Annotated in this window: 111 protein-coding genes, 1 other RNA gene and 3 pseudogenes (1 of these 115 only partly in view); 52 read left to right on the forward strand and 63 right to left on the reverse strand. The window is 63.8% G+C overall.

All coding sequences use genetic code 11. From position 1 onward, the window contains the following. From AB4136_RS00005 to AB4136_RS00025, 5 genes and pseudogenes are all read left to right on the forward strand, one after another. Positions 1-449 (forward strand): annotated as a pseudogene (locus AB4136_RS00005) (P-type conjugative transfer protein TrbL); the annotation flags it as partial. Further along, positions 449-1,132, forward strand: coding sequence for a conjugal transfer protein TrbF (gene trbF, locus AB4136_RS00010; protein ID WP_116970736.1), 684 nt, complete (start codon positions 449-451; stop codon positions 1,130-1,132). The pseudogene AB4136_RS00005 and the gene trbF, both read left to right, overlap by 1 nt. Then, positions 1,129-2,154 (forward strand): P-type conjugative transfer protein TrbG, encoded by a 1,026-nt coding sequence (gene trbG, locus AB4136_RS00015; RefSeq protein ID WP_116970735.1) that lies wholly within the window; start codon positions 1,129-1,131, stop codon positions 2,152-2,154. The genes trbF and trbG overlap by 4 nt, the downstream gene beginning before the upstream one ends. Beyond that, positions 2,151-3,365 (forward strand): TrbI/VirB10 family protein, encoded by a 1,215-nt coding sequence (locus tag AB4136_RS00020; protein ID WP_201280134.1) that lies wholly within the window; start codon positions 2,151-2,153, stop codon positions 3,363-3,365. The genes trbG and AB4136_RS00020 overlap by 4 nt, the downstream gene beginning before the upstream one ends. A gap of 2 nt (positions 3,366-3,367) precedes the next feature. After that, the gene (locus tag AB4136_RS00025; protein WP_116970734.1) at positions 3,368-3,592 is read left to right on the forward strand and encodes a DUF2274 domain-containing protein; all 225 of its coding nucleotides are present in this window, start codon (positions 3,368-3,370) and stop codon (positions 3,590-3,592) included. 34 nt (positions 3,593-3,626) lie between these two features. On the opposite strand, the gene AB4136_RS00030 is transcribed toward AB4136_RS00025, so the two are convergent. From AB4136_RS00030 to AB4136_RS00055, 6 genes are read right to left on the reverse strand one after another with little or no spacing between them, the layout of a single operon-like run. Then, positions 3,627-4,535, reverse strand: coding sequence for a LysR family transcriptional regulator (locus tag AB4136_RS00030; RefSeq protein ID WP_116970738.1), 909 nt, complete (start codon positions 4,533-4,535; stop codon positions 3,627-3,629). Positions 4,536-4,572: 37 nt separating this feature from the next. Beyond that, entirely contained in the window at positions 4,573-4,824 is a 252-nt protein-coding gene (locus tag AB4136_RS00035; protein ID WP_116970733.1) for a hypothetical protein, read from the reverse strand. A gap of 24 nt (positions 4,825-4,848) precedes the next feature. Continuing rightward, the gene (locus AB4136_RS00040) at positions 4,849-5,712 is read right to left on the reverse strand and encodes a DUF6671 family protein (protein WP_116970732.1); all 864 of its coding nucleotides are present in this window, start codon (positions 5,710-5,712) and stop codon (positions 4,849-4,851) included. Positions 5,713-5,714: 2 nt separating this feature from the next. Continuing rightward, positions 5,715-6,620 (reverse strand): sulfate adenylyltransferase subunit CysD, encoded by a 906-nt coding sequence (cysD, locus tag AB4136_RS00045; RefSeq protein WP_116970737.1) that lies wholly within the window; start codon positions 6,618-6,620, stop codon positions 5,715-5,717. Further along, complete coding sequence (locus tag AB4136_RS00050) at positions 6,617-9,175, reverse strand: YbcC family protein (RefSeq protein WP_116970731.1); 2,559 nt, start codon at positions 9,173-9,175, stop codon at positions 6,617-6,619. Before AB4136_RS00050 ends, cysD begins: the two co-directional genes overlap by 4 nt. After that, complete coding sequence (locus AB4136_RS00055; RefSeq protein ID WP_116970730.1) at positions 9,172-10,797, reverse strand: NADH-quinone oxidoreductase subunit L; 1,626 nt, start codon at positions 10,795-10,797, stop codon at positions 9,172-9,174. Before AB4136_RS00055 ends, AB4136_RS00050 begins: the two co-directional genes overlap by 4 nt. Positions 10,798-10,897: 100 nt before the next feature. Here AB4136_RS00055 and AB4136_RS00060 point away from each other — a divergent pair, with 100 nt between their 5' ends. After that, positions 10,898-11,785, forward strand: a complete 888-nt coding sequence (locus AB4136_RS00060) for a LysR family transcriptional regulator (RefSeq protein WP_116970729.1) — start codon at positions 10,898-10,900, stop codon at positions 11,783-11,785. A 110-nt stretch (positions 11,786-11,895) separates the two neighbouring features. Continuing rightward, entirely contained in the window at positions 11,896-12,519 is a 624-nt protein-coding gene (locus AB4136_RS00065) for a Crp/Fnr family transcriptional regulator (protein ID WP_116970728.1), read from the forward strand. A gap of 8 nt (positions 12,520-12,527) precedes the next feature. Here the strand turns inward: AB4136_RS00065 and AB4136_RS00070 are convergent, their stop codons facing one another. The 6 genes from AB4136_RS00070 to ilvD form a co-directional block, all read right to left on the reverse strand. Next, positions 12,528-13,463, reverse strand: a complete 936-nt coding sequence (locus AB4136_RS00070; protein ID WP_137900591.1) for an NAD-dependent epimerase/dehydratase family protein — start codon at positions 13,461-13,463, stop codon at positions 12,528-12,530. 46 nt (positions 13,464-13,509) lie between these two features. Further along, positions 13,510-14,307 carry a DUF4386 family protein gene (locus AB4136_RS00075; RefSeq protein ID WP_116970711.1) on the reverse strand — a complete coding sequence of 266 codons (798 nt, stop codon included), beginning with the start codon at positions 14,305-14,307 and terminating at the stop codon, positions 13,510-13,512. A 381-nt stretch (positions 14,308-14,688) separates the two neighbouring features. Further along, positions 14,689-15,990 (reverse strand): bifunctional folylpolyglutamate synthase/dihydrofolate synthase, encoded by a 1,302-nt coding sequence (locus AB4136_RS00080; protein WP_201280216.1) that lies wholly within the window; start codon positions 15,988-15,990, stop codon positions 14,689-14,691. A gap of 160 nt (positions 15,991-16,150) precedes the next feature. Further along, positions 16,151-17,035, reverse strand: a complete 885-nt coding sequence (locus tag AB4136_RS00085) for a DUF6671 family protein (protein ID WP_116970709.1) — start codon at positions 17,033-17,035, stop codon at positions 16,151-16,153. Next, complete coding sequence (gene pyrC / locus AB4136_RS00090; protein WP_116970713.1) at positions 17,022-18,125, reverse strand: dihydroorotase; 1,104 nt, start codon at positions 18,123-18,125, stop codon at positions 17,022-17,024. The genes AB4136_RS00085 and pyrC overlap by 14 nt, the downstream gene beginning before the upstream one ends. Further along, positions 18,112-19,875: a dihydroxy-acid dehydratase gene (gene ilvD, locus AB4136_RS00095; RefSeq protein WP_116970708.1), complete on the reverse strand. Its 1,764-nt coding sequence runs from the start codon at positions 19,873-19,875 to the stop codon at positions 18,112-18,114. The genes pyrC and ilvD overlap by 14 nt, the downstream gene beginning before the upstream one ends. A 508-nt stretch (positions 19,876-20,383) precedes the next feature. Here ilvD and AB4136_RS00100 point away from each other — a divergent pair. After that, a protein-coding gene (locus tag AB4136_RS00100) for an IS5 family transposase (RefSeq protein ID WP_116970707.1) occupies positions 20,384-21,141 on the forward strand; the annotation gives its coding sequence in 2 pieces (ribosomal slippage) (positions 20,384-20,717 and positions 20,717-21,141; 759 coding nt in all). On the opposite strand, the gene AB4136_RS00105 is transcribed toward AB4136_RS00100, so the two are convergent. Beyond that, on the reverse strand, positions 21,142-21,591 hold the full coding sequence (locus tag AB4136_RS00105; protein ID WP_116970706.1) for a tellurite resistance TerB family protein: 450 nt from the start codon (positions 21,589-21,591) through the stop codon (positions 21,142-21,144). It abuts the gene before it with no gap. Between the two features lie 238 nt (positions 21,592-21,829). Continuing rightward, a complete protein-coding gene (locus tag AB4136_RS00110; protein ID WP_137900590.1) occupies positions 21,830-22,837 on the reverse strand; it encodes a TerC family protein in 1,008 nt (335 codons plus the stop codon). A 530-nt stretch (positions 22,838-23,367) separates the two neighbouring features. Between AB4136_RS00110 and AB4136_RS00115 the strand changes: the two genes are divergently transcribed. From AB4136_RS00115 to AB4136_RS00130, 4 genes and pseudogenes are all read left to right on the forward strand, one after another. Further along, entirely contained in the window at positions 23,368-23,598 is a 231-nt protein-coding gene (locus AB4136_RS00115) for a helix-turn-helix transcriptional regulator (RefSeq protein ID WP_137900589.1), read from the forward strand. 115 nt (positions 23,599-23,713) lie between these two features. After that, positions 23,714-24,253: pseudogene (locus AB4136_RS00120) on the forward strand (ABC transporter permease); the annotation flags it as partial. Then, the gene (locus AB4136_RS00125; RefSeq protein WP_137900889.1) at positions 24,250-25,080 is read left to right on the forward strand and encodes an ABC transporter permease; all 831 of its coding nucleotides are present in this window, start codon (positions 24,250-24,252) and stop codon (positions 25,078-25,080) included. The pseudogene AB4136_RS00120 and the gene AB4136_RS00125, both read left to right, overlap by 4 nt. Before the next feature lie 37 nt (positions 25,081-25,117). Then, a complete protein-coding gene (locus AB4136_RS00130; RefSeq protein ID WP_137900888.1) occupies positions 25,118-26,191 on the forward strand; it encodes an ABC transporter ATP-binding protein in 1,074 nt (357 codons plus the stop codon). A 10-nt stretch (positions 26,192-26,201) separates the two neighbouring features. Here the strand turns inward: AB4136_RS00130 and AB4136_RS00135 are convergent, their stop codons facing one another. After that, complete coding sequence (locus AB4136_RS00135) at positions 26,202-27,008, reverse strand: AraC family transcriptional regulator (protein ID WP_137900887.1); 807 nt, start codon at positions 27,006-27,008, stop codon at positions 26,202-26,204. A 74-nt stretch (positions 27,009-27,082) separates the two neighbouring features. Here AB4136_RS00135 and AB4136_RS00140 point away from each other — a divergent pair, with 74 nt between their 5' ends. Continuing rightward, positions 27,083-27,484: a cupin domain-containing protein gene (locus AB4136_RS00140; RefSeq protein ID WP_137900886.1), complete on the forward strand. Its 402-nt coding sequence runs from the start codon at positions 27,083-27,085 to the stop codon at positions 27,482-27,484. Positions 27,485-27,546: 62 nt separating this feature from the next. Here AB4136_RS00140 and AB4136_RS00145 read toward each other — a convergent pair whose 3' ends face one another. Continuing rightward, positions 27,547-27,867 carry a metalloregulator ArsR/SmtB family transcription factor gene (locus tag AB4136_RS00145; RefSeq protein ID WP_137900885.1) on the reverse strand — a complete coding sequence of 107 codons (321 nt, stop codon included), beginning with the start codon at positions 27,865-27,867 and terminating at the stop codon, positions 27,547-27,549. Positions 27,868-27,918: 51 nt separating this feature from the next. On the opposite strand from AB4136_RS00145, the gene AB4136_RS00150 reads away from it, so the two are divergent. From AB4136_RS00150 to AB4136_RS00160, 3 genes are read left to right on the forward strand one after another with little or no spacing between them, the layout of a single operon-like run. After that, a complete protein-coding gene (locus tag AB4136_RS00150; RefSeq protein ID WP_024922873.1) occupies positions 27,919-28,401 on the forward strand; it encodes an SRPBCC domain-containing protein in 483 nt (160 codons plus the stop codon). Positions 28,402-28,422: 21 nt separating this feature from the next. Beyond that, entirely contained in the window at positions 28,423-28,785 is a 363-nt protein-coding gene (locus AB4136_RS00155) for a glyoxalase/bleomycin resistance/dioxygenase family protein (RefSeq protein ID WP_024922874.1), read from the forward strand. A gap of 46 nt (positions 28,786-28,831) precedes the next feature. Continuing rightward, positions 28,832-29,302 carry an SRPBCC family protein gene (locus tag AB4136_RS00160; protein WP_024922875.1) on the forward strand — a complete coding sequence of 157 codons (471 nt, stop codon included), beginning with the start codon at positions 28,832-28,834 and terminating at the stop codon, positions 29,300-29,302. Positions 29,303-29,349: 47 nt separating this feature from the next. On the opposite strand, the gene AB4136_RS00165 is transcribed toward AB4136_RS00160, so the two are convergent. Beyond that, positions 29,350-30,108 (reverse strand): TerC family protein, encoded by a 759-nt coding sequence (locus AB4136_RS00165; RefSeq protein ID WP_024922876.1) that lies wholly within the window; start codon positions 30,106-30,108, stop codon positions 29,350-29,352. A gap of 83 nt (positions 30,109-30,191) precedes the next feature. Then, positions 30,192-31,016, reverse strand: coding sequence for a TIGR00282 family metallophosphoesterase (locus tag AB4136_RS00170; RefSeq protein ID WP_024922877.1), 825 nt, complete (start codon positions 31,014-31,016; stop codon positions 30,192-30,194). 139 nt (positions 31,017-31,155) lie between these two features. Between AB4136_RS00170 and AB4136_RS00175 the strand changes: the two genes are divergently transcribed. After that, positions 31,156-31,539, forward strand: coding sequence for a hypothetical protein (locus AB4136_RS00175; protein ID WP_024922878.1), 384 nt, complete (start codon positions 31,156-31,158; stop codon positions 31,537-31,539). Between the two features lie 11 nt (positions 31,540-31,550). Here AB4136_RS00175 and AB4136_RS00180 read toward each other — a convergent pair whose 3' ends face one another. Beyond that, positions 31,551-32,135, reverse strand: coding sequence for a 5-formyltetrahydrofolate cyclo-ligase (locus AB4136_RS00180; RefSeq protein WP_024922879.1), 585 nt, complete (start codon positions 32,133-32,135; stop codon positions 31,551-31,553). 50 nt (positions 32,136-32,185) lie between these two features. On the opposite strand from AB4136_RS00180, the gene AB4136_RS00185 reads away from it, so the two are divergent. Further along, a complete protein-coding gene (locus tag AB4136_RS00185; protein ID WP_036254063.1) occupies positions 32,186-32,677 on the forward strand; it encodes a GNAT family N-acetyltransferase in 492 nt (163 codons plus the stop codon). On the opposite strand, the gene ssrS is transcribed toward AB4136_RS00185, so the two are convergent. After that, positions 32,675-32,831, reverse strand: a non-coding RNA gene (gene ssrS, locus AB4136_RS00190) — 6S RNA. The two genes, AB4136_RS00185 and ssrS, sit on opposite strands and share 3 nt — an antisense overlap. Positions 32,832-32,975: 144 nt before the next feature. Between ssrS and AB4136_RS00195 the strand changes: the two genes are divergently transcribed. Then, on the forward strand, positions 32,976-33,815 hold the full coding sequence (locus AB4136_RS00195) for an AAA family ATPase (RefSeq protein ID WP_024922881.1): 840 nt from the start codon (positions 32,976-32,978) through the stop codon (positions 33,813-33,815). Between the two features lie 638 nt (positions 33,816-34,453). Then, positions 34,454-34,900 (forward strand): GNAT family N-acetyltransferase, encoded by a 447-nt coding sequence (locus tag AB4136_RS00200; RefSeq protein WP_024922882.1) that lies wholly within the window; start codon positions 34,454-34,456, stop codon positions 34,898-34,900. Positions 34,901-35,001: 101 nt separating this feature from the next. Here AB4136_RS00200 and AB4136_RS00205 read toward each other — a convergent pair whose 3' ends face one another. Next, entirely contained in the window at positions 35,002-36,063 is a 1,062-nt protein-coding gene (locus tag AB4136_RS00205) for a glycoside hydrolase family 25 protein (RefSeq protein WP_024922883.1), read from the reverse strand. Positions 36,064-36,458: 395 nt separating this feature from the next. On the opposite strand from AB4136_RS00205, the gene AB4136_RS00210 reads away from it, so the two are divergent. Next, positions 36,459-37,649 carry a vWA domain-containing protein gene (locus AB4136_RS00210; RefSeq protein WP_024922884.1) on the forward strand — a complete coding sequence of 397 codons (1,191 nt, stop codon included), beginning with the start codon at positions 36,459-36,461 and terminating at the stop codon, positions 37,647-37,649. A gap of 249 nt (positions 37,650-37,898) precedes the next feature. Here AB4136_RS00210 and AB4136_RS00215 read toward each other — a convergent pair whose 3' ends face one another. From AB4136_RS00215 to AB4136_RS00240, 6 genes are all read right to left on the reverse strand, one after another. Continuing rightward, complete coding sequence (locus AB4136_RS00215; protein ID WP_024922885.1) at positions 37,899-38,483, reverse strand: CarD family transcriptional regulator; 585 nt, start codon at positions 38,481-38,483, stop codon at positions 37,899-37,901. Positions 38,484-38,846: 363 nt separating this feature from the next. After that, complete coding sequence (fdxA, locus tag AB4136_RS00220; RefSeq protein WP_024922886.1) at positions 38,847-39,185, reverse strand: ferredoxin FdxA; 339 nt, start codon at positions 39,183-39,185, stop codon at positions 38,847-38,849. 150 nt (positions 39,186-39,335) lie between these two features. Continuing rightward, the gene (locus AB4136_RS00225) at positions 39,336-39,722 is read right to left on the reverse strand and encodes an RNA-binding S4 domain-containing protein (RefSeq protein ID WP_024922887.1); all 387 of its coding nucleotides are present in this window, start codon (positions 39,720-39,722) and stop codon (positions 39,336-39,338) included. Positions 39,723-39,768: 46 nt separating this feature from the next. Continuing rightward, the gene (locus AB4136_RS00230; protein WP_024922888.1) at positions 39,769-43,107 is read right to left on the reverse strand and encodes a helicase-related protein; all 3,339 of its coding nucleotides are present in this window, start codon (positions 43,105-43,107) and stop codon (positions 39,769-39,771) included. 851 nt (positions 43,108-43,958) lie between these two features. Further along, complete coding sequence (gene phbB, locus AB4136_RS00235; protein WP_024922889.1) at positions 43,959-44,684, reverse strand: acetoacetyl-CoA reductase; 726 nt, start codon at positions 44,682-44,684, stop codon at positions 43,959-43,961. Between the two features lie 137 nt (positions 44,685-44,821). Continuing rightward, positions 44,822-46,006, reverse strand: a complete 1,185-nt coding sequence (locus AB4136_RS00240; RefSeq protein WP_137900884.1) for an acetyl-CoA C-acetyltransferase — start codon at positions 46,004-46,006, stop codon at positions 44,822-44,824. A 279-nt stretch (positions 46,007-46,285) separates the two neighbouring features. Here AB4136_RS00240 and phaR point away from each other — a divergent pair, with 279 nt between their 5' ends. Continuing rightward, positions 46,286-46,912: a polyhydroxyalkanoate synthesis repressor PhaR gene (gene phaR / locus AB4136_RS00245; protein ID WP_024922891.1), complete on the forward strand. Its 627-nt coding sequence runs from the start codon at positions 46,286-46,288 to the stop codon at positions 46,910-46,912. 279 nt (positions 46,913-47,191) lie between these two features. Here the strand turns inward: phaR and AB4136_RS00250 are convergent, their stop codons facing one another. Next, positions 47,192-48,706 (reverse strand): malonate--CoA ligase, encoded by a 1,515-nt coding sequence (locus tag AB4136_RS00250; RefSeq protein ID WP_024922892.1) that lies wholly within the window; start codon positions 48,704-48,706, stop codon positions 47,192-47,194. Positions 48,707-48,857: 151 nt separating this feature from the next. Here AB4136_RS00250 and AB4136_RS00255 point away from each other — a divergent pair, with 151 nt between their 5' ends. Beyond that, positions 48,858-49,925: a dipeptidase gene (locus AB4136_RS00255; RefSeq protein ID WP_024922893.1), complete on the forward strand. Its 1,068-nt coding sequence runs from the start codon at positions 48,858-48,860 to the stop codon at positions 49,923-49,925. A gap of 230 nt (positions 49,926-50,155) precedes the next feature. On the opposite strand, the gene AB4136_RS00260 is transcribed toward AB4136_RS00255, so the two are convergent. Then, positions 50,156-50,395, reverse strand: a complete 240-nt coding sequence (locus tag AB4136_RS00260; RefSeq protein WP_024922894.1) for a hypothetical protein — start codon at positions 50,393-50,395, stop codon at positions 50,156-50,158. A 243-nt stretch (positions 50,396-50,638) separates the two neighbouring features. Between AB4136_RS00260 and AB4136_RS00265 the strand changes: the two genes are divergently transcribed. The 9 genes from AB4136_RS00265 (at position 50,639) to AB4136_RS00305 (ending at position 59,714) form a co-directional block, all read left to right on the forward strand. Then, the gene (locus tag AB4136_RS00265) at positions 50,639-51,454 is read left to right on the forward strand and encodes a class I SAM-dependent methyltransferase (protein WP_137900883.1); all 816 of its coding nucleotides are present in this window, start codon (positions 50,639-50,641) and stop codon (positions 51,452-51,454) included. Positions 51,455-51,481: 27 nt separating this feature from the next. Beyond that, complete coding sequence (betI, locus tag AB4136_RS00270) at positions 51,482-52,180, forward strand: transcriptional regulator BetI (RefSeq protein WP_441930055.1); 699 nt, start codon at positions 51,482-51,484, stop codon at positions 52,178-52,180. Between the two features lie 42 nt (positions 52,181-52,222). After that, entirely contained in the window at positions 52,223-53,305 is a 1,083-nt protein-coding gene (locus AB4136_RS00275) for a substrate-binding domain-containing protein (RefSeq protein ID WP_137900881.1), read from the forward strand. 5 nt (positions 53,306-53,310) lie between these two features. Continuing rightward, complete coding sequence (locus AB4136_RS00280) at positions 53,311-54,603, forward strand: flavin monoamine oxidase family protein (protein WP_137900880.1); 1,293 nt, start codon at positions 53,311-53,313, stop codon at positions 54,601-54,603. 91 nt (positions 54,604-54,694) lie between these two features. Then, entirely contained in the window at positions 54,695-56,248 is a 1,554-nt protein-coding gene (locus AB4136_RS00285) for a trimethylamine methyltransferase family protein (RefSeq protein WP_137900879.1), read from the forward strand. Between the two features lie 167 nt (positions 56,249-56,415). Then, a complete protein-coding gene (locus AB4136_RS00290; RefSeq protein ID WP_137900878.1) occupies positions 56,416-57,486 on the forward strand; it encodes an extracellular solute-binding protein in 1,071 nt (356 codons plus the stop codon). Positions 57,487-57,770: 284 nt separating this feature from the next. Then, positions 57,771-58,520, forward strand: coding sequence for a YebC/PmpR family DNA-binding transcriptional regulator (locus tag AB4136_RS00295; protein WP_024922901.1), 750 nt, complete (start codon positions 57,771-57,773; stop codon positions 58,518-58,520). Positions 58,521-58,614: 94 nt separating this feature from the next. Further along, positions 58,615-59,424, forward strand: a complete 810-nt coding sequence (locus tag AB4136_RS00300; protein WP_161773067.1) for an RDD family protein — start codon at positions 58,615-58,617, stop codon at positions 59,422-59,424. A 5-nt stretch (positions 59,425-59,429) separates the two neighbouring features. Beyond that, positions 59,430-59,714 carry a SelT/SelW/SelH family protein gene (locus tag AB4136_RS00305; RefSeq protein WP_036254060.1) on the forward strand — a complete coding sequence of 95 codons (285 nt, stop codon included), beginning with the start codon at positions 59,430-59,432 and terminating at the stop codon, positions 59,712-59,714. A 144-nt stretch (positions 59,715-59,858) separates the two neighbouring features. Here AB4136_RS00305 and AB4136_RS00310 read toward each other — a convergent pair whose 3' ends face one another. Both AB4136_RS00310 and AB4136_RS00315 read right to left on the reverse strand, forming a co-directional pair. Next, entirely contained in the window at positions 59,859-60,338 is a 480-nt protein-coding gene (locus AB4136_RS00310; protein ID WP_024922904.1) for an anthrone oxygenase family protein, read from the reverse strand. 14 nt (positions 60,339-60,352) lie between these two features. Then, on the reverse strand, positions 60,353-61,192 hold the full coding sequence (locus AB4136_RS00315; RefSeq protein ID WP_024922905.1) for an NAD(P)H-binding protein: 840 nt from the start codon (positions 61,190-61,192) through the stop codon (positions 60,353-60,355). A 128-nt stretch (positions 61,193-61,320) separates the two neighbouring features. On the opposite strand from AB4136_RS00315, the gene AB4136_RS00320 reads away from it, so the two are divergent. After that, positions 61,321-61,953, forward strand: a complete 633-nt coding sequence (locus tag AB4136_RS00320; RefSeq protein ID WP_024922906.1) for a TetR/AcrR family transcriptional regulator — start codon at positions 61,321-61,323, stop codon at positions 61,951-61,953. Here AB4136_RS00320 and AB4136_RS00325 read toward each other — a convergent pair. After that, on the reverse strand, positions 61,939-63,255 hold the full coding sequence (locus AB4136_RS00325) for an MFS transporter (RefSeq protein ID WP_137900877.1): 1,317 nt from the start codon (positions 63,253-63,255) through the stop codon (positions 61,939-61,941). The genes AB4136_RS00320 and AB4136_RS00325 overlap by 15 nt on opposite strands. Before the next feature lie 176 nt (positions 63,256-63,431). Next, the gene (gene rpmE, locus AB4136_RS00330; RefSeq protein WP_024922908.1) at positions 63,432-63,653 is read right to left on the reverse strand and encodes a 50S ribosomal protein L31; all 222 of its coding nucleotides are present in this window, start codon (positions 63,651-63,653) and stop codon (positions 63,432-63,434) included. Between the two features lie 174 nt (positions 63,654-63,827). Between rpmE and AB4136_RS00335 the strand changes: the two genes are divergently transcribed. After that, positions 63,828-65,627 carry an ABC transporter transmembrane domain-containing protein gene (locus tag AB4136_RS00335; protein WP_024922909.1) on the forward strand — a complete coding sequence of 600 codons (1,800 nt, stop codon included), beginning with the start codon at positions 63,828-63,830 and terminating at the stop codon, positions 65,625-65,627. Between the two features lie 26 nt (positions 65,628-65,653). Here the strand turns inward: AB4136_RS00335 and AB4136_RS00340 are convergent, their stop codons facing one another. From AB4136_RS00340 to AB4136_RS00355, 4 genes are all read right to left on the reverse strand, one after another. Further along, positions 65,654-66,802: an amidohydrolase gene (locus tag AB4136_RS00340; RefSeq protein ID WP_137900876.1), complete on the reverse strand. Its 1,149-nt coding sequence runs from the start codon at positions 66,800-66,802 to the stop codon at positions 65,654-65,656. A gap of 106 nt (positions 66,803-66,908) precedes the next feature. Beyond that, complete coding sequence (locus AB4136_RS00345) at positions 66,909-67,592, reverse strand: nitroreductase family protein (protein WP_024922911.1); 684 nt, start codon at positions 67,590-67,592, stop codon at positions 66,909-66,911. A gap of 76 nt (positions 67,593-67,668) precedes the next feature. After that, positions 67,669-68,331 (reverse strand): GntR family transcriptional regulator, encoded by a 663-nt coding sequence (locus AB4136_RS00350; protein ID WP_024922912.1) that lies wholly within the window; start codon positions 68,329-68,331, stop codon positions 67,669-67,671. 40 nt (positions 68,332-68,371) lie between these two features. Next, the gene (locus AB4136_RS00355) at positions 68,372-69,859 is read right to left on the reverse strand and encodes a carboxypeptidase M32 (RefSeq protein WP_024922913.1); all 1,488 of its coding nucleotides are present in this window, start codon (positions 69,857-69,859) and stop codon (positions 68,372-68,374) included. Positions 69,860-69,994: 135 nt separating this feature from the next. Here AB4136_RS00355 and AB4136_RS00360 point away from each other — a divergent pair, with 135 nt between their 5' ends. Beyond that, positions 69,995-70,348: a DUF1304 domain-containing protein gene (locus AB4136_RS00360; protein WP_024922914.1), complete on the forward strand. Its 354-nt coding sequence runs from the start codon at positions 69,995-69,997 to the stop codon at positions 70,346-70,348. Positions 70,349-70,404: 56 nt separating this feature from the next. Here AB4136_RS00360 and AB4136_RS00365 read toward each other — a convergent pair whose 3' ends face one another. The 3 genes from AB4136_RS00365 to glmM form a co-directional block, all read right to left on the reverse strand. Next, positions 70,405-70,800: a hypothetical protein gene (locus tag AB4136_RS00365; protein ID WP_024922915.1), complete on the reverse strand. Its 396-nt coding sequence runs from the start codon at positions 70,798-70,800 to the stop codon at positions 70,405-70,407. A 299-nt stretch (positions 70,801-71,099) separates the two neighbouring features. Beyond that, complete coding sequence (locus tag AB4136_RS00370) at positions 71,100-71,933, reverse strand: outer membrane protein (protein WP_024922916.1); 834 nt, start codon at positions 71,931-71,933, stop codon at positions 71,100-71,102. A 218-nt stretch (positions 71,934-72,151) separates the two neighbouring features. Beyond that, entirely contained in the window at positions 72,152-73,504 is a 1,353-nt protein-coding gene (gene glmM / locus AB4136_RS00375) for a phosphoglucosamine mutase (RefSeq protein ID WP_024922917.1), read from the reverse strand. A 254-nt stretch (positions 73,505-73,758) separates the two neighbouring features. Here glmM and AB4136_RS00380 point away from each other — a divergent pair, with 254 nt between their 5' ends. Next, positions 73,759-74,595: a hypothetical protein gene (locus tag AB4136_RS00380; RefSeq protein ID WP_024922918.1), complete on the forward strand. Its 837-nt coding sequence runs from the start codon at positions 73,759-73,761 to the stop codon at positions 74,593-74,595. Positions 74,596-74,674: 79 nt separating this feature from the next. Here AB4136_RS00380 and AB4136_RS00385 read toward each other — a convergent pair whose 3' ends face one another. The 11 genes and pseudogenes from AB4136_RS00385 to ybgC all read right to left on the reverse strand — a co-directional run bounded on the left by AB4136_RS00385 (position 74,675) and on the right by ybgC (position 86,475). Further along, a complete protein-coding gene (locus AB4136_RS00385) occupies positions 74,675-76,246 on the reverse strand; it encodes a cation:proton antiporter (RefSeq protein ID WP_024922919.1) in 1,572 nt (523 codons plus the stop codon). Between the two features lie 248 nt (positions 76,247-76,494). After that, positions 76,495-78,429, reverse strand: coding sequence for an ATP-dependent zinc metalloprotease FtsH (gene ftsH / locus AB4136_RS00390; protein ID WP_024922920.1), 1,935 nt, complete (start codon positions 78,427-78,429; stop codon positions 76,495-76,497). 102 nt (positions 78,430-78,531) lie between these two features. Next, a complete protein-coding gene (locus AB4136_RS00395) occupies positions 78,532-79,197 on the reverse strand; it encodes a hypothetical protein (RefSeq protein WP_342586171.1) in 666 nt (221 codons plus the stop codon). A 153-nt stretch (positions 79,198-79,350) separates the two neighbouring features. Continuing rightward, positions 79,351-79,899 (reverse strand): annotated as a pseudogene (tilS, locus tag AB4136_RS00400) (tRNA lysidine(34) synthetase TilS); the annotation flags it as partial. Next, a complete protein-coding gene (ybgF, locus tag AB4136_RS00405; RefSeq protein WP_024922922.1) occupies positions 79,899-80,990 on the reverse strand; it encodes a tol-pal system protein YbgF in 1,092 nt (363 codons plus the stop codon). The gene ybgF and the pseudogene tilS, both read right to left, overlap by 1 nt. A 222-nt stretch (positions 80,991-81,212) precedes the next feature. Beyond that, positions 81,213-81,716 carry a peptidoglycan-associated lipoprotein Pal gene (gene pal, locus AB4136_RS00410; RefSeq protein WP_024922923.1) on the reverse strand — a complete coding sequence of 168 codons (504 nt, stop codon included), beginning with the start codon at positions 81,714-81,716 and terminating at the stop codon, positions 81,213-81,215. Between the two features lie 322 nt (positions 81,717-82,038). Further along, entirely contained in the window at positions 82,039-83,355 is a 1,317-nt protein-coding gene (tolB, locus tag AB4136_RS00415) for a Tol-Pal system beta propeller repeat protein TolB (RefSeq protein WP_024922924.1), read from the reverse strand. Positions 83,356-83,389: 34 nt separating this feature from the next. Continuing rightward, positions 83,390-84,106, reverse strand: coding sequence for a TonB family protein (locus AB4136_RS00420; protein ID WP_425349435.1), 717 nt, complete (start codon positions 84,104-84,106; stop codon positions 83,390-83,392). A 437-nt stretch (positions 84,107-84,543) separates the two neighbouring features. Continuing rightward, positions 84,544-85,002, reverse strand: coding sequence for a protein TolR (tolR, locus tag AB4136_RS00425; protein WP_024922926.1), 459 nt, complete (start codon positions 85,000-85,002; stop codon positions 84,544-84,546). A gap of 11 nt (positions 85,003-85,013) precedes the next feature. Continuing rightward, positions 85,014-85,727, reverse strand: a complete 714-nt coding sequence (gene tolQ / locus AB4136_RS00430) for a protein TolQ (protein WP_024922927.1) — start codon at positions 85,725-85,727, stop codon at positions 85,014-85,016. 280 nt (positions 85,728-86,007) lie between these two features. Next, positions 86,008-86,475 (reverse strand): tol-pal system-associated acyl-CoA thioesterase, encoded by a 468-nt coding sequence (ybgC, locus tag AB4136_RS00435; RefSeq protein WP_024922928.1) that lies wholly within the window; start codon positions 86,473-86,475, stop codon positions 86,008-86,010. A 203-nt stretch (positions 86,476-86,678) separates the two neighbouring features. On the opposite strand from ybgC, the gene AB4136_RS00440 reads away from it, so the two are divergent. Together AB4136_RS00440 and AB4136_RS00445 are read left to right on the forward strand one after the other, a co-directional pair. Beyond that, the gene (locus AB4136_RS00440; protein WP_137900875.1) at positions 86,679-87,743 is read left to right on the forward strand and encodes a hypothetical protein; all 1,065 of its coding nucleotides are present in this window, start codon (positions 86,679-86,681) and stop codon (positions 87,741-87,743) included. 83 nt (positions 87,744-87,826) lie between these two features. Beyond that, positions 87,827-88,420 carry a hypothetical protein gene (locus AB4136_RS00445; RefSeq protein WP_137900874.1) on the forward strand — a complete coding sequence of 198 codons (594 nt, stop codon included), beginning with the start codon at positions 87,827-87,829 and terminating at the stop codon, positions 88,418-88,420. A gap of 11 nt (positions 88,421-88,431) precedes the next feature. Here the strand turns inward: AB4136_RS00445 and ruvB are convergent, their stop codons facing one another. The 6 genes from ruvB to rcdA all read right to left on the reverse strand — a co-directional run bounded on the left by ruvB (position 88,432) and on the right by rcdA (position 92,018). Continuing rightward, positions 88,432-89,472, reverse strand: coding sequence for a Holliday junction branch migration DNA helicase RuvB (gene ruvB, locus AB4136_RS00450; protein ID WP_024922932.1), 1,041 nt, complete (start codon positions 89,470-89,472; stop codon positions 88,432-88,434). Positions 89,473-89,515: 43 nt separating this feature from the next. Next, entirely contained in the window at positions 89,516-90,136 is a 621-nt protein-coding gene (gene ruvA, locus AB4136_RS00455; protein ID WP_024922933.1) for a Holliday junction branch migration protein RuvA, read from the reverse strand. Then, entirely contained in the window at positions 90,133-90,561 is a 429-nt protein-coding gene (locus AB4136_RS00460; RefSeq protein ID WP_024922934.1) for a type II toxin-antitoxin system VapC family toxin, read from the reverse strand. Before AB4136_RS00460 ends, ruvA begins: the two co-directional genes overlap by 4 nt. Beyond that, on the reverse strand, positions 90,561-90,803 hold the full coding sequence (locus AB4136_RS00465) for an AbrB/MazE/SpoVT family DNA-binding domain-containing protein (RefSeq protein ID WP_024922935.1): 243 nt from the start codon (positions 90,801-90,803) through the stop codon (positions 90,561-90,563). The genes AB4136_RS00460 and AB4136_RS00465 overlap by 1 nt, the downstream gene beginning before the upstream one ends. A 78-nt stretch (positions 90,804-90,881) precedes the next feature. Beyond that, positions 90,882-91,391 (reverse strand): crossover junction endodeoxyribonuclease RuvC, encoded by a 510-nt coding sequence (ruvC, locus tag AB4136_RS00470; protein WP_024922936.1) that lies wholly within the window; start codon positions 91,389-91,391, stop codon positions 90,882-90,884. Positions 91,392-91,487: 96 nt separating this feature from the next. Beyond that, positions 91,488-92,018, reverse strand: coding sequence for a protease adaptor protein RcdA (gene rcdA, locus AB4136_RS00475; protein ID WP_024922937.1), 531 nt, complete (start codon positions 92,016-92,018; stop codon positions 91,488-91,490). Between the two features lie 560 nt (positions 92,019-92,578). Between rcdA and AB4136_RS00480 the strand changes: the two genes are divergently transcribed. Together AB4136_RS00480 and AB4136_RS00485 are read left to right on the forward strand one after the other, a co-directional pair. After that, the gene (locus AB4136_RS00480; RefSeq protein ID WP_024922938.1) at positions 92,579-92,956 is read left to right on the forward strand and encodes a hypothetical protein; all 378 of its coding nucleotides are present in this window, start codon (positions 92,579-92,581) and stop codon (positions 92,954-92,956) included. Between the two features lie 26 nt (positions 92,957-92,982). Further along, positions 92,983-93,534 carry a DUF2269 family protein gene (locus AB4136_RS00485; protein ID WP_024922939.1) on the forward strand — a complete coding sequence of 184 codons (552 nt, stop codon included), beginning with the start codon at positions 92,983-92,985 and terminating at the stop codon, positions 93,532-93,534. A gap of 25 nt (positions 93,535-93,559) precedes the next feature. On the opposite strand, the gene AB4136_RS00490 is transcribed toward AB4136_RS00485, so the two are convergent. The 3 genes from AB4136_RS00490 to AB4136_RS00500 all read right to left on the reverse strand — a co-directional run bounded on the left by AB4136_RS00490 (position 93,560) and on the right by AB4136_RS00500 (position 96,863). Further along, positions 93,560-95,200 carry an acyl-CoA synthetase gene (locus tag AB4136_RS00490; protein WP_024922940.1) on the reverse strand — a complete coding sequence of 547 codons (1,641 nt, stop codon included), beginning with the start codon at positions 95,198-95,200 and terminating at the stop codon, positions 93,560-93,562. 62 nt (positions 95,201-95,262) lie between these two features. Further along, positions 95,263-96,030 carry a sulfite exporter TauE/SafE family protein gene (locus tag AB4136_RS00495; protein ID WP_024922941.1) on the reverse strand — a complete coding sequence of 256 codons (768 nt, stop codon included), beginning with the start codon at positions 96,028-96,030 and terminating at the stop codon, positions 95,263-95,265. A gap of 107 nt (positions 96,031-96,137) precedes the next feature. Further along, positions 96,138-96,863 (reverse strand): class I SAM-dependent methyltransferase, encoded by a 726-nt coding sequence (locus AB4136_RS00500; protein ID WP_024922942.1) that lies wholly within the window; start codon positions 96,861-96,863, stop codon positions 96,138-96,140. A gap of 139 nt (positions 96,864-97,002) precedes the next feature. Between AB4136_RS00500 and AB4136_RS00505 the strand changes: the two genes are divergently transcribed. From AB4136_RS00505 to serA, 11 genes are all read left to right on the forward strand, one after another. After that, a complete protein-coding gene (locus AB4136_RS00505; RefSeq protein WP_024922943.1) occupies positions 97,003-97,464 on the forward strand; it encodes a GNAT family N-acetyltransferase in 462 nt (153 codons plus the stop codon). 97 nt (positions 97,465-97,561) lie between these two features. Then, complete coding sequence (locus AB4136_RS00510; RefSeq protein WP_024922944.1) at positions 97,562-98,209, forward strand: thiamine phosphate synthase; 648 nt, start codon at positions 97,562-97,564, stop codon at positions 98,207-98,209. Between the two features lie 344 nt (positions 98,210-98,553). Then, positions 98,554-99,522: a tetratricopeptide repeat protein gene (locus AB4136_RS00515; RefSeq protein ID WP_051504826.1), complete on the forward strand. Its 969-nt coding sequence runs from the start codon at positions 98,554-98,556 to the stop codon at positions 99,520-99,522. Between the two features lie 107 nt (positions 99,523-99,629). Continuing rightward, positions 99,630-100,196 (forward strand): elongation factor P, encoded by a 567-nt coding sequence (efp, locus tag AB4136_RS00520; protein ID WP_024922946.1) that lies wholly within the window; start codon positions 99,630-99,632, stop codon positions 100,194-100,196. Positions 100,197-100,249: 53 nt separating this feature from the next. Beyond that, positions 100,250-101,050, forward strand: coding sequence for an inositol monophosphatase family protein (locus tag AB4136_RS00525; RefSeq protein WP_024922947.1), 801 nt, complete (start codon positions 100,250-100,252; stop codon positions 101,048-101,050). 102 nt (positions 101,051-101,152) lie between these two features. Then, the gene (gene trhA / locus AB4136_RS00530; RefSeq protein ID WP_024922948.1) at positions 101,153-101,845 is read left to right on the forward strand and encodes a PAQR family membrane homeostasis protein TrhA; all 693 of its coding nucleotides are present in this window, start codon (positions 101,153-101,155) and stop codon (positions 101,843-101,845) included. Between the two features lie 91 nt (positions 101,846-101,936). Beyond that, positions 101,937-102,956, forward strand: coding sequence for a MotA/TolQ/ExbB proton channel family protein (locus tag AB4136_RS00535; RefSeq protein WP_024922949.1), 1,020 nt, complete (start codon positions 101,937-101,939; stop codon positions 102,954-102,956). A gap of 1 nt (position 102,957) precedes the next feature. Continuing rightward, positions 102,958-103,989 (forward strand): peptidoglycan -binding protein, encoded by a 1,032-nt coding sequence (locus AB4136_RS00540; RefSeq protein ID WP_024922950.1) that lies wholly within the window; start codon positions 102,958-102,960, stop codon positions 103,987-103,989. 146 nt (positions 103,990-104,135) lie between these two features. After that, a complete protein-coding gene (locus AB4136_RS00545; protein ID WP_024922951.1) occupies positions 104,136-104,999 on the forward strand; it encodes an outer membrane protein in 864 nt (287 codons plus the stop codon). A 198-nt stretch (positions 105,000-105,197) separates the two neighbouring features. After that, entirely contained in the window at positions 105,198-106,373 is a 1,176-nt protein-coding gene (locus tag AB4136_RS00550; RefSeq protein ID WP_024922952.1) for a phosphoserine transaminase, read from the forward strand. A 68-nt stretch (positions 106,374-106,441) separates the two neighbouring features. Continuing rightward, the gene (gene serA / locus AB4136_RS00555; protein WP_024922953.1) at positions 106,442-108,043 is read left to right on the forward strand and encodes a phosphoglycerate dehydrogenase; all 1,602 of its coding nucleotides are present in this window, start codon (positions 106,442-106,444) and stop codon (positions 108,041-108,043) included. A gap of 82 nt (positions 108,044-108,125) precedes the next feature. Here serA and AB4136_RS00560 read toward each other — a convergent pair whose 3' ends face one another. From AB4136_RS00560 to AB4136_RS00570, 3 genes are all read right to left on the reverse strand, one after another. Further along, positions 108,126-108,743, reverse strand: coding sequence for a ParB-like protein (locus tag AB4136_RS00560; protein WP_024922954.1), 618 nt, complete (start codon positions 108,741-108,743; stop codon positions 108,126-108,128). A gap of 3 nt (positions 108,744-108,746) precedes the next feature. Then, positions 108,747-110,498, reverse strand: a complete 1,752-nt coding sequence (locus AB4136_RS00565) for a SulP family inorganic anion transporter (RefSeq protein ID WP_441930077.1) — start codon at positions 110,496-110,498, stop codon at positions 108,747-108,749. Positions 110,499-110,599: 101 nt separating this feature from the next. Then, complete coding sequence (locus AB4136_RS00570) at positions 110,600-111,490, reverse strand: DMT family transporter (RefSeq protein WP_024922956.1); 891 nt, start codon at positions 111,488-111,490, stop codon at positions 110,600-110,602. A gap of 211 nt (positions 111,491-111,701) precedes the next feature. Here AB4136_RS00570 and AB4136_RS00575 point away from each other — a divergent pair, with 211 nt between their 5' ends. Then, on the forward strand, positions 111,702-112,344 hold the start of the coding sequence (locus AB4136_RS00575; RefSeq protein WP_024922957.1) for an adenylosuccinate synthase. It continues 647 nt past the right edge of the window; the window shows 643 of its 1,290 coding nt (coding positions 1-643); its start codon is at positions 111,702-111,704; its stop codon lies off the right edge, out of view.

The following is a 112,344-nucleotide window of genomic DNA, read 5'->3' on the forward strand; positions in this document are numbered from 1 at the left end:
GTGTCGGAGCCGTGGCCGGCGGCGCGGCCGCCGCCGCACGGGGCGGCGCCGCGATGGCGGGCGGCGCGTCCACCGCCTACAGCCTCGGTGCGGCGGGTCAGTCGGGCGCGGCTGGYGTGGCTTCCGGCCTCGGCGGCGTCGCCCGCGCCGCCGGCAGCGGGGCGACTTCGCCGCTGCGCCGCGCCGCGGCCAGCATGAAGTCGAGCTTCTCGGAGGGCGGCAAGACCGCGTTCGAGGCGACGGGCGGTTCGTCGACCATGGGCTCGATCGGCGGCGGCGCGACGGACGCAGCCTCGTCGGCGGCCAGTGACGCGCCGCCCGCCTGGGCCCGCCGCATGAAACGCTCCCAAGCCCTCAGCCACGGCGTGACGGCCGCCGCGCACGCGGTGCGCAGCGGCGACAGCCATGGCGGCGGCTCCTCCATCAACCTCTCCGAAAGCGACCGCTGATGTTCAAAAGACCTTCCACACACTACGGCAAGACCCCCGAGCCCGAGACGCCCTACCAACGCGCCGCCCAGGTTTGGGATGACCGGATCGGCGGCGCCCGCGTCCAGGCCAGGAACTGGCGGCTGATGGCCTTCGGCTCGCTGATCCTGTCTGCCGGGTTCGCGGCCGCGCTCGTCTGGCAATCGGCGCGCGGCACGGTCGTGCCCTGGGTGGTGCAGGTCGACCGGCTCGGCCAGGCGCAGGCGATCGCGCCCGCGGTCGCGGACTATCGTCCCACCGATCCCCAGATCGCCTTCCATCTCGCGCGCTTCATCGAGCAGGTCCGCTCGATCCCCGCCGACCCGATCATCGTCCGCCAGAATTGGCTGCGCGCCTACGATTTCACCACCGATCGCGGCGCCGCGGCGCTCAACGACTATGCACGCTCGAACGACCCCTTCACCAAGGTCGGGCGGATCCAGGTCGCGATCGACGTCTCGAGCGTGATCCGGGCGTCGCCGGACTCGTTCCGCGTCGCCTGGACCGAGCGCCGCTACGAGAACGGCCAGCTCGCCGAGACGAGCCGCTGGACCGCCATCCTCACCATCGTCGTGCAGGTCCCGAGCAATGCCGACCGGCTGCGCGCGAACCCGCTCGGCATCTACGTCAACGCCATCAACTGGTCACGGGAGCTTGGACAATGAAGCCGTCTTTCCGTAGAGCCGGAAACCCGGCTTTCCGCACGTCCACAATCGCGGCTTTGCTGCTCTCAGCAACCACGCTCGCCGGCTGCGCCACCACGCAAAAGCCGCCCGAGATTTCGTATGACGACGCCGCGCCCGCAGTGCAGACGGTTGATCCGCCTGCGCCGGTCCAGGTCGTGGAGCTGCCACGCCCGCTGCCGTTGCCCGGCCAGATGAAGCCGGTAGAGGAACGTCGCCGGACGCCCGAGCCGACCGATCCTGCCGCGCGGGTCAACCAGGCCAATGCCGCCGCGCGGGTGCAGCCGGTTCGCGACGGCTTCATCAACGCCATGCAGGTCTATCCGTGGACGCAGGGCGCGCTCTATCAAGTCTATACCGCCGTCGGGCAGATCACCGACATTGCGCTCCAGCCCGGCGAACAGCTCGTCGGCTCGGGGCCGGTGGCCGCCGGCGACACGGTGCGCTGGATCATCGGCGACACCCAGAGCGGCTCCGGCGCGACCACCCAAGTCCATATCCTGGTGAAGCCGACCCGTGCGGACCTGATGACGAACCTGGTCATCAACACCAACCTGCGCACCTACCATATGGAGCTGCGCTCCACCGAGCGGACCTATATGGCGTCGGTCTCCTGGCAGTATCCGCAGGATCAGCTGATCGCGCTTCGCCGCCAGAACGCGCAGGCCGAGGCGGCGCGGCCGGTCGCTACCGGCGTCGACCTCGCCAACATCAACTTCCGCTACGCCATCGAGGGCGACCGCGCGCCTTGGCGGCCGCTGCGCGCCTATGACGATGGGCGGCAGGTGTTCATCGAGTTCCCCCGGGGCATCGCCCAGGGCGAGATGCCGCCGTTGTTCGTGGTCGGCCCTGAGGGCAACACGTCCGAGCTCGTGAACTACCGCGTTCGCGGCAACTACATGATCGTCGATCGCCTGTTCGCGGCCGCCGAGCTGCGGTTGGGCGCCGGCGATCGCCAGAGGCGGGTTCGCGTTACCCGCACCGACGGGAGGCCCACATCGTGAGCGAGCCGCAGTCCCCGAAAGACGAGACGGCGCCGCTGACGGGGGCCGCCCCGGAGGCTGCCTCGACCATGCGGCTGCGCGCCGAAGCACCAAGGGTCACGCGGCTGTCACGCAAGGTGCTCGCCGGGATCGGGCTGGTCGCGAGCGTCGGCCTCGGCGGCGCCCTGATCTACGCGCTTCAAACCCGCGACGGCGGCAAGGCCTCCGAGGAGCTCTATTCCACCGACAACCGCTCGACCGCGGACGGCTTGGCGAGCCTCCCGCGCGACTACAGCCGGGTTCCGCAGCTCGGACCACCGCTCCCAGGCGATCTCGGTCGCCCAATCCTCGACGCGCAGAACCGCGGCCAACCGGTGCCGGTGCCCGGCATCGCCACGCCGAACCCCGGCCTCAGCGCCGAGGAGCAACGACGTCTCCAGGAGATCGAGACCGCGCGCACTGCCAAGCTCTTTGCCGGGACGGAGGGCCGTCCGCTGTCATCGCCGGCAGCCGGCGTTGCCTCTGTCGCGCCCCCACCGGCGCCCGATCTCACAGGCCTCGGGCTGGCGCCGCAACCCGCCACACCCACAGCGCAGGATCGGCAGCTCGCCTTCCTCAATGCCGCCGCCGATCGGCGCACGGTCGCCCCCGACCGCGTCGCCGCGCCGGCGTCGCCGAACATCCTGCAGGCGGGCGCGGTCATCTCCGCCGCGCTCATTACCGGCATCCGTTCCGACCTTCCGGGCCAAATTGCAGCCCAGGTGACCGAAAACATCTATGACAGCCCAACCGGACGTACCCTGCTCGTGCCACAAGGCACGCGCATCATCGGCCAATACGACAACAACGTTCAGTTCGGTCAAAGCCGCGTGCTGCTGGTCTGGAACCGGCTGATCTTCCCGAACGGCCGGTCAATTGTGCTCGAGCGTCAGCCCGGTGCTGATGCGGAAGGCTACGCCGGTCTTCAGGACGGCGTCGATTATCATTGGTGGGATCTCGCCAAGGCGGCTGGCCTCTCCACGTTGCTAAGCGTCGGCGCCGAGCTCGCGACCAACGATGAGAACCGCCTGATCCAGGCGATCCGCAACGGCGGACAGGACACCATCAATGACGCCGGCCAGCAGATCGTCCGCCGTCAGCTCAACGTCGCGCCGACGCTTACGATCCGACCGGGATTCCCCGTACGGGTCATCGTAACGCGCGACCTTGTTCTCGAGCCCTATGGAGGTTGACCATGGCGAAGCTGAAACTTGGCGCCCTCGACGACGACAAGCCGGTTAAGGCGTCGGTCGAACTGCCGGCGACCGTCCATCGGAACCTGATCGCCTACGCCGAGGTGCTCGCGCGCGAGACGGGTCGGCCTGTCGGTGATCCGATCAAGCTGATTTCACCGATGATCGAGCGGTTCATGGCGACCGATCGAGCGTTCGCAAAAGCGCGTCGGACAACAGGTAGCTGAACCGCATTCGACGACATTGTAATTGATTCAAGACTTAGGAATCGACGCGTGACCTTGCGAGCCCTTGGGGCGCTGACAGCGACTTGGCGAGGCTGAGCAATCGTCTCAAGGCCGGATTGTCGTTTCGCGGAGACCATACGGCACAGAACGTGAGGAGATCGTCCGAGAGCGGCCGGTAAACAACACCGGGGAAGCGCGTCGCTATGGTCGCTTCGCTTGTCAAAGTCAGACCTCGCCCAAGGGCCACGAGGTGCATCAGATTATCTCGCCCAACGCGATGGCTCTCAATGCTCGGGTGACGACCGAGGTCAGCGAGGTGCTTGATGAGATAGTCGTGGATTTCGGGCCCGGGGTCGGTATCGCTGATGATGAAGTGTCGCTCGTATAGGGCCGCCCACGAAATAACCGCCATCTTCGACAACTCGTCACCCAGGGGGACTGCCACATAAACGCGTTCCGTCCAAAGCTGTGCCACATCACAGCCCTCCGCGCTCGGTTCGCCAGTGAGAAACGCAACGTCAAGTTCAAGCCGCTGTATCGCGTTGATGTGCGTAGACGGTCCGCCCTCGACAAGGTCGGGTCGGATGGCCGGATGTGCCGCAATGAAGCTGCGCAGCAGATCAGCGAGGAATCCGGAAGCAAGAGAAGAGAATATGCCGATCCGGACAGCTCCAGCCTCTCCACGCCCGTGCGAGCCGGCATCCATCGCTGCATGACCAATATGCCGCAGGGCCTTGCGTGCCCGGACGAGAAACTGGTTGCCTGCATGGGTGAGTTGAACGCCCCCGTGATGGCGGACAAACAGTGCTGCGCCGATCTCATCCTCAAGGTCGCGCACGCGGCGGCTAATAGCGGACTCGTGGACTCCCATTGCTTTAGCGGCGCGCCGGAAGCTCCCCCGCTCGGCGGCTGCAACCATGTAGCGAAGATGCCGAAGCTCCATCCTTTCAACGCCTCCTGTCATCTCTCGAGGCGCAGGCTCAATCCTTGTCGACGGACTCGACGGCGCCGCTGTCGGGTTCCGCGTAATAGGAGCTCAGCGCTGATCGGCATCGTGCTGTCGACAGGTGTTTCAATATTTCGAGGTCGTTGAGGACATCAAAGGGGTTCCGATCAAGTGCGCTACGCAGCGCGTCCTTTAGCCACTTGCTCATACCAGGGTGCGACAGGACCCATTCGATCATCGAGTCGGTGTCTGCTGGGCCGTCGCGGGGCTTTCCGACTTCTGCCATGTGGACCTCCTCTCTCGACTGACCTCAGGGGTTGCAATCGCCGCATTGACCTGGGTCCGCCGTCGTCGCTGCGACGGGGCGCTCGATCCGATGACCACAGCCCTCGCACGAAAGCACGTCCGCCTTGATCGCCAGAGTTGGCCCGCCGCACCACGAACAGGGCAGACCGGAAAGCCGCTCGGTTACCGCGAATCCGGGCGCCGCGCACACGGGACACTTGCTGCGGAACCGGCGGACCAGATCGAGGGTGGCGGCTTTGATGGCGCGCATGCGGGTCGGGTTGCGATGGGCTCGCATGTCGGTCTCGACGAAGGCCGCGCCGCACATCGCGATCGTCTGAGTCACAGCGTTGTCGAGGTCCGCCGCGCTGGCGATGTCCTTGATGAGCGCGCGGCCAGGCGCCGGCTCACCGTCGATGCAGCCGATGACGATCACGCCATGACCGGGGAACTGGGCCCGCTCGCAAAATGCGCGCGCGCTGGGCAAGTCTGAAACAACCGCGTGACTGAAGTTGGTGGTCAGGCTCGCATGACGACCGATGAGCTCAATCCCGCGCGCGCGATCGGCCAGGACGACGATCTCGCGGGCGAGCGGCGCGAACGGGATGTAAGGATGAGGGCCGAAACTGCCTTCGCTGGCCAACGCGAACTGAGCGTCGGGCGCTTCCGCGAACGCCGCCGCGATCTTGGCCCGCGCGGCATCGAGCTGCGAGCCGGTCCGCTCGACGTCCCGGCTGAAGGTCCCAAACCGGTCAGTATCGATGCCGCTGCTTACCCTGACGCGCACGCCGAGCGATCGTTCCAGCAGCGGCGCGATCACCCGCTCCTTGGCGTGCATCGTCGCGAGCATCGCCAGTTCATCGTCGTAGGGGCGCGGAGCGGCCGGCATGACTAGAAATACCCCTCCCGCTTCTTCTGTTCGAGCGAGCCGCCGTCCTCGCCGTCACTGATCCGGCCCTGACGTTCCGATCCCGTGGCAGCCAACGTCTCCTGAACGACTGAGCGGAGGTCGGCCGCGTCGGATTCGACCGCCGCCGTCACCGGCCAGCAGCCGAGCGTCCGAAAACGCACGGTCTTGGTTTGGACGGTTTCGCCGGCCCGCAGTCGCATGCGGGGCTCATCATCGACGACGATCAGCCCGCCGCCCCTCTCGACAACCGGCCGGGGCGCGGCGAAATAGAGCGGCGCCAGCGCGATGTCGTGTGTCAGCGCGTAGGTCCAGACGTCGGTTTCGGTCCAGTTCGAGAGCGGGAACACCCGCGCCGACTGATCCTTGCCGAGCCGGGTGTTGTATAGGTTCCAGAGTTCGGGCCGCTGTTGGCGCGGATCCCAGACATGGCCGGCGCTCCGAACGGAAAACACCCGCTCTTTGGCCCGCGACTTCTCTTCGTCGCGGCGCGCCCCGCCGAAGACGAAGTCATAGCCGCCCTGGTCCAGCGCGGCCTTGAGCGGCTCGGTGCGCATCTCCAACGTATAGCGATCGCCATGATCGAACGGGTTGAGACCGGCGGCGCGCGCCGCCTCATTGGCGTGGACGATCAACTCGAAGCGATGCTCTCGCGCGAAGCCGTCGCGGAAGTCGAGCAGCGACTGGAACTCCCAGGTCGAGTCGATGTGGAGCAGCGGGAACGGAGGCCTTCCCGGGAAGAAGGCGCGCAAGGCGAGGTAAGCGAGCACGGTCGAGTCCTTGCCGGCCGAGAACAGCATCACCGGCTTGCGCGCTTCGGCGACGGCTTCGCGCAGGATGTGGATCGCCTCCGATTCCAGTCGCGCGAGGTGGGACAGCCGTGCGGTCATGCGGCGGCTTCCCATTGAAGCCCACCGACGTAGCGGCGGATCACCCGGCCTTCATCGGCCAGCCGGAAGAGGTGAACCCAGCCGTTGTCGACGAGATGACGAACGCCCGCGTGCTTCTCGATGACGCCATTCAGCGCGTCTTCGGGGGCTGCGATGAAGACGTTGAGCCGCAGCGGTTCATGCACGAAGCGCTCGCCGTCGTGGACCGACTGCCAGGGCAATCCCACCTTGAGGTCACCGGAGTTGCCCTCCAGCACCCCCAGCTGCCCGACGACGTTGTGCAGCACCTTGTTGCCGCTGCCGAAGGCGCGGTTGTTCACGGTCGAGCCGTAATATTGCAGGTTGATCCAGCTCGCGACGACCATCGGCGCGGTCATGATCAGTTCGAGCACGCCGAACCCGTCGTCCTTGCGCCAGTCATAGTCGTGCAGGAAGGCGCGGCCGCCGAGATCGAGCCCGCGCGTCCGTGACCGCGGCGCGGCGATGAAGGCGGCGTTGCCCGCGAGCCCCCATTCGGGACGGACCTGCGCCCAGTCGCGGCTACGCGCCTTCACCGCACGATCAACGTCCCTGGTCTTGTCGATTCCGAGCCCCAGCGCGCGTTCGGCGCGCGCCAGCGACGAAGCCTTCGCCAGCGCCCTGCGCAGAGCGGCGAGATCGGCGGCGTGGGACGCGGGGAGATCGTCCGCGTCGAAGATGTGGACCTCGTCGGTGGTCGTATCGTGCAGGCAGCCCAGGAACCAGGTGTCCTCGGGGATATCGATTCCCTTGCCGGCGAGACCTCTGCGCACGCCCGGATCGTTGAGGATGGCGGCGGCGACCCGTGCGTTCGCCTCGCCGGTGTGGCCGCCGCACGCGCCGCAATCGAGCCCCGAGGCATGGGGATTGTTGACGGTCGTGCTGCCGTGCCCGGTGAGCAGGACCAGGCGCGCGAAGTCTTGCGTCATCGACATCGCGCGCAGGACGGCCTCGGCCATGGCGACACGCTGCGCGTCGTCGAAGCCGGTGAGCCGGCCAGCCACCGCGCGGGGATCTAGACGCGGGCCCACCCGATCGATGACGCTCTCGTCGAGGCCATCGGTATTGGGGTCGCTGACCGTCCGGGTCAGGCGCGCGCTGTCGCCGACGAGCTTGCCGGCGAACAGCAACCCCGCCGTCTCGACATAGGTGAAGGAAGACACCGCCGAGAGCTTGAACGCCTTCCACGCCTTCGCCGCGCGGCGGCGCAGCAGGCGCCGGTTGAGGATCTCCGCCTCCTCGGGCTCGGAAGCACCGGCGACCGCCTCGCAGACGACGAAGGCGGGTTTGAGCAGCACCGGGCATTGCGCGCCGCCGGTGTCGCGGCCGATCGGCACATATTCGATTGGGAAGCCGAAGAAGCCGGCGAAGCCGATCGTCTCGGCGTCGGGGCAGACCGTCTCGAGCGCGCGCCGATAGACCTCGGAGCGCACGTCGATGCAGAACGCCGCCTGGAACGCCTTGCGCACAGCCTTTGAGGGCACGGGGGATGCGAGGTGCTGCCCGAGCCGCGCCAGTAACTGGCGCTGATACCCGGCCTCATAGGCTTCGTGCAGCATCAGATCGACGACCAGCTCCGGATCGTCGCCAAGGCGCTCGTCCTCCGGCAGCGCGGTGGCCTCTGCCATCGCCTTCGACCATGCCGCCCTAAAATCCGGGTCGGCGCGTTCGAGGAACAGCGCATAGCCCCACACCACCCGGATCGCCAACAGCTGCACCAGCGTGTCGTCATCGCGCCCGTAGAGCGAGTTGTCCCAGACGCGGTATCGCGCATAGGCGGCCCAGCCGCCGACATCGATCAGCGCGCGGTGCAGGTAATCCTCGACCGCGCGCTCGGGGATGCCGAGCGCGCCCACGACTGCGGCGATCGCTTCGCGCGGGTCGTCCGGCATGGCGGCGACGGCCTTGCGGAAGCCCTTGATTCCCATCGTCTCGGGGTTGCGGTCGAACTGCATAGCCGCGCGCCAGGCGGCGTAAGGCGGCAGCGCCCGCGACGGCAGCTTCCACGCGGCTTGACCCTCGTCGAAATAGGCCGCGCACCACTTCGAGATCTCGTCGATCATGAAGGCAGTGCGCGAGGCTTGGCGGTCGCCCGCCGACAGGCTGTCGAGAACCTCGGCGACGGTCGCAACCACTGCTTTTGGCCTCTTCGTCACCGGGTCTGTTGCGGCCGACCGGCGCAGCGCCGCGTCGTCGCTCGCCAGCGCTGCGTGACCGGACGTCGCGGCGACCGCCGCCTTCAGGTCGCGATCCTCGATCCGTCCCGCCGCCAGCGCTTCTCGGTAGAATGCACGCGGCATCAGCATGTCGACGCCGGCGACGCGGCGCAGCGTCGCGCACGTCGAGGAAAAGCTCTGGTCGCTGAAGCCGAGAAACGGATTGACCGCGACGAAGTGCTTGAGCGGCCAAAGCGGCGCGATCTTATTGCACGCCCGGTCGATGGCGGCGTCGATCGCCGGGCGTGGCGGGTTGGCCACTGGCTCCGCATCTTGCGCCCGCCTCGGCGGGTCGATCGCGGCGGCGACGGCATGGCTCATGAGGGAACTCCGCTGACAGGGGTCGAAGGAACGATCGCGGGCGGCGGCGGCGGGCTTGGCCAGAACCGCAGCACCAGCCGGTTGGCGAGCGTGTTGACGTAGAGGCCGTTGGCAAGGTGGACGTAGGCCGCCTGCCAGCGCGGGGCGTCCGCCTTGCCCGGCAAGACGCTCTGGAAGACGGTCACCGCCGCGAACGCCAGGACGACCAGGGCGACGATGACGAGGTCGAGTGGTCCGCGCAGCGCCTGCACCGGGGGCAAGGACCCGGCAAGCACATGCTCCACCGCCCATTGGAGTCCGAAATAGGCGAGCGACACCACCAGTGCGAGCGCGGCCGTCCGGCCGACGACATAGAGGCTTGGCCGCTCGTCGAAGGCCTGGGTTATGAGGTGCGCGAGACCCAGCATCACCACCGCGCCGAGGGCGAACACACCGGGTTGCGCGGTGATCGTCGCGCCGAACAGCGTCCCCACGACCAAAGCCGCGGCCAGGACCAGGCCGACGATCATCGCCATCCGGGCCGGGTGCGGCTGACCGCCGGGGCTCGGCGACCACGACGCCCGCGCCAGGTCGATGACGCTGCCAGACGAGAGGAAGGCGTGGGCCTTGTAGAGCGAGTGAGCGACGATGTGCAGCAACGCTGCGGCGAACGCGCCGAGCCCGCATTGCAGCATCATGAAGCCCATCTGGGCGATGGTCGAATAGGCCAGCGAAACCTTGACGCTGGTCTGGGTCAGCATGACGACCGATCCGAACAGCGCGGTAACGCCGCCAACGATGACCAGGATCTCCATCGATGGCGACGAGAGCGAAATGACGTCGGCGAAACGCAGCACGAGGAAGCCGCCGGCGTTGATCACGCCGGCGTGGAGGAGCGCCGACACGGGTGTCGGTGTCTCCATCACCTCGGTGAGCCAGCCATGCAGCGGGAACTGCGCCGACTTGAGCAGCGCGGCGATCACCAGCAGTACCGCGACCGCATGGATGGCAGCGGGAATGTCTCCGCCGACGCGCATCGCCTCCGCCCCCGCGAACAGGACCGCATAGTCGAGACTGCCGAAAGCCTGATGGAGCAGCACCATCGCCGCGATCAGGCAGAGATCGCCGAGCCGGCTGGCGAGGAATTTCTTGCGCGCGGCGAGCACGGCCGCCTGCCGCTCGGGATAGAACAGCAGCAGCTTGTTGAGCCCGAGGCTGGTCGCGATCCACGCCAGCGCGAACTGGAACAGATTGCCCGAGACGATCAGCAGCAGCACCGCCGCGAGGGTCAGACACAGCCACTTGGTGAAGCGGGCCTGCCCGCGGTCGCCGTCGAGATAGTTGCGGCTATACAGGACGACGATCAGGCCGACGAAGGCGACCAGCACGAACATGATCGCGGCCAGAGTATCGACGTAGAATCCCAGGCCGACACCTGCGAACCCCACCGTGCCTGTCACCAGGGGGCCGTTGACCGCGACGCAGAGGCCCGCGGCTGCGGCCATCGCCAGGGCGAAGCCGGCGATCCAAGCGGCGCCCCCTCCGACCTGTCGCTGACCCGACTTGGCGCTTCCGGTCGCCAATCCGGCGACTGCGAGCGCGAATGGTCCGAGAGCGAGGCACCAGGTCAGGTTCGGCGTCATGGTCGTCTCCAGCGAGAAGCGACCTATCAATTAACGCCACATGCGGGTTCTTAATAATACAAAGATTGCGGCACTTCGTTCGTTTCTGTAAAATCATGCAATGGCAACCCTCAACTATCACCACTTGCGCTATTTCTGGGCCATCGCGCATGAGGGCAGCCTTACCCGCGCCGCCGATCGGCTAAATCTCTCGCAATCGGCCCTCTCGGTGCAGCTCGGCAAGCTCGAGCTGCAGCTGGGCCATCCGCTGTTCGACCGATCCGGCAAGCGTCTCATCCTCACCGAGGCCGGTCGGATCGCCCTCGACTATGCCGACACCGTCTTTCAGGCCGGAGACGAGCTGGTGAGCACGATGAAAGGGCGGCCGGTGGATCGGCGGCAGGCGTTCCGGGTGGGCGCGTTGACGACGCTATCCCGAAACTTCCAGCTGGAGTTCCTGAGCCCACTCGTGGGCCGGGCCGACGTCGAGTTGATTATCCGCTCAGGCACCATGCGCGATCTCCTCGCCCAGCTTGAGGCGCATATGATCGATGTCGTGCTCGCCAACAGCGCTCCGCAGCACGACGCGCGCTCCGACCTTCGCAGCCATTTGCTCGCTCAGCAGCCGGTCGCACTGGTAAGGCGCCCGCGCGCCGAACCGACCGCGTTCCGCTTCCCGGACGACCTGCGGTCGCAGCCCATCTTGTTACCGAGTCTCGACAGTGAAATTCGCGTTGGGTTCGATCGGATCCTCGAACTCGCCGGCGTGCGCCCGATCATTTTTGCCGAAGTGGATGACATGGCCATGTTGCGGCTCCTCGCCCGTGACAGCGACGGTCTGGCTCTCGTACCGCCGATCGTCGTGCGCGACGAACTCGCCGCCGGCCTGCTCGTGGAGGTCTGTCCGGTCCCGAACCTCAGCGAAACATTCTACGCGATCACCCAGAAGCGCCGCTTTCCGAATCCCTTGCTCGGGGAGCTGCTCACGCGGGCGGTAAAGGATAAATGACTTTGTTGCTCACATGCGCATCATGAGGCCTGTCACATCGTCTCAAGGGCTGACGGTCGACCGAACACAAAGCGAACTTCAGCATTCACCGCATCGCGTATAGTCGCTGGATGCGTTCCAAGGATCCAGCATTTGCAGCCTTTTCCGACCTGATCATCAGATCAGTGGCACCCTTGACGCCGTCCGAGCTGACGCTGAACGATATCGCGGACGCCTGCGAACTCCGTGTGCTTGCCAAAGGCGACCATCTGCTCCGGGTCGGGGACATCGCTGAGCACATCTACTTCATGTCAGCCGGGCTTGTTCGCTACTATTTTCTCGACGGCGATAGCGGTGAAGAGCGCACCGGACAGTTTTTCGACAAGGACCAGGTCTTCACCGATGCATCGAGCTTCCTGTCCCAAGCGCCCGCATCTCAGTCGATGCAGGCGCTGGAACCGTCCGAGGTGATCTGTCTGTCTCGCCGGGCACTTTACGCCGCCTACGCCGCCGACCATGCGATGGAGCGATTCGGTCGGCTGATGGTGGAGGCGGCACTGGTTGGCTCACAGCGACGCTCTACCAGTCTCCTCACCCTTGCGCCTGACGAGCGCTACCGCACGTTTGTCAACGCCAGGCCGGAGGTGGCACGGCGTGTGCCACAATATCTCATTGCGAGCTATCTCGGAATCACGCCGGAAAGCCTGTCGCGCATCCGCGGGCGGCTCGTCAAAAAGCTACCCGTTAAGCGGTGATCGGAGCGTCAAGATGCGTTCTGCCAGCTTTCCAGCGTCGCCGTGAGCGCGTCGTCCCAGTCCGTGGCGCGGACGCCGAACGTTTCGGTGTAAGCCTTGTCGGAGATGATGAACGGCGCCTCATAGGAGTAGGCCATTTCAATAACCTCGCTCGCCGCAGGCGCGAAGAGGCCGATCGTTCGGAGAACGAACCTGGGAACCCGACAGATCTTGGGCGCTGGTGCGTTAGCGATCTCCGCCGCCCGCGTCAGGATCTCCCGTGGCGTTAGCGCCGGTGGAGACGGCACGTGCCATGCCCTGCCCCAGGCGCGCTCCTCCCGCCCGAGCCGGATCAGCGCTTGGGCGAAGTCCGGTACATATGTCACGCTGTGCAACATGTCGGCGTTGCCGAACCATCCAATCGCTTTGCCCTTTAACAGGTTCGGCCACACGCGCTCACCAAACGCCGATTGGCGCACGCCGGGGCCGAGGAAGTCGGCTGCACGCCCAGTCACTGTACGCACATCGCCGCGTTGGTGGGCCTCGATCAGTTGCCGGCTGAGATCTGCACGAACCTTGCCCTTCCGCGTTGTCGCGATGAGCGGAAGGTTCTCATCCAGAGTCCCGGCAACGCCGTATCCGTAGAGGTTCTCGGCGGCCACGAGGACCGCGCCGGCACGCGCAGACCCTTCCAGAACGCTCGCCTGCAGCTTCGGAAACATCATGGACCAGCTCTGATAGGGCGGCGCGGCGCATTGATAGACCACGGTGGCCCCTGCGCAGGCCGATATGGCGTCCTCACGCCGCGAGACGTCGCCGACGTGAACCTCGACGCCTGCATGGCGGGCAGAACGAGAGGAGCGGGTGACGGTCCGAACCCGCGCGCCCTGCAGCAACAGCGAGCTGACGACGGCCTTGCCGACCGGACCCTGGCCGATCACGACATGCAGATCATGGCTGTTCATCAAAGTAGCTCCCGGTCCGCGCGATGGGGGTTCACCTGTGCCGTGATCAGGCTCGGCTTGATCGGACGGCCGCTCTCGCGTCGGATGAGATCCCAATGTTTTCCACTGAGCGTGCGCGCAGGTGCCAAATCGCAAGCGCCGCCGTCCAGAGCTGCCAGAAGATCCCCGAAAGCGTCAGCAGGATCGATGATTCCACCCCGATCACCGAGGGTAGCGTGGAGAGCAGACCTGCCGCCGCAATAAAACCGGCACAGCCGATGATGCGGGCGCCGCCGCCTAGCCTCAGCAGGGCGATCGAAACCAGGATGGTCCAGACGCCGGCGAAAAGGCCGACACCTAAAAGTTCACCAACCCCGCCAGCGAAGGCGTTGAAGGAAACGTAAACAACCTCAATCGCGGCTTTGGTGGCGCCGCTCGCGCCCGGATCGACATAGGCAACGGCGAGACCCGGCATCAGGAACAGCCAGCGGACGATACCAAACGCTTTCGCGACCCCGGCCAGAATTCCGAGCGCAACCGCAAAGTTTCCGAGCGCCCGCCCCATCGCCAATGTGCGGCCGAGTAAGATCGCCAAGGGAATCAGAATCAGTGCGTGCAGGAGGTAGCTCAGATAGCCCGCAAAGACCGGACCGGCCTGTTGAAGGATCAACGGCAGGATGATCGATGGCGGCTCCCCGAGCGACGCGGGCCAGTTGATTGACGGCATCAATATGAAGAAGGCGGCCCACATCAAGATGAATTGGGCGAGCAGGAGCACAGCTGCCGGGAGGTAGGGTGGCGCTTGGGGTTGATCCGATACTCCCGCTGACAGATCACGAGTCATGGGATTTGAAACACTGGCCATCCGGGTTTCTCCTTCTCGCGCAGGGGAGCGCAGGGGGATTGGGGTCGTTACGCGACGACTTACCCCCCGTTTATGGAGACCTCAGGCTCGGCTGCCATTGATGTCGGGTAAGATCGACGGTGTCCGTCCCACTGAACCCGGTTGTGAATCCCTAGCCCGCTGGTCGGAGCTGGACCTTCGGCCTTGCGCAGCCAACCGCGAGCTCTCCCGCCGACCCCCTCGCAAAGGCCTCTTCCGGTCCCGAACCTCAGCGAGACCTTCTACGCGGGCACCGAGAAGCGTCGCGTTTCGAATTATTGGCTTGGAGTTGCCCATCCGGGCGGCGAACGGAAAGGATGCCGTGGCTTCCGCTCGAATGCACCCTGCGGCAACGTCAGCCTTTCATTTTGGCCAGGTTTCTAAGTCCAGCGCCAAGACCTCGCCAGCGAGATACAGCGAACCGCAAATGACCACATGCGGCGGCGGCCCATCGCCAGAAAGCGCCGCATCGAGAGCCGATGAGACATCCGGCCGAACCTCCGCGCCAAGCCCTGTACGCCGAGCCACGTCCAAAAGGACCGCGGGATCGGCCGCCCCGCTTGCATCAAAGTCCACGAGCAACAGCTTTAGGGGACGGATCGGACACAACGCCGCGAAGATGCCTTCAAGGTCCTTGTTGGCGAGGACGCCGAGGATGACTGCCAATGGCCGCCCGTCCCTCGCTCTGAGGTCGCGCAACGATCGCGCCAGCGATTCGAACGCGTGCGGATTGTGGGCGCCGTCGAGCCAGAGATCGGCGCCTCGCGCTGACGCTCGTGCGGCCAGCGGACCCGCCGTCAAGCGCTGCATCCGGGCAGGCCACGAGGCGCGTCTCAGTCCCTCGTTCACGGCTGCATCCGACAAGCCGAACTTGCGGGCCACGGCTACCGCGAGCCCCGCGTTGGCGACCTGATGCGCGCCCATCAAACGACCGTGGGGCAAGTCCATATTGCCGGCAGAGTCCTGGTAGCGGACGCGGTCCTGTTCCGTCCATGCATTAAAGTCGCGGCCAGCGAGCATCAGCGGCGCTCGTGCGCGCTCGGCCGCTTTCCTGATCACGACCAAGGCGCTTTCGACCTGGCGAGTGGAAACGCAGGGAACGCCGGGTTTTATGATGCCGGCCTTCTCCCCCGCGATCTCGGCGATCGTTTCGCCAAGAAACTCACAGTGGTCAAGGGCGACGGGCGCGATGGCCGTGATCGCCGGACGCTCTATGACGTTCGTTGCGTCATAACGCCCGCCCAGACCCACCTCGACAAGGCAGAGATCGGCGGGCGTCTCCGCGAACGCCAGCAACGCCGCCGCCGTCGTGATCTCGAAGAATGTGATCGGCTCACCCTCGTTCGCCGTTTCAATCCGCGCCACCACCTCGGCCAGATCGTCCTCGGAAATCAGTTCGCCCGCCAGCCGGATGCGCTCCGCAAAACGTACGAGGTGCGGTGAGGTATAGACATGCGTGCGTAAGCCGGCGGCCTCGGCGATGCCGCGCAGGAAGGCGATCGTCGACCCTTTGCCGTTGGTCCCCGCCACATGGATTACGGGCGGCAGCCGACGCTCAGGGCGCCCCAGTTTCGCGCAGAGACGCTTCATGCGAACGAGCGAGAAGTCGATCAGCTGCGGATGCAGCGCGCGCAGCCGCTCCAGCGCGGCGTCGTGAGCTCGCACACCGTGGATCACGAGGGGCGGTCCACCGGGAGCGGCGGTGCGATTGGCGATTCGGCGGGCCCCACCGAAGCCGGCGGGGTCCGCCCTTCGCGCCGCGCACGCCTCCGAGCAGCAGCACCCCGCGACGACGATCTCGAATCCGGGCGAGCGCCCCGCTTCCTCATGGATTGCACTCCGGGCAATATTGCGCCGGCGCACGGAGCAACCCATCAGACCGAGGCCGTTCCTCACGACACCCACACACCGAGCAACCATATTCCTCGGCGAGGACCATTTCGGTGGGCGCGCCGCAGTCCTCGCATTTCAGCCCGATCCGCGATCCCGTACGTCCGAAGCCGGGCGCGCCGCACGCAGGGCACGGTGTCGCGAGCCGTCGAGCGAGGCGATCCGCGAGCGCGGCGAGGCTTTTCATCCGCGTCGGATTGAGGTGCGCGCGCATGTCGGTCTCGAGACGCGCCCGGCCATCCGAGGATGCGGCAGCGGCGGCCGCGATCGCGAGCGCAAGGCCTTTCCGGTCGGTGAGGCCTTTAACGAGAGCCGCTGTCACCGAACCCTCATTCGCCCGCACGATCAGGGCGTGGCTCGGGAATCCCACCCGTTCGAGGAATGCCTCCAGCGCATCGCCTGGAGAAACGACGAGATGGCCGAAGTTGGTCGCGTCGGCGATCAGGCTTTCACTGACGACGATCCCCCTCTCGTCATCGACGAACACCAGGAGCTCCATGCCGGCCGCGAAGAACGGGATCGCTGGATGGGGCCCGAACGAGCCCTCGCTGGCGAGGCCGAGCGGTAATCCGGCGCCCTGCATGCCCAGCCTCGCCTTGCGCACCGCGACCTCGAGCATCGTCCCCTGCCGCGCGATTTCGCCCGAGAACGTCCCGAGCTGATCGGTATCGAGACCCGCCGCGGGTACGACGACAAGACCAAGGGTCGCGCTAAGGGCCGGCGCGATCGCTTCTTCCTTGCGATGCATGGTGGCGAGCACGGCGCTGCGACCTGCGTAAGGACGTGGTTCATAGATCGCGGTTCGCTCATGACGGCGCATCGATCGGTCCTCGATACGTCCAGGCCATGGACGCACCGGCCTGGAACGGAACGACTTGGTCGCCAGCAGCGGCGAAGACCGATGGCGCCCGCCATGGTGTCCGTTCAAGGACGATCGAGCCGGCGTTGAGCGGGAGGTCGTAGAAGCGCGCTCCATGCTCAGACGCGAAGGCTTCGAACCGGTCCAGCGCACCTTCCTCGTCAAACACCGTGGCGTAACTCTGCAGGGCGACCGGCGCGTTGAAGATGCCGGCGCAGCCGCAGGCGGACTCCTTGTCACGGACCGCGTGTGGCGCTGAATCGGTGCCGAGGAAGAACTTCGGATTTCCCGAGGTCGCCGCGCGTCGCAACGCCAGACGATGCCGCTCGCGTTTTGCGACCGGCAGGCAGTAGAGATGCGGTCTGATGCCGCCGGCGAACATCGCGTTGCGATTGATCATCAGATGGTGTGGCGTGATCGTGGCGCCGACGTTCGGCCCGGCGGCCTCGACGAAGGCCACGGCTTCGGCGGTGGTGATATGCTCGAAGACAATCTTGAGAGCGGGAAATCCTGCGACGACATTCGCAAGCACACGGTCGATGAAGACGGCTTCGCGGTCGAAAACATCGACGTCGTGGTCCGTGACTTCCCCGTGCAGCAGCAACGGCATCCCCAGGCGCTGCATGACGTCAAGGACGCCGAAGATGTGAGCCACGTCCGTCACGCCCTGCGCGGCGTTGGTGGTCGCATGCGCAGGATAGAGCTTGGCTGCGGTGAACACGCCGGACCTGAAGCCGCGCTCGATTTCCGCCGGGGCGATGTCGTCGGTCAGATAGGCCGTCATCAGCGGTGTGAAGGCAAGGCCAGGCGCGAGCGCCCCCTGGATCCGCGCACGATAGGCTTCCGCCGCGGCCACGGTGGTCACCGGCGGATCGAGGTTGGGCATGACGATCGCCCTGGCGAACTGACGGGCGGTCTCGTTGACGACGGCGGCGAGCATCCCGCCGTCACGGAGATGCACATGCCAATCATCGGGCTGGCGAAGGACTAAGCGGTGCGCGCTGGATGACTCCACTCTCTCGGCTGCGGCGCCTGGGTCAGATATCAGCATAGACGTGCTCTTCGGCGGCAGCGCCTGGATGGGTCACCGCGCCCTTGCCGGCGGAACCGACGGTCTGCGCGTAGCGCCACAGCGCTCCGGACTGGAAGGCATGCCGGCGCGGCTGCCACCGCTCGCGGCGCGCCGCCAACTCGGCGGGATCGATGCGGAGCGAGAGCGTCCCTCGCTCCGCATCGATCTCAATCACATCGCCGTCCTCGATCAATGCGATCGGGCCGCCGACCGCGGCTTCCGGTCCGACATGACCGACGCACAGGCCGCGCGTCGCGCCCGAGAAGCGGCCGTCGGTAATCAAGGCCACGTCCTCCCCCATGCCCTGGCCATAGATCGCCGAGGTGGTGGACAGCATCTCGCGCATGCCGGGTCCGCCACGCGGCCCCTCGTAGCGGATGACGAGCACCTCGCCCGCATGGTAGCGCCGCTGCATCACCGCTGCGAAGGCATCCTCCTCCCGGTCGAACACGCGCGCCGGACCGCTGAAGGCGAGCCTGCGCAGGCCCGCCACCTTCACGATTGCCCCTTCAGGCGCGAGATTTCCGGAAAGGCCGACGAGGCCGCCGGTCGGTGACAGCGGCCGCGTCGTCGGATGGACGACGTCCTGGTGGTCGGGCAAAAGCACGGATTCCAGATTCTCGGCCAGGGTGCGGCCCGTGACCGTCAGGCATTCGCCGTGCAGGAAGCCACCGTCGAGCAGCGCCTTCAGGACCACCGGCACGCCGCCGATCTCGTGCACGTCCTTGGCGAGATAGCGTCCACCGGGCTTCAGATCGGCGATCAACGGCGTGCGCCGAAACACCGCGGCGACATCGAAGATGTCGAAGGCGATGCCTGCCTCATGGGCCATCGCCGGCAGATGGAGCGCGGCGTTGGTCGATCCGCCTGTCGCGGCGACGACCGCGGCCGCATTCTCGAGCGCCTGGCGCGTGACGATGTCACGCGGGCGCAAGCCCCGTTTGAGCAGCGCCATCACCGCGCGACCCGACGCGTCGGCAAACCGGTCCCGGGACTCGTAAGGCGCCGGTGTGCTGGCCGAACCCGGCAGAGCGAGACCGATCGCCTCCGACACATAGGCCATGCTGTTGGCGGTATATTGGCCGCCGCATGACCCCGCCGATGGGCATGCCACCGTTTCGAGTTCGGCGAGGTCCGCATCGCTCATCGTTCCGGCGGCGTTGGCGCCGACCGCCTCGAACACGTCGAGCACCGTGACGTCTTTGCCGCGGAACCGTCCCGGCAGGATCGAGCCGCCGTAGAGGAATACCGAGGGCACGTTGAGGCGCAGCATCGCCATCATCAGCCCCGGCAGAGTCTTGTCGCACCCGGCCAGCCCCACCAGCGCGTCGTAGCAATGACCGCGCACGGAGAGTTCAACCGAGTCGGCGATCACCTCGCGGCTGACGAGCGAGGCCTTCATGCCGGCGTGCCCCATCGCAATGCCGTCGGTGACCGTAATGGTGGTGAACTCGCGCGGCGTGCCGCCGGCGGCCGCCACCCCCTTCTTCACCACCTGCGCCTGCCGAGACAGCGAGATGTTGCAGGGCGCCGCTTCATTCCAGGTCGTGACGACGCCGACGAAAGGTTGCGCGATCTCGCGGGCCGACAAGCCCATCGCGTACAGGAACGAGCGATGGGGTGCGCGCTCGGGGCCTACTGTCGTATGCCGGCTCGGCAGCCCCGACTTGCCCGGGTCCGATTGGACAGCCCGAGACTGCGTCGGCGCGGATTCGTCACGGTCATCCACGAAGCGCCTCCGCGACGTGCAACCCGATCTTCTGTCCTGCGATTTGCATGGGACCAGCCGCTCCGCTCTGCCGTTTCGAAACCGTCCTCCCTGTACGGTAGCGGTAGTGAGAGCTTTTAGTTACTTCAAATAACTCACGGTTTTGTTCTGTTTTATATAACAACCCGCCACCGAGCTTAAACGGCGCGACGCAAGCACGTCCGCACCGCCAAACCAACGCGCGCCCGGCGTTCCTCGCACTGCGACGGAAGCGATTCCTTCGTCGCAACAGCAACACCTTGCCGGGATCCGGATTCAGGGCAAACACTGACGGTCAACCCAGGCCGCTCACTTCCAAACGTCGGTGTGGATCCCGATCGAAGTCAGTTTGCGACCACCTCGTTTCAAGGCGCGTCGGCCAACCCAAAGTCCGCCGGTTCGAGCCCGAGAACTTCGCAGATCCGGCTAGGCTCTGGACCCATTGATTTGAGAGGCATGATCTGATTCAGGCTCCGCGAGGAGACTGAAGATGAGCGACCTGTACTGGCTGACGGACGAGCAGATGGCTCGGCTCCGGCCATATTTTCCCAAGAGCCACGGCAGGCCCCGGGTCGATGATCGGCGGGTGCTGAGCGGGATTATCTTCGTCAATCGCAACGGTTCGCGCTGGTGTGATGCGCCCAAGGAGTACGGTCCGCACAAGACGCTCTACAACCGATGGAAGCGTTGGGGCGAGATGGGCGTCTTCCTCCGCATGATGGAAGGGCTGGCCGCCGAGGGTGCCGATCCGAAGACGGTTATGATCGACGCGACCTACTTGAAGGCGCACCGCACGGCATCGAGCCTGCGGGTTAAAAAGGGGATCTCGGGCGGCTGATCGGCCGCACCAAAGGCGGGATGAACACCAAGCTTCATGCTGTCACCGACGCCAACGGCCGCCCGCTCAGTTTCTTCATGACCGCAGGCCAAATCAGCGATTACACCGGCGCTGCGGCGCTTCTCGACGACCTTCCCAAGGCGCAATGGCTGCTGGGTGACCGCGGCTACGACGCCGACTGGTTCAGGGATGCCCTTCAGCAGAAGGGGATCAAGCCCTGCATTCCTGGGCGGAAATCCCGTCTCGACCCCATCAAATACGACAAGCGTCGGTACAAACGCCGCAACCGCATCGAGATCATGTTCGGCCGCCTCAAGGACTGGCGCCGCGTCGCCACCCGCTACGATCGGTGCCCTACGGTCTTCTTCTCCGCTATCGCCCTCGCCGCCACCGTGATCTTCTGGCTCTGATCAATGAGTCCTGAGCCTAGCGGTCGCCCGTTCTTCGGAGTCGAACCCGCCATCGGCAGCGGCGATCGCGCAGCAGGCCTCGACGAGCAGTGCCGGATACCGCTGCGCGCCCTTGACGCGTGCGACCGCCTCGAACGCGGCCGCCTCGCCACCCTTCTGGTCCTTGGCGAACCGCTCGGTCAGAGTTTCGAACGTCGCGGTGACATCGTCTAGCCCGAACGCAGCGATCGGCTCAAATCCACGGATCAACCCGAGCATCCGGTCATGCTCCTCCGTCGTTACCCAGCCATCGGCGAAGGCGATCAGCGCACACCCCGCGACGATGCCTTCCATCAGATGTTCGTTCTGCGCCCGATGAACCTCGTCGCCGAAGTCTTCCCAGGAGCGTTTCGCAAAACCTCCAAGCGCGTGTCGATACGGCATGTAATCTCCTTTTCCTCGATGTTGCATGAAGCGCCGCCAACCGGCCGATCAGTCGAAGATGCGCGATCGCCGCTCGTTGCGCCGATAGTTGTCGTGACCATCGTCCCAAACGCGCCGACCTTCGAGACGAGCGGGCTCTCGGTTGGCGTGGCCGCTTCCGACGTCCGCTCCCGTTTGCGGGCCGGATCAGCGGCATCATCCTTCCGTGCGACCCCCAGCAGCTCTGCGAGCTGGCCGCGGTCGAGCCAGACGCCGCGGCACGGCATCAGAACTTGCCTTTCACGGCAGGGGCGGGATTGCGGGTCCGCCACAGCGAATAGACGATGCCGGCGGCGAGGATCGCGAAAGTGGCGCCGAGCGACCAGATGGCGGGAAATTTGTCGAGCCCGAGGAAATCGGCGACGAAGATCTTCGAGCCGATGAAGATCAGCAGCACGGCAAGCGCCTGCTTGAGGTAAGCGAAGCGGTGCAGAACGGCAGCAAGTGCAAAATAGAGCGCGCGAAGCCCCAGGATCGCGAAGATATTCGACGTGTACACAATGTAGGGATCGGTGGTGATCGCGAAGATCGCGGGCACTGAGTCCACCGCGAAAATCACGTCCGCGATCTCGATCAGGATCAGCGCGAGGAAGAGCGGCGTCATATAGCGCACCGGCCGCCCCGTCCTCGGGTCCGGCAGCTTCACCAGGAAGCGCTCACCGTGCAACTCCTCGGTCACGCGGAAGCGGCGGCGGATCAGCTTGAGGACCGGGTTCTTTGAGAGATCGGTCTCCTTGTCACCCAGCGCCAGCATCTTGATCCCGGTCAGGATAAGGAAGGCCGCAAAGACGTAGAGAACCCACGCAAACTCGGCGACCAGCGTGGCGCCGATGCCGATCATGATCGCGCGTAGAACGATGACGCCGAGAATGCCCCAGAACAGCACGCGATGCTGATACTGACGTGGTACCGCGAAGTAGCCGAAGATCAACGCGATCACAAAGACGTTGTCGAGCGCCAGGCTCTTTTCGACGACGAAGCCGGTGAGATACTGGATGCCCGCGGTTTCGCCCAGCTGCAACCAAACGAGGCCGGCGAAGGAGACTCCAAGCACGATGTAGCCTGCCGAGAGCACGAGGCTTTCGCGCACGCCAATCTCTTTCTGCTTGCGATGCAGGACACCGAGGTCCAGCGCGAGCAGCACACCGACGATCGACACAAAGCCCAGCCACATCCAAGCGGGGTTGCCGAGCCAATCGAGCAGTAGGAATTCCAAATGCCGCCTCCCTGTCATGGAGTGCGGCTCGATCGGGAGCGTAGGATCGGACCCGGGCATCGAGCGCACTCGATGCGGTCCGACATCACGACCATCATGGTCGCCAGAGGGGCCCGGCCCGCGACGGTCATATAGGAAGCGCCCAGACTAGCCACAAGGGAAGATGCTTCAAACGCAAAGATCAGATCGGCCTTACGGCCTGACCACGCTTGATCGGCAATCTCATCACTGGATCCGCGCGGTCATTCGGCTCATTTCTGCGCCGCGTTGCACGCTGTGCTGGAGTTGCTTGAAAAGCGGACCGTGGGCGACGATCGTCGACCACCCGACCGAACGAGCGCGGCCCGTCCGATTCTTATCCGTGGGTGTCCGCGGCCACTACCACCGCTTGTCCGCCCTTCCCGTCCGAAGGTGAAAGTCCCATTCGTAGCGGGCAACCGCATGCGCCAGCGTGCGGAAACCTGCCGGAACGTGTTCGCACCGCCTTGTGTGATCCTTGGCTAAAAGTGCGTCGGCGGGCGCCGCGAATGCGAGATGTGGAGCTAAGCATGGACCCTAGGAGATATCTCACTGCCGAAGAAGTCGCGGAGCGCTACCGTGGCAGCATCTCGATAGGCACTCTACGCAACTGGCGGGCTATGAGAATCGGGCCGACTTTCATCAAGATCGGCAAAGCCGTGCTGTATCCCGTTGACGAACTCGATGCCTGGGACGAGAAGAACCGCGTGACCTGCCGTGCATCAACGCGCCTCGGCATGAGGGGTCAGGATCAGGTGTGATGATCACCCAGGTGCACGATTTGCCGATCTCAGTTGCCGACCTCACCCAACTTACGCATCACCAATTTCTAGCGCAACTACAGCAGGTTAGTCGATCATAGCAGACTCCTGCACAACCATCCCGTTCTGGACCAGCTACCTGCTGCGGGTGATGTCGTGGAAGGTCATCCTCGGCTACAACGGCGTCCTCAATTCCGGCCTGATGGGGCTCGGCCTGATCAGCGAGCCATCCACCGCCCTGCTCTACAACACCAGCGCCGTCGTCATCACGCTGACCCATGCCTGGGCGGCCTTCGCCATCCTGCCCATCTTCGTGTCGCTCGAAAAAGTCGACCGCACGCTGATCGAGGCGGCCAAGGATCTCGGCGACGGCCCGCTGCGCTCCTTCCTGCGCGTGACGCTGCCGCTGTCGGCGCCCGGCGTCATCTCGGCGCTGCTCATCGTCATGATCCCGACGGTAGGCGACTACGTCACGCCGAAGCTGGTCGGCGGCAAGGACGGCGTCATGATCGCCAACGCCATCCAGGCGCAGTTCGGCAAGGCGGCGAACTGGCCGCTGGGCGCCGCGCTTTCCGTCACCACCATGGTCGTGGTCAGCCTGATGGCGGGCGCCGCCGTCTTCCTGATCCGCACGGCGGCGAGGCTGGCGCGATGAGTACCCTCAAGCGCTTCCTGCCCAGCGGCAGCTCCTGGCTTACGGCCTATGCCGCCCTCTATGTCGGCTTCCTCTATCTGCCGGTGCTGTTCCTGCCGATCTTCTCCATCAACACCTCGGCCTCGCCGAAATTCCCGCTCTCCGGCTATACGTTGCAATGGTACCGCGATCTGCCGAAGACGCCGGCCCTCATCGATGCGGCGTGGAACAGCCTGATCGTTGGCGTCTCCGCCGCGGTGCTGTCCACCGTTCTCGGCATCCTCGCCGCGCGCGCCATTACCCGCTATCGTTTCCCCGGCCGCCGGCCGATCCATGGCCTGATCATGGCGCCGCTGGTGCTGCCGGAAGTAATCGTCGCCATCTCCATGCTTTTGGTGATGCTGCAGCTCGGCCTCAGCCTGTCGCTGTTCACCGTCGTGCTCGGCCATGTGCTGGTCTGCATTCCCTATTCGATGACGGTGCTGACATCCGGTTTCGAAGGCTTCGACCGCAGCCTGGAGGAAGCCTCGGCCGATCTCGGCGAGAGCGCCTTCGGCACCTTCCGGCGCGTGACATTGCCGATGGTGACGCCGGCCATCATCTCCAGCCTGCTGGTTTCCTTCACCATTTCGCTCGACGAGTTCATCATCGCCTTCTTCCTCACCGGAACCGATGCGACGCTGCCGATCTACATCTGGGGCCAGCTGCGCTTCGCCGCCAAGCTGCCCGGCGTATTGGCGCTCGGCACACTGCTTCTGGTCGGCTCCTTCGTGCTTCTCTCCATCGCCGAAATCCTGCGCCGCCGCGCCGCCCGGCGCACCCAGTCCGAGGGTCTCCTGCATGCTTGACCGGCCGCAATCCGAACGCAGTGCCTCCGAGCGGCCGATGATCGAGATCAGGGGCGTCACCCGCAACTACGGGGCCTTCAAGGCGCTGGACGACGCCACCGTGACCATTCGCGAGGGCGAGTTCTTTTCCCTGCTCGGCCCCTCCGGTTGCGGCAAGACCACCTTGCTGAGGATGATCGCCGGTTTCGACAACCCGACCTCAGGCACCATCGTCGTCGATGGCCAGGAGATGGTCGGCGTGCCGGCCAACCGGCGCCCCACCAACATGGTGTTCCAGAGCTACGCCATCTTCCCGCATCTCAATGTCGAGCAGAATGTCGGCTACGGGCTGAAGCGGCTGAAGCTCGACCAGGGCGAGGAGAAGCGGCGGGTCGACGAGGCGCTGGCGATGGTCTCGCTGATCGGCCTCGGCAAACGCGGCGCGCATGAACTCTCCGGCGGGCAGCGTCAGCGCGTGGCGCTCGCCCGCGCGCTGGTGATGCGGCCCAAGGTCCTGCTGCTCGACGAGCCGCTGTCGGCTCTCGACAAGAAGCTGCGCGAACAGATGCAGGTGGAGCTGCGCCGGCTGCAGCAGGCGGTCGGCATCACCTTCATCCTGGTCACCCATGACCAGTACGAGGCGCTTGCCATGTCGGACCGCATCGCCGTCATGTTCGGCGGCCGCATCGCCCAGGTCGCCTCGCCGAAGGAAATCTACCAGCGGCCGGTGAACCGCCAGGTCGCCGACTTCCTCGGCGGCATGAATTTCGTCAAGGCCGAGATCGTTGAGGAGAACGGCTCCTCGATCACCGTCGACACGTTGGGCTTCGGCCGCGTCACCACCGAAAAGCCGAAGGCTTTCGTGCGCAACGGCGCTGCCGCGACGCTCGGCATCCGGCCGGAACGGCTGCGCGTGCTTTGGGACCAGGCAACCGCCAAATACGAAGTGTCGGGCAGCGTGGTGGAGCGGCACTATTTCGGCGAGATCACCCATCTCATCGTCGACATCCCAGGGCTGGAAAAACCGCTGTCGGTGACCGAGACCAATGATTTCGGCGCCGACGACATCCCGGTCGGCGCCACCATCCGCCTCGGTTACGACCGCGACGCCCTGGTGGCGATGGCGGATTAGTTTCGAGGGATCAACCGTCCCGCAAACGCCGGGCTTGCCCGGGTGTCATTCCGAAAAATTGCCGGAATGCCAATCCGAAGGCCGGAACGCTATCGAAGCCGGCGATGGCGGCGGCCCTGGTCGGTTGCATGCCCATCGTCAGGGCACTCAGCGCCTCGGTCAGACGCGCCTGCTGCCGCCATTGACGAAAACTGAGGCCGGTTTCCACGCGGAACAACCTGGCCAGGGTGCGGCTGGATGCATTCGCCACCTCGCCCCATTGTTCCAAACTCCTTTTGTCGTCCGGACGATCGCGAAGGCCTGAGACCACGCGAAGAAGACGGGCATCGCGCGGCAGCGGCAACCGCATCGGCAACGGCGTCGATCTGGCTATTTCGTCGAGGATCAGTTCCGCCAGATGATAACCCCTGCCCTGTGTTTCCCATTCGATCGGCTCGGCGCAGACAGCGATGACGATCTCACGCAGCAGGCCCGATACGGTTATGACCTTCGGCTGGTCTCCCACCCGCCTTGCCGCGTCTTCCCTGAGGAAAAGTTCGCGCATGGCGACGGGGCCATCCATGCTGACGGCGTGCGGTACATCCGTCGGCAGGAACAATGCCGTGGTCGGCGGAACGAGATAACTCGAACCCCGCGTTTCCACGCGCATCAGGCCCGACACCGCATGCAGCAACTGGGCGCGCGGATGGCTGTGAAAGCCTGTCGAAAGCCCCGACGGATAGTCGCGGGCATATCCCACGACCGATCGCGGCGCCGTCTCGAAAGGCAGGATTTCGGCCTGTCTTGTTGGCGACAGAAAATGGCCGGTTGTCTCCATTCGACAAGCGTAGCCTGCTGATCGCGCTTTTCAAGACAGGCGCGAGATCGCGAACCTTTCATGGAGACACGGCAATGAGCGAGGGCCTTTTTCAAAAGATTGGATATGTAAAGTCGGACCAGCTGGTCGATGGTCCCATCACGCCGGGCCAGAACCGGCGAAAGGCGTTGGAAGCCGGCGACCTTTGGGTCGGCCAGTGCCACGTGACCGCGCTCGCCGAACCAAGCCAGTGGCATCACCATCAGGAGTTCGACAGCGTGATGTTCATGCTGTCCGGTCGTATTCGCGTGGATTTCGGCGAGAACGGCGATGACTCATTCGAGATCGGCAAGGGCGATTACGCGTATTTCCCGCGCCGCGCGGTTCATCGCTGCCAGATTGTCGAGGGCGGTGACGACGTTCACTACGTTTTCGTCCGCGTCGGGCGTGGCGAAACGGTCGTCAATGTCGACGGCCCGGACGTCGTCGCCCCGTAGGCCTGATTTTCACGCGTCGTTTGCGCGAACCGGCTCCCACGTTCCCCGATATCGAGCCGATCTCAACCGAGATCGGCCTTCAGCCGGTCGAGGATCGAAACCGCATGCGTGGCGTATTCGCTGATCCAGCGGTCGTGGATGCGCTTGATCGGCAGCGCGTCGAGATGGTTCCAGCGTTCGCGCCCTTCGCGGCGCGCCACCACCAGGCCGGCGTCTTCCAGCACCTTCAGGTGCATCATCACCGTGCAGCGGTCCATGTCGGCGTGAATTTCGCACAAGGTGCCGGTGGTTTTGGGCCCGTCCTTCAGTTCGTCCAGGATCATGCGGCGGCGCGGATGCGCCAAGGCCTTGAAAACATGGTCGTCTTTGACTTCACTTGACATGTTATGTTTTTATAACACAATGGGTGAAATTTCAAGCAGGAGCCTGTGGACATGTCCATCGCATTCAGGATTTCGGGCCGCATCGGCAGGCCCGTGGCCGAAGTGTTCGACGCCGTCGTCAATCCAACCAAGCTGAGCGGCTATTTCACCACTGTCCGCGGCGCCTCGGCGCCGCTGGTCGCCGGCACCACCGTCACCTGGTGGGGGGAAATCCCGGTCGAGGTCGACGAAGTGGTGCCCGAGCGCCGGATCGTTTTGCGTTGGGACGGCAGCGGGCCGGACGAGAAGCCGGCTTACAAGACCCGTATCGAGATGAACTTCGAACCCCTGGACGACGGCGGCACCTTCGTCACCATCGCCGAGGAGGGCTGGCGCGAGACCGAGACCGGGCGCAAGCGCTCCTACATCAACTGCGAAGGCTGGTCGCAGATGCTCGCCTGCATGAAGGCCTATGTCGAACACGGCATCAATCTGCGCGACGGCTACTACCGCTCCGAGATGAGGGGCGAGCCGGCCAATCCCGACAACATCTGAACCACATCGAACGGAGACCCCATGACCGTAAAACTCGAAGGCGGCATCAACATCGCCATGAAGGTGCCGAGCCACCAGTATGAAACGACCATCGCCTTCTACCGCGACACCGTCGGCCTTGAGCCGATCACAGAGAAAGCGCCGGCGGTCGGCTTCAAGCTCGGCCCCAACCAACTCTGGATCGACGAGGGCGCGACGATGAGCCAGGCCGAGGTCTGGCTGGAGCTGTTCACGCCCGATTCCACCGGCGCGCTGCGCCAATTGGCCGATGCCGGCGTGGTGCGCTGCGATCCGATCGAACCGCTCGGCGATGGCTTTCGCGGCGGCTGGGTCATGAACCCCGCCAACATCGTCCATATGGTGCGCGAACCGGACGCGTGGTGACGCCACGTGAACCCCAACCGAAATGCTGGCCTGAAGGAGCAGCGAGATGGAATTGCATGAAGCCCCCGTCGCCTCGGTCGGAATGCTGATCCGCAAACCCGTCGCGACCGTCTACGAAGCCTTCGTCGATCCGGCGGTCACGTCGAAATTCTGGTTCACCCATGGCAGCGCCCGGCTCGATGCCGGCCGTCCCGTCGAATGGGAATGGCGCATGTACGCCTTCAAGTCGCCGGTCGAGGTCAGGGAACTGGTGAAGGACAAGAAGATCGTCGTCGGCTGGGGCGATCCCGCCACTACGGTGGAATGGACCTTCACCCCGATGCTGGACGGCGCCGCCACCTTCGTCGCCATCCGCAATTCGGGCTTCCAGGGCAGCCTCGACGCACAGGTCAAAAGCGCGCTGGATTCCACCGACGGCTTCGCACTGGTTCTCGCCGGCGCCAAGGCATGGCTGGAGCAAGGCATCGCCATCGGCCTAATCGTCGACCGGCATCCGCAAGGCGTGCCTGGAGCATAAGACCAGGCGCCTCACCTTCTCCCACAAGGGGAGAAGGAAGCGCCCTTTTACTTCCCCCCGCTCTTCTTCTTGCGCCGGGCCAGCATGTTCAAACCCTCGACCAGCGCCGAGAAGCCCATGGCGGCATAGATGTAGCCCTTGGGCACATGGTAGCCCATGCCGTCGGCGATCAGCGTCATGCCGATCATCAACAGGAAGCCCAGCGCCAGCATGACGATGGTCGGGTTCTTGGCGATGAAATTGGCCAGCGGTGTCGCCGCCACCAGCATCACGCCGACAGTGACGATCACCGCGATATACATGATGGCGATCTCGTCGGTCATGCCGACGGCGGTGATGATGGAATCGATCGAGAACACCAGGTCGAGCAGCAGGATCTGGAAGATCGCTGCGCCCAGGCTCATCTGCAGCGTGCCGCCGATCATCGTGTCCTGATGGTCCTCGGGATCGACGGTGTGGTGGATTTCCTTGGTCGCCTTCCACACCAGGAACAGGCCGCCGGCGATCAGGATGAGGTCGCGCCATGAGAAGCCCTGACCAAAGACGGTGAAGACCGGCGTCGTCAGCTGCACGATGATCGAGATCGTCGCCAGCAGCAAAAGCCGCATGATCAGCGCCGCGCCGATGCCCAGCCGGCGCGCCTGCGCGCGCTGCGCTTCCGGCAGCTTGTTGGTCAGGATCGAGATGAAGATCAGATTGTCGATGCCGAGCACGATCTCGAGCACGACCAGCGTGATCAGCGCCGCCCAGGCGGTCGGGTCATTGACGAAGGCGAAATGCGGCGCAAGAAACTCTATGAGCTGCATGGAGGTCGTTCTCCCCTCAAACGATCTGAAGCAGGCGTGTCATGTCCGGCGGCAGTTAGGTATGGCTGCCGCCGTCTTCAATGTCATGACCAGAAGGACGGCGCGGTTTCTTCCAGTCTCGGTCCGCGGCGAAACGGCGCAATGCGCTCGGCAAGGCCGGTGCGGTCCGAAATATCGACACCGACGCCGCACAGCGTTGCCGGTCCGTTGGCCGCCTCGAAGCGGCCCTTCGGCACTTTGGAGAGGAACCGGTTGAGCGGCTCCTCCTTGTCCATGCCAAGCGAGGAATCGTAGTCGCCGCACATGCCGGCGTCGGTCATGTAGGCGGTGCCGCCATTGAGGATCTGATGGTCGCCCGTTGGCTGGTGCGTGTGCGTGCCCACCACCAGCGAGGCGCGGCCGTCGACGAAATGCGCGAAGCACATCTTTTCGCTCGTCGCCTCGGCGTGGAAATCGATCACCACCGCGTCGGCCTGTTCGCCGAGCGGACAGGCGGCCAGCTCGCGCTCGCCCGCCTGGAACGGATCGTCGAGCTCGGGATGCATGAACACCCGGCCCATGATGTTGGAGACCAGCACGCGCGCGCCGTTCTTGGCGATATAGACGCCGGAGCCGCGCCCTGGCGTGCCCTTTGGAAAATTCGCGGGCCTGAGAAACCGCTGCTCGCGCGGCGCGAAGGCAAGCGCCTCGCGCTGGTCCCAGACATGATTGCCGGTGGTCACCACGTCGGCGCCTGCGGCGATCGTCTCGCGGAAAATCTCTTCGGTGATGCCGAAGCCGCCGGCGGCGTTCTCGCCATTGACGATGACGAAATCCAGCCGGAAATCGGAGATCAGCCCGGGCAGCTGCTCCCACACCGCCGTACGGCCCGTCTTGCCCACCATGTCGCCGAGGAAAAGAAGTCTCATGAGACGCTTCTACAGGGCTGTAGCGAAATCATGCAAGTGGAGGCGCGGCACACCAGGCTCAATCCCACAGCAACCCGTGCTTGCTCGACTGTGGAACTGCGATAGACTTGCGACACGCGCACACTGAGAGGTGTCAGTGATGACAAGGAAGGCAATTCTGCTTGCCTATTTCGAGCCAATTTCGCTCGGGCTTCTGTTTGCGCTCGGCGCGTATCTCAACGGCGATCCCGCCAAGACCGTATTTCTGAAGTCGCTGATTGGGCCGATGTACATTCTGGCCAGCCTTGGACTGAGACAGCATTTCACCCGAGACAACGACGCCACACGCAGCACGACCACATGGGTGGAGTTCCTGCTGCTGGACTCCGCTCTCCTCTCGGCTGCCCTGATCCTGATTTTGCCCGACAAGACGGAAAGCGCCGTCCATTTGATCGGCGTGTTCGCGATCATGACCCTTGCCATGACCGCTTTGAGAATGCTCATTCGTTGGCTCTGGCCAGCACGCGGCGGGATCCAACCCTAGCGTTGTTCAGCCTACGGCGCTTCGAACCGCCGCAACCCGCTTTCGGTCAAAATTTCCGGGACGATCACGTCGTGCGCTTCGTCCGGCACCTTTGCGACCTCCTGGCAATTGAAGGCGATGCCGATCAGCCGGGGTTCCTTGCCGGCGTCCTGCAGCCTGGCGATCGCCCGGTCGTAATAGCCGGCGCCATAGCCGATGCGGTGGCCGCGCGCGTCGAAGGCGGCAAGCGGGATGAGCATGATCGCCGGGTCGAGAACCTCGGCCTCTTCGTGCGGGCCGACCGTGCCGAACCCCATGTCAACCATCGGCGCCCCGCGCACCAGTTCGCGAAAGACGATGGTGGTCTTGTCGAGGATCGCCGGCAGGCACAGCCTTGCCCCGTGCTCGCGCAGTGCGAACATCATCGGCCGCACGTCGACCTCCGAGCGCATCGGCCAGAAGCCGGAGACGATCGCGCCTGGTTCGAAGGCAATCCGATCCCGCGCGGTCTCGGCCATTTCCAGCGAGGCCTCGATGCGCCAGAACGGGTCGAGCGCGTCGCGGCGGGCCAGCGCCTCCTTGCGCAGTTCTTTCTTCAGGGTTCTGGATTGCGTCATCATGCGATCTTTATAGAAGGGTCGCGCGACCAAACGCCAGAGCCGCCATCATGCCAGATCGTTCGCAATCGTTGCCAATCGTCATCAGGCAGGCCGGCATCGCCGAACGCTTGTTGCTGGAAGACCTGCAGCGCCGGGCTTCCCTGGCCTCGCCAAGCGATCAGGCACAGTTGCTTGCCCATCCCGATGCAATCGAGCTGCCGGCCGAACAGATCGCGGCCGGACTGGTCTATGTCGCGGAGCGGCAGGGGCGGATAGTGGGATTTGGCGTGATGCTGCCGCAATCGGAAGACGAAGCCGAACTCGACGGCCTCTTCGTCGAGCCGGACAACTGGAAGCAGGGAATCGGCAGGCTGCTCGTGGCGCATCTGGAACGGGTCGCGATCGACGCTGGCGCGACATGGCTGCGCGTTCTCGCCAATCCCGATGCGCTCAGCTTCTACGAAGCCTGCGGCTTCACCCGCATCGGCGAACAGCAGATGCGTTTCGGCGCCGCCATCGTCATGCGCAAGCTTTTGCCTGCCGGTCGGGGAGGTGAGTGACGATCCACGCGACCGGTGGAGAAGTTGATCCCGGGAACCTACAAAGTAGGTGGGCGCCATATGTCCGAACCCACGGGTCCGGTCAGGGACAGCTCCCTTCGAGATCAATAAGGCCCCGGGGAAATGTCTCTCCTGCCGCGAGGCGCAGACCGTCACCGGCAAATATAGAGCGATGCCGACCGCCTTGCCAGAGGCGATCGAACATTAGCCGCTCCCCTTGTGGAGAAGCGACGAAACCGGACGCTTGCCCCTGCCGCAACCCGCCTCTAGGCTCGTCGCGACGGAACTGGAGTTTTTGATGCGTTTTGAAGGAACCTCGGCCTATGTCGCCGACAAGGACCTGATGGTGGCGGTCAACGCGGCGATCGCGCTCGAGCGGCCGCTGTTGGTCAAGGGCGAGCCAGGCACCGGCAAGACCGAGCTTGCCCGCCAGGTGGCGGCGGGCCTCGACCTCGAGCTGATCGAATGGAACGTGAAGTCCACCACCAAGGCGCAGCAGGGCCTCTACGAATACGATGCCGTCTCGCGCCTGCGCGACAGCCAGCTGGGCGATGCCCGCTTCAACGACATCGCCAACTACATCAAGCGCGGCAAGCTGTGGGATGCCTTCGCCGCCGGCAAGAAGATCGTGCTTCTGATCGACGAGATCGACAAGGCCGACATCGAGTTCCCCAACGACCTGTTGCAGGAACTCGACCGCATGGAGTTCTTTGTCTACGAGACCGGCGAGACGATCCGCGCCGCGGTGCGCCCCATCGTCATCATCACCTCCAACAACGAGAAGGAATTGCCCGACGCCTTCCTGCGCCGCTGCTTCTTCCACTACATCCGCTTCCCCGACGTCGACACGCTGCATCGCATCGTCGACGTGCATTATCCCGGCATCAAGCAGAGCCTGGTGCGTGCAGCACTCACCCAGTTCTACGAGATCCGCGAAGTGCCGGGCCTGAAGAAAAAACCCTCGACCTCGGAGGCGCTCGACTGGATTCGCCTTCTGGTCGCCGACGACGTCTCGCCGGAAGACCTGCGCGCCGACCCCAAGAACGCGCTACCCAAGCTGCACGGCGCGCTCTTGAAGAACGAACAGGATGTTCACCTTTTCGAGCGGCTGGCGTTCATGGCCAGACGGCAGGGGTGAGAAGCGGTCCGCGATAGCGATCCCAGGCACGGTGCCGCTGGCCGGCGCTCCTTGCAATTTTTGCGGTGTCGCCAAATACGCCGCCGTCATTCCGGCCGAGCGCAGCGAGAGCCGGAACCCATTGGCCGCCCTATCGTCGAGCCCGGCCCGATCCTCGTCTTCAACCGTTCATGCGGCTGAACCGGTGCTGTGCGCTTCATTCCCGTCAACGCGAACCCAGGTCCCGGCCGTGCTGCTCAATGGGTTCCGGGTCTGCGCTCGCCTTGCTCGCTTGCCCGGAATGACGAACGCGGCGCCACGATGCCGTTTGCCGGCACGATCTGCGATTTTTGCGATGTCGCCAGCATACGCCGCCGTCATTCCGGCCGAGCGGAGCGAGAGCCGGAACCCATTGGCCGCAACATCGTCGAGCCCGGCCCGGTCCTCGCCCTGCACCGTTCGAGTCACTAACGTTTGCGCGAACCCAGGTCCCGGCCGTACCGCTTTATGGGTCCAGATCTACCCTCGCCTTGCTCGCTTGCCCGGAATGACGAACACGGCGCAAACGCGCCTCTAACAACAAAAACCCCGCGCCTGTGCCATCGCGCCGACGGCGCGTGCCGGGCTAGAACATCGGCGTAATTCAGGGGAACCGCACCATGTCCGACATCGTCATCCGCCCTCTCGAACAGTCCGACCATGCCGAATGGCGCCGGTTGTGGGTCGCCTATCTCAAATTCTACAACACCATTTTGCCGGCGGAGACCTTTGAGCTCACCTGGAAGCGGCTGTTCACGCCGGGCGAATACGAGCCGCGCGGCTTCATCGCGCTTCTCGATAGCAAGCCCGTCGGCCTGACCCATTACATGTATCATCGCTCCTGCTGGGCGGAGGCCAACAATTGCTATCTGCAGGACTTGTTCGCCGACCCGGACATCCGCGGCAAGGGCGTGGGTTCGGCGCTGATCGACGCGGTCAAGCAAGAGGCGAAGGCGGCCGGCGTCACCAATGTCTACTGGATGACGCATGAGACCAACGCCACCGCGCGCAAGCTCTACGACCGTGTCGCGCGGCGCACCGGCTTCATCGAATACGATCTGCTGTAATCAGGCCTTCCGGTGGTACCTGCCCGGGGCCGCCGGGATATTAGGGCGCCGCGCGTCCATTCGGACGCGCAAAGGTCGTTCCAACACTTTGAATTTGCGCATCAGCTCGACTTGTCGGCCACCCAGTCGTGCCAGTCTTCTTCCGAGCCGTGGAAGGCGTTGAGGTCGATGCGGCCGGCGACGCCGTGCGACAGGCCGGAACCGGAGTACTGCCAGAACACCCATTTGCGGCCGGGATAGACCTTGCCCGGATGCTGTGCCACCGCGCGCAGCCAGAACGAATAGTCCAGGAATTCGCCCTTGAGGTTGTCGCGGTAGAAGTCCGGCGCCGTATAGATGACCGGACGCTGGCCGTAGTGGCGCTCCAGCTTGTCCATGAACACCTTCATCTTCTCCAGCACCTTTTCGCGCGACGGGCGGCGCGTGCAGCTGGACTCGCCATTATATTCGACATCGATGACCGGCGGCAGCGCGCCGGCCACCTTCGGCACGTTGCGGATGAACCAGTCGGCCTGTTCGCCGGCAGTGCGGCACCAGTAGAAGAAGTGATAGGCGCCGCGCCTGAGGCCGGCCTCGTTTGCCTCGCGCCAGTTCTTCTTGAACATCGGGTCGAGGTGGTCGCCGCCGTCGGTGGCCTTGATATAGGCGAAGTTGGCGCCCTGCGAGCGCAGCTTGTCCCAGTCGATGTCGCCTTGCCAGCGCGAGACATCGACGCCGTGCACGGCGAGCTGCTTGGGCGAAGTGGCGCGGCCGAAATTGATCGGCTTGGCGTCGCGGAAGCGCCGGGCGAAAACCTCGCCGCGCACGATCGCCGCCTTGCGGATCACCGGCTTTTCCGCCGGCGTCATGATCGCGGGCTTCGCCGTGGGCATCGCGGCAGGCATCGGCATGACCGGCATGCTGGGCTGCGGACCGGCAAAGGATTCCGTCTCGGGGAATGACGGCTCCTGCATGGGCGCCGCCATCGCCATTTGCGGCGCCGGCGCCGCGCGCAGTTCGGACTTGATATCGGCGGTCGGCACCGGGCTGTTCGGCCGGGCGATCGAGCTGGTCGTCTCCGACGACGGCCCCGGCGCCAGGATCTCGTCCATGCCCGAACGGGAAGCGCAGCTGGCAAGCGCCGCGCAGGCAAGCAGGATAGCCGACACCGTGGTGAAACGCATGAGAACCCGTACGCAAAACAAGAACCGGAGACGGAAGCCGATACCGCGGCCCCATCAGTTCCAATTGCTAACGGGAAATTACCAAAAAAGGCTGAATCTTATTTTTACCAAGAGTGTGGCGTTCCTACCCTCTTCCCTTCTCCCCTTGCGGGAGAAGGTGGCCGAGCCCCGGCGGCATAGCCGCCGTAGGCGAGGTCGGATGAGGGGTGTTGGCCAGAGCGCGACCTTTCCGAACTTGGAATGATCACAAGATAGCGCCAATTCCTTGATCGTCTCGTTTCTTCCAACACCCCTCATCCGTCTCGGCGCTGCGCGCCGAGCCACCTTCTCCCGCAAGGGGAGAAGGTCGAGTTCCCGCCCTTGCCTCCCCGCCACCGCCGAAGCAAAATGGCGGCATGTTCATCCCCTTCTTCCTCGAACTGAAGGCCGCCAAGGTTCCCGTCTCGCTGCGGGAATACCTCACTCTGCTGGAAAGCCTGGAAGCCGATCTCGTCAGCTACGATGTCGAGGGCTTCTATTATCTCGCCCGCGCCACACTGGTGAAGGACGAGCGCCACATCGACCGCTTCGACCAGGTGTTTTCGCATTATTTCAAGGGCGTCGAGGCGATCTCGGGCGAAGGCGGCATCGACGTCGCCGCCCTCCCCGAAGACTGGCTGCGCCGGCTGGCCGAAAAGACGCTGACCGAGGAGGAGAAGAAGCTGGTCGAAGCGCTCGGCGGCTTTGAGAAGCTGATGGAGACGCTGAAGCAGCGGCTGGAGGAACAGAAGGGCCGCCACCAGGGCGGCTCGAAATGGATCGGCACCGCCGGCACCTCACCCTTCGGCGCCTATGGCTACAATCCCGAGGGCGTGCGCATCGGCCAGGACGAAAGCCGCCACCGCCGCGCGGTGAAGGTCTGGGACAAGCGCGAGTTCAGGAACTTCGACGACAGCGTCGAGCTCGGCACCCGCAACATCAAAGTCGCGCTGAAACGCCTGCGCCGCTGGGTGCGCGAAGGCGCCGAGGAGGAACTGGACCTGCCGGGCACCATCCATGCCACCGCCGAGCATGGCTATCTCGACGTCCAGACCCGTCCCGAGCGGCGCAATGCGGTCAAGCTCCTGATGTTCTTCGATGTCGGCGGCTCGATGGACGACCACATCAAGGTTGTCGAGGAGCTGTTTTCGGCAGCCAAAACCGAGTTCCGGCAGCTCGAATATTTCTACTTCCACAACTGCCTTTACGAGGACGTCTGGAAGGACAACCGCCGCCGCTACACCGAGAAGATCCCGACCTTCGACGTGCTGCACAAATATGGCCACGACTATAAGGTGATCTTCGTCGGCGACGCCGCGATGAGCCCTTATGAGATCGTCTCACCCGGCGGCGCGGTCGAGCACTGGAACAAGGAAGCCGGCACGATTTGGCTGCAGCGCGTGCTCCACCAATGGCCGAACGCGGTCTGGCTCAACCCGACGCGCGAGCAGCACTGGGGCTACACGCATTCCATCAGCATGATCCACGACATCTTCGGCGGCCGCATGTACCCGCTGACGCTGGCCGGCCTCGAAACCGCAACCCGGCAATTGTCGCGCAAGCATTGAACGGCGCATCGCTCCCCTTCTCCTTTTGGGGGAGAAGGTGCCTGAGCAGGCGGCGAAGCCGCCGTAAGCGAGGGCGGATGAGGGGTGCTGGACGGAGCGCGACCGCTCAAACTCCGTCCAGCACCCCTGATCGCTTTCGCTTCAGCGGCCACGCCGCCGAGCCCCACAAGGGAAGGTCGAGATTGCCTCCAAAACAAAAAACCCGGCCATTTCGGCCGGGTTTTCGTGAACTCAATCGGAAGGAGCTATTCAGGCAGCTTCTTCCTGCTCGGTCTCTTCATTGTCGGCCTTGGTGCCGCGCTTGGGGCCCTTGTTGAGGTTGACCTCGATCAGGCGCACGGCTTCGGTTTCCGACATGCGGTTGACGGCGGCGATCTCGCGGGCCATGCGGTCGAGCGCGGCTTCATAAAGCTGGCGCTCGGAATAGGACTGCTCCGGCTGGTTTTCGGCGCGGTAGAGATCGCGCACCACTTCCGAGATCGAGATCAGGTCGCCGGAATTGATCTTCGCATCATATTCCTGGGCGCGGCGCGACCACATGGTGCGCTTCACGCGGGCACGACCCTGCACCACCTTCAGCGCGCGGTCGACATAGTCGGTTTCGGAAAGCTTGCGCATGCCGATCGAGGTCGCCTTGGCGACCGGCACCTTCAGGCGCATCTTGTCCTTCTGGAAATCAATGACGAACAGCTCCAGCTTGTGGCCCGCCACTTCCTGCTCGTCGATCGAGACGATCTGGCCGACGCCGTGCGCCGGATAGACGATGAACTCGCCGGTCTTGAAACCGTGACGTGCTGCGGATACGGACTTCTTCTGCGGGGTTGTCGTTGCCATTACGCCCTGAACTCCTTGTTGTGGTGCCGGCAGGTCTCTGCCGGCAGAACTGGGGCCGCCGGATCAGATCCGGCCCGGAATGCCACACAACAAGCGAAACCCACCGGAAAAGTCCTGCGCCGGCCGGCCGCAAGACTGCGTCCGCCTGACCCAGAGTGCTCTGGTCCGGATATGGAATTCACCTTTCGATGATTAGGGGCGTCTGCGCCATAAATCGACGTTGTGTCATCGGCATGTTTTTTCCGTGTAACACAAAAAGCCGCAAGAATCAAGATTTTGCTGCACGCGCGAAGGATACACGCAACCACCTATGTCAAGGTGGTTAGCACAATCCTGTTGTCGCAGCCCCGCGCCTGGAAGGCGTCAATCGCCGCCGCCCGGCTCCGCTGAAAAGTACTTTTCGAACTTCTCGGTCTCGCCGTCGAACTGCTTGGCGTCGGCCGGCGCGTCCTTCTTGGTGGTGATGTTAGGCCACTTCTCGGCGTATTCGGTGTTGATCTGCAGCCACTTGTCGAGCCCCGGCTCGGTGTCCGGCTTGATCGCGTCGGCAGGGCACTCCGGCTCGCACACGCCGCAGTCGATGCACTCATCCGGGTGGATGACGAGCATGTTCTCGCCTTCGTAGAAACAGTCGACCGGACACACCTCGACGCAATCCATGTACTTGCATTTGATGCAATTATCGGTGACGAGGTAGGTCATCAGGCGGCTCCGGGAAGGTCCCGTTCTCTTTTCTATTGTTGCCGGTCAGGTAACGTCTTTGCCGCGCGCTTGCAAGGCCGGCGCATGCCAAGGAATTGGCCCAGGTCGGAATAGCTTTCCACGGCACGATGCGCGACGGCACGCGCGTCCTCAGTTTTCGTCCCTGAGACGATCGGTTTGCCGCCGTTCCCGCTTGGTCGGCCGGCCGCTGCCCGCATCGCGCAGCGGCGCGATCGCGTCGGGCACAGTCTCGGCCTTCGGCGTTGGCGCCGGCGACATGTCCTCGTAAAGCGTGCGCGCCTCCTCCGCCGGGCCACGGCGGATGCCGGGTGCCAACACCTTCCACACCAGGATGCGGCCGTCGAGCGTGATGGTCAGCACGTCGCCGATCTTGACCAGATCGGACGCCTGCGTTGCTTTGTCGCGGTTGATGCGAACGCGGCCCGCCACCGCCAGTTTCGCAGCCAGCGAGCGCGATTTCACCGCGCGGGCGAAGAACAGCCACTTGTCGATGCGCTGGCGACCCTCGGCGGCCATCGGTTCAAAACCCGAGGCGGCGCGCCGAAAGGCCTGGCCGCGACATCTACTTCTTCAACTGGTCGCGCAAGGCGGCCAGCTTGGCGAATGGCGAATCGGGATCGAAGCGCACCGGGCGCTCCTCGCGCGGCTTCGGCTGGAAAGCCGGCTTGCCGCCCTTGCCCTCCGGCCGGCGACCGTCGGGTTTGCCGCCCTTCCAGTCGCCGCGCCCCTCGCGCCGATCCTGGCGGTCGCCCTGCGGCTTGCCGCCGGGACGACCCGGGCGGCCGCCATCGCCATTGGCGCGCTCCTTGGAGCGGTCGCGGGAGAAGCGCTCGCGGCCATTGCCTTGCTCGGCGCCCTCGCGACCGCCCGGCTGGCGGTTCTGCTCGCCACCCGGCTGGTTGCCGCGATTGCCGCGCTGGTGGCGGTTGTCGCGCCGGTGTTCGAAACGCGCCTGCCGCCACAGAAGAATCGGCTTCGGCTCCTCTGCTTCTGCGGCAGTCGCGTCGGCCTTGCTCTCTTCGGCTTCCGGAGCAGCCGCGGCAGCTTCCGCCACGACGGGCTCGGCTTTCTCGGCTTCGCCAGCCGGCTCGGCCGTTTCCGCAGCCAACTCGACTTCATCGGTGACCGGCTCGGCTGTCTCGGCAACCTCAGCGACTGGCTCGGCCGTCTCCACGACAGCCTCGTCGCCAGCATCCGGCGCGTCGACCGTTTCTTCCGCCAAAGCGATCGGCTCGGAAACCTGTTCGGCCGGCTCCGCGCTGGCGGCTGCTTCGTCCGTCGCCTCGGCGGTGCTTTCGTCGGCGCTCGGCGCGGCCTCTTGCGCAGCGGCAGCATCGGCCGCCTGCCGTGCCGCCTTCGCGGCCGCGTCGGCCACCGCCTTGGCTTCCGCTGCCTCGCGCACGGCGGCGTCGAGCGCTTCGGTTTTCGCCTTCACCTCGGCCGCCGGCTTCGGCTCGGCGCGATAGCCGAGACCTTTGAGGATCTCTTCCATGTCGTCGGCGGTGGCGCCGAGGATCGACATCATCGGCGGCGTCACCATGAAGGCCTGGCCGTCATAGGCGCCGTCCGGACGCGGACCGAGGCCCGGCTTCCAGTTGGTCGCCGGCCGGATCAGGTCGGCCAGCCGCTCCAGAATGTCGACGCGCACCGCACGGCGGCCGAGATTGCGGTAGCCGGCAAGCCGGTAGAACGCCTTGTCGAACGCCTGGTCGATGACGACGGAGGTGCGGCCGGAAGCCAGCGCATGCACGACGTCGCCGAAGCCCGGCTTTTCCTTGCCGTCGTTCTTCAGTGCCCACAACAGCGTCACCAGGCCGGCGGGTGCCGGCTTGATCAACGACGGCACGAACACGTGGTAGGCGCCGAAGCGCACGCCGAGCCGGCGCAGCGCCGCGCGGCCTTCCTGGTCCAGCGTGCGCATCTCCTCGGCGATGTCGCGCCGGTTGATAAGGCCGAAATGCTCGACCAGCTGGAAGGCGATGCCGCGCGCGATACCGGTCAGCTGCTCGGCGTTCTTGAGGTCCACCAGCGGCTTCAGGAACTGCTCGATCTGGAAATTGACGAAGCGCTCGGCGCGCGCCGCCACCTTGTCGCGGGCCGGGCCGGTCAGTTGTTCGTCGGCCAGAAGCACCAGGCGCGGCTTCAGCGCGTCCTCGCCGGCCACCAGCGTGCCGATCGGCGCACCGATCCAGCGCAGCACGCCGTCGGAGCCAAGTGCGATGTCATTGTTGCCGGACGCGGCGAAGCGTTCGGCGCGCGCTTCGAATTCGGAAGCCAGCGCCTTTTGCGCGGCCGCGCGCACGGCCTTGGCGTCTTCGCCGCCGGCGCCCTGGTCCGCCGTGAAGCGGAACCCTTGCAATTCGCCGACATGATGGCCCTCGACGAGGACGGTTCCGGTAGGGCTGATTTCGGCTTCAGGCATGGTATTTTCTCTAAGGCGCCGCATGAGGACGGAAGTCCTGCGATCAACGAAGCGTTTCGTCAACCGCTCATGTAACGCGTCCGACAATCTGTCCTCGATTTCACGTGTCTTTTCTTGCCAGTGTGTCGGATCGGCAAGCCAACCTGGACGGTTGGATACAAAAGTCCACGTCCTGATCTGCGCGATGCGGTGCGAAAGCGTGTCGATGTCGCCCTCGGTCGTGTCGGCGCGGCGCACCTGTTCGGCCATGTAGGCTTCGTCGACATGGCCGCGCCTGGCGAGGTCCATATAAATGGAAGCGACGAGGTCGGCATGCTGGGCCGGCGCGATCTTGCGGTAGTCCGGCAGCGCGCAGGCTTCCCACAGAAGCGCCACGCGCTCGCGGCCCGTCGCCAGGCTGCGGATCTCGCCGTCCTTGGACAAAAATTCCAGCGCCTGCGCGTCCACCGCCGGCAGCGCGCGGGTCAGGCCTTCCACCGGCGCATTGGTCTCGATCGAGCGCTTCAGCGCGTCGAGGCTGGCGTAGTCGAAGCTGGCGGTGCGCCATTGCAGCACCTTCACCGGCTCGAAGTCATGGCCTTCGATCTTCTGCACCAGGTCTTCGTCGAACGGATCGACCTGGCCGGTGACGCCGAACGTGCCGTCGCGCAGATGGCGGCCGGCGCGGCCGGCGATCTGGCCGAGCTCAGCGGCGGTGAGATTGCGGTACTGATAGCCGTCGAACTTGCGGTTCTGGGCGAAGGCGACGTGGTCGACATCGAGGTTGAGCCCCATGCCGATCGCGTCGGTGGCGATCAGATAGTCGACATCGCCTGACTGGTAGAGCGCCACCTGGGCGTTGCGGGTGCGGGGCGACAGCGCGCCGAGCACGACGGCGGCGCCGCCTTGCTGGCGGCGGATCAGCTCGGCGATGCCATAGACCTCGTCGGCCGAGAAGGCGACGATGGCCGAGCGCCGCGGCAGGCGGGTGAGCTTCTTCGAGCCGGCGTAGGCGAGATGCGACAGGCGCGGCCTGGTCACCACCGAAACGCCCCTGAGCAGCTTCTGCAGGATGCCGTGCATGGTGGCCGCACCCAGAAGCAGCGTCTCCTGCCGACCGCGCAGATTGAGGATGCGGTCGGTGAAGATATGGCCACGCTCGAGATCGCCAGCCAGCTGCACCTCGTCGATGGCGACGAAGGCGGCGTCGGTCTCGCGCGGCAGCGCCTCGACCGTATGCACGGAATATTTCGCCCCGGCCGGCTGGATCTTTTCCTCGCCGGTGACCAGCGCAACCTTGTGGGCGCCGATCTTCTCGCAGAGACGTGTGTAGACCTCGCGCGCCAGAAGGCGCAGCGGCAGGCCGATGATGCCGCTCTCATGCGCCACCATGCGCTCGATGGCGAGATGGGTCTTGCCGGTGTTGGTCGGGCCGAGCACCGCCGTGACGTCGCGGCCCGACAGGATCAACGGCTCATTCGATTTGGGATGGATGTTCATCAGCCCGGAAGCAGGGACCTTTTTCCCGTGATCGGCACCGGGCAAGCCCGGCGACTGGCGACACATAGGCATTCACGCGACGAAGCGAAAGCACAATGTTCGCAAAACCGTCGCAGCCGGGTTCGGCATGCCGGTTTTTGCACCGCGCCATTAACGTCCGGAACGAGTCTGGAACGAATCGGCGACGAATCACTGACTCGTGATGATTCATGTTTCGTTCACGGCTATATGTGGGACTGTGACCGGCCAATCGCACCACATGCTGAATCGGCTAACCGCCTCGCATGTCGGCCGCGGAACATCGCCGTTAACTTTTGCCGGCAAGCGAGCCCCGTCGCTATGCCGGCTAACCGGAGACAGGGAACAAGCACCTGAAATCGCACGTCTTTCTTAACGGCAATTAACCAATTTCGCGGTCGCGACAGCCATTTCCATTAACAATCCGCTCAAAGCCGGAACGAATCGGCGACGAATCAGCGATGGCGAAAGTTTCCCGGTTTGTTCACCCCAACATCTTGTGTTGTGCACAGCTTGTCCACCGACGATTCACAACTTGGCCGGGCGAATGTTCTTAAGCCTCCCGTCAGCCGTTAACTTTTGTGTGCCGGGATGGGACGGTGGCGCGCGTCTCCTTCTCCCCTTGAGGGAGAAGGTGGCCGAGCCGAAGGCGAGGTCGGATGAGGGGTGTTGGACGGAGCGCATCTCTGCAAAATGTGGGATCAAGTTGAACTGAGGCGTTCGTTTTGATGCGCCCCATTTCTTCCAGCACCCCTCATCCGCCTTCGCCATGGCGGCTGTGCCGCCAGGCTCAGGCACCTTCTCCCGTAAGGGGAGAAGGTAAAGCTCTACCCTCAGCTGAAATACTGCCCGCCATTGGCCGAGATGGTCGAGCCGGTGATGAAGCCCGCTTCCTCGGAGGCCAGGAAAACCACGCAGCGCGCGATTTCCTCCGGCTCGCCGAGCCGCCCGACCGGGATCTGCGGGATGATGCGCTCGTTGAGCACCTTCTCGTCGATCGCCTTGACCATTTCGGTGGCGATGTAGCCCGGGCAGATCACGTTGACGGTGATGCCGGCGCGCGCGCCCTCCTGGGCCAGCGCCTTGGTGAAGCCGATGTCGCCGGCCTTGGAGGCCGAATAGTTGGCCTGGCCGGCCTGGCCCTTCTGGCCGTTGATGGAGGAGATGGTGATGATGCGGCCGAACTTGCGGTCGCGCATGCCGCTCCACAGCGGATGCGACATGTTGAAGACGCCGGACAGATTGGTGTCGATCACCTCTTTCCACTGCTGCGGCGTCATCTTGTGGAACATGGCGTCGCGGGTGATGCCGGCATTGTTGACGAGCACCGAAACCGCGCCGAGATCGGCCTCCACCTGTTTGACGCCGGCGACGCAGGCGTCATAGTCGGCCACCGACCATTTGTAGGTCTTGATCCCGGTTTCAGCCGTGAACTTCGCCGCCGCCTCGTCGTTGCCGGCATAGTTCGCCGCGACGGTGTAGCCGGCATTCTTCAAGCCGATCGAGATCGCGGCGCCGATGCCGCGCGAGCCTCCGGTGACGAGTGCGACCTTTGTCATGCGTTTCCCCTTTTTGCTGCATCATTCAATGGCTGGTCCGTATGACGGACTTTTGAAACCGACCCTTATGCCGGGCCTTCACAAACAACCTTCACAGACAAAATGGGCGGCTCCTTGGCCGCCCGTCTTGTTTTCGATCAAAGTGCCTCGACGCACATGGCGACGCCCATGCCGCCGCCGATGCATAGGGTGGCGAGCCCCTTCTTGGCGCCCCGGCGCCGCATCTCGTAGACCAGCGTGTTGAAGATGCGCGCGCCCGACGCGCCGATGGGGTGGCCGATGGCGATCGCTCCGCCATTGACGTTGACGATGTCCGGGTTCCAGCCGAGGCCCTTGTTGACCGCGCAGGCCTGCGCGGCGAAGGCCTCGTTGGCCTCGACCAGATCGAGGTCCGACACTTTCCAGCCGGCCTTTTCCAGCGCGCGCTTCGACGCCGGGATCGGGCCGGTGCCCATCACCGACGGATCGACGCCGGCGGTCGCCCAGGAGGCGATGCGCACGAGCGGGGTGATGCCGCGGCGCACGGCTTCGGCTTCCGTCATCAAAAGCGCGCCGGCGGCGCCGTCATTGATGCCGGAGGCGTTGGCGGCGGTCACCGTGCCGTCCTTGTCGAAGGCCGGCTTCAGCTTGGTCATCGCGTCCATCGTTGCGCCGTGGCGGATATATTCGTCCTGGTCGACGATGGTGTCGCCCTTCTTACCCTTGATGGTGAAGGCGACGATCTCGTCCTTGAACCGGCCGGCCTTCTGCGCGGCCTCGGCCTTGTTCTGCGAGGCGAGCGCGAAAGCGTCCTGGTCGTCGCGGGTGATCTGGAACTGCTTGGCGACGTTCTCGGCGGTGATGCCCATGTGATAGCCGTTGAAGGCATCCCACAGCCCGTCCTTGATCATCGTGTCGATCATCTTGTAGTCGCCCATCTTCACGCCGGCGCGCAGGTGCTGGGCGTGCGCCGACAGCGACATCGATTCCTGGCCGCCGGCCACGATCACCTTGGCGTCGCCGGAGGTGATCTGCTGCATGCCGATGGCGATCGCCCTCAGGCCCGAGCCGCAGACCTGGTTGAGGCCCCAGGCGGTCGTCTCGATCGGCAGGCCGGCATTGATCGACGCCTGGCGCGCCGGGTTCTGGCCCTGCGCCGCGGTCAGCACCTGGCCGAGGATCACCTCGTCGACTTCCGCCGCCTCGACGCCGGCCCGCGACAGCAATTCGCGGATCACCACCGCGCCCAGATCATGGGCGGGTGTCGCGGCGAAAACTCCGTTGAAGGAGCCGACGGCCGTGCGCGCGGCACTGGCGACGACGATGGCGTTGGAAGCGGACATATTGTTCTCCAGACTTCTATTTGAACGGTTTGCAAGCTTTGCGTTCGACTTTTCTTGCCGGTTCCAGCCCTTGAGTCAAACTGGAAATCGGCACCCACTGGGCGACCCGGCGGCTGCGTAAGTTATGCTGCGCAGCATATTGCAGCGCCGAAAGAACCCGCTAAGCTTCCGCACTGCACAAACCGCTTGGAATTATGACGGTTTTGCGCATATCCTCGACTTGGGAGCAATCGTTACCGGCCGCTTACGGGCCCGCCGGTATCCGCGGGAGGATGCTGTATGGCGGCGAAAAACGAACCGGTGGTCATCAAGAAATATGCCAACCGCCGGCTCTACAACACGGGCACCAGCACCTATGTGACGCTCGAGGACCTCGCCGAAATGGTGAAGAAGGGCGAGGACTTCACCGTGCAGGACGCCAAGACCGGCGACGACATCACCCACCCGGTTCTCACCCAGATCATCTTCGAGCTGGAGAACAAGGACGGGCAGAACATGCTGCCCATTCCGTTCCTGCGCCAGCTCATCGCCTTCTATGGCGACCAGATGCAGATGATCGTGCCGTCATTCCTCGAACAGTCGATGCTCGCCTTCTCCAAGGAGCAGGAGCGCTTCCGCGAACAGATGAAATCGTCGCTCGGCAAATCGCCGATGGACATGATGAAGTTGGCGACGCCGATGAAGGCGCTGGAGGAACAGACACGGCGCAACATGGAAATGTTCCAGAACGCCATGCGCATGTTCACGCCCTTCCCCGGGGCTGCGACGGGCGGTGCCTCGAGCACGGCCGCCGAGCCGGCCAGAGCCGAACCCGCCAAGGCGGAGCCGGCCGAAAAGACCGACGATCTGCAGGAACTGAAGGAACAGATCGCCGCCATGCAGCGCAAGCTGGACAAGCTTTCGTAGGTGACGAGACGGGGCAGGTTCGCGATTGCCATGTGGATGGCATGGCGCGAAGTTCTCGCTCCGTCATTCCGGGCAAGCGAGCAAAGCGAGCGCAGACCCGGAGCCTATTGAGCAGCGCGGCCGGGATCTAGGTTTGGGTCAGCCTTCGTGAAACGTGCAGCGTGGGTTCGGCGACGCGAATGTTCAAGGCGAGGACCCGGCCGCGCCCGACGGCTTGCGACCAATGGATCCCGGATAGCCTTCGCTGCGCTCCGGCTTCCGGGATGACGATTTTCCGATCTATCCTTTGAACGTCCCGGCGAACCGTTCGCGCAACAAATTCTTCTGCACCTTGCCCATCGTGTTGCGCGGCAATTCGTCGACCACGAAGATGCGGCGCGGCTGCTTGAAGCGGGCAAGCTTCGTCGACAATCCGGCAAGCAGGGTAGCCTCGTCCAGCGTCGTGCCCTTGCGCGCGGTGACGATGCCGACGACGCCCTCGCCGAGGTCGGGATGCGGCACGCCGACCACCGCCGATTCCTCGACGCCGGGTATCTCGTCCAGCAGAAGCTCGATTTCCTTCGGATAGATGTTGTAGCCGCCGGCGATGATCAGGTCCTTGGCGCGGCCGACGATGGTGACGTAGCCGTCAGCATCCTGCGTGGCGAGATCGCCGGTGATGAAATAGCCGTCGACCCGAAACTCCTGCGCGGTCTTTTCCGGCATGTTCCAGTAGCCCTTGAAGACATTGCGGCCCTTCACCTCGATGACGCCGATGCCGCCCGCAGCCACGGGCTTGCCGGTGTCCGGGTCGGCGATGCGGACGGAGACGCCCGGCAGCGGCTGGCCGACAGTGCCGGCGCGGCGCTCGCCCTCATAGGGGTTCGAGGTGTTCATGTTGGTCTCGGTCATGCCGTAGCGTTCGAGAATGCGTTTGCCCGTACGCGCCTCGAAGTCGCGGTGCGTCTCGGCAAGCAGCGGCGCGCTGCCGGAAACGAACAGGCGCATATGGGCGACAAGCTCGTGCGTCAGCCGGGGGTCGGCCAGCAACCTCGTATAGAAGGTGGGCACGCCCATCATCGTCGTCGCCACCGGCATGTTGGCGACAAGGTCGTCCAGGTCGAGGCCGGGCAGGAAGACCGCCGAGCCGCCGGCGAGCAAAATGACGTTGGTCGCCACGAACAAGCCGTGCGTGTGGAAGATCGGCAAGGCGTGCAACAGCACGTCGTCCTTGGTGAAACGCCACGTATCGACCAGCGCCTCGGCATTGGAGAGCAGATTGTCGTGCGTCAGCATCGCGCCCTTGGAGCGCCCGGTGGTGCCGGAGGTGTAGAGGAAGGCGGCGAGATCGTCCGGCCCACGTTCAGCCGGGGCGAAGGTCGCGGGCTTGCCTTGCGCCCTGTCCTTCAGCGTGCCGGACCCGTCGCCACTAAGCGTCATCAGCACAGCACCCGCTTTGTCGGCCACCGACCGCAGCGCCGCTTCGCTTGCACTGTCGCAGATCAGCAGTTTCGCGCCGGCATCGCTGACGAAATAGTCGACCTCGGCGGCCGTATAGGCGGTGTTCAGCGGCAGGAACACCGCGCCCATGCGCACCGCCGCCGCGTAGACGGCCAGCGCTTCCACCGATTTCCTGGCCTGCAGCGCCACGCGGTCGCCGGGCGTAATGCCGGCCTCGGCCATGGCATGGGCAAACCGCGCCGACAGCGCGAGGAAGCCGGCATAAGAAACCGTCGACCCGTCCTTCAGCCGCAGGAAGGTGGCCTCGCTCGCTTCATGCGGCTTGAACAGGGCATCGTAGAGCGTGTTGGCCAAGATGGTCTCCAGCGAAGCGAAACGGGTCGGGCCCTTGCAGCATGGCCGGGGTCCAGTGACAAGCGCAAGTCGCCTTCTGGCATTTGCCTGTCGCGGCGCCGCGCCCTAATTAGGGCGGGTCAGCTCCGCTTCCCAACATCGAAAGCCCATCATGACCGAGACCGACCTGATCCCCGTCTTCGACGGCCACAATGACACGCTGCTCAAGCTCTACCAGTCCGGCCAGTCCGATGTCGAAAAGCTGTTCATCGAAGGGTCGCCGGCCAGCTGGCACATCGACCTGCCGCGCGCCAGGAAGGGCGGCCTGATCGGCGGCATGTTCGCCATCTTCCCGCCGCCGCAGGAAGAGCGCAAGGCCAAGGACGACGGCGTCATCTCGTTGCCAAGCGACAACGAGCCGCTGCCGCCGGAACTGCCGCGTTCGGTCGCGCAGGAAAGCACGCTCGCCATGGCCTCGATCCTGCTCCGGCTCGAACGGGCCGGCGCCCTCGCCATCTGCCGCAGCGCCGCCGACATCCGCGCAGCGATGGCCAGGAACACGATGGCCGCGGTCTTCCACATCGAGGGCGTCGAGGCGATCGACACCGACCTCGTCATGCTCGACGTGCTGCACGCCGCCGGCCTGCGCTCGCTGGGCATCGTCTGGAGCCGCCCGAACGCCTTCGGTCATGGCGTGCCGTTCCGCTTCCCGTCCTCGCCCGACACCGGCGACGGGCTGACCGATGCCGGCAAGGCGCTGGTCAAGGCCTGCAACAGGCTGAAGATCATGATCGACCTGTCCCACCTCAACGAAAAAGGCTTCCGCGACGTCGCCAGGCTTTCCGATGCGCCGCTGGTCGCCACCCATTCCAACGTGCACGCGTTGTGTCCGCATTCGCGCAACCTGACCGAGTGGCAGCTCGGCGCCATCAAGGACAGCGACGGCATGGTCGGCCTGAACTACGCCACCGGCTTCCTGCGCGAGGACGGCCGCATGAATGCCGACACGCCGCTGGAGGTGATGGTGCGCCACATCGATGCGCTGTTGAAGGCGCTGGGCGAGGATCGCGTCGGCCTGGGTTCGGATTTCGACGGCGCCATGATCCCGGCCACCATCGGCGACGCCGCCGGCCTGCCCAGGCTCACCGACGCGCTGGCCAAGCACGGCTATGGCCGCGCCCTCATCGAAAAGATCGCCTACCGCAACTGGCTGCGCGTGCTGGAAAAGTCGATCGGGTGATGCGCCGCTTCCTTCTCCCCTTGTGGGAGAAGGTGGCCGAGCCCCGGCGGCAAAGCCGCCGCGGGCGAGGTCGGATGAGGGGTGCTGGAAGAAACGAGGCGCTTCAGAACCAGCGCCTCAATTCAACGACACCTCATCCTGCAAAGCTGCGCTCCGGCCAACACCCCTCATCCGTCTCGGCGCTACGCGCCGATCCACCTTCTCCCGCAAGGGGAGAAGGAAGACCCCCCTCAACCCATCCGCTCCAGCCACGCCTTGCCCACCTTACGATCGCGGATGATCGCCAGCGGGTCCTCGGCGTCGAGCCGGGAGCAGATGCGGTAGACTTCGAGCGTCTCGGCATCCATCTCGCCGCGCTTGTAGAAATACATCGCCGCCGCGTAGCGGGCGCGGCCCGACCAGGCTTCGCCGAGCGGCGTGTTGACCAGCGCCCATTGTTCCAGCGCCTCGGCGTCCTCGGCTTCCGTCATCAGATCCACCTCGCGAGCGCCCGCCCCACCGACCGGCGCCGGCATCATGCCAGAACGACACGGCGCTGCCGACTGCCGACTGCCGACTGCCGACTGCCGACTGCCGACTGCCGAAGATGCCACGGCCCGACCCGCCCTGTTCATATTGAATGAATGTTCAGCAAATTATCTTGCGTTTTCCCGCCGACGCGCTACGCTTTGTGGCATCGGAAACAGTCAGTCAGCACTTGGGGTCGATACCCGATGAGCAGGACGACGCATGCGGGCGCACCGGATGCCGGCCCGGAATATGACGATGCCGCGATCCGCTTCCTGGCCGCGCTCTGGGGCGAAGGTTATCTGTCGCCCGGCGGCCCCGACGAGGTCGACCGCATCGTCGAGGGCCTCGCCCTTGAGGGCAAGAGCCTGCTCGATATCGGCTGCGGCGCCGGCGGCATCACGCTGCACCTGCTTGTTAGGCATGGCTTGGCCAGGGTGACGGGTTTCGACGTGGAACTGCCGGTCGTAGAGGCGGCGCGCGGGCGGGCGAAGGCGGCTGAGATAAAAGGACGCGCCGTCTTCGTCCAGGCCCCGCCGGGCCCGCTGCCCTTCGCCGACGCCTCCTTCGACGTCGTCTTTTCCAAGGACGCGCTGCTGCATGTGCCCGACAAGGAGGCGCTGTTTGCCGAGATCTTCCGGGTGCTGAAGCCAGGCGGCGTCTTTGCCGCCAGCGACTGGCTGATCGGCCATGACGACGAGCCGTCCCCGGCGATGAAGAACTATGTCGCCGCCGAGGGCCTGTCCTTCGCCATGGCCTCGCCGATGCGTTATGCCGAGGCGATGCGCGAGGCCGGCTTCGTCGGCGTCGCCACCCGCGACCGCAACCCGTGGTATCGCGAGGTGGCGCGGGCGGAACTGGAACGCCTGAAAGGCCCGCTCTACGCGGTTGCCGCCAGGGCGGTCGGCGCCGCCTATGTCGACAAGAACATCCGCACCTGGGAGGCGATGCAGAAGGTGCTTGACTCGGGCGAGCACCGCCCCACTCATCTGCGCGGCTGGAAGCCCGGCGAGATTGGATAGCCGGGTATGCAGGAGACCGTTTCGCCGATGAAGACCATCGACCTGGAAGAACAACCCGCCGAGCCCGAGCAGCGGGGCGGGCCTGAAAAGCGCGGCCGCAAGGCCTCGAAGGAAGTGCGCCGGCTGCAGCTGATCGAGGCAACCATCGATTCGCTGGCCAAGCGCGGCTATGCCGACACCACCATGGCCGACGTCGCCGACGGCGCCGGCCTGTCGCGCGGCATCGTCAACTTCCATTTCGAGAGCAAGGAGAAGCTGCTCGTCGCCACGCTGCAGCATATGTACGACGAATATTCGGCGCATTGGCGCGCCGCCTACACCAAGGCCGGAGACGATCCGGCCGCGCAATTGCTGGCCCTGGTGGTGGCGGATTTCGACCGCGCCGTCTGCAACAAGCGCAAGCTTGCCGCCTGGTGCGCCTTCTGGGGCGAGGCCAAGTCGCGCCCCACCTATCAGGCTTTGTCGGGCGCGCGCGACGCCGCCTACCAGAACCTTTTGCAAGACCTGTGCGGCAAGCTCGGCCAACAGGCGGGCTACGCCTACGAACCGCAGGCGCTCGCGCTGTCGTTGAGCGCGCTTCTGGAAGGGCTTTGGCTGCGGCTGATGATGGGCGTCGAGGACGTGTCGCGGGAGACGGCGCTGACCTCGGCCAATGAATTCCTGCTCACCGCGTTCCCGAAACATTTCGCCCGCGCGGCAAGCGGAATCCGCCGCATGGCGACCTGACAATAACGAACGGGCGCCGGCCCGCAACAAAGGGGAATCCAGATGAAGACGAAAACCCGCTATTGGACGATGGCATTGGCGCTGGCAGGCGTTTTGGCGGCGGCGGCAACCACCGCCTCGCATTCCGCCGGCAGCGACCTGGTCGTCTTTGACTGGGCGGGTTACGAGCTGCCGGAATTCCATCCCAAATATACCGAGAAACAGGGCAGCGCCCCGACCTATGCCTTCTTCGGCGACGAGGACGAGGCGTTCGAGAAGCTGCGTTCCGGCTTCAAGTCCGACCTTGCCCATCCCTGTTCGCAAAGTGTGGTGAAATGGCGCGACGCCGGCCTGCTGCAGCCGCTCGACACCTCCAAGATCACCGCCTGGAAGGACCTGAACCCCGGCATCATGAAGATGAAGGACCTGGCCACCTCGGCCGACGGCAAGGCCTGGTTCATGCCCTGGGAATGGGGCAACACCCAGCTCACCTATAATTCCGATAAGGTCGACGCCAAGGACGTCCAGTCGCTGAAGGCCTTCGCCGACCCCAAATTCAAGGGCCGCGTCTCGATCGGCGACAATGTCGACGACGCCTACGCGCTGGCCGCCCTCGTCATCGGCCTGAAGGACTGGACCCAGATGACCGACGACCAGTTCAAGCAGGCGTCGGACTTCCTGCGGCAAGTGCACAAGAATGTCCGGCTCTACTGGACCGACACCACCAACATCGTCCAGGCGCTGACCGGCAACGAGATCGACCTCGCCTGGGCCTGGAACGACGCCACCGCGCAGTCGGTTCTGGCCGGTGCCCCGATCAAGGCCAACCGCGACACCAAGGAAGGCATCTCCACCTGGGTCTGCGGTTATGTCAGGCTGAAGGACGCCCCCGGCAATGCCGACCAGGCTTATGATTTCCTCAACGCCATCAACGAGCCCGACGTCGCCAATGTGCTGGTCAAGAACTGGGGTTACGGTCAGGCCAATGCCAAGGGCATGGCGGCGGTCGATCCGGCCCTGCTCAAGGGCAAGGGTTACGACGATGTCGACAAATTCGTCGACAAGACGCTGTTCCAGTCGCCGATCCCGGCGGAACTCAAGCAGAAGATGATCGCCGAATTCGAGAAGATCAAAGCGGGATATTGAGCGGCATGATCCATGACGTGATCGTCATCGGGGCCGGCTTTGCCGGCCTTTCTGCTGCATTGGCCCTGCGCGACGCCGGCCTCGAAGTGCTGGTGCTGGAGGCGCGCCAGCGCGTCGGCGGTCGCGTCGAATCCCTGATCGATGGTCTCGGCGACCGTTACGACAGCGGCGGCCAGTTCCTGTGCGAGGACATGCCTCAGGTGATGGCGTTGGCATTGCGCCACGGCAAGACCCTGGTGCCGGCGCCCACCGACGGTGCCTTCACCCTGCAACCGTCCATGTCGGAGGAAGACGGCGAGGCGCTCTGGCTGGCCAGTTTCGCCATCCGCGAGCGCATGAACGCGATCGACCCCGCCGATCCGGCCATTCGCGACCTCAGCGTGGCGGACTGGCTGGCCCGCCAGCCGGACGCCGCCGATGCCAAGTCGGCTTTCCGGTCGACCATCGAGGGCCTGTGGTGCCAGCCGCTCGAAGCCGTGCCCCTCTGGTACCTCGTCGACAATGACCGTCGCATCACCAACGAGGTCTCGGAGCTGCAATATTTCCCGGGCGGGACCATGCACCAGCTTGCCGAGGACCTCGCTGCCGGGCTCGGTGACCGCATCCGTCTGTCAACGCCGGTAACTGAAATCCGTCGCGAAGAGTCTGGCGTTGTTGTGGTGACGCCGGCGGGGCCATTTCAGGCGCTACACGTCGTCGTCGCGGTGCCGCCCGTCACCGCCAGCCGCATCGCCTTTTCGCCGCCCTTGCCGGCACAGCTGGCCGGGGCGCTCAACGCCTGGCGCTGCGGCACCGTCATCAAGATGCGGCTTCGCTACGCCCGCACCTTCTGGCGAGATCAGGGCCGCAACGGCATGGTGTTGTGGCGCGACATCCACGGGCTGTTCGCCTGCGACACCAGCCGCGACGACGGCCACACGATCCTGACCGTCTTCGCCGGCGGTCCGCTGGCCTTGCGGCTGCGCGCGCTTGGAGCCGACGGCATGCGCGCCGAGGTGCTGGACCGGTTGGTCGCGGCGCTTGGCACCGACGCCCGCGACATGCTCGACTTCGCCGCCCGCGACTGGAGCGACGAGCCTTGGAGCGGCGGCGGCTACAGCGACAGCATCGCCGATTTTTCCGCGCATGATGCCGAAGCGGTGCTTCGCCAAGGCGCGCCGCCGATCCATTTCGCCTGTTCGGAACTGTCGCTGTCTTTTCCCGGCTATGTCGAGGGCGCCATCGTCAGCGGGCGCCGGGCGGCGGAAGCGGTCTGCGATATGTTCGACCTGCCGGTCGGCCTCGACCCGCTAGGGTAAAACCTCGCGCCGACCTGGGCCCGAAAACGCGACCCGCCGGCGTCGTTTTTCCGGCGGAACCCGGTCCGCCAATACCGATATCGTCGCGGCCATGATCGACGCAGTGGTGACGGAGAGCCGCCGCGAAAGACGGCGCGTCAGGGGTGACGAAGCGGGGAACGCCGCGCGGCGCAAGCCCGACTACCGCACTCTGCGCAACCCCTTCCTGCCGCAGCCGGTGTTTTCCGAGGACCAGGTAGCCGCCATCCACGACACGGCGTTGCGCGTGCTGGAAGAGCTCGGCATCAAGGTGCTGCTGGCGGAAGCGCGCGAACTCTACCGTCGCGCCGGCGCCGTCGTCGATGAAGAGACGCAAATGGTGCGCATCGGCCGCGACATCGTTGCCGCCGCCCTGGCTTCCGCGCCGAAATCGATCCGGGCATATGGCGGCGACCGCTCGAGGGACCTTGTGCTGGAAGCAGGCACGCTCTGCTTCCTGGCGGGTTCCGGCGCCCCCAACGTCACGGATCTCGACCGGGGCCGTCGCCCCGGCAACCTCGCCGATTTCGAGAACCTTGTCCGCATCGTCCAGAGCTTCGACGCCCTGCATATGATGGGCCCGTTCATCGAGGCCCAGGAAGTCGAGAACCGGTTCCGTCACTACGCGGTCAACCGGGCGCAGTTGACGCTTTCCGATAAACTGCCCTTTGTCTTCGCGCGCGGCACGCCGCAGGTTGAGGGCTGTCTCGAGATGCTGCGCCTGGCGCGTGGCCTTTCCGACGACGACTTCCTGTCGAACGTTTACTGCTACACCGTCATCAACACCAATTCGCCCCGCATGCTCGACATTCCGATGGCGCAAGGCATCATCGACTTCGCGCGGGCCGGCCAGATGTCGGTCATCACGCCCTTCTGCCTGGCCGGCGCCATGGCGCCCATCACGGTTGCCGGCGCGCTCACGCTGCAGCATGCCGAGGCGCTGGCCGGGCTGGCGCTCGCCCAGATCAGCCGCGCCGGCGCGCCGGTGGTCTATGGCAGCTTCTCCTCCAATGTCGACATGAAGTCCGGTGCTCCGGCCTTCGGCACGCCCGAACATGTCAAGGCCACGCTCGGCTCCGGCCAGCTCGCGCGCTTCATCGGCCTGCCCTGGCGTTCGGGCGGCGGCAGTGCCGCCAATGTTTCCGACGCGCAAGCCGCGCACGAAACCCAGTTCTCGCTGTGGGGCACGGTGCTGGCGGGAGCCACGATGTGCATCCACGCCGCCGGCTGGCTGGAAGGCGGACTGAGCGTTTCCTTCGAAAAGCTGGTCACCGACATCGAGGCGCTGCAGACCATCGCCGAACTCTGCGCCGCCGTTCCGGGCGATGCCGACGCGATCGGCTTCGATGCCATCGCCGAGGTGCAGCCAGGCGGACATTTCTTCGCCGCGCGGCACACCATGGCGCGCTATCGCACCGCCTTTTACGAACCGCTGGTCGCCGATCTCTCCAATTTCGGCTCGTGGACCGAGGCAGGCTCGCGCACGGCGACGGAGCGCGCCAACACCGTCTGGAAACGAACGCTCGCTGAATTCGAGCCTCCGGCCTCCACCGCCGGCCGCGCCGAGGTCCTCGACGCCTTCATCGCGAAGCGAACCGGGCAAGGCGGCGCTGAACCGGTGTCGTGAGCGGTCGGTCCCGGCGCGCTTATCGCCGGTCGGTCTCGGCGCGCAGCCGGGTTTCTTCAACTTCCGCCCTCGTCCCCAGGCAGGGTAAGGCGGCTCCCCTCGTCAAGGCGGAAAATTTCTCCTAACCTCGATCGACATGCCGTTTTGCGATCGGGAGCTCTCGCGCCATGGCCTTTACGTTTCGCCGCATCCTTTTAGCCGCAACGCTCGCCGGCGCCGCCGCCGGAACCGCGGCCTTCGCCGCTGGCGGCGACCTCGTCGTGTTCGACTGGTCGGGTTATGAGGACCCGCTGCTGCACCCCGACTACGCCGCCAAATACAGCGCCGAACCGAGCTTCTCCTTCTTCGGCGACGAGGACGAGGCCTTCGAGAAGCTGCGCGCCGGCTTCAAGGCCGATGTCGGCCACCCCTGCGCCCAGAGCGTGGTGAAATGGCGTGACGCCGGCCTGCTGCAGCCGCTCGACACATCCAGGATCACCGGCTGGAAGGACATCAACCCCGGGTTGATGAAGATGAAGGACCTCGTCACCAGCGCAGACGGCAAGGCCTGGCTGATGCCGTTCGACTGGGGCACGTCCTCGCTAATCTATCGCACCGACAAGGTGACGCTTGAGGACGCCAAGTCGCTGCGCATCTTCGCCGACCCGAAATTCCAGGGCCGCGTCACCATCGGCGACAATGTCGACGACGCCTTCGCGCTGGCCAGCCTCGTCATCGGGCTGAAGGACTGGACCAAGATGACCGACGCCCAGTTCAAGGAAGCCGCCGACTTCCTGCGCCAGGTGCACAAGAACGTCCGCTTCTACTGGACCGACGACACCTCCATCAACCAGGCCTTCACCGGCGGCGAGATCGATCTCGCCTGGGGCTGGGCCGAAACCTATGTCACGCTGAAGGGCCAGGGCGTGCCGCTGGAGATGAACCGCGACACCAGGGAAGGCCTCTCGACCTGGGTGTGCGGTTATACACTGCTGAAAGACGCCGCCCATGTCGACGAGGCCTACGACTTCTTCAACGCCGTCAACGCACCCAACGTGTCGAGCCACATCGTCACCACCTTCGGCTACGGTCATGGCAATGCCGCCGGCATGGCCTCGGTCGACAAGAAGCTGCTTGCCGACCGGGGTTTCGACAACCTCGACGCCTTCCTCGACAAGACCCTGTTCCAGCAGCCGCTGCCGGCGGAGTTGAAACAGCGCATGGTCGCCGAGTTCGAGAAAATCAAAGCGGGTTATTGAGGCCGATCGTTCGCGAAAAGAAGCCTATTATTCGCGATCCCGAGGGACAGTGAATAAAAACCGGGCGCGAAAAGCCGCCTGTTTCGCGCAGGTCCTTGATCCGAAAGCGTCAAATTTTTTCACGCGCGGCCGCTATCCCGACTTCTGTTCACTTTGGCATGGATATCAGGCCATGCGCGCAAGGTGCCGCCTCGGCATCTCGGCGGTCGCGTCTGGACGTGTTGAGCCGATTTATTTATAAGCCGCCCATCTCAACACAGCCGCGAACAGACCGTAGGGGTGCCATGGCCGGCCATTCACAGTTTAAAAACATCATGCATCGCAAGGGCCGCCAGGACGCGGTCCGCTCGAAGATCTTCTCCAAGCTCGCCCGCGAAATCACCGTCGCCGCCAAGCAGGGGATGCCCGACCCGGCGATGAACCCGCGTCTGCGTCTGGCCATCCAGAACGCCAAGGCCGAGTCGATGCCGAAGGACAACATCCAGCGCGCCATCAACAAGGCTTCCGGCGGCGACGCCGAGAACTACGAGGAAGTGCGCTACGAAGGCTATGGCCCGGGTGGCGTCGCGCTGATCGTCGAGGCGCTGACCGACAACCGCAACCGCTCCGCCTCCAATGTGCGCGCGGCCTTCACCAAGGCCGGCGGCGCCATGGGCGAAACCGGCTCGGTCTCCTTCATGTGGGATCGCATCGGCGAAATCGTCTATCCGGCCAAGGCCGGCAACGCCGACAAGGTGATGGAAGCGGCGATCGACGCCGGTGCCGACGATGTCGAGACCGACGAGGAAGGCCACACCATCTACTGCGCCTTCGAAAATCTCGGCGAAGTCTCCAAAGCGCTCGAAGGCGCGCTCGGCGAGGCGGAATCGGTCAAGGCGATCTGGAAGCCGCAGAACAACATCCCGGTCGACGAAGAACGCGCGCAGTCGCTGATGAAGCTGGTGGCGACGCTGGAAGACGACGACGACGTCCAGAACGTCTACGCCAATTTCGAGGTCGACGACGCAACGCTGGCCAAGCTCAGCGCGGCTTAGTCGCCAACTACCGCCCGACCCACTGGACGGAAACTAGGCGTCGCTGCCAAACTGTCCCCTTGTTTGCAATATGATTTGCATGCGGGGGGATGAGATGGCTGATGATGGCGGCGCCAGCCGTGATCCAACTTGGTTTGATGAAGCGCTGAATTGGCCTGGTCGCCCGGGCCTATGGCGCAGGCTGGCAGCCCTATCTATTGACTATATAGTTGTTTTTGTTATATTTTTTCCACTTACATCTCTTGCTCATTATTTGACTGACGGTGGGGTGAAAAGCACGTTCTCGCTTCGCTGGAATCTCTGCCAAGCGGCGACCCTGAACCATTCAAGCGACCCGTCACTTAGTCGCTATAGTTGGAATGTATGCAGAACATCCATTTTCGGTCTGAAAATAGCCGAATCGGCAGTCGGAACTGCGCCCGACCAGCAAGCGGGTGAGCCTTCCTCCATCTCGCTAGATCTCGATTCAAAAGGCAACTTTCGACCGGCAGCCCTGGACCTCGGCTTCCTCGAACCGCTTGTCCTCGCCCTCTATTTCTTTGTTTTGGAGCGGAAATCTGGACAGTCGATTGGCAAACGAAGCATGGCAATCAAGGTACACGACCAGTATGACAAACATCGCACCGGATTGTCGGTGCAAACGTCTGCTCGTCGGCAAACAATGAAGTTCCTCGGATTCGCACCGATGGCGCTCCTTGGAGGTTGGTATGCCCTTCAGGCTTGGGGCGATGTCCCGGGAACGATTCAGCAAATTTCCAATCTGGAAATAGTGATCGCGCTCGTCGTTTCTGCGATCGCTCTGGTTTGGCCGATCTGGATAATGATATCCACTGCACTCGGCGACGATCCAATCCACGATCGGGTTGCAAGCACGACAGTTCGCCTGTTTGAGATTGAGACCTGACTGAGATGGACAAGCCCCGCATCGTCATCACCTATTGCACGCAGTGCCAGTGGCTGTTGCGCGCCGGCTGGATGGCGCAAGAGCTTTTGTCCACTTTTGCTACTGACCTCGGCGAGGTCGTGCTGGTTCCGGGCACCGGTGGCATCTTCACCATCCAGTGCAACGACACACTCATCTGGGACCGCAAGCGCGATGGCGGCTTTCCCGATGCCGCCAGGCTGAAGCAGCTGGTGCGCGATGTGATCGACCCCGAGCGCGACCTCGGTCATTCCGACCGCAACAAGGCGTAGCACTTCGAGTGCGACCAGTCGGTTCGAATGCGGGGCGCGGCCCTTGCTGCGGGTTCCGCCGGCTTGGTCCCGATCGTCGGCGAAAAAAAAATCCGCCGCCTGGATCAGAGGCGGCGGATTTTTCCTGGCAGACTGCCAGATGGCTTACATCAACGCCGCGATGAAGGCGGCCAGGGCGCCGGTGCAGGCAAAGGCGCGCACATGGTTCCAGAACACCCAGCGGTCGAGATGGACCGCCCAAAGCTGGGCGGCCGCCTGACTGTCTGGCGCAGTCGCCGCCAGCGCATCGTTCATCGGTACGTTGACGACTATGGTGACGATGATGTTGCCGATGATGTAAAGCGCCGCACCCGCCACCACCCAACCGGGCCGCGCGACGCCCCAGCCGAGCAGAGCCGCCAGCACCAGGAACAGCGCCAGCAGTGCCGTGCCCATGAAGATGGACAGGAACAGCGGGTTCTGGATGACCGTGTTGATGGTGTTCATGACCAGCACGCCCTGGGGCACCGGTACCTGCGCCAGCGAGGGCATCACCGAATTGGAATAGGCGAAAAACAGCCCCGCCATGAGGCCGCTGCCGAGCGCGGCAATGAAGGTGACGATAACGACGATCGGAGCAAACATTTTTCCCTCCCTCCTCAACGGTTCAGGTTCCACACGCCGGCGGCGGTGGTTTCAGCGGTATAGATTGAAAAGTCCTTCGGCGCGCGGCCGATTGCACGCTGCACACCGTCGGTGAGCGAGGCGTTGCGGCCGTCGAGCACTTCGGTGAACAGCTCGTTGACCAGCCAGATCAGGTCGGCCGGCACGCCATGTTCGGCCATGGCGGCATTGTAGGCATCCTGCGGCACGCGCACGAAGCGGATGTCGCGGCCGCTTGCCCCGGCGATTTCGGCGACCGCCTCCGGGAAAGAGATGAGACGCGGGCCGGTCAATTCATAGACCTCGCCCAGATGGCCGTCTTCGCTCAGCACCGCGGCCGCCACATCGGCGATATCGTCGGCATCGATGAACGGCTCCTTCACCTCGCCGACCGGCAAGACAACTTCGCCAGCCAGGACCGGCTCGAACAGGAAGCTCTCGGAGAAGTTCTGCGCGAACCAGGCACAGCGCAGGATCGTCCAGTCGGCGCCCGATGCCTGCACCAGTTCCTCGGCGCGCTGCGCTTCCGGCTCGCCGCGGCCGGAAAGCAGCACCAGCCGGCGCACGCCGTGGCTTACCGCCAGCCGGGCGAATTCGTCGACCGCTTCCGCGGCGCCCGGCACGGCGAGATCGGGATAATAGCTGATGTAGACGGCGCCAACGCCTTCGAGGGCGCCGGCCCAGCCTGCCTTGTCGGTCCAGTCGAAGGCCGGGCTTCCCGAGCGCGAGCCGATGCGGACCGGAATGTTCCTGGCTTCCAGCCTTTCAGCCAGCCTGCGGCCGGTCTTGCCGGTACCGCCAAGGATCAGGACCGGCTTGGATGTTGTGTTGGTCATTGTTTCTCTCCTCGTTGCAAAACATGAGCAATCCTCACGTTTGCAAAATGTGATAAATCCTCATATTCTGTGAGTCAAGCAGGAATTTTTCGGGACGCCCGCCCGGAACGCCTTTTGAGGATCCATTGATGGAAAGCGCATCGACCGTCGCACAGGACGCTCCCGGCCCGCGCCGCGAGCCCAGCCAGAAGCGCAGCCGCGAACGAGTGGAACGCATGCTGGGCGTCGCTTCGGCGCTGATTGCGGAAAAGGGCAGCGACGCGCTGCGCATGGGCGAGGTGGCCGAGAGAGCCGGCGTGTCGATCGGCTCGCTCTACCAGTTCTTTCCCGACAAGAGCGCCATCATCCGGGCGCTGGCCGACCGCTACCAGAAGGAAAGCGAAGCCTGCATCGCCGAAGCGCTGGCAAGTGTCGACGATATGAAAAGCCTGGAACGGGCCTTCTCCGAACTGGTCGATACCTATTACGACATTTTCCTGGCCGAACCGGTGATGCGCGACATCTGGTCCGGCACGCAGGCCGACAAGGCGTTGCGCGAACTCGAACTCGCCTGCAGCCGCGCCAATGCCGGCTTGCTGCTCGCTGTGCTCAGGCGCCTGCGCCCCAACGAAGATCCGGCCGCGCTCGAAAGCTCGGCCTTCCTTATCTGGCAACTTGGCGAAGCGGCGATGCGGCTCGCGGTCTCGGTCGACCGCGAGGAGGGCGACAGGCTGGTCGCCACCTACAAGCGCATGGCGCTTGGTGAACTAGCGCGCCGCTGAGACCGCGCCTTCGTCCATCGCCGACGCGTGCTTGGTGTCGCGCATGGAGACATAGACCAGCAGCGAAACGAAGATCACCCCGGCAAGGTAGTAGTAGAACCATTGCTCGTGGCCATGCTGCTTGAACCACAGCGCGATGACCGGCGCGGTGCCGCCGAAGATCGAAACCGTCAGCGCATAGGGCACGCCGACGCCGGTGGCACGCACGGCGGTCGGGAACAATTCTGCCTTCACCACCGCATTGATCGACGTGTAGCCGGCGGTGAAGATCCAGGCGCCGCAGATCAGCAGGAAGGCGACGAACGGCGATTTGGTCGACGCCAGCAGCGTCAGGATCGGCACGGTGAGCAGCGTGCCGGCGACACCGAAGAAGACCAGCAGCGGCTTGCGCCCGATCCGGTCGGAGATCAGCCCGTAGATCGGCTGCAGGATCGACGCGAAAATCAGCGATCCGGCGATCACATAGGTGGTGGTGAGATCCGCCAGGCCGACCGTCTGCTTGACGAAGGTCTGCATATAGGTGGTGAAGGTATAGAAGGCGGCCGTACCGCCCGCCGTGAGACCGACGACGATGGCAACCTCGCGTGGGTATTTCACCAGGCCACGCAGCGCGCCTTCGCGCTTCTGCGCCGCCGTGGTGGCAACGAATGCCTCGGTCTCGTGCAACTGCCGGCGCATGATTGCCGAGACGATGGCCAGCAGCGCGCCGATGACGAAGGGAATGCGCCAGCCCCAGGCAACCAGCTGCTCATGCGTCAGGAACACGTTCTGAAGAAGCAGCAGCACCAGGATGGCGCAGAGCTGCCCGCCGATCAGCGTCACATACTGGAAGCTGGAATAGAAGCCGCGATGGTTGGGATCGGCGACCTCGCTGAGATAGGTGGCGCTGGCGCCGTATTCGCCGCCGAGGCTGAGACCTTCGATAACGCGGGCGAGCGCAAGCAGCACAGGCGCGGCAAAACCGATCGTGGCATAGGTCGGCGTAAACGCGATGATGAGCGAGCCGAAACACATCATCAGCACCGAAATGGTCAATGACAGCCGGCGCCCGTAGCGGTCGGCGAGGTGGCCAAAAAACCAGCCGCCGACAGGCCGCACGATGAAGCCGGCGGCAAACAATGTCGCCGCATTCAATTGCTGGACGACGGGATCTTCCGACGGGAAGAAGGCCGGCGCGAAATAAAGCGCGAAGGCCGTATAGGCATAGAAGTCATACCATTCGACCAGATTACCGATCGAACCGATGAAGATGGCCTTGATCCGACGCCGGGCGTCGTCGAAATGGAGAGCGGTGTCCGTCACATGTCCTCCCTGCCCCCGGCAGGAAGATCGGACACTTCGTGATACGATGCAACTCGAAGCTGTCCGAATGTCGAGTACCGCACGGGATAACAAGGTGGAGGAGCTTGCCGGGCATCTTTCGGCAATAAAAAACCCGCCTCGAAGGCGGGTTTTTTGTGTTCGCTGTCGCGTCCGGCTTAGATGCCGAGATTGGCGAACTTGTTCTTGAACTTCGACAGACGGCCGCCGCGATCGAGCAGGGTCTGCTGGCCGCCGGTCCAGGCCGGATGCGTGGAGGGATCGATGTCGAGGTTCATCGTGTCGCCTTCCTTGCCCCAAGTCGAACGGGTCTGGTACTCGGTGCCATTGGTCATGACGACCTTGATGGTGTGGTAGTCGGGATGGATGTCAGCCTTCATCGCTCTTGTCCTGGCTAGGTGGGACGGCGGCCCTGCGGCGATGCGCCCCTTTTTAAAACTCGAAGCCGCAGCTATTGAGGAGCCACGGCTTCAAAAACGGTCGGCGTGCCTATACAACAGGCGAAATTGAATCACAAGGCCGCGCCGGAGCCAATTCGGACAGGAACCCGGACGATGGCGGACCCTCTCAGCGCAGACGAGCGCAGACGCTCGCTCAAGCCGCTTCAGCGCGTATTCCCCTACATCGCCCGCTATCGCGGTCTGGTCGTGGGTGCAGGCATCTCGCTGACCCTGGCCGCCGTGACGACGCTGGCGCTGCCGCTGGCCGTGCGCCGCATGATCGACAACGGCTTTTCCACCTCCGATTCCGTCTTCATCGCCAGCTACTTCGGCATGCTGATGATCATGGCGGCCGTGCTCGCGCTGGCTTCCGCCGGCCGCTACTACTTCGTCATTACGCTGGGCGAACGGGTTGTCGCCGATATCCGCCGCGACGTCTTTTCCCATGTCACCACGCTGTCGCCCGCCTTCTTCGACACGGCGCAGTCGGGCGAGATTATTTCTCGACTTGCCGCAGACACCACGCAGGTGAAATCCGCTGTCGGCGCCACCGCTTCCGTGGCGCTGCGCAACGTCATCCTCGGCCTCGGAGCGCTGGCGATGATGGTGGTGACCAGCCCGAAACTCTCCGGCCTCGTCATTGCCGCCATTCCCATCATCGTGCTGCCATTGGTCGCCTTCGGCCGCTCGGTGCGCCGCCGGTCCAGGCAGGCGCAGGACACGCTGGCAAACGCCACCGCCTATGCAAGCGAGCAGATCGGCGCCGTGCGCACGCTGCAGGCCTTCACCAATGAAGGCCTGGTCACCAACCGTTTCGCCGCCGCCGTCGAAGGCGCCTTCGCCGCCGCCCGCGCCTCGGTGCTTGCCCGCGCCCTGCTCACCTTCTTCGCCATCTTCATGGTGTTTTCCTCGGTCGTCGCCGTTTTGTGGTTCGGCTCGCGCGACGTGCTGTCGGGTACGCTGTCGCCCGGCACGCTCGGCCAGTTCCTGCTCTATTCGGTGTTCGCCGCCGGCGCGCTCGGCGCGCTCTCGGAAGTCTGGGGCGAACTGTCACAGGCCGCTGGCGCCGCCGAACGGCTGACCGAGATCCTGGCCGAGAAGCCGGGCATCGAGGCGCCGGCACGGCCGAAGCCGCTGCCGACGACGACCAAGGGCGCAATCGAGTTCGACAATGTCTCCTTCTCCTATCCGGCAAGGCCGGACCGTGCCGCCGTGCACGGCCTTGCCTTCAAGGTGAAGCCTGGCGAGACGGTCGCCATCGTCGGCCCGTCCGGAGCCGGCAAGAGCACGGTGTTTTCGCTGATCCTGCGTTTCTACGACCCTGAAACCGGCACCGTGAAGATCGATGGCCTCGATCTCACCGAAGCCGATCCGCTGGCCGTGCGTCAGCGCATCGCCATCGTGCCGCAGGATGTCACCATCTTCGCCGCCAGCGCGCGCGACAACATCGCCTTCGGGCGGCCCGGTGCTTCGAACGCCGAGATCGAGGCGGCGGCCAAGGCGGCACTCGCCGATGAATTCATCCTCAAATTACAGAATGGCTACGACACGCCTGTCGGCGAACGCGGCGTCACCCTTTCCGGCGGGCAACGCCAGCGCATGGCGATCGCCCGCGCCATCCTACGCGACGCGCCGATCCTGCTGCTGGACGAGGCGACCTCGGCACTCGACGCCGAAAGCGAGACCCTGGTGCAGGAGGCGCTCGAACACCTGATGCGCGGCCGTACCACGCTGGTCATCGCCCACCGGCTGGCGACGGTGCTGAAGGCCGATCGCATCCTCGTCATGGACAATGGCCGCATCGTCGAGGAAGGCACCCACAAGAGCCTTGTCGCCAAGGGCGGCATCTACGCCAAGCTCGCCAAGCTGCAATTCGAGACGGGCGCCAGCGCTTTTATGGGTGCGGCGGAGTAACGTATAAGCCGCAGCCACGCATCCGCCTATCCCAGCAGATTGCGCGTGGTGCGCATGAAAACCCTGGTGCCGATCGGAATAAGATCGTCGGGGAAATCGTAATCGGGATTGTGCAGTGCCGGATGCCGTTCGCCGGCGCCCAGGAAAAGCATCGCCGAAGGGGCGCTGCGCCCGAAGATGCCGAAATCCTCCGAAGCCCGCATCGGCAGGCTCTCCTCGCTGTGTTTGACGCCCTCCTGGTCGAGCGCGGTACGCAGATGCTCGACCGCCGAAGGCGCATTCATGCTGGCGACGAAGATCTCGTGATAATCGACCTTGAACGTCAGCCCCTGCTCGCCGGCAATACGACCAGCAAGCGCCTCGGCCGCGGCGCATAGCCCCGCCATGCGCTCGTCGAGCCGCGTACGCAAGGTCGCCCACACTTCCGCACGGCCCGGCGCGACACCGAACACAGCCTCGCCCATCGCGGCATGGGTAACGGTGACCATGCCGAAATCGTCGTCGGTGAAAGCGCCGCCGCCGAGCTTCGCCAGCGCCGGCATCAGTTGGCTCACCGCCAGCATCGGCGAAGTCCCGGTTTCCGGCATGGACGAGTGCGCCGTCTTGCCTTCCAGCACGATGCGCATGCCGCGCGAGGCGCAATTGACGACGCCCGCTTTCAGCCTGACCTCGCCAAACGGGATGCCTGGCAAATTGTGCAGCGAGAACGAGAAATCCGGCGCGATCTCGCCGAAACGCCGATCGGCCACCACGCCGGCGGCACCATCGCCAGTCTCCTCCGCCGGCTGGAACATCAGCACCGCACGCCCCTTTGCCGGGCGCTTGCGCCCGAACTGCCGGCCAAGTGCGGCCAGAATGGTGGTGTGCCCGTCATGGCCGCACATATGCGACTTGCCTGGAACCAGCGAGGAATGCGGCACGCCCGACAATTCCTCGATCGGCAGCGCGTCGAGTTCGGACCGGAACAGCACGGTCGGGCCGGGTCTGCCACTGTCGTAGATCACGGCGACACCGTGACCGCCAAGACCGGTCAGCACCTCGTCCGGCTTGGTGTCGTCGAGGAAGGTCACCACCGCGCGAGCGGTCGCTTCCTCCTCGTTGGAGATTTCCGGATATTGATGCAGCCGGCGCCGCCAGGCCGTGAGTTCGATGAGGTCCTGGTTGGTCAGGGACAATGCGGCCTCCACATCCGGTTGATGGGCCGCAAGCATGCAGCCCAAAACCGCCGGCGGGAAGATGCAGCGGCCGGAAAACGACCTTCCAGCCGCGAAGCGCCGAGGCTCAGATGAATGTCGCGATTTCCGACAGCGGCTTCTTCTCGATCGCGTGGGTCGGGATGGTGGCTCCCTCTTTCGGGTAGCCGACGACCATCAGGATATAGGGCTTGTCGTGCGGGTCGCGGCCACAGATCTCGTTCAGGAAGCTCATCGGGTTCGGCGTATGGGTCAGCGCGACAAGTCCGGCGCGATGAATGGCAGTGATCAGGAAACCGGTGGCGATCGAGACCGATTCCGGCACGTAGTAGTTCTTGCGCATGACACCGTCGGCGGAGCGGCTGCGACGCTCGCCGAAGATGCAGATCAGCCAGGGCGCCTCTTCCAGGAACGGCTTGTCGGCATCGGTGCCGAGCGGCGCCAGCGCAGCCAGCCACTCCTCGCCGGCCCTGCCCTCGTAGAAAGCCTTCTCCTCTATCTCGGCTGCTTCGCGAATGCGCTTCTTGATCGAAGCGTCGCTGATGACCGCGAAATGCCAGGGCTGGTGGTTGGCGCCGTTGGGCGCGGTACCCGCCGCCAGGATGCAGGTTTCGATGATGTCGCGCGGCACCGGCCGGGTCGAAAACTCCCGCACCGTGTGGCGGGCGCGCAGTTCCGCGTAGAAGGCTTCGGCGTTGGCGCGCATGGTTTCGAGCGGAAGCTCGCGATAGTCAGGCAAGGGGATCGGCTGGTAGCTGGCGGTCGGCTTCATCGAACGGGCTCCTCACATTGTCCAACAATATTGTCCAACAATCATGAAAAGTGCAAGCTGCCTTGCGGAGAACCGCTCAGGCCGGCGCGAAATGATCGTCGGACAGTCTCTGGATCAATGTCCGCGAGGCGGCGACATGGTCCCGCATCGCGGCTTCGGCCGCCCGCATGTCTTCGGCAAGTATCGCTTCGACGATGCGGCGGTGCTCGACATTGCTGGCGAAGACATCCTGCCGGTCGACCAGCATGCGGAACTGCAGCCAGTAGAGCGAATTGGACAGCCTGGTCAGGGTCTCGGCCAGCACGGGATTGTCCGCAGTCTCCGAGAACAATCCGTGGAAACGGTTGTTGGCATCGGAGAAGGCGGCCATGTCGTTGCCGTCGACGGCGTGGTTCATCTCTTCCTGCAGCACAAGCAGCTTGCCCGGGTCGGCACGCAGAGCCGGCAAGGCGAGGCCGACAGCCAGCACCTCCAGCGCGCCGCGCACGGCGAACAGATTGTTGACCTCCTTGCGTGACAACCGGCGGACCGTGACGCCGCGATGCGGCTCGAAAGCAAGCAATCCATCCGCCGTCAACCGCTGGAAAGCCTCGCGCACCGAGGTGCGCGACACGCCATACCGAGAGGCAAGCTCGACCTCGGTCAGCCGCTGCCCCGGCACGAGATGGCCTCCCCGCACCGCCTGCGCGATGGCGGAGGCAACCTGCTGTGCTGTCGAGGATGTGTCGCGATCGGTCACGAAAGACGGCCCGGTCCTGTCCCTGTCGGTCGAGACCCTATCACGACTTGCCGTAGCGCTGCTTCAGATGCGCGATGAAATGCGCAGCGTTGAGTTTTTCGCCGGTGGCGCGCTCCAAAAGTTCAGGCGTCGAATAGCGCGAGCCTTGCGACCAGATACGGTCGCGGCGCCAGCCGTTGACGGCACCAAAATCGCCACGGGCGATCTCTTCGTTGGCCGCCGGATGCTCCCCGGTCAGCGCCGCCCATTGCTGGGCGGCCATCATGGCGCCGAGCGTATAGGACGGGAAATAGCCAAACGCGGCAGACGGCCAGTGCACGTCCTGCATCGGCCCGTCGGCCGCGTTGTCGATGGTGGAAAGGCCGAGATAGTCGCGCATCTTGGCGTCCCAGGCTTCCGGCAGGTCGGCGACTTCGAGCCGGCCGGAGACCAAGTCCTGCTCCAGTTCGAAGCGCAAGATGACATGCAGCGGATAGGTGACTTCGTCGGCGTCGACACGGATCAGGCCGCGCTCGACCTTGTGCACATGCGGCAGAAGATCATCCAGCGTCCAGGCCTCGCCCAGATGCTTCTCGACCACTGGCAGCGCCCAGCGCCAGAACGCCGGATTGCGGCCAAGCTGCTTTTCGACGAACAGGCTCTGGCTTTCGTGCACGGCCATGCCGCGCGCCTTGCCGAGCGGCCAATGCGGCCATTGCTTGGGCAGGTTCTGCTCGTAAAGCGCATGACCGGTCTCGTGCAGGACGCCCATCAGCGCCGACAGGAAATCGGACGTCTTGTAGCGCGTGGTGATGCGCACGTCGGTCGGCACGCCACCGCAGAACGGGTGATGCGAGACCGAAAGCGAGCCGTGGTCGAGATCGAAGCCGACCGCCGCCATCATCGCTAGACCCAGTTCGCGCTGTCTGTCGACCGGGTAGACACCGCCAAGCGGCTTCAGCGGCCGCTTGGCCAGCCGTTCGGCCTGCACCGCCAGCGCTTCCGGCACGAAGTCCTTCAGGAAGGTCTTGAGCTCGGCGAAGACGGGAGCGATGTCCGCGGCGCGATTGCCGGGATCGTATTGTTCCATCAGCGCATCATAGGGTGAAAGCCCCAGCACGCCGGCGCGCAAGCCCGCTTCCTCGCGCACCAGCGAAACGATGTTCTCGAGCGCCGGCCGGAACCCGGCCCAGTCATTTTTCGCGCGCAGTTCGCGCCACAGCTGTTCCGAACGCAGCCGCGCGGCCGTCTGCCGCTCGACGAATTCCGTCGGCAGGCAGGTGAGATTGACGTATTGGCGCTCGAACTCGCGCAGGGCCGCCTGCTGGTCGGCATCCAGCGCCTCCGCCTTGGCCGCCGCAATCCAGTCCGCCGCTTCCGGCGCCGTCGCCTGGCGATGATAGAGCCCGGCTAGAGTAGCCATCGCCTCGGCCCGTTTCTCGCCACCGCCAACAGCCATGTGGGTGGCCTCGTCGGCGCCCAGAATAGCTTGCGCGTGTTCCAGCGCTTCCAGTTTGTGGCCGAGTTCGTCAAGCTTCTTGAAGGACATTGCTTTCACCAGGGATCGGTTCGGGGTTGGCGCGAACAGACATCAAGGAGCAGGCCGTTGCAAGCCTGCGCGGCCCCTTGCGCAACGCTTTCGCCTGCGGGAACATGAAAGCGCTTTGGACCCGAGGGGGAGACAATGATTGCCAACGTGCTTGTCGGCCTGGTCGCGCTGATTCACGCCTATATCGTCTACCTGGAGATGGTGTTGTGGGACACGCCGCGAGGCCACAAGGCCTTTGGCCTGACCCCGGAATTCGCCACTGCGTCGAAGGTGCTTGCCGCCAACCAGGGCCTCTACAACGGGTTCCTTGCCGCCGGTCTGGTCTGGGGGCTTTATCTCGGCGGCGCCGGCTTCCAGGTCAAAACCTTCTTTCTCATCTGTATTGTCGTCGCGGGTCTCTATGGCGCGGCAACAGCGAATCGGAAAATCCTCTACATCCAGGCCCTTCCAGCCGCGTTGGCGCTCGCTGCGCTCTGGCTGGGCTGGTGAACGCAAACGCCTCCGGGCGGACTCGGAGGCGTAGACAATTGCCATGAAAGCCGGCGCTAGCCGTTCGGATAGCTGCCGCCGTCCGAGCCGTCGCCCATATTGATGTTCTGGCCAGTATCGTTCAGCAGGCTGGTGTTGAGATCGTCGACTTGCTGCAGCACCTGCCGATAACCGGTGCGCGAAGCGCCATGGCGAATCTGGTTGGCCCAGGCCGTCAGCTTGTGAGCTTCGGCCGATGAGATCAAATTGCCTTGCTTGGCGTCGGCGATGCCCTGCTCGACACCTTGGAGCTGGTTGAGAGCGGCGCGCAGATGCGAGCCGTCGAACGAAGTGTCCATGGCTACCGGCTCATCCAGTGCGCCCTTGTGATGCTTGGCCGCATAGGCGCCGGTCAAAGGCACCGCGGCGAGCACGGTGGCGAAGATGATGGTCCTGGACTTGATACGACGCATGGTCGCTTCTCCCTGGTATCGGGAAGCGGCTCAATCCTCCCGCTTCCTGTTGATCGGCCGTCCGGTGTCGTCGTGTCGCGCTGCACCCCGAGCGCCGGCGGTACCCGGCCCGCATCAGGGAAATGAAGGCGGAGCGCAGGCGTTCCAGCGCCTGTCGCGAACGTGACCAACCGTGAAGTAAAGCGAGCTTGGCGTGATCGAAGCGTGATCGGTTCGTGATCGAGCGGCATTGATTTGGTGCTCCAAAAATGAAACCGCCCGGCAATGCCGGGCGGTTCCTGAACGTCTCGAGCAGGGATTTATTTGGTGTAGACCGGCTCCGGCTCCGGCACATAGACCGGCGGAGGCGGCGCGCAATCCGACCTGCCGAACTGGTAGCGCAGACCGGCGCGCACTTCGTGCGAGTTGATGCCGGTGTCGAAGCCCGGGCCGCCACCGACCTTGTAGCCGAACATCGGGCCGCCATTGATGTGGCTGAAACGGTAGCCGACATCGAGCTTGGCATTGTCGGTCAGGCAGTAGGAGGCACCTGCCATGAGGGCGTAAGCGAAGCGCCAGCTGCTTTTCCCTTCATGCTCGAACTCGCCGTCCGGATCCTTGTTGATCAGGCTGTTCCACTTGAGGTTCGCGCCGCCGATACCGGCGCCGACATAAGGGGTGATGCCGTGCCAGGTGCCGATGTCGACATAGGCGTTGGCCAACAGCAACAGCGCCGAATAAGAGCTGGTGTCGCTCGATGTACAGGGCAGGCCGGTGCCGCAGAAGCCAGAGGTGCTGCCGTTGAACTTGGTCTTCGACCAGTAATCGAGCGTCACGTCGGTGCGGAAGTATTTGGTCACCTGGTAGCCGACGCCGCCGCCGATCGAGAAGCCGCCCTTCAATTCGTGGCTGTCGAAATGGCCAACAATGCCGGGTGCGCCATAGAGGATGTAGTCGGCGCCGCGCATGGTGGACTTGCGATAGCCGAGGTCGCCGCGGATATACCAGCCGCCATAATCGGCTTCTTCATAAACGGGCGCGGCAGGCTGCGGAGCCTCCACCACCGGCGGCTCCGGCAAATCCGCCGCCAACGCCGGCATGGCGAGACCGGACAGCAGGCCTGCGAGGACTGCCCCTCTTCCGAAATTGAACATCCTTGTCACCCTTGAGACGTCGGAGCACGGAACGTGCCCGAATGCGATTGACCTCGGGTGTGGATAATGAATTGCAAAGGTTAAGACGCGTTTAACCGTGCTGATTAACTATGAATCTCTAAGATTGCTTGCGCTTAGACATCGAGCTCTTAGGCACACAACAAAAAGCCCGCCAGAGGCGGGCGTTTCAAAGGAGCGTCTGAAGTTGCGGTGAAGATTTACGCGGCGCTGCGTGCTTGCGAGATCACGCCAACGATGTCGTTGACGACGTCTTCGACCAGCTTGGGGTCGTCGCCTTCGGCCATGACGCGGATGAGCGGCTCGGTGCCGGAGGGGCGAATGACCAGTCGGCCCTTCTTGCCGAGCCGGTTCTGCGCTTCCTCGATCGCGGCCTTGACCGGTGCTTCCTCGAGCGGCTTGCCGCCGGAGAAGCGCACATTCTTGAGCAATTGCGGCACCGGCTCGAATTTCTTGAGCAGTTCGCTGACCGGGCGGTTCTGACGCTTGACGCAAGCCAGCACTTGCAGGGCCGAGACCAGGCCGTCGCCCGTGGTCGAAAAATCGGAAAGGACGATGTGGCCGGACTGTTCGCCGCCGACATTGAGGCCATGCGCGCGCATATGTTCGACCACGTGACGGTCGCCCACCTTGGTACGGTGCAGCTGCAGCTTCATACCGGTCAGGAAGCGTTCGAGGCCGAGGTTGGACATCACCGTGGAAACCACGCCGCCGCCTGCCAGGCGGCCATTCTGGTGCCAGGACTCCGCGATCAGCGCCATGATCTGGTCGCCATCCACGACCACGCCGTTCTCGTCGACGATCACGACCCGGTCGGCGTCGCCGTCCAGCGCGATACCGATGTCGGCGCGTACTTCGTGCACCTTCTTCTGCAGGTCGGCCGGATGGGTGGAACCGCAGTCCTTGTTGATGTTGAAGCCATTCGGATCGACATTGATGGCGACGACGTCGGCGCCAAGTTCCCAAAGCGCGGCCGGCGCCACCTTGTAGGCGGCACCGTTGGCGCAGTCGACAACGATGCGCAGACCCGACAGCGACATGGCGCGCGGCAGCGTCCGTTTGGCGAATTCGATGTAGCGGTCATGCACGCCATCGACACGCTTGGCGCGACCGAGGCTGTCGGAATCCGCCAGCGCCATCTCGACATCCTCGTCGAGCATCGCCTCGATGCGCTCCTCGATCTCGTCGGAAAGCTTGTAGCCGTCCGGGCCGAACAGCTTGATGCCGTTGTCATAGTAAGGGTTGTGCGAGGCCGAGATCATGACGCCGATGTCGGCGCGCAACGAGCGGACCAGCATGGCGACCGCCGGTGTCGGGATCGGGCCGAGCAGGAAGACGTCCATGCCGGCGGCGCAAAGGCCGGCGACCAGGGCGTTCTCGATCATGTAGCCGGAGAGACGTGTATCCTTGCCCAGCACGACGCGATGGCGGTGACTGCCACGTTGGAACGAGAGACCGGCGGCCATGCCGACTTTCATCGCGATTTCGGCCGTCATGGGAAACTTGTTGGCGCGACCGCGAATACCATCAGTCCCGAAATAACGTCCCGACATTTACTTTTGATCCCTGCCTGCCTGTCTGCCCGAAGGCAGCTAATGCCACATCTGCCCCACGCCAGGCCATCACATTGTGTTATCTTGTGTCACGATTGTTAGAAATTCGTTGTCCCGCCAAAAATGTGACATACTGGTCACAATGCTCGCCGATAGTGCGGGAGGAAATGCGGCTGCCGACACTGGCGTAACCATCGGTTGCGCGCTATTGCTCGCATGGGATTGATTGTGAGTGGCACAACGGAGAGAACGCTATGCTCATCGATCGTATTGCAACTTTGACGGGCCTTGCCGTCGTGACGTTGTTCCTGGCTCAGCCAGCCAGCGCCCTCACGATGGCCGAATGTAGCACCAAGTATAACGCCGCCAAGGATGCCGGCACGCTGTCGGGCCAGACGTGGAACCAGTTCCGCAAGGCTCAGTGCGGCACCGACGCCAGCGCGACGGCGACGCCTGCGGCCACGCAGGACACCACCAAGCCGGCGAAGAAAGCCAAGACAGCCGCCGCCGACTCGGCCGGCCAGGGCCTGACGGCCAAGGAATGCTCGGCTAAGTATCAGGCTGCCAAGGCTGCCGGTACCCTCAACGGCATGAAGTGGAACGACTTCCGCAAGACCCAGTGCGCCGCTGGCGCCGCTGCGGCAGCGACCGACACCATGAAGCCGGCTGCGAAGACCACCGCGAAGCCTGCCGATACCGCCGCTGCTGGCGGCAAGGGCCTCAGCATGGCCGAATGCTCGACCAAGTACCAGGCAGCCAAGAGCGGCGGTACGCTGGGCAGCCAGAAGTGGAACGACTTCCGCAAGGCCAATTGCGGCGCCGGCGCTGCCGACGACGAATCCGTGCCGAACCCGCAGGAAGCCAACTACACCAACGAGCCGGAAACCCCGACCGCGAAGGCTCCGAGCGGCGTGAAGTTCCCGACCGCCGTCTCGCCGAAATATTCGTCGGAGACTGCCGGCAAGGCTCGCATGCACACCTGCCTTGACCAGTATTATGCCGCCAAGGACGCCAATGCGCTCGGCGGCTTGAAGTGGATCCAGAAGGGCGGCGGCTATTACAGCCTCTGCAATGCCAAGCTGAAGGGCTGATCGCCCCAAAGCGAGGCTGGCAAAGCCCGACAAATCGAACCCGCGGATTCCGGTCCGCGGGTTTTTCTTTTGACCGAGCTCAGGCCGGTTCGCTTCGCCCGACGGCACTGAGTTCCGCCCAATCGAATTCTTCCTCCAGGACATGGTAAGCATCGTCGCCGATAACGAAGCTTCGCCTCAGTTCGATTGCACGGGCGCGGGCAGCCGAGATCGCCTGTAGCCGCAAGGCACCGCCCGGCAGACCGACGGTCTGGCGCGGCTGCATACCAACCTCGCAAAGTTCTATGACGGCGCCGTACTCCTTGCGCAACAATTTGGCTGCGAGGCTGTCTTCTTCTCCGATCGAGGCGACCGCTGCCCGGTAGGCCTCGATGCGCCCATGCAGCACTTCCTGGCCGACGGGATCGTTGTCGGACAGGCCGAGCCATAGGATCAGCGGCTTCAACGTCAGCCCCTGCAGCACCAGCGTTCCGAAGACGACGGCAAACGCGGTGAAGAGAATGAGATCGCGATGCGGAAAAGGCGAACTGTCGCGCAGCACCTCAGGAATGGAGAACGCCGCAGCGAGCGTGACGATGCCGCGCATGCCCGCCCAGGAAACGACAATGCCACCCTCGCGCGTCGGTCGCGCCATTGGCCTTGGCGGGTTGAAGCCGTAGCGTTCGATACGCCAGCGGATCAGTTTGTTGTAGCTCATCACCCAGGCAAAACGCGTCAGGATGACGACGGCAAGAATGGTCGCGGCGAACAACACATAGTTGCTGCGCATGTCAGGTGTCAGCTGCTTCCAGATCGGGCCGAGCTGCATGCCGATCAACACGAAAGCCATTGCATTGAGAATGAAGACGGCTGCTTCCCAGACAGCATAGACCGGCACGCGCAGCCTCGCCGGCATGTGCGGCCCACGCGAATTGGCGATGGTCATGGCATACACGACGATGGTCAGAATGCCGGACAGGCCAATCGCCTCGGCGGCAATCCAGACGCCGAAGGTGGTGGCGAACTGAACGATGATCGAGGTCGGAAAATCGCGGGTACTTGTGAACGGCATCAGCACACGCGCCAGGAGATATCCGGCCACCACACTTCCGAAGACTGTCAGCAGAAAAACCGGCGTGCCACTCGACACCGAAAGCCCGCCCGCCAGCACCGCCATGATGGCGAGCTTGTAGAGAAGCAGGGCGCTGGCATCGTTGAGCAGGCTCTCGCCCTCGAGGATCTTCAGGAGGCGATGCGGCAGCTTGACCTGCCGCATGACGGCGGTTGCCGCGGCCGCATCGGGTGGCGCCACGATGGCGCCGAGCGCAACGGCGACAGGCCAGGACATTCCGGGTACCAGCCAGCGCGCGGCGAGAGCGACGGTGAGCGTCGTCAAGCCCACCGCCACGAGTACGAGACCGGCGACCGGCAACCAGTTGTCGCGCAAGTCCCGCAACGACGTGTCGTAGGCGGAATCGACCAGCACCGGCGCGACGAAAAGGGTCAGCGCCAGATGGGGATCAAGCGTCCATTGTGGGCTGTTCGGCAGAAACGGGATCAGAACGCCGCCGATGGCCAGGAACGTGGGATAGGGCGCACCAACGCGCCGCGCCAGCGTCGAGAGCAATGCCGCTCCGAGCAGGAGAACGATGATCCACTGGAATGTCTGCATGGAGTTGCCACGCCGGATAGAGTTCGTTCGTGCGAATTTCCGACAATCACGGCCGGCGCACGCGCGGGTTCGCCAGCGACAATAACGACGATGTCAGGACCCGTCTCCTGCCTTCGACGCCCGACGATTTTCGGCGTTTCTTCTCTGGCCACGTTTCCCCTGGTCACCACAAACCATCGGGAACCTACAAAAAGAAAACGCCGCGAACAGGTCGCGGCGTTTTCATGTTGGATAGGGACCGGTGCCGATTAGCTCGAAGGCTGCGGCTCCATGCCACCTTCAGCCTCGGGGCCCTTCTTGCGGCGACCACCCGTACCGGCCTTCGGCACGGCGGAGCCACGCGAAGTCGGGGTATCGTCGCCGAGATCGCGCGACGGCTTCTGGCCGGCGATCAGCTGCTTGATCTCCTCGCCCGACAGCGTCTCGTATTCGAGCAGGCCTTCGGCCAGCGCGATCCAGTCCTTCTTCTTCTTGGTCAGGATCGTTCTGGCGGTCGAATAGGCCTCGTCGATCAGGCGGCGCACTTCGGCGTCGATGATCTGCGCGGTCTCTTCCGAGACGTTCTGCGTGCGCGCCACCGAATGGCCGAGGAAGACCTCTTCCTGGTTTTCGCCGTAGGCGACGTGGCCGAGCTTGTCGGAGAAGCCCCAGCGCGTCACCATGGCGCGCGCCAGCTTGGTCGCCTGCTCGATGTCCGAAGAGGCGCCGGAGGTGATGTTCTCCTTGCCGAACTTGAACTCTTCCGCCACGCGGCCACCCATCATGATGGCCAGGCGCGAGATCATGTATTTGTAGCTCATCGAGTAGCGGTCGCCTTCCGGCAGCTGCATGACCATGCCGAGCGCGCGTCCGCGCGGAATGATGGTCGCCTTGTGCAGCGGGTCGGCGGCCGGCACGTTGAGCGCCAAGATGGCATGGCCGGACTCGTGATAGGCGGTCAGCTCCTTCTCGGCCTGGGTCATAGCCGAGGAGCGGCGCTCGGCGCCCATCATGATCTTGTCCTTGGCATCCTCGAACTCCTGCATGGTGACGAGACGCTTGTTGCGCCGCGCCGCCATCAAGGCGGATTCGTTGACGAGGTTCATCAGGTCGGCGCCCGAGAAGCCGGGGGTGCCGCGCGCGACCGTCTTCAGGTCGACATTCGGCGCCAGCGGTACGTTGCGGACATGGACCTTGAGGATCTTCTCGCGGCCGACGATATCCGGGTTCGGAACCACGACCTGACGGTCGAAGCGGCCCGGACGCAGCAGCGCCGGGTCGAGAACGTCGGGACGGTTGGTGGCGGCGATCAGGATGATCGACTCGTTGGCCTCGAAGCCGTCCATCTCGACCAGCAGCTGGTTCAGCGTTTGCTCGCGCTCGTCATTGCCGCCGCCGAGACCGGCGCCGCGGTGACGACCGACGGCATCGATTTCGTCGATGAAGATGATGCAGGGCGCATTCTTCTTGGCCTGCTCGAACATGTCGCGGACACGGCTCGCGCCGACGCCGACGAACATTTCGACGAAGTCGGAACCCGAAATGGTGAAGAACGGCACATTGGCTTCACCAGCGACCGAGCGGGCCAGAAGCGTCTTGCCAGTGCCGGGAGGGCCGACGAGCAGCACGCCGCGCGGGATCTTGCCGCCCAGGCGCTGGAACTTCTGCGGATCGCGCAGGAACTCCACGATCTCCTCGAGGTCCTGCTTGGCCTCGTCCACGCCGGCGACATCCTGGAAGGTGACGCGGCCATGCGCTTCGGTGAGAAGCTTGGCTTTGGACTTGCCGAAGCCCATGGCACGGCCAGAGCCGGACTGCATCTGGCGCATGAAGAAAATCCACACGCCGAGGATCAGGATCATCGGCAGCCACGAGATCAGGTAACCGAACAAGGTGTTGGAACCGTCGGTCTCGGGACGAGCGTTGATGACGACGTTCTTTTCCTCAAGCCGCGAGACCAGAGACTGGTCGCCGGGTGAGTAGGTCTGGAAGCCTGCTGCGCTGTCGGCATAGGTGCCGCTGATACGGTCGCCGGCGATCGTCACCGTCTTGACGCGGCCGGACGCTACATCCTGCAGGAACTGCGAATAGGGAACGTCGGTCGACGCGCCACGCGTCTGCGGCGTCTGGAAGAGATTGAAAAGAGCGATGAGCAGGACCGCTATGATCGCCCAGAGCGCCAGGTTGCGATAGTTCGGATTCATCGATTGTCCCGTTGGCGCCCGATCATGGGCGCTGATCTTTGAAGTGTTGCGCTTAACATAGGGAGAGCGCACCCCCTTGCCAAGCATAACAACATGGCTCGGTTAAGCATTCGCCGTCGCTTTCGCGCCACGACGGACGACCAATGGTGGCTCTCCAACGACCGCCCCGCCGATGAGCTTCGCCACCGCCCGAGCAAGGCCAAGATCGAAGCCCGGCAGGAAACGGGCGAAAGGTGAGGCAATGGGCAACGCTGCTCCAACCGTTGGTTTTCCGGCCTCCCCGACAAGTCCAAGGCACGTGCCGTCCCGCCAAAGTGCGGGTTCTGTAGCCAACGCCGCGTAAAACAAGCTTGAAGGCGTCCCCGACACCGTTTCATCGGCGAAGGTTTTTGCAGCCATTTGGCCGAATGGCGCGATCACGCAATCCCTTGCGGCGTCGTTGAAAGTGATGCGGTATCGGCCATCCCAAACCGTGTCGGACACGGCGGGCATGTCAGTGGGCAGGCCTCGCGTTTCGCGGCGCAGAAAGATGCCCGAGCGGCGACTGTCGGCTACCGTCCGCGACAATGTAGCGCGATGTCCCAAACCCTTGAGACGATGGAAAAGCACGGTCGCGCGCTCCTCGTCCGGCAGGAACGAGATGCCTCCGACGACGGCCAACAAAACCCGCAGCGCGTAGATGGAGGCCGCTGGATCATCTGTGTTCGCGAAGACCGGGTCTAGGCGGATCAGGCCACGGGTCGGGCGGCTCGCGTGGACATCGATCAATCTGGCCGCGCGGCGGCCGAGATATTCCCGCTCAGCCGCGGCCTTTCCGGCGATTGCGAAGAGTTCGTCGAAGCGCCGGCCGTCGCTACCGAGAGCGGTGCGCAGGCGAGGACGCTCGAACCGGCCGTCGACATTGGTCGGATCGTCGATCCAGCCAAGGCCGCGCGCGCGCAACAGGGTGCGCAGCGCATCGCGCCGCTCTGCCAGAAGCGGGCGAAGGATCCAAATATCTCCGTCGAAAAGCGTTGCCGGGGCCATGCCGGCAAGGCCACGCCCCTGATCCCGCGCCTGCCTCATCAGGACGGTTTCAGCCTGGTCGTCCGCGGTATGGCCGGTCAACACCATCCCAAGGCCGGCATGCCGCGCGGCGTCGGCAAGCAGCCGATAGCGGGCCTCGCGCGCCGCCGCGGGCAATCCGGTCGAGGGTTTGGCTCCCTCCCAGACGACGATGCGATGAGCAATACCGAGCCTGGCACACAAACGGGCGACCTCTTGCGCTTCCGCGATGGAATCCGGGCGCAGCCCATGATCCACCGTGACGGCGAGCAGCCGGGCCGACGGGACGGAACGGTCGAGGTGATCTTTCAGGAGAACCAGAAGCGCGGTCGAATCACTGCCGCCCGAAACGGCGGCCACGGCGCCCTGGCCGAAGTCGATATGCGAGAAAAGCGGATGTTCAGAAAGCGGCCCGATATGCGCCATCAGCACGAGGCGAGCGCCCGCTCCTGCTTGACGCGTTCCTTGAGCGCGCTGGTGGCATCGGGATAACGCTTGCCGATTTCGGCGAAGGTGGCGCAAGCGACGTCGCGCTGCTTGAGACCCATCAGGGAGATGCCGAGCTTCAGCATCATGTCAGGCGCCTTCTTGGACTTCGAATAGTCCTTGCTCGCGCCAAGGAAAACTTCGGCGGCGTCGCGATATTTCTGCTGGCCGAGCAGAGCCTCGCCCAGCCAATAGTGGGCGTCGGCAGCTTTCGCATCGGTCGGGAAACGTTCGATATGCTGGCGAAACCCCTGTTCGGCGGTGTTGTAGTCCCCGGACAGGATGAACTGATAGGAGTTGCGGTAGAGCTCCTCCGGGCTGTTGGTGCTCGGCAAGGATGCGACAACTGCACCGCCCGAAGGCGCCTGGGATGTCGCCGGAGCGCTCGGGATGTCGGCCGGCGGCTGTGCGGTCACCACATTGCCGTTCTTGTCGACGGTAATGGTCCCGAACGACTTGGACTGCTGACCCGGGACGAGCTTCCCCGGATCGCCATTTCCCGAATCGATGATCAGGTCGCCGACCTGATCCCCGGAAGAAGCCTGGTCGGCCGGCTGCGGTTGGGCAGCGGTCTGTGACGTTCCTGCGGCATGGGTGCCGGCGGTCGCCGGCACCTTGGGTGTTGTTGCAGCGGGCGCCTGCGCCACGCTGCTGTTGCCGGTAGCGGCATCGGACTTCTTGTGCGAGGCGCCGCCACCCTGCTCGATCTGCTGAAAGCGGAACTCGTTGTCTTCCTGTGATTTGCGCAGTTGCTCCTGCAGCTGCAGGATTTGGAAGTTCAGCTCCTCGATCTTGCCGTTCATCTGCCGGATCTGGTCTTCCAGCCCTACGGTGCCGCCAGCCTGCGCAAGCTGGACGTCGTCGGACTTCTTCGACTGTCCGCCAAAGACACCCGGCAGATTGATGCTGGGCAGTTTGAACGAAAAGCCGTCCTCGGTGGTGCGCACCGGTCCGGCCGCCCAGGCGGGTGCGACGACACTCGCTGTGAGAAGAACGGCAAGCGTCCCGCTCAGGATTGTTCTGAAATGCATTGGTCTCTCGCCATCAAGGTCAAACGGTTCAATGCCCGGAAGCCGATCATCGCCTTGGAGACGGTAGACCGACCCGAACGCATCCGCTTTTAGCAGGGCGCGAGACTTCGGCCAAATTTTGTTTCGGCCAGATGTCCAAGAAACAAAAGGTTGCAAAAAAGGCGGCCGAAGCCGCCTTTTCGATGATCTGCAATTGGCTGGCCGGCCGAAGCCGACGGCCTATCAGGAGCCGGCGCCCGACAGGGTGGTGACGGCGCGGCGGTTCTGCGACCAGCAGGAGATGTCGTCGCAGACGGCGACCGGACGTTCCTTGCCGTAGGAAATGGTCTTCAGGCGCTTGGCTGCGACACCCTTGCCGATCAGGAAGTCGCGGGCGGCAGCGGCACGGCGGGCGCCGAGCGCCAGATTGTATTCGCGGGTACCGCGCTCGTCGGCATGGCCTTCGACGACGATCGCGTACTGACCATACTTGTTCAGCCACTGCGCCTGGCGGCCAAGTGTCTGCTGGGCGTCGGCGCGGATCGACGAGGAGTCGGTGTCGAAGAAGATGCGGTCGCCGATATTGACGGTGAAGTCCTGTGCGGAGCCGGGGGTCGCGGCGCCACCACCGAGACCGAGATCGGCAGCGCTGTTCGGGGTCTTCTTCGAGGCGCAGCCTGCAATCGCCAGCGAGGCGACCAGCGCGATCATGACCGGGTTCGTGGTAAGCTTTGCGATACGGCGCATGCCGCCTCTCCTTCGCATTCGAGTGATTTCATTGATCTGCCAGTAACCACGTTTGGGTTAACCGGCGCTCAAGAAACACGGTTAAAATTCGGTTGCGGTCGCCGTCCGCGACCGTTGCCAAGGCGATAGGCCAGAATGACCAGCACGCCGGGGCACGCTCGACGCTACACTTGCACTCCGTATGCCAACCTCCCGGAAGCCCCGGGATTGGCCGGCTTCGGCCACTAGCGGGGAGGCTCTAGTCCGAAATGCGGCCAAAACGCGGCCAAGTCATGAAAAAGGGGCCGTGAGGCCCCTTTCTACGGCATTTCGAGAATGCGTGCTACTCGAGCAGCGGCGACCAGGCCGGATCGGAAGCGAAGCCTGCCGTCGGGATCGGCTGCTCGTTGCGGCCGGTCAGGTCAATCGAATAGAGCTTCGGCCCACCACCACCGGCGCTGTCGCGGAAGAACATCAGGACACGGCCGTTCGGCGCCCAGGTCGGGCCTTCCTGCTGGAAGCCGGAGGACAGGATACGTTCGCCCGAGCCGTCTGTCTTCATCACGCCGATCTGGAATTCGCCGCCCGCCTGCTTGGTGAAGGCGATCAGGTCGCCGCGCGGCGACCATACCGGCGTCGAATAGGTGCCGTCGCCGAACGAGATACGGGTCTGGCCGGAGCCATCCGCGCCCATGACATAAATCTGGGCCCGACCGCCACGGTCGGAGGTGAAGACGACCTTCGATCCGTCGGGCGAATAGGAAGGCGACGTGTCGATGGAGGTCGAGTTGGTCAGTCTGGTCGTCGAACGGCTGCGCAGGTCCATCGCGTAGATGTTGGAATTGCCGTCGTCGCGCAGAAGGCTCATCACCACCTTCTGGCCATCCGGCGAAAAGCGCGGCGCAAAGGTCATGCCGGGGAAATTGCCGACCAGTTCGCGCTGCCCGGTCTCAAGCTGCAGCAGATAGACCTTAGGCTGCCCGCTCTCATAGGACATGTAGGTGATTTCCTGCCGGTTCGGCGAGAAACGCGGCGTCAGCACGATCGAGGAACCGTTGGACAGGTAGCGTGCATTGGCGCCGTCCTGATCCATGATCGCAAGCCGCTTCTTGCGTGCGTTCTTGGCGCCGGTTTCGTCGATATAGACGACACGGGTGTCGAAATAGCCCTTCTCGCCGGTCAGGCGCTCATAGATGGCATCGGCAATGATGTGGGCGACGCGACGCTGGTTGGCATCGTTGGCGAAGAACTGCTCGCCCGACAGCTGCTGGCCGGCAAAGGTATCCCAAAGGCGGTATTCGGCGCGGACGCGGCCGTCGGCTTCCTTGCTGACGCGGCCGGTGACGAGGGCCTGCGCGTTGATGACCTTCCAGTCTTCGAAGCGCGGCGTCTGGTCCGGACTGGAGACCTTCTCGATGAAAGCACCCTTGTCGATCGGCGCGAACAGGCCCGAGCGCTTCAGATCCGCCGAGATGATGTTCGAAATCTCGGTGCCCAAACCGCTGGTCGACTGGAAGTCGGTGATGGCGATCGGCAAAGGCTCAACATTGCCCTTGTTGACGTCGATCTCCACCCGCGCGTGGGCGGGCAGCATCGCCAGTCCACCCATGCCGGTGGCCATGGCGCCGATCAGAAAAAGAGTCTTGAGAAGATGCTTCATCGAGAATTCCTGTTTCATATCCGGGCGTTAGACGTTACATGCCCATGTCGCCTGGGTTGAAAGTGACTTGAATTTCGGACCAAATGTCCTGCTTGCCTGCTGGAAGTGTCAGCCCCGCCTGATCGCATTTCTGGATCGCGCGCACCGCGCTTTCATCGTACGAACGATTGCCGCTGGAAGTCTGGATCGTCGGGCGGCCATCCAGCTTGCCCGATTGATCCACATTGAACCGAATGATTGCGACCAGGTTCCCGGCGTCTTGTGCGCCGACAGGAATGGTCCAGCAGCCGCTAAGCTGCTCGCGCAGAGCGCCCATCTCGCTGTTGCTCAGCTTTTGGCCATTGTTCCTGTCGCCGCCGAGCGATGACTGCTGAGTGGACCGTTTTGCGCCGCCACCGGAAGGTTTTTGCTTGTTGAGAAGAGCGGAAACCTTATCGTTGAAGGCCTCATCCTCCGATTTTTGACGCGACGATGCTTCCTTGACCGACTTGTCCGATTTCTTGCGATCCGGCGCCTTGGCGGTCTCGGCCTGAGCTGGTTCGGGGCGCGGCTTCGCTTCAGGCGCCGGCGCCGAATTGGGCAAGGCAACCGCTTCGGTCGGCTGCGTAGCGATCGCTTCGGCCACAGCATCCGGCTTTGCCGGCTCGGGTTTGGCCTCCGCCGGCTTCTGTTCGGCTGGCTTTGGCGCAGGCTCAGGCTCCTTCACCGGCAGCGGCTTGGGATCAGGCTGCTTGACGGGATCAGGCTTCACATCCTGTTTCGGCTGCTCCGCCGGCGCGACCTCCGTTGCAGGCGTCGGCTTAGGCTCTTCCTTCGGCTTCGGTGCGTCTTCCGGTTTCGGCTTTTCCGTCGGCGTAGGCGCCTTGGGTGCCGACTCCGTATTCTCGACCGGCTTTGGCTTTGGCGCGGGCGTCGCCGGATTGTCGGTATCGACCGTGTTCTCGCCAATCTTCTGGGCATTGGCGACGATATCGGGCCGCTCAGTCGGCTTCGGTGCCGGCTTGTCGCGTGGCGTCGCTTTCTTGTCGCCCTGTAGCGACTGCGCGACATCCTCCACGGGAACGATATCGACGGGGAACGACTCCACATCCAATGGCTGGAAGCCAGGCGGAGCCCGCAGCGTGAACAGGCCGAAACCGATCACGACGGCATGCAAAATCGCCGATGTGGTGAGGCCGGCCTTCAAGGCTACTTTTCCTGTTCCTGCAACGTGACCAGGCCGAGGTTCTTGTAGCCGGCCGCCGAGATGCGGGCCATGACCTTCATGACCGTGCCATAGTCGGCAGCCTTGTCGCCGCGGATGAAGATGCGTTCCTCGTAACCCGTCTTGGCGATCGCCTCGAGCTTCGGCACCACTTCTTCGAGCGGAATCTCGGTTTCCTGCAGATGGATCTGGCCGGCCTGATTGACCGAAACGGTGATCGGCTGGGTTTCGGCATTCATCGGCTTGGCCTGCGTTTCCGGCAGGTCGATCGGCACGCCGACGGTCAGAAGCGGCGCCGCCACCATGAAGATGATGAGCAGCACCAGCATGACGTCGACGAACGGCGTCACGTTGATTTCCGACATCAGGCCGTGATGGCGGCCGCGCCGTCTGTGGCCTCGACCGCCGCGTCCTGAACCGCCTGAGCTGACTGACATTCCCATCGTGTTGTTCCTCAGGCGGCCTTCTGGGCCACTTTCTCATCGATTTGGCGCGACAGTATGGCGGAGAACTCGTCCGCGAAGCCCTCCATGCGCACGCCGATCTTGCCGGCATCGGATGACAGCTTGTTATAGGCGATGACCGCGGGAATGGCCGCCAGCAGGCCGATGGCGGTGGCGAGAAGCGCCTCGGCGATACCGGGCGCAACCACGGCGAGATTGGTCGATTTCGAGCCGGCGATGGCCTGGAACGAGGTCATGATGCCGACCACCGTGCCGAACAGGCCGATGAAGGGAGCCGCCGAGCCGATCGTGGCGAGGAAGCCGAGCCGACCTTCGAGGCGCTCCATCTCCCGGGTCAGCGCCAGATCCATCGCCTTATCGATGCGCGTCTGCAGCGCCAGCGGCGACTTCGCACCCTTTTCGAAGCTCTTCTTCCACTCGCGCATCGCGGCCACGAAGATGGCGCCCATTCCAACCGTCTTGCGGTCGGCAAGGTTGCGGTAGAGTTCCTCAAGCGATTGCCCAGACCAGAACACCTGCTCGAAGCGGTTCAACGCAACGCGGATGCGCGCGTAGGAAATCAGCTTGTCGATGACGATGGCCCAGGTCCAGACCGAGGCGCCGAGCAGGCCAAGCATGACCAGCTTGACCACCCAGCCGGCCTGCATGAACAGGCCCCAGATCGACAAATGCGCGCCCGGATCGGCGAGTGCGATGTTTTCCATGGTTCGTTCCTTAAGAATTCCGGGCCCGGCTCGCCGCTAGCCCCTGGCGCTCTACCTCTTGTGGTCCGTTCGCGCGAAGCTTCCGGAAATGCCCAAAAGGCGCCTTTCGCGGCCTTTTCACGACAAATATTGGTGAAACGAAGGCATGGGCGCCTCCAATGCTCACCAATGTCTTCATGAACCGTTATGGTTAAGGAGAGGTTAGGAATCGCGGCGTTGTGCGCTGCAACAAGCAGGCTGCCGCTCAACGCGCATCACAATTGCTTGAAGCTGGCGTCTATCAGCCCTTGGGCATGAATGCCGCGACCCATTCCTTGGGAAACCGGCGCGGGCGGCCATTCTCGCCGATGATCGCGGCCTCTACCCTGGCATCGACCAGAACCTCGTCGCCGCGCTTCAATTGCTGCACCATGAAGATGCGCGCGCCGGAAATCTCGTCGGCGCGGGTGTCGACGGTCAAAATGTCGTCGATGCGGGCCGGCGAGCGGAAGTCGATCTCCATGCGGCGCACCACCCAGACGATTTTCTCGCCATGCTTGCCTTCGGCGAGCTCTGTATGGTGCACACCCGCCAGCCTGAGGAAATCCGAACGCCCACGCTCCAGGAACTCCAGGTAGCGGGCGTGATAGACGACGCCGGAAAAATCGGTGTCGGCATAATAGACCCGCGCCATCAGGCGATGGCCGAATTCCGTCAACGCGCCTGAAATGCCGCTGAGCAGGGCATTTTGGTTGTCATCGACAGACATGGCGTCTCCGTTTCGGGCTTGAGAATTGCTCGCCGCATTCCGATGGCAGCAATGGTCAGAGCATTCAAGGCCTGGAGGCCGACAGCACTCGCCTTCGGCATCTCCCAGAAATGGCCGCGTCTCCGAGAATTCGACACCCGTCAGTTGATTTTAGGAATATTATCCTATATCATCATTTCCCGATATTTGACGGCGAGGACCCGATGACCAACATTCCCAATGAAGAGGCCGAAATCCGAAAAATCAAATCCAGCCTTACCGACATCGATGTCGACATCAAGCTCCTGAGGCTTCGCCGAAAGGCCGGGTTTAATCCTAACCAGCCGCGCGTCCCCAGTGGAAATCCGGATGGCGGACAATGGTCGGATGACGGTTTTTCGGGCGGCGGCCAATCAGGATCCGACACACCAAGAGGGATTGCAAAAAATCCGGCAACGGTCGCGCCGCAGGGTCGCGACGTAGCGACCGCTCGCGTTGCAACGCGCGTCGGCCCACGTCATTCCCCGGACCGTCCTCAAGTTCGCTACACCGTTACGTTGCCTGGGCAGAGAAGATTTGGCTTCCAGACAGACGGCAAGATACAGACCGTCTTCAACGGCTCCAATCGTCCGATCAGCAGAACGATCTGGACACCGAATGGTCCAATGCCTCTCCCGACCGTGCAACGCGTCAGCGCAATCGGAACGCGAGACACCGCCAATCTCCAAACCAGCCTCAAAACCGCACAAGAAACCTTTGAGGCCGCGCGGCAGCTTTACAATTATCTCTCCGCTACCGCCTCGGAAGGCTTGCGAGCCTGCCTTGCCTTCACGGCCAAGGAATTCCGCCCAGGCGGAGAGATTGTCCCGCATTTGAACTATGTCGGCACATTGACGCGCGCAGAAACCGCAACTGTTTGCACCAAACTCGACCTTGTTCAACGGCTTTCAAATGAAGCATTTGCCGAAGCCAAGCGTGCTGGACCGTATCCTAACGCTGCGGTTTTCGGCACAGCCGTTCATGCCCGGTTGCGCCAGAAGATTCTCACCCATGGAGGGCCCACTCTTAAAGCAGAGTTCTCTCTCTTGAAGAAGGTTGAGGAGGAACCATTGGATTTCAGCGCGATTCGCGTAGATGTCATCGAGAATCGGGGGGAAGGCCCAATATGCGTTTATGATCTGAAAACTGGAAAAAGAGGTTTGAGTGGCCCGCGCACAGCAGAATTCGCAATAAGATTACTGAAGCATGGCCGCCCAATTATCGTCATTGAAGTGAGGCCCAACGAATGACCGCCTCCCAAATGATTAGGCGTCACCTTGTGCCGCTCCTCAAGCGACATTCCGACGTAGAGTTGATTGGACGCTGGCTTGTGATGAAACCCATCAGACATCTGCTTCGCGGCATTGTTATTTTAAGTTGGGATCATGACAGCTACTTTGTCCCGCAATGGGCTGTGACCCACTTCTGCGAGCCGATAGGGCGCTTTCCATTGAATTGGGGAGATCGCATAGACCGGGACACGCCCGGGCTATTCAGGTGGGCCGACCCGGAAACCCCTGCCCAATTCATGGCGCAGATCGAACGGGATATTCTCCCCCTCTTTCGCAGTATGGAAACCCTCGATGACATGGTCGCATATCTGGCGACGAAGCCGCTAAAGTATAGGGACTTCGAAATCGACGAATTGCGCGGTGTCTCGCTCCATGCCGCGCGTGGTGACCTTGAGGCGGCTCGCGCCAAACTGGACGATCTTCGAAACGGCCGCTCGCTTTGGTGTATCCCGGGCTTCGCCGAAGCGGAAATAGCCTCGGTTGTCGAACCACTTGGCCCCTTGCTGGACAGAGGCGACCGGGCCGGCATTGCGCGCCAACTCGCGGCCTGGGAAACAATGCGCATCGCCAAGTTGCCGAAAGGGTTTGCCCGCATCTGGGAGCCAACGCCGTTCCCGGTGGAACAGGTTACATAGGCGCGGACGCCTTAATCCTCTTCCTGGAAGAGATTGATCTGCTGCTGGTTCAATTCGCGCGGCACTTCTAGGCCGAGATGTTTCCAGGCATTGGCTGTCAGCACGCGCCCACGTGGTGTGCGCATGATGAAGCCCTGCTGGATCAGGTAAGGCTCGATGATGTCCTCGATGGCATCGCGCGGCTCGGAAAGCCCGGCCGCGATCGTCTCGATGCCGACCGGCCCGCCGCCGAAATTCATGGCGATCATGGACAGATAGCGCCGGTCGAGCTGATCGAGGCCGAGTGCATCCACCTCCAGCCTGGACAGCGCATCGTCGGCGACCTTGCGCGACACGGTCTCAGCGCCGGCAACGGAAGCGAAATCGCGCACACGACGCAAAAGGCGTCCCGCGATGCGCGGCGTGCCACGAGCGCGCCGCGCAATCTCCACGGCCCCGTCATCGCCAATCGGCATGCCGAGAATGCGCGCGCCGCGCCGCACGATCAGCTCCAGTTCATCGACCGTGTAGAAATTCAGCCGCACCGGAATGCCGAAACGGTCGCGCAGCGGGTTGGTAATGAGTCCAAGCCGCGTGGTGGCGGCCACCAGCGTGAAGCGGGCAAGGTCGATCTTGACCGAGCGCGCCGCCGGCCCCTCGCCAATGATCAGGTCGAGCTGGAAATCCTCCATCGCCGGGTAGAGGATTTCTTCCACGGCCGGGCTCAGCCGATGGATTTCGTCGATGAAGAGAACGTCGCGGTCTTCCAGATTGGTGAGCAGCGCGGCGAGATCTCCAGCCTTCGCAATGACCGGGCCCGAGGTCGAGCGGAAATTGACCCCCATCTCGCGCGCCATGATTTGCGCCAGCGTCGTCTTGCCCAACCCCGGCGGACCGACGAACAGGACGTGATCGAGCGCGTCGCCGCGCCCCTTGGCCGCTTCAATGAAGACCTTCAGGTTGGCGCGTGCCGCTGCCTGGCCGACAAAATCGTCCAGCACCTGAGGACGCAACGTCTGGTCGGCATCCTCGCCGCGCTTTTCGGAAGAGATGAGACGGGGGGCGGTGGTCATGCCCCTCTCCTCGCATAGCGTCCGGGCCTGAACAAGCGGTGCGTCACCGCGCCAGCTCCTTCAGCCCAAACCGGATCAGCTTGGCGGAATCGGCACCATCGCCGGCGCTCTTCAGAGCCGCGGCCACAGCATTGGCGGCAACGTCGCGCGAATAGCCGAGATTGGTCAGCGCCGAGACAGCATCGGCGACCGGAGCGGCCGCCACGCCTTCGCCCAACTCCTGCTTCAGCCCGATCGTGCCGGAAGCTTCACCGGCAAAGGCCGGCGCCTTGGTCTTCAATTCGGTGACGATGCGCTCGGCCACCTTCTTGCCGACCCCCGGTGCCCGCGACACCATGGCGATGTCGCGCAGCGTGATCGCATTGGCGAGATCGGATGGCGACAGCGTCGACAGGATGGCCAGCGCAACCTTGGCGCCGACACCCTGGACATTGCTCATCAGCAGACGGAACCATTCGCGCTCCAGCGCGGTCTGGAAACCATAGAGGCGGATCATGTCCTCGCGCACATAGGTTTCGATATGAAGCACGACCGCTTCGCCAGGCCCCGGCAGCGCCGACAGCGTGCGTGCCGAACAATAGGCGACGTAACCCACGCCATGCACGTCGACGAGGCAATGATCCTCCTCGATCTCGTCCAGCGTGCCTTTCAACTTGCCGATCATCTGTTGCTCCCCATTGGATGGGTTTCTGGAGAGACGATCCGCAGCAGCGGGAAGTAGGCCCGATAGCGGTCCTGGTCGCGGGTTAGAAGCGAATACCCGCGTATGGCTGCATGCGCGCCGATATAGAAATCCGGCAAGGGCGAGCGTTTCGCCCCACCGCCGCGGCGATAAGCCAGAAATGCATGACCAGCAGCGAATGCAGCCTCCCAGGGCAAATCTTCCCTGAGGAAGCGCGACGGCGACAGCGCCGTTTCCAGCGCTGCTTCGCTCGCAAAGCCGGCTGCCATCTCGGCATAGACGACCTGGTTGACGATGATGGGACCCTCCGACCGAAGCCGCTCAATCGTATGGATCGACCAGTCCTCCCATGAACTGCCCGCGTCGAAGAGATCGATCAGGACGTTGGTATCGACGAGCGTCGCCATCAATCTCTCAGGAGTTTGAAGAATTCGTCCCCGGTCATCCCCCCGAGATCCATCGTCCCCTTGTGACGACGGATATGAGCCATGAACTCGGCAACCTCTCGCTCGACGTCGGTCGCCGAAACAGGGCGCATAAGCGCGCTACCGTCCTGCAGATTGAACTCGACCTCGGTCCCCGCGACAATGCCGAGTTTCCGGCGAATGTTCTTCGGGATCGTGACCTGGCCCTTTTCCGTAACGCGCATTGTAATACCTCTACAGTATTACCTAGCGACAGAATGAGAACAAGTCAAGAACAAAGTCGTTCGGGTGACTGTTGTGGCCTATCCGGCCATAGCCATGCGATAGGCCATGCTCTGCCGGTGATGCGCATGGCAGATGGCGATTGCCAGAGCGTCGGCGGCATCGTCCGTGTCGAAGGCCGCCTTGGGCAAAAGCACCTTCACCATCATGTGGATCTGCTTCTTGTCGCCATGGCCGACGCCGATCACCGCCTTCTTGACGGCGTTGGGCGCATATTCGGCCACCACCAGCCCGGCGCGGGCCGGCACCAGCATGGCGATGCCGCGCGCCTGGCCGAGCTTCAGCGTCGCCGACGCATCCTTGTTGACGAAGGTCTGTTCGACAGCTGCCTCATGCGGCATCGCCCGATGCAGCACCTCGGCCAGCCCGTCATGCAGCTGGCACAGCCGTGCCGCCAAAGCTGCCTTGTCGTCGGAGCGCACGGTTCCTGCAGCGACGAAGCGCAGCGAATTGCCAAGGCTTTCCACGATGCCCCAGCCGGTGCGCCGAAGCCCCGGGTCGATGCCGATGATGCGAATCGTTTCCCCCATGCGCGAAGTCTACCTTTCGCGCAGAGCGATGCCAGCAAAATGTGAACAAACCAGAAACGCAAGTGCGACAGGACGACGACCTGGGGAAGTCCCGGCTCAGCCGCCCGCAAAAGCCGTCTTGAGCAGAGTGATCTGGTCGGAAACCGGGTTGGAACGGCGGTTGGCCGGCTGCGGCGGCAACGTGGCGCCGCCATAGATCTCTTCGTCCATGCGGCGCACCAGCGACTGCAGGCGCAGCGAGCGGTTGACGAGATCGAGGAAGTCGTCGGGCAGTTCGCTCCAGCCCGCGGCTTCGCTATGGGCGGACGCTGTATCCAGCCGAACCTTGGATTTTTCCGACGCAACCTGGTCACGCGTCATCTCGCCGGAATTGGCCGCGCGCTGCAGGAGGAGCCACGAAGCGATCTGCATCAGCCTTGTCGTCAGCCGCATCGATTCAGCTGCGTAAAGCGTCGCGCCGAGCCGCGAAAGCTTCTTCGCTTCAAGCCGGCCCTTGCCGTCGAGATACTCGGCCGTGCGCTCGACCAGCCCCATGCCCTCGTCATAGAGCGGCTTGAACGACTGCGAGAAAACCCTTCGCTCGGCCAGCTTGATCGTGTTCGCGCTTTCCTTAGAAGGCTCGCTCATTTCCTGGTTCCGTATTCGCATTCTTCCGGCCGAATCGGCGTCATGCCGCCGGTTTCCAAGCCTATATGACAGTGGCTAAGAAAATGCGCCCGGACTTCGCGCAAGGCAAGCACATGTTTAACAAACGGTTAACGACAGCTTCTCGTCTATCGACCCACCTGTTTGCCAGATAAAAAAAGAGCCGCGATGAGGCGGCTCTCAGGAGTTTAACAGGGAGGCGTCAAACAAAGTGGCTCCAACCACTCGGTAAGAATCCAGATCACTGGATATGCATAGTAAACGCTCGTAAAGCTTAATGAACCCTTAACAAGGGGTGAAATTTTTTAAGGGACGACTGCCGAGTGTGCCGTATCAGCACAGCATCGAGGTGCTTGAGATGCCTGGCGCCACCTGAAAAAGTCGCGAGACCTTGTTCTCATCTTCGAACCGGTTCACCGCTTTCAAGTCGGCCTTGGAGACTGGCCACAACTCGATCCGGGATGAAAGCTGGCATCTCGCGCGTTTACTCACTCGATCGTGACCGCAACGACGGTCGCGCTGAACCGGAAGTGGGAACTTCAATGCAAGGCGTGGCCAGGAACTTCTTCGTGCTTGCCATCATCTATGCGCTGTGCGGCATGGCATTGGGCCTGCAGATGGCGATCAGCCAGGATCACACCGAGATGCCCGTCCATGCGCATGCGCTGGTGGCGGGATGGCTGACATCGGCGGTCTTCGCGTTTTTCTACCACCTGTTCCCCGCCGCCGGGCAAACGAGGCTGGCCAATATCCATTTCTGGCTGACAGCGGTGAGCGGAGCGGGCCTGATGGTGACGCTCTATCTCCTGCTGGCGGGAAAAACCGCGATCGAGCCGCTGGTCGGCATGTTCTCGATCCTCTTTTATGCCGGCATGCTTCTGTTCGCCGTCATTGCCTGGCCCGTCATCCGCAAAACCTGATCCGCCATGCCTGGAGACAGAGACCGATGGACTGGTACCCGATCGTAAAACTGTTGCATGTCGTTGCCGCCACGATCTGGGTCGGCGGCGGCTTCACCATGATCCTTGTGGGGACGCTCGCCGATCGCGCCAACGATCAGGAAACGTTGATGGCCCTGCTCAAGGCCACGGCGAAGCTCGGCAAGCTGTTGTTCATGCCGTCATCGCTGGCGACATTGGTCTCCGGCTTGATCATGACGTCGGTGTGGACCGGCTTTTCGGAGCTGTGGGTGATCATCGGGTTATGCGGCTACGCCGCTGCCTTCGTCACCGGCACCTTCGTCCTCAAGCCTTGGACCCAGAAAATCGCCGCTATGCTCGCCCGCGACGGGATCACCCCCGCGGCGGTCGCGCTCGGGCGACGCACCCTGCGCTTTGGCAAGTTCGACTACATCGTCATGGCCATCGTGGTGGCCGACATGGTCCTCAAGCCAACCCTTCACAACACCGGGGAACTGACCGCCATGGCGGTGCTGATGATCGGCGGCGCTGTCGTGATCTTCGCAAGGCGGGAAACCGCTGGCACGGCCGCCGCCTGACCAGCTTCCGACGACGGGGCCGGCCTCAGCCGGCTTTGGCCATTTCCCGCAGCCGGAATTTCTGGATCTTGCCGGTCGAGGTCTTGGGAATCTCGTCGAAGATGATGGCTTTCGGCACCTTGAAGCGGGCAAGCAGGCCCCGGCAGTGTTCGATGATCTCGGCTTCCGTCGCGGTTCTGCCTGGCTTCAGCTCGACATAGGCCACCGGCACCTCGCCCCATTTGTCGTCGGCACGGGCAACCACACCGCAGGAAGCCACGGCGGGATGCTTGTAGAGCGCGTCCTCGACCTCGATCGATGAAATGTTCTCGCCGCCGGAAATGATGATGTCCTTGGAGCGGTCCTTCAACTGGATGTAGCCGTCGGGATGCATGACCCCAAGGTCACCGGAGTGAAACCAGCCACCGGCGAAAGCTTCATCAGTCGCCTTCCGGTTTTTCAGATAGCCCTTCATGACGATGTTGCCGCGAAACATCACCTCGCCGATGGTTTCGCCGTCGGCGGGTGTCTTTTCCATGGTGGCGGGGTCCATTACGGTCAGGCCCTCCAGCGCCGCGTAACGCACGCCCTGGCGCGCCTTCCTGGCGGTGCGGTTCGCCTTGTCCAGCATGTCCCATTCGCCGTGCCATTCGTTGACGACGGCCGGACCATAAGTCTCGGTCAGGCCATAGAGATGGGTGACCGCGAAACCGGCATCGGCCATGCCGGACAACACCGCTTCCGGAGGCGGCGCGGCCGCCGTATTGAAGGTGACGGTCTGCGGAAAATCGCGCTTGTCCTCGTCCCTGGCATTGATCAGCGACGCCATGACGATGGGCGCGCCGCACAGATGAGTCACGCCATGGTCGGCGATGGCATCATACATCGCCTTGGCGCGCACCCAGCGCAGACAGACATGCGTTCCGGCCTGCACCGCCAGTGTCCAGGGAAAGCACCAGCCATTGCAGTGGAACATCGGCAGCGTCCACAGGTAAACCGCGTGCTTGCCCATGCCGGCATGGATCGTATTGGCATAGGCCATCAGGGCCGCACCCCGGTGATGGTAGACGACGCCCTTGGGATTGCCGGTGGTGCCGGACGTATAGTTCAGCGAAATCGCGTCCCATTCGTCGTCAGGCATCGACCAGGAAAAATCCTCGTCGCCGCTTGCGACGAAATCCTCGTAATCGAGCGAACCGATGCGCTCGCCCTTGGGATATGGCGCATCGTCCGCGTAATCGGGATCGTCATAGTCGATGACCAGCGGCTTCACCTTGGCCAGCGCCAGTGCTTCCTTCACCACGCCGGAAAACTCGCGGTCGACGATCAGCACCTTGGTCTCGGCATGGTCGAGCTGGAAGGCGACGATCGCCGCATCGAGGCGGGTGTTGAGCGAATGCAGCACCGCCTTCACCATCGGCACGCCGAAATGCGCCTCCAGCATGGGCGGGGTGTTCGACAGCATCACCGTCACCGTGTCGCTCTTGCCGATGCCGTGCTTCGCCAGCGCCCATGCCAGTTTCAGCGAGCGGCGCCAGAAATCCCGATAGGTGATGCGCTGATTGCCATGGATGATTGCTAGATGGTCGGGATAGGTCTTTGCCGCCCGTTCCAGGAACGACAGCGGGGTCAACGGCTGGTGATTGGCGGGATTTTTGTCGAGATCCAGCGCGTAGGGGTTTGTCATCCCGCCCTCCGAAACGAGTTATTTCCAGCACTTCAAGCACAGCTGGCGAACGGCGTCATCCTCTACAGAAGGCTGACCACGCCGTCCCACAACAGCTTGACCGCAACCAGCGCGATAGTCCCGTAGGTGAAGGGGTAGAACACCTCGGGCCGCATGCGCTTGACCAGCCATGCGCCGGCCAGCGTCGACAGCGGCGCCAGCGGCATCAGCACCCCTGCGGCGGCAAGATTGGCGGCGTCGAACTGGCCGAGCGCGAAATAAGGAATGAGCTTGATCGCGTTGATGATGGCGAAAAACACCACGCCTGTGGCGGTCAGCACTTTCGGGTCCATGCGAAGCGGCATCGTATAGACCTGGAAGGGCGGCCCGCCGACATGGGCGACGAAGCTGGTGAAGCCGGCAATGGTGCCCCAGAATGCTGCCTGGATCTTGTTGGGTTGCGTGGCGTGCGTGCTGCCGTGCCGATAGGTGAGATAGAGCCATCGCCCGACGAAGACGATGGTGACGGCGCCGACGATGAAACGCACCATATCGGCGGTCACGAACGCTGCTGTCGCCCAGCCTATGCCGATGCCGACCAGAGCGCCCGGCAGCATGTCGACGAGCGTCGTCTTGTTCTGCTGGCCACGCCAGGTCCACAAAGAGACGATGTCCATCACGACCAGGATCGGCAGCAGGATCGCCGCCGCCTGCACGGGAGACATCGCCAGCGCCATCAGCGGAACGCCGATCAGGCCAAAGCCGCCCACCCCACCCTTGGTGAGACCCACCAGGATGACCGCAGGCACGGCAACGGCGTAGAACCAGGGATCGGTGAGCAGAGCGGACATGCCGGGAGGGACTTGAGGAGGCGACAGCCCTTACCTAGAGCATTTCGCGGTTTGGTTGAACCGATATTCGCGCGACCGGCCTGGCCTCACCAGAATGGACCACCATTTCAGCGGCTGGCCGAAACAAGCAGGAACATCGGCCGTTCCAGTTCCTCCGCGAGTTCCGGTTTCGCCGCGATCTGCTCGGGCGTCGGACAGAATTCCTCGACATGGTTCAGGGTGAAGCCGGCGGCGATGAGCGCGTTCAAGGTGGTGCCGATCGTGCGGTGATATTTGACGACCCCCTCGGACAGCCAATCGGTGGTACGCGGCCCCTCGATGAAATAGCAGTCGATGGGCCAGGTCCTTTTTCCCTCGGCATCGATAGACCAGCCGGGCTTGGATGGCGCCATGAGGACGGGATGCTCCGTCGAAAAGACGAGCCGCCCGCCAGGTGCCAACGCCTGATGGATCGCAGAAAACAGCCTCCCGACGTCGTTGACGTAGTGGAGCGCCAATGACGAATAGGCGAGGTCATAGGCCGCGGCTGGCAGGTTCAGTTCCTCCAGATCCGCGCGGCGGTATTCGATCGCCATGTCCGAACTCGCGACGGCGCGTTCCAGCATCTTCTGCGAAACATCGAACCCCAGCACGCTCGCGGCGCCCTGCTCCCACGCCCAACGGCAGAACCAGCCGAAACCGCAGCCCAGATCGACGATCCGGCGACCTTTGACCTCGGGCAGCATCGCCCGCAACGCCGGCCATTCGGGAGCGCCGGCCAGCCCTTCGACCGAGCGGACGAGACTGCTGTATCCGGCGAAAAACTCCGGCCGGTCGTAGATGTTCTGTGCCATGGTGATTGCCTTTCACCGCAACCATAAAGCCGCCACGCCGGCCTGCCAACACCGGACGGGAACTGCCCCATTCCTCACCAGACTTGCAGGCATGCAATCACCCGCCTATTGCGGACTCGAAAGACAGTGGAGACACCGCATGACTGGCGAGATTGCCTTCCGCCGGGCGAAACAGGCCGATGTCTCCACGATCGTCGCCATGCTTGCGGACGATCCGTTGGGCAGCGGCAGGGAAAACATCAGCGAGCCGCTGGCCGAGGGCTATTTCAAGGCATTCGCGGCGATCGATGCCGATCCGAACCAGTTGCTGGCCGTCATGACCGAGGACGGGCGCACCGTCGGCACGCTGCAACTCACCTTCATCGCCGGCCTGTCCCGGCAAGGCGCACTACGCGGCCAGATCGAGGCAGTGCGGGTGATCTGGGATCGTCAGGGCCAGCGGCTTGGCCAGAAGCTGATCGAATGGGCGGTTGAGCAATGTAGAAAGCGCGGATGCCGCGTCGTGCAACTGACCACGGACCGCAGCCGGCACGACGCCCACCGCTTCTACGAACGTCTCGGCTTCAAGCAATCCCATCTGGGTTACAAGATCGATCTCTGATCGACGGCTTGCGCGCCTGTTCAACAACGCCGCATTCGTCTATGCCGCAATGCAACCATCTTCGCCTCGCATAGGCGGAACCGGAACCGATATCGCCATGACCGAAACAACGCCACCCAACCGCTGCCGCATCGTGCTCATTCCACCGGCGGGCACAGCCGCCGAACGTGTCGTTGCCGCGTTCGCAAGCGGTGACATCGCCTCGCTGATCCTGCCGCAGGACGACAGGGACGAGGCAACGTTCCAGGCTTATGCGGAAAAGATCGTCCCTGCTGCACAGGCAGTCGGCATCGCCGTGGTGATTGCCGGCGACAGCCGCATCGCCGGACGGGTCAAGGCCGATGGCCTGCATGTCGAAGCCAGCAAGGCGGAACTGGCGGACGCCGTGGAACGCTTGCAAGAGCGGATGATGGTGGGCACCGGTGGCGCCAAGACACGTGACGACGCGCTGGAACTGGGCGAGGTGCGCCCCGACTACATCTTCTTCGGCCGCTTCGGCTACGACAACAAGCCCGAGCCGCACCCCCGCAATCTCTCGCTCGGCCAATGGTGGGCGGAAATGATCGAGATCCCCTGCATCGTCATGGCCGGGTCCGACATTGGTTCGGTGGAAGCCGTGGCGGCCACCGGTGCGGAATTCGTTGCCTTGTCCGCGGCGATCTTCGCCGACGGTGTCGAGCCGGCCACGGCTGTGGCCGAAGCCAACACGTTGCTCGACAAGACCGCACCGCATTTCGAGGGTTGAAGATGCAGCCGCGCCGCCTCTTCGCAGCCGCCTTTGTGGCGCTCGGTGTAGCGGTCCCCGCGGCCGTAGCGGCCGAAACCGCACAGCCGCCGAAGCCGGACGCCGTGACGCCTACCCCCCAGACGCAGGCAACGGAACCGGCGTCCGCCGCAACCACTCCAGCGCAGGGGTCACCAGCGGAAACGAGCCTGCAGCCGAACCAGCCAAATGCCTCGGTCTCTGAGCCATCGACGCCCACGCCGGTAGCGCCCGGCCAGCCTGCGCCCGGCGAAAAGCCGGAGGCGCAACCGTCCGAACCGTCAAAGCCGGCGGGCATCGCACCGGGGCAACCCGCTCCGCCCGCCGTGCGGCCGGAACTACCTAAGCCCGATCAATCAACGACGGCGGCAAAGAAGGGCGACCGTCCCATCGCCAACACCTTGCCTCAACCGGCAACGACCGCCGAACCGAAGCCGCTCGACATCGACCCGATGCGTTTCGGTGGCAAGAAGCCGGACCTCGCCTACGGCGCCTACCAGCGTGGGCTCTACAAGACCGCCTACAATCTGGCGATCGAACGCGCCAACCAGGGCGATGCCGCCGCGGAAACGCTGGTCGCGGAAATCCTTTCGCGTGGGCTTGGCATGCCGGTCAACGGTGCGGAAGCCGCGAAATGGTATCAGCGCGCCGCCGAACAAGGCGTCTCGGAAGCTCAGTTCCAATACGCGTTGATCCTTCTCGATGGTCGCTTTGCCAAGAAGGACGACAAGGAGGCGCAGGCGCTGCTGCAAGCGTCGGCGGAAACCGGCAACCCGCTGGCGCAGTTCAACCTCGCGCAGCTTCTCGTCCAGCGCGAACCCGGCGAAAACGGGCTTGCCAAGGCTGTGCCTTATTATGAGAAGGCTTCGGACAGCGGCCTTGCCGACGCGCAATACGCCATGGCCCAGATCTACGCCAATGGCGCCGCTGGCAAGAAGCAGGACGATGCCGAAGCAAGACGGCTTCTGGTCTTGGCGGCCCGGCAGAACTACGACACCGCGCAGCTCGACCTCGGCCAGTGGCTGGTCGACGGGCGCGGCGGCAAGCGTGACCTCAAATCGGGCTTCAACTGGATGAAGCGCGCTGCCGAAGGCGGCAACGTCGCCGCGCAAAACCGGCTGGCGAAACTCTATGAAGGCGGCATTGGTGTCGACCCGGACCTGGTCACCGCCGCCGCTTGGTACATCGTCGCGCGCCGCGCCGGGCTGATCGACCAGCAAATGGAAGACTTCATGCAGGGCCTGGACGACGATCAGACCAAGCAGGCGTTGCAGAAAGCCAATCGGCTGCGCTAGCGAACGAAAACCCGGCTTTCGCCGCGTCTCTTGCCTCTTTCGGCAAATTATGGTCTTGGAGGCGCCGAAATCGCCCATCGGCGAACCTCTTTTCCGGATCAACCATAATGGCCAAGATCAACGGCAACGAAATCCGTCCCGGCTACGTCATTGAGCATGACGGCGGCCTCTGGGTGGCAGTGAAGACCAACACGGTGAAGCCCGGCAAGGGCGGCGCCTACAACCAGGTCGAGCTGAAAAACCTCATCAATGGCACCAAGCTCAACGAGCGTTTCCGCGCGGCGGAAACCGTGGAGCGCATTCGCCTCGACCTGAAGGATTTTTCCTTCCTCTACGAGCAGGGCGAGGCGCTGGTGTTCATGGACACCGAGAGCTACGAGCAACTCGAATTGCCGAAGGATTTCGTCGGCGACCGTGCCGCCTTCCTGCAGGACGGGATGATGGTCACCGTCCAGCTCTACGAGGACAGGCCTATCGGCATCGAACTGCCCGACCAGGTGACCCTGACCATCACCGAGGCTGATCCCGTAGTAAAAGGCCAGACGGCGGCGTCTTCCTACAAGCCGGCGGTGCTCGAGAATGGCGTCCGCGTTCTGGTGCCGCCGTTCATAGCTTCAGGCGAACGCATTATCGTCGACACCAACGAGATCACCTACGTCCGCCGCGCGGACTGATATCGGGTCCGACGTCTTCTACGTCGCCCTTCTACTTTCAAGGACCATCCAGCATGGCGCGTTCCGCACTTCTCAACGTCATGGTTCAGGCCGCGATGAAAGCTGGCCGCTCGCTGTCGCGCGACTTCGGCGAAGTGCAGAACCTGCAGGTCTCGATGAAGGGGCCGGGCGACTATGTCAGCCAGGCCGACCGCAAGGCGGAAGACATCATCTTCACCGAACTGTCCAAGGCGAGACCCGGCTACGCCTTTCTCATGGAAGAGCGCGGCACTGTCGGCGGTGACGACGATCAGCATCGCTGGCTCGTCGATCCGCTGGACGGCACCACCAACTTCCTGCACGGCATTCCGATCTTTTCGGTCTCCATTGCTCTCGAGCGTCAGGGCCAGATCGTCGCCGGCGTCATCTACAACCCGGCCATGGACGAGCTCTACACGGCCGAACGCGGCGGCGGCGCCTTCATGAACGATCGCCGCTTGCGTGTCGCCGCGCGCACCAAGCTGTCGGACACCGTGATCGGCTGCGGCGTCCCGCATCTCGGCCGCGGCCACCACGGCAATTTCCTCGTCGAACTGCGTAACGTCATGGCCGAAGTGTCGGGCATCCGCAGGCTCGGCTCCGCCGCGCTCGACCTCGCCTATGTCGCGGCCGGCCGCATGGACGGCTTCTGGGAAGGCGGCCTTTCGCCCTGGGACATTGCTGCCGGCCTCCTGATGGTCCGCGAGGCGGGTGGCTACGTGTCCGACGCGAAAGGCGGCCAGGACATGCTGGAGCAAGGCACGGTCGTGGCCGGCAACGAAACGATCCATCGCGCGCTGCTGGCAACCGTCAAGAAGCCGCTGCAAACGCGCTGAAGCCGTGCGACGGCGCGCTGAAGCGCCGCAGCCACGAAACCGTTACACGAACTTGAAATACTGGCTGGCGACCGCCCAGATAGGGCGGATGCAGGTTCGATGATGAGCGATAGACAGCCAGAAACCGCTTTCAACATTCCGTTCGTCGGACGGTGGCACTATTCACGTGCCGAGATGATCGCGGACGGCATCGTTCATGCCGTTGGCATCGTTCTGGCCATCGCTGCCGGTTCGGCGATGCTGACGCTCGCCGCCTCGCGCGCCGCGCCCGGCGAATATGTCGCCGCGGCTTTTTATGTTGTGGCGTTGCTGACGGTGCTTTCCGTGTCGATGGCCTATAATCTGTGGCCGGTCACCTCGCGCGTCAAATGGGTGCTGCGCCGCTTCGACCATTCCGCGATCTATCTGCTGATCGCTGCAAGCTATACGCCCTTCCTAGCCCAGCTTCAGAACGCAACCCTTGCCGGCTCGATGCTGGTCCTTATCTGGACGGCCGCGCTCGCCGGAATGGCCATCAAGGTTTTCCTCCCCGGCCGCTATGACAGGCTGGCCATTGTCTTTTATCTCGCCATCGGCTGGAGCGGCGTGGTTCTCATGCAACCGCTGATCGAGGCATTGCCGTCGACTACCATCGCGCTGCTGCTGGCGGGTGGTATCGTCTATTCGCTCGGCGTGGTTTTCTTCGCCTGGAAGGGGCTGCGTTTTCACAACGCGCTCTGGCACGGTTTCGTCGTGACGGGCGCCGGCCTGCATTTCGCGGCCATGCTGGACAGCCTTGTCATCAACCGACTTTGACATCCGACGTGTCGCGCCTTCCAATTTCGTCACATTTCCGTTTAGAGTCGCCACGATCCAATTCCACGGCGACATCGGAAACGGGGCCGGAATGACCTTTCTTAAATCCATCACCTCGGGGCGGCGCTCGGACGTCTTGAGCTACGACCCGCACAAGCTTTCCAGCCCACAGGTGTTCGTGCTGACTATGGTGGTGTTTCTTGCCATCGTCGCCTTCATCGCCATCGTCCTGTCACGGCAGATTTCGACCGCCTTCACCACCAATCCCGGCCTTAACGGGCTGATCGTCGGCGTGCTTGTGGTCGGTATCCTGCTTGCCTTCGCGCAGGTCGGCAGGCTGTTTCGCGAAGTACGCTGGGTCAATTCCTTCCGCGCGGGCTCGGAGACCACGGAGCCTGTCCTGCTCGCCCCGATGAAGGCCATGCTCGGCCGTTCGTCGTCGCTCGCCTTTTCGACCAGTTCGATGCGCACCATGCTCGATTCGATCGGCACCCGCCTCGACGAAAGCCGCGATACGTCCCGCTATCTGGTTGGACTGCTGGTCTTTCTCGGCCTGCTCGGCACATTCTGGGGCCTCCTGCACACAATCGGCTCGATCAGCGAGACGATCCAGTCGCTGGATCCCGGTTCGGGCGACGCAGCAGCCGTGCTCGACGCATTGAAGCAGGGACTGTCGGCGCCGCTTGCCGGCATGGGCACCGCGTTTTCATCTTCCCTGTTCGGCCTGTCGGGCTCCCTGGTGCTGGGTTTCCTCGACCTCCAGGCCGGACGCGCGCAAAACCGCTTCTACACGGAGCTGGAAAACTGGCTGTCGACGGTGACCGACCTTTCCTCCGACATCGTCGGTCCGGATGCGCGCGCCGAGTCCACCGACGAACTCCGCGTGCTGTCGGAGCGCCTGCGCAGCCTGCAGGAGAGCGATGGCTCCAACCCGCGCGTCGCCACCGCCATGGCCAATCTTGCCGACGGCATCTCTGGTCTCGTCAAGAACATGCGTTCCGAACAGCAGATCATGCGGGACTGGGTCGAAGCGCAATCGGACGAACAAAAGGCCATGCGCGCCACGCTGGACAAGATCGCCCAGGCGCTGAAGAGCCGGGAGCCGAGCTAAAGTGGCGCTGGCAAGGGGGCGACGCAGCTATCGCCATATCGACTACTGGCCAGGGTTCGTTGACGCGCTGTCGACGCTGCTGCTCGCCATCATGTTCCTGCTCTCGGTTTTCGTGCTGGCGCAGTTTCTGCTCAGTCGCGAGATTTCCGGCAAGGACGCGGTGCTGAACCGCCTCAACTCGCAGATCAACGAACTGACGCAGCTTCTGGCCCTGGAAAAGGGCAATACCCAGGACGCGCAGGATTCGCTTGCCAATCTGCAGGCCTCGCTGACAGCCGCCGAAGCGGAAAAAAGCCGGCTGCAGCAGCTTTTGGCCACCGGCTCCGGCGCGGGTGACGCCGCCAACCAGCGAGCCAGCCAGCTGGCAGGTGAACTTGATACGGAAAAGCAGGTCAGCCAGCGCGCGCTGAGCCAGGTGGAACTGCTCAACCAGCAGATCGCCGCCCTGCGCAAACAGATCGCTGCGCTTGAGGATGCGCTCAATGCATCCGAGCAGCGCGACCGCGAATCCAACACCAAGATCGCCGACCTCGGTCGCCGCCTCAACGTGGCGCTGGCGCAGCGGGTGCAGGAACTCAATCGCTATCGTTCGGATTTCTTCGGCCGTTTGCGCGAGATTCTGTCCGACCGCGACAATATCCGCATCGTTGGCGACCGGTTCGTCTTCCAGTCGGAAGTGCTGTTCCCAACGGGCTCCGAAGAGATCAACGATGCCGGCAAGGTAGAGATGAAGAAGCTGGCCGACGCGATCATCGAGCTGCAGAAGGAGATCCCGCCGGAAATCAATTGGGTACTCCGGGTTGACGGGCACACCGACAACAAGCCGCTTTCCGGAACGGGCCGCTTCAAGGACAATTGGGAATTGTCGTCGGCGCGTTCGACGGCGGTGGTCAAGTTCCTGATTGCCAATGGCGTCCCGGCCAACCGACTGGTTGCGGCGGGCTTCGGCGAATACCAGCCACTCGATACCGGCGACAGCGACGATGCGCGCAGCAAAAACCGCCGCATCGAACTGAAACTCACCGAACGCTGACGTTAAGGCTTTCCGCAGGCCAGCAAAATCAATGCGGTAACGCTTCGTTATCCTTAACCGCGACTTAACCACTATGGTTAAGAATGCTCCCAGATGGCGACCGCCCTCGCATTTGCGGCCGGCGACAGTTTCGGGAGCTTGGGTCCATGCAATTCAAACTACGCATCGTGCTGGCGCTGGCCGCCGCCGTGCTTCTGCCGCAGGCTTCGGCTCTCGCCGCCGACTACGATCCGCCGATCTATGTCGACCAGGCGCCGGAATATCAGCCCGTCGAAGTGGGCTCCGGCTGGTATCTGCGCGGCGACATTGGTTACGCCTTCTCCGACCCGTTCAAGCGGGAACAGGGTTTCACCGATACGTCGAACTACGAATACAGCTCGCACGAATTCACCGGCACGGTCGGCGTCGGCTATCATTTGACGGACTATCTGCGCACCGAACTCAACTTCGGCATCCTGCCGGGCAACAAGTTCAGCGACACCGTCCTCGTCGCCAATGCGTGCCGCGGCCACACCAATGTCATCGTCGGAACCAATCCCATCGTCATCCAGCCAGTTGCCGCCACCCAGGATTGCAACGTCGGTAACTTCGGCTCCAACAAAGCCTACACCGCGATGGCGAACGCCTATGTCGATCTCGGCACCTATGTCGGCTTGACCCCCTATATCGGCGGCGGCCTTGGCATCGCCTATACCAAATATTCCAAGTCGATCGGCAAGAAGGATTGCAAGGAAGTCTCTCCCAATTCCAGTGGCGCTGGCGGTTTTGCCTGCGATGACCCGGCCGGGTACGATGGCCAGGTTGAATCAGAGGCGAAATTCAACTTCGCCTATTCGCTCGGCGCCGGTCTCTCCTACCAGATGACCAAGAACGTATCGCTCGATCTCGGCTACGAATATTTCGCCATACCGGGCGCCACCTACGTCGCTTATGACCGCGGCCAGTTCAACACCCACAAGGGCCTCGACTACCATCAGGTCAAGCTCGGCTTCCGCTACGATCTCTGGTAGAGACAACAGCGACGGCAAGATTTGGACGGCGGGCCTTGTGCTCGCCGTTTTCGTTTGCGGCCCGCCGCATCGGCGCCAACGAATGTTCCCGTAGCGACTTTAACTTTCCTCTTGACGCCGCAGGCGCCGAGGAATATCGCCATCCGTGGGCCACCCCTCCCCAACGAGGGGCCAGCTATCTGGAAGGATAGAACCACGATGACGATCGTCACCAAGCCCGGACTCCGTCCGGCAAACCCCAATTTCTCTTCAGGTCCCTGCGCAAAACGTCCCGGCTGGTCGGTCGAGACGTTGAAGAATGCTGCCCTTGGTCGCTCGCACCGCGCCAAGATTGGCAAGACCAAGCTCGAACAGGCCATCGCGCTGACCCGCGAAATTCTCCAGGTTCCGGCCGACTACCGCATCGGCATCGTTCCGGCTTCCGATACTGGCGCCGTCGAAATGGCGCTATGGTCGCTGCTCGGCGAACGCGGTGTCGACATGGTCGCCTGGGAATCGTTCGGCACCGGCTGGATCACCGACGTGGTCAAGCAGCTCAGGCTCGAAGACGTGCGCAGGTTCGAAGCTCCCTATGGCGAGCTCCCCGACCTCGCCAAGGTCGATTTCGACCGCGACGTCGTCTTCACCTGGAACGGCACGACCTCAGGCGTGCGCGTCGCCAATGGCGATTTCATCCCGGCCGACCGCAAGGGCCTGACCATCTGCGACGCCACCTCGGCCGCTTTCGCGCAGCGTCTCGACTTCCAAAAGCTCGATGTCGTTACCTTCTCCTGGCAGAAGGCGCTGGGCGGCGAAGGCGCGCACGGCATGCTGATCTTGAGCCCCCGCGCCGTCGAACGCCTGGAGACCTATAAGCCGGCCTGGCCGTTGCCCAAGATCTTCCGCCTGACTTCCGGCGGCAAGCTGATCGAAGGCATCTTCAAGGGTGAGACAATCAACACACCGTCGATGCTGTGCGTGGAAGATTATCTCGATGCGCTGAACTGGGCGAAGGCTCTCGGCGGCCTCGATGCGCTCATTGCCCGCGCCGACGCCAACTTCGCGGCTATCGACACCTTCGTGAACAGGTCCGGTTGGCTCGGCCATCTGGCCATCGCGCCGGAAACGCGTTCCAACACCTCGGTCTGCCTGTCGATCGTCGACCCTGAGGTGGCAAGCCTCGACAAGGACGGCCAGGCAGCATTCGCCAAGGGCATCGCGTCGGCGCTCGACAACGAAGGGGTGGCCTTCGACATCGGCCATTATCGCGATGCCCCTCCCGGACTTCGCATCTGGGCTGGAGCCACGGTCGAAACGGCCGATCTGGTTGCGCTGATGCCGTGGCTCGACTGGGCCTTCGCCAATCAGAAAGCCGCGCTCAAGGCCGCTGCCTGACCAGACCCGCGGCGGCCTCCGGGCCGCCCTTTCCCCGAACAGTTTGATCACTCTTCAAGGAGGCAGCAATGGCGCCCCGCGTTCTCGTTTCCGACAAACTCTCCACCACCGCCGTCCAGATCTTCAAGGATCGTGGCGTCGAGGTCGACTACCTACCCGACCTCGGCAAGGACAAGGAAAAACTCCTCGAGGTCATCGGCCAGTATGATGGCCTCGCCATCCGTTCGGCCACCAAGGTCACCGAGAAGCTGATCAATGCAGCGACCAATCTGAAGGTCGTCGGCCGCGCCGGCATCGGCGTCGACAATGTCGATATTCCCGCCGCCTCGCGGCGCGGTATCATCGTCATGAACACGCCTTTCGGCAACTCGATCACCACCGCCGAACACGCCATCGCGCTGATGTTCGCGGTCGCCCGCCAGATCCCCGAAGCCAACGCCTCGACCCATGCCGGCAAATGGGAAAAGAACCGCTTCATGGGCGTCGAGATTACCGGCAAGACGCTCGGCCTGATCGGCTGCGGCAATATCGGCTCGATCGTCGCCACCCGCGCCGTCGGCCTCAAGATGCATGTCGTCGCCTTCGACCCGTTCCTGTCCGAACACCGCGCCGAGGAACTGGGCGTCGAGAAGGTCGAACTGGATGAGCTGCTCACCCGTGCCGACTTCATCACGCTGCACACGCCGCTGACCGACAAGACCCGCAACATCATCAATGCCGAGGCCATCGCCAAGATGAAGACCGGCGTGCGCATCATCAACTGCGCGCGCGGCGGTCTGGTCGTGGAAAAGGACCTGATCGCCGCGCTGAAGAGCGGCAAGGTGGCCGGTGCCGGGATCGATGTGTTCGAGGTCGAGCCAGCTGAAAGCAATGAACTCTTCGACATGGAGAACGTCGTCTGCACCCCGCATCTCGGCGCATCGACCTCGGAAGCGCAGGAGAACGTCGCCTTGCAGGTCGCCGAACAGATGGCCGACTATCTGGTCAAGGGCGCGGTTACCAACGCCATCAACATGCCTTCAATCACGGCCGAGGAAGCGCCGCGCCTGAAGCCCTTCGTCAAGCTGGCGGAAGTGCTCGGCGCCTTTGTCGGACAGGTCACCGAAGACCCGATCACCGAGGTTGAAATCCTCTTCGACGGCTCGACCGCGCAGATGAACACCAAGGCGCTGATCAGCGCTGCCCTGGCCGGGCTGATCCGGCCGCAGGTTGCCGACGTCAACATGGTGTCGGCTCCGATCATGGTGAAGGAACGCGGCATCATCGTCGCCGAGGTCAAGCGCGACAAATCGGGCGTCTTCGACGGCTATATCAAGCTCACGGTGAGGACCGAGCACATGACACGCTCGATCGCCGGCACCTGCTTCTCCGACGGCAAGCCGCGCTTCATCCAGATCAAGGGCATCAATCTCGACGCGGAAGTCGGCCAGCACATGCTCTACACCACCAATGCCGACGCGCCGGGCATCATCGGCCTGCTGGGCACCCTCTGCGGCGAGAACGGCGTCAACATCGCCAACTTCCAGCTCGGCCGCAACCGGCCGGGCGGCGATGCCATCGCCCTGCTCTATCTCGACGCGCCGTTCCCCGAACCCGTGCTGGCCAAATTGCGCGCCCACCAGTCGATCGACTCGGCCAAGCGCCTGCAGTTCGACGTCAATCCGGCCTGATGGCATTCGCGCAGCAACTGAAAGGGCGCAGGCAAAATCCCGCGCCCTTTCAGTTTGCGGTGCTTTTGCTGGCGTCAAACACTCAATCGTCGGGGCCGCTCCAGCCTGGCAGGTGGCTCGCGGATTTGTCCTGCGACAACGTGGTGGCCTTCTTGGCCGCCTTGTCGAAGCTGTCGGCCAGTTGGCCGGCATCGATGCGCCGGCGGAAGAAATCCGCCCAGAGGAATTCCGCGAAGGGCGTTGTATCCTTGGCATAACCACCGGCTCGGCGCACCGCACCGGCCAGGCTGCGGTAAGGATCGTCGACCAGCTTGTCGACGGATTTCGGCAGATCTTCGTACGTGCGCCGCCGTCCCGACGCATCGAATGGATGCATCCAGGCGCGGTTGTCCAGGAAGGTCAGGAATTCTTCCTTGGTGAGTTGCGACAAGTCAGCCAGCACGCTGATCAGCACCTTTTCCATGCCCTCCTCGTGCAAGGCGCGGGCGAGATGGTGATGGTCGACGACGAAGGGCCGTCCCTTGGGGCCGATCACCGCCGGGATGAAATGCGCCCCGAGGAAATCGTCCTTCTTGTTCGCCGGCAATGCGCGCAGTTCCTTGCGTTTGAGCGCGACCTCACGCAGGCCGACCGTCATTTGCGTGGGGCGCAATTCATCGACGGAAACCGGATGCAAAACAGGTACGATGTTCCGTGGCATGGTTCATCCTTTCGAGGTTGAAGCGGGCGGCATAGGGTCCCGCCGGGTCGTCTCGCTGGTGGCGATGGCTGTTATGGCATTGTCGACACTGCGGAAAATGGCATTCGGCCCCAGCATCTCAACGATGCCGAAACGCTCCAGCGCCTTCTGGGCCCGCACAGTTTCCAGCCGGGCGATCCGGAAAGAGATGCCGGCATTCCGGCAATGCTCGATCACCCCGCGAAGGGCTTGCGCGGCCGTGAAGTCGATGTCGATGACGCTGCTTGCCTCGAAGACGACATGCTTCAGGGTGCCGGTGCTGGCATCGATCATGGCCCGGAATTCCTGGCCGAACCCTGCCGCGTTGACGAAGGAAAGCGGCGCCTGGAACGCAACCACCAGCACGCCCGGCACACGTTCGCCTCGTGGATCCCCGCTTGGCGGCCACCAGATGGAGGTGCCGGGCACCTTTTCGAACTCGATGGCGGCCGCCTGGGTCATGCCCCAAAGGCCGTGCAGCAGCGAAAGCCCGATGCCGATCGCCACGCCAACTTCGATCGGGAGGGCGACGATGGCAATGGCAGTGATCATGATCAGCGCGAATTCCAGCGGCGCTTGCCGCAACGTACCGAAGAACGTCTGCCAGCGCAGGATGCGCATCGCCACGAAGAACAGGATGCCGGCAAGCGCGGCTTGCGGCACACTGGCAAGCAGGCTTTTCCCGAACAGCACGAGCAAGAGGACGATTGCCGCCGCGAACAGACAGGTGAGCTGCGAACGCCCGCCCGTTTCGCTGACGATGGCCGTGCGCGGCGGGCTGGAATTGACCGGAAAGGCACCGGCCAACCCGGACAGCAGGCTTGCCGCCCCGACGCCGACGAAATCGCGGTTCACGTCCGGAGGCGTGCCGGACTCCCCGGCAAACGACCGCGTGGTAGCGGCCGTCTGCACCATGACGATGATCGCCACCAGCAAAGCCAGCGGCACCAGCGTGCGCATGTCGTCGAACGTCACCTGCGGCAGGCCGAGACCCGGCAGGCCGGCCGGCAAGTTGCCCTGAACTGCGACGCCGCGACCGGTCAGGCCGAGCGCCGTCACGGCGAGCGTAGCCACCGCCAGCGCAATCAACGCGCCGGGAATGCGCGGGCTTATGCGCTCGCATCCCGTGACGATCGCGAACACCCCAACGCCGAGCGCCAGGCTCCAGAAATTGACCTGGCCGAGATCGGCCCTGACAGCGGCGAGGCGCTGAAAAACGTTGCCGCTGCCCGACGGCAGACCGAGCAACTCCGGCAGCTGCGAGACCAGGATGTGGATGGCAATGCCGGCAAGAAAGCCGGCCATGACCGGCACCGACAGGAGATCCGCGATCCATCCCAATCTAAGCAGCCCGCCGGCCAGCACGATCGCGCCCACCATCAGCGCAAGCAGCGCGGCCATCGCCACATAATGGGGTGAGCCGGATGTGGCGATCAGCGCAAGGCCGCCGGCGAGGATTGGCGTGATGGTGGAATCCGCCCCCACCGACAAATGCCGGCTCGCGCCGAACACGGCAAAGGCAAACACGGCGGCGATGAAGGCGAAGAACCCGACTTCGGGAGAGAAATCGCCGAGCCGCGCCGTTGCCATCTGCTCGGGGATGGCAATGGCGGCGAGCGTCAGTCCGGCGAACAGGTCGCCGCTGAGGTCGCGGCCGCTCCAGCCCTGCAGACCACGAAGAAACAGAGCCGGTCTCGCCATCGGCTTCCCGACCCGATCTCCGGTTCCCTCCAGCATGTCCGGCATCCCTTGTCGGGAGGTTTCTCAGCGCATCAACCTAGGCCATATCCCGCAAAGGACAAGCGGCAAGATGGCCTCGACTGCTTCGCCGGCGGCGTTCAGGCGATCGAGCGGCGGCTGCCATGCTCGGCAAGCCATATGCCGCCGAAAACCAGTGCCAGGGCGATTGCGTGATAGATGTGGAAATCCTCGCCAAGAAGCACGATCGACAGGAGCGTGCCGAAGATGGGCACGAGGTTGATGAACAGGCCCGCACGATTGGCGCCGATCATCTCGATGCCGCGGATATAGGCCACTTGCGACACCACTGAGGCACCAATGGCCGTGTAGAGCGTGATTGCCCAACCGCGAGAATCCGGAAAAACCGCGACGCTGCTGGCCACCTCCCAAACGAAGAAGGGTACAGAGGTGACCAAAGCGGCGATTGATAGTGCAAGCATCAGGCTTTGCCACTGGAGAGCAGGCTTCAACCGAAGCCCGACCGAATAGCCGCTGTAGAGAATGACGGCGACCAGCATGATCGCGTCGCCAAAGTTGAGATTGAGGCGCATGAGCCCAGCCAGGTCGCCATGGCTGGCGGTGATGACGACGCCGACAACCGTCAGAGCTACGCCCAATGCCTGCGCCCACCCCACCCAGAGCCTAAAGAAGATGAAATTGGCCACGATGATGAGGATCGGCATGCTGGCCTGTTCGATCGAGACATTGATGGCGGTGGTGTAGTTGAGCGCCGCGTAGAAGATGACGTTGAACAGCGAGAACCCGCAGGCACCAAGCAGCAGGATCAGGAGCAGGTGGCGACGGATCACCGGCCAATCCTCGACAAATGCCCGCCCGCCGATTGGCAACAGCACAGCCACGGCGATCGCCCAGCGAAAAAACACCAGCGTCATCGGCGTGACATGGCCGACCGCCAGCTTGCCCGCCACGGCATTGCCGCCCCACAACAGCGTGGTCATCAGAAGCAGGGCATAGGCTTTTCGATGCAATCGGCGATCCCCCGGAACAATGCCGAAAAGCGACGACTTCCGACCTATGGCGCGCGGTGGCCCAAGTAAATGATGCAAATGCCCAAAATCTTGTGCCTACGAACGGCTTTCGCGGCAAAGAAAGGGTCGCGCAACGAAAGGCATGAGGCTATATGGGCCTGTCGTGGCGGGCTTTGCAGCCCGCTTTTGGTGTGCAGCAAGGGATAGTGATATGGCCAATGTGGTGGTCGTCGGCTCACAGTGGGGCGACGAAGGCAAAGGCAAGATCGTCGACTGGCTGGCGGATCGCGCCGATGTGGTCGTGCGCTTCCATGGCGGCCATAATGCGGGCCACACACTGGTCATCGACGGTGTCAGCTACAAGCTGGCGTTGCTGCCCTCCGGCCTCGTCCAGGGAAAATTCTCGGTCATCGGCAACGGCGTCGTTGTCGACCCTCATCACTTTGTCCAGGAAATGGAAAAGCTGCGGGCCCAGGGCGTGACCGTCACCCCGGAAATCCTGCGCATCGCCGACAACGCACCGCTGATTCTGTCGCTGCATCGCGAACTGGACGGTATCCGCGAAGATGCGAATTCGGCGCTGAAGATCGGCACGACCCGCCGCGGCATCGGCCCGGCCTATGAAGACAAGGTTGGCCGCCGCGCCATCCGCCTCGTCGACCTCGCCGAGCCGGAAACGCTGATGCTCAAGATCGAGCGGCTTCTGGCGCACCACAATGCGCTGCGTCGCGGCCTTGGGCTGAACGAGATCGAGGCGACGACGATCCATGAGGAACTCACCTCCATCGCCGACCAGATCCTGCCTTTCATGGACCAGGTCTGGCGGGTGCTTGAGGAAAAGCGCAAGGCCGGCG

This window comes from Mesorhizobium sp. 2RAF21 (assembly GCF_052115345.1).
Taxonomy (GTDB): domain Bacteria; phylum Pseudomonadota; class Alphaproteobacteria; order Rhizobiales; family Rhizobiaceae; genus Mesorhizobium; species Mesorhizobium terrae.

Excerpts from the sequence above, each read along its gene's own strand:
- trbF (WP_116970736.1), top strand. The coding sequence starts at position 449 with ATGTTCAAAAGACCTTCCACACACTACGGCAAGACCCCCGAGCCCGAG.
- trbG (WP_116970735.1), top strand. The coding sequence starts at position 1,129 with ATGAAGCCGTCTTTCCGTAGAGCCGGAAACCCGGCTTTCCGCACGTCC.
- AB4136_RS00025 (WP_116970734.1), top strand. The coding sequence starts at position 3,368 with ATGGCGAAGCTGAAACTTGGCGCCCTCGACGACGACAAGCCGGTTAAG.
- AB4136_RS00030 (WP_116970738.1), bottom strand. The coding sequence starts at position 4,535 with ATGGAGCTTCGGCATCTTCGCTACATGGTTGCAGCCGCCGAGCGGGGG.
- AB4136_RS00035 (WP_116970733.1), bottom strand. The coding sequence starts at position 4,824 with ATGGCAGAAGTCGGAAAGCCCCGCGACGGCCCAGCAGACACCGACTCG.
- AB4136_RS00040 (WP_116970732.1), bottom strand. The coding sequence starts at position 5,712 with ATGCCGGCCGCTCCGCGCCCCTACGACGATGAACTGGCGATGCTCGCG.
- cysD (WP_116970737.1), bottom strand. The coding sequence starts at position 6,620 with ATGACCGCACGGCTGTCCCACCTCGCGCGACTGGAATCGGAGGCGATC.
- AB4136_RS00050 (WP_116970731.1), bottom strand. The coding sequence starts at position 9,175 with ATGAGCCATGCCGTCGCCGCCGCGATCGACCCGCCGAGGCGGGCGCAA.
- AB4136_RS00055 (WP_116970730.1), bottom strand. The coding sequence starts at position 10,797 with ATGACGCCGAACCTGACCTGGTGCCTCGCTCTCGGACCATTCGCGCTC.
- AB4136_RS00060 (WP_116970729.1), top strand. The coding sequence starts at position 10,898 with ATGGCAACCCTCAACTATCACCACTTGCGCTATTTCTGGGCCATCGCG.
- AB4136_RS00065 (WP_116970728.1), top strand. The coding sequence starts at position 11,896 with ATGCGTTCCAAGGATCCAGCATTTGCAGCCTTTTCCGACCTGATCATC.
- AB4136_RS00070 (WP_137900591.1), bottom strand. The coding sequence starts at position 13,463 with ATGAACAGCCATGATCTGCATGTCGTGATCGGCCAGGGTCCGGTCGGC.
- AB4136_RS00075 (WP_116970711.1), bottom strand. The coding sequence starts at position 14,307 with ATGGCCAGTGTTTCAAATCCCATGACTCGTGATCTGTCAGCGGGAGTA.
- AB4136_RS00085 (WP_116970709.1), bottom strand. The coding sequence starts at position 17,035 with ATGCGCCGTCATGAGCGAACCGCGATCTATGAACCACGTCCTTACGCA.
- pyrC (WP_116970713.1), bottom strand. The coding sequence starts at position 18,125 with ATGCTGATATCTGACCCAGGCGCCGCAGCCGAGAGAGTGGAGTCATCC.
- AB4136_RS00105 (WP_116970706.1), bottom strand. The coding sequence starts at position 21,591 with ATGCAACATCGAGGAAAAGGAGATTACATGCCGTATCGACACGCGCTT.
- AB4136_RS00110 (WP_137900590.1), bottom strand. The coding sequence starts at position 22,837 with ATGACAGGGAGGCGGCATTTGGAATTCCTACTGCTCGATTGGCTCGGC.
- AB4136_RS00115 (WP_137900589.1), top strand. The coding sequence starts at position 23,368 with ATGGACCCTAGGAGATATCTCACTGCCGAAGAAGTCGCGGAGCGCTAC.
- AB4136_RS00125 (WP_137900889.1), top strand. The coding sequence starts at position 24,250 with ATGAGTACCCTCAAGCGCTTCCTGCCCAGCGGCAGCTCCTGGCTTACG.
- AB4136_RS00130 (WP_137900888.1), top strand. The coding sequence starts at position 25,118 with ATGATCGAGATCAGGGGCGTCACCCGCAACTACGGGGCCTTCAAGGCG.
- AB4136_RS00135 (WP_137900887.1), bottom strand. The coding sequence starts at position 27,008 with ATGGAGACAACCGGCCATTTTCTGTCGCCAACAAGACAGGCCGAAATC.
- AB4136_RS00140 (WP_137900886.1), top strand. The coding sequence starts at position 27,083 with ATGAGCGAGGGCCTTTTTCAAAAGATTGGATATGTAAAGTCGGACCAG.
- AB4136_RS00145 (WP_137900885.1), bottom strand. The coding sequence starts at position 27,867 with ATGTCAAGTGAAGTCAAAGACGACCATGTTTTCAAGGCCTTGGCGCAT.
- AB4136_RS00150 (WP_024922873.1), top strand. The coding sequence starts at position 27,919 with ATGTCCATCGCATTCAGGATTTCGGGCCGCATCGGCAGGCCCGTGGCC.
- AB4136_RS00155 (WP_024922874.1), top strand. The coding sequence starts at position 28,423 with ATGACCGTAAAACTCGAAGGCGGCATCAACATCGCCATGAAGGTGCCG.
- AB4136_RS00160 (WP_024922875.1), top strand. The coding sequence starts at position 28,832 with ATGGAATTGCATGAAGCCCCCGTCGCCTCGGTCGGAATGCTGATCCGC.
- AB4136_RS00165 (WP_024922876.1), bottom strand. The coding sequence starts at position 30,108 with ATGCAGCTCATAGAGTTTCTTGCGCCGCATTTCGCCTTCGTCAATGAC.
- AB4136_RS00170 (WP_024922877.1), bottom strand. The coding sequence starts at position 31,016 with ATGAGACTTCTTTTCCTCGGCGACATGGTGGGCAAGACGGGCCGTACG.
- AB4136_RS00175 (WP_024922878.1), top strand. The coding sequence starts at position 31,156 with ATGACAAGGAAGGCAATTCTGCTTGCCTATTTCGAGCCAATTTCGCTC.
- AB4136_RS00180 (WP_024922879.1), bottom strand. The coding sequence starts at position 32,135 with ATGACGCAATCCAGAACCCTGAAGAAAGAACTGCGCAAGGAGGCGCTG.
- AB4136_RS00185 (WP_036254063.1), top strand. The coding sequence starts at position 32,186 with ATGCCAGATCGTTCGCAATCGTTGCCAATCGTCATCAGGCAGGCCGGC.
- AB4136_RS00195 (WP_024922881.1), top strand. The coding sequence starts at position 32,976 with ATGCGTTTTGAAGGAACCTCGGCCTATGTCGCCGACAAGGACCTGATG.
- AB4136_RS00200 (WP_024922882.1), top strand. The coding sequence starts at position 34,454 with ATGTCCGACATCGTCATCCGCCCTCTCGAACAGTCCGACCATGCCGAA.
- AB4136_RS00205 (WP_024922883.1), bottom strand. The coding sequence starts at position 36,063 with ATGCGTTTCACCACGGTGTCGGCTATCCTGCTTGCCTGCGCGGCGCTT.
- AB4136_RS00210 (WP_024922884.1), top strand. The coding sequence starts at position 36,459 with ATGTTCATCCCCTTCTTCCTCGAACTGAAGGCCGCCAAGGTTCCCGTC.
- AB4136_RS00215 (WP_024922885.1), bottom strand. The coding sequence starts at position 38,483 with ATGGCAACGACAACCCCGCAGAAGAAGTCCGTATCCGCAGCACGTCAC.
- fdxA (WP_024922886.1), bottom strand. The coding sequence starts at position 39,185 with ATGACCTACCTCGTCACCGATAATTGCATCAAATGCAAGTACATGGAT.
- AB4136_RS00225 (WP_024922887.1), bottom strand. The coding sequence starts at position 39,722 with ATGGCCGCCGAGGGTCGCCAGCGCATCGACAAGTGGCTGTTCTTCGCC.
- AB4136_RS00230 (WP_024922888.1), bottom strand. The coding sequence starts at position 43,107 with ATGAACATCCATCCCAAATCGAATGAGCCGTTGATCCTGTCGGGCCGC.
- phbB (WP_024922889.1), bottom strand. The coding sequence starts at position 44,684 with ATGACAAAGGTCGCACTCGTCACCGGAGGCTCGCGCGGCATCGGCGCC.
- AB4136_RS00240 (WP_137900884.1), bottom strand. The coding sequence starts at position 46,006 with ATGTCCGCTTCCAACGCCATCGTCGTCGCCAGTGCCGCGCGCACGGCC.
- phaR (WP_024922891.1), top strand. The coding sequence starts at position 46,286 with ATGGCGGCGAAAAACGAACCGGTGGTCATCAAGAAATATGCCAACCGC.
- AB4136_RS00255 (WP_024922893.1), top strand. The coding sequence starts at position 48,858 with ATGACCGAGACCGACCTGATCCCCGTCTTCGACGGCCACAATGACACG.
- AB4136_RS00260 (WP_024922894.1), bottom strand. The coding sequence starts at position 50,395 with ATGACGGAAGCCGAGGACGCCGAGGCGCTGGAACAATGGGCGCTGGTC.
- AB4136_RS00265 (WP_137900883.1), top strand. The coding sequence starts at position 50,639 with ATGAGCAGGACGACGCATGCGGGCGCACCGGATGCCGGCCCGGAATAT.
- betI (WP_441930055.1), top strand. The coding sequence starts at position 51,482 with ATGAAGACCATCGACCTGGAAGAACAACCCGCCGAGCCCGAGCAGCGG.
- AB4136_RS00275 (WP_137900881.1), top strand. The coding sequence starts at position 52,223 with ATGAAGACGAAAACCCGCTATTGGACGATGGCATTGGCGCTGGCAGGC.
- AB4136_RS00280 (WP_137900880.1), top strand. The coding sequence starts at position 53,311 with ATGATCCATGACGTGATCGTCATCGGGGCCGGCTTTGCCGGCCTTTCT.
- AB4136_RS00285 (WP_137900879.1), top strand. The coding sequence starts at position 54,695 with ATGATCGACGCAGTGGTGACGGAGAGCCGCCGCGAAAGACGGCGCGTC.
- AB4136_RS00290 (WP_137900878.1), top strand. The coding sequence starts at position 56,416 with ATGGCCTTTACGTTTCGCCGCATCCTTTTAGCCGCAACGCTCGCCGGC.
- AB4136_RS00295 (WP_024922901.1), top strand. The coding sequence starts at position 57,771 with ATGGCCGGCCATTCACAGTTTAAAAACATCATGCATCGCAAGGGCCGC.
- AB4136_RS00300 (WP_161773067.1), top strand. The coding sequence starts at position 58,615 with ATGGCTGATGATGGCGGCGCCAGCCGTGATCCAACTTGGTTTGATGAA.
- AB4136_RS00305 (WP_036254060.1), top strand. The coding sequence starts at position 59,430 with ATGGACAAGCCCCGCATCGTCATCACCTATTGCACGCAGTGCCAGTGG.
- AB4136_RS00310 (WP_024922904.1), bottom strand. The coding sequence starts at position 60,338 with ATGTTTGCTCCGATCGTCGTTATCGTCACCTTCATTGCCGCGCTCGGC.
- AB4136_RS00315 (WP_024922905.1), bottom strand. The coding sequence starts at position 61,192 with ATGACCAACACAACATCCAAGCCGGTCCTGATCCTTGGCGGTACCGGC.
- AB4136_RS00320 (WP_024922906.1), top strand. The coding sequence starts at position 61,321 with ATGGAAAGCGCATCGACCGTCGCACAGGACGCTCCCGGCCCGCGCCGC.
- rpmE (WP_024922908.1), bottom strand. The coding sequence starts at position 63,653 with ATGAAGGCTGACATCCATCCCGACTACCACACCATCAAGGTCGTCATG.
- AB4136_RS00335 (WP_024922909.1), top strand. The coding sequence starts at position 63,828 with ATGGCGGACCCTCTCAGCGCAGACGAGCGCAGACGCTCGCTCAAGCCG.
- AB4136_RS00345 (WP_024922911.1), bottom strand. The coding sequence starts at position 67,592 with ATGAAGCCGACCGCCAGCTACCAGCCGATCCCCTTGCCTGACTATCGC.
- AB4136_RS00355 (WP_024922913.1), bottom strand. The coding sequence starts at position 69,859 with ATGTCCTTCAAGAAGCTTGACGAACTCGGCCACAAACTGGAAGCGCTG.
- AB4136_RS00360 (WP_024922914.1), top strand. The coding sequence starts at position 69,995 with ATGATTGCCAACGTGCTTGTCGGCCTGGTCGCGCTGATTCACGCCTAT.
- AB4136_RS00365 (WP_024922915.1), bottom strand. The coding sequence starts at position 70,800 with ATGCGTCGTATCAAGTCCAGGACCATCATCTTCGCCACCGTGCTCGCC.
- AB4136_RS00370 (WP_024922916.1), bottom strand. The coding sequence starts at position 71,933 with ATGTTCAATTTCGGAAGAGGGGCAGTCCTCGCAGGCCTGCTGTCCGGT.
- glmM (WP_024922917.1), bottom strand. The coding sequence starts at position 73,504 with ATGTCGGGACGTTATTTCGGGACTGATGGTATTCGCGGTCGCGCCAAC.
- AB4136_RS00380 (WP_024922918.1), top strand. The coding sequence starts at position 73,759 with ATGCTCATCGATCGTATTGCAACTTTGACGGGCCTTGCCGTCGTGACG.
- AB4136_RS00385 (WP_024922919.1), bottom strand. The coding sequence starts at position 76,246 with ATGCAGACATTCCAGTGGATCATCGTTCTCCTGCTCGGAGCGGCATTG.
- ftsH (WP_024922920.1), bottom strand. The coding sequence starts at position 78,429 with ATGAATCCGAACTATCGCAACCTGGCGCTCTGGGCGATCATAGCGGTC.
- ybgF (WP_024922922.1), bottom strand. The coding sequence starts at position 80,990 with ATGCATTTCAGAACAATCCTGAGCGGGACGCTTGCCGTTCTTCTCACA.
- pal (WP_024922923.1), bottom strand. The coding sequence starts at position 81,716 with ATGCGCCGTATCGCAAAGCTTACCACGAACCCGGTCATGATCGCGCTG.
- tolB (WP_024922924.1), bottom strand. The coding sequence starts at position 83,355 with ATGAAGCATCTTCTCAAGACTCTTTTTCTGATCGGCGCCATGGCCACC.
- tolR (WP_024922926.1), bottom strand. The coding sequence starts at position 85,002 with ATGGGAATGTCAGTCAGCTCAGGCGGTTCAGGACGCGGCGGTCGAGGC.
- tolQ (WP_024922927.1), bottom strand. The coding sequence starts at position 85,727 with ATGGAAAACATCGCACTCGCCGATCCGGGCGCGCATTTGTCGATCTGG.
- ybgC (WP_024922928.1), bottom strand. The coding sequence starts at position 86,475 with ATGTCTGTCGATGACAACCAAAATGCCCTGCTCAGCGGCATTTCAGGC.
- AB4136_RS00440 (WP_137900875.1), top strand. The coding sequence starts at position 86,679 with ATGACCAACATTCCCAATGAAGAGGCCGAAATCCGAAAAATCAAATCC.
- AB4136_RS00445 (WP_137900874.1), top strand. The coding sequence starts at position 87,827 with ATGAAACCCATCAGACATCTGCTTCGCGGCATTGTTATTTTAAGTTGG.
- ruvB (WP_024922932.1), bottom strand. The coding sequence starts at position 89,472 with ATGACCACCGCCCCCCGTCTCATCTCTTCCGAAAAGCGCGGCGAGGAT.
- ruvA (WP_024922933.1), bottom strand. The coding sequence starts at position 90,136 with ATGATCGGCAAGTTGAAAGGCACGCTGGACGAGATCGAGGAGGATCAT.
- AB4136_RS00460 (WP_024922934.1), bottom strand. The coding sequence starts at position 90,561 with ATGGCGACGCTCGTCGATACCAACGTCCTGATCGATCTCTTCGACGCG.
- AB4136_RS00465 (WP_024922935.1), bottom strand. The coding sequence starts at position 90,803 with ATGCGCGTTACGGAAAAGGGCCAGGTCACGATCCCGAAGAACATTCGC.
- ruvC (WP_024922936.1), bottom strand. The coding sequence starts at position 91,391 with ATGGGGGAAACGATTCGCATCATCGGCATCGACCCGGGGCTTCGGCGC.
- rcdA (WP_024922937.1), bottom strand. The coding sequence starts at position 92,018 with ATGAGCGAGCCTTCTAAGGAAAGCGCGAACACGATCAAGCTGGCCGAG.
- AB4136_RS00480 (WP_024922938.1), top strand. The coding sequence starts at position 92,579 with ATGCAAGGCGTGGCCAGGAACTTCTTCGTGCTTGCCATCATCTATGCG.
- AB4136_RS00485 (WP_024922939.1), top strand. The coding sequence starts at position 92,983 with ATGGACTGGTACCCGATCGTAAAACTGTTGCATGTCGTTGCCGCCACG.
- AB4136_RS00490 (WP_024922940.1), bottom strand. The coding sequence starts at position 95,200 with ATGACAAACCCCTACGCGCTGGATCTCGACAAAAATCCCGCCAATCAC.
- AB4136_RS00495 (WP_024922941.1), bottom strand. The coding sequence starts at position 96,030 with ATGTCCGCTCTGCTCACCGATCCCTGGTTCTACGCCGTTGCCGTGCCT.
- AB4136_RS00500 (WP_024922942.1), bottom strand. The coding sequence starts at position 96,863 with ATGGCACAGAACATCTACGACCGGCCGGAGTTTTTCGCCGGATACAGC.
- AB4136_RS00505 (WP_024922943.1), top strand. The coding sequence starts at position 97,003 with ATGACTGGCGAGATTGCCTTCCGCCGGGCGAAACAGGCCGATGTCTCC.
- AB4136_RS00510 (WP_024922944.1), top strand. The coding sequence starts at position 97,562 with ATGACCGAAACAACGCCACCCAACCGCTGCCGCATCGTGCTCATTCCA.
- efp (WP_024922946.1), top strand. The coding sequence starts at position 99,630 with ATGGCCAAGATCAACGGCAACGAAATCCGTCCCGGCTACGTCATTGAG.
- AB4136_RS00525 (WP_024922947.1), top strand. The coding sequence starts at position 100,250 with ATGGCGCGTTCCGCACTTCTCAACGTCATGGTTCAGGCCGCGATGAAA.
- trhA (WP_024922948.1), top strand. The coding sequence starts at position 101,153 with ATGAGCGATAGACAGCCAGAAACCGCTTTCAACATTCCGTTCGTCGGA.
- AB4136_RS00535 (WP_024922949.1), top strand. The coding sequence starts at position 101,937 with ATGACCTTTCTTAAATCCATCACCTCGGGGCGGCGCTCGGACGTCTTG.
- AB4136_RS00545 (WP_024922951.1), top strand. The coding sequence starts at position 104,136 with ATGCAATTCAAACTACGCATCGTGCTGGCGCTGGCCGCCGCCGTGCTT.
- AB4136_RS00550 (WP_024922952.1), top strand. The coding sequence starts at position 105,198 with ATGACGATCGTCACCAAGCCCGGACTCCGTCCGGCAAACCCCAATTTC.
- serA (WP_024922953.1), top strand. The coding sequence starts at position 106,442 with ATGGCGCCCCGCGTTCTCGTTTCCGACAAACTCTCCACCACCGCCGTC.
- AB4136_RS00560 (WP_024922954.1), bottom strand. The coding sequence starts at position 108,743 with ATGCCACGGAACATCGTACCTGTTTTGCATCCGGTTTCCGTCGATGAA.
- AB4136_RS00565 (WP_441930077.1), bottom strand. The coding sequence starts at position 110,498 with ATGCTGGAGGGAACCGGAGATCGGGTCGGGAAGCCGATGGCGAGACCG.